The organism is Rhodococcus aetherivorans (assembly GCF_011058165.1).
GTDB lineage: Bacteria > Actinomycetota > Actinomycetes > Mycobacteriales > Mycobacteriaceae > Rhodococcus > Rhodococcus aetherivorans.
Map to the genome: position 1 here is coordinate 1 of NZ_JAALEG010000015.1, position 88,657 is coordinate 88,657.

Genomic DNA, 88,657 nt, shown 5'->3' on the forward strand with positions numbered 1-88,657 from the left:
TGTGCCCGAGTCCCGGAGCCGGTCATGAACACTGACACCGACCTGCTCATCCTCGGTGCCGGCCCCACCGGCCTGTACGCCGCCTACTACGCCCGCATCCGCGGCCTGCGCACCGTCGTCGTCGACGGCCGGCGTCCGCCGCGGCCGGCCCGGCTGCGGGCCCGGCACGGCCGGTTCGGGTTCGGGGTGCCGCCCGGGCGGGCTGTCGCGCCCGACCTTGTTCATCAGCGCGGCGACGGTGACCTGATCGGGATTCTCGTCGGGGGCGGCCGAGCGGCGGGGGCGGCCGGTATCGGCGCCCCGGCCCGACGGCGCGGGTCCGGCGTCGGCGGGCGGCGCAAGACCCTCCGGACGTCGTCGCACCCGGCCGGAATGTGAGCTGCGATACCCGGAGTCGGCGATAGGACGTTCCCACGGAGCGCGACTGTCGGGCAGGCCCGACTCGTGCTCCTCACCCACCGATTCCCTCGCCTCTCCGCGGATGTTCCGCTCTCGTACGCATCCGCCACCACGGCGATTCCGTCATGATACTGGCGGCCTCGATCCGGATCGAGGCGTCCGCCGAGCACCGGTCCGGTTCGTCCGGCCCGCACGGCGGACCCTGCGGTCAGCCGCCCGAGTGCATGACGTCGGCGCCCGCCGGCACCATGCAGTCCTCCGGGTCGTCGAGCCAGCCGTCCGGCAGTGCGACGGTACCGGGGGAGCCCTGGCGACCGCGCGGGCCCTCCGCGTCCTTCGGGAAGGGCACGGTCGGATCGAGCCGGCCGAGCAGGTCGTCCAGCTCGGCGAGACCGGACACGCGCGCCAGGGCGTTGCGCACGTCGGATCCGGCCGGGAAGCCGCGCAGGTACCAGGCGATGTGCTTGCGAATCTCACGCATGCCGCGGTCCTCGCCGTGGTGGTCGGCGAGGAGTTCGGCGTGCCGGCGCATGATGGCCGCCACCTCGCCCAGGTTCGGCGGGGTGGGCATGGGGGTGCCGTTCAGTGCGGCGCTGAGTTCGGCGAACAGCCAGGGCCGGCCGAGGCATCCGCGTCCGACGACGACGCCGTCGCAGCCGGTCTGCTCCATCATCTTCTGGGCGTCCTCGGCGGCGAAGATGTCGCCGTTGCCCAGCACCGGCACGTCGGTGACGTGCTCCTTGAGGCGGGCGATCTCGTTCCAGTCGGCCTCACCCGAGTAACGCTGCGCGGCCGTGCGGGCGTGTAGCGCGACGGCGGCGGCGCCCTCGGCCGCCGCGATCCGGCCCGCGTCGAGGTGGGTGTGATGATCGGCGTCGATGCCGATGCGGAACTTCACGGTCACCGGGATGTCGGTGCCCTCGGTGGCGCGGACGGCGGCCGCGACGATGTTGCCGAACAGCCGCCGCTTGTACGGCAGCGCCGAGCCGCCGCCCTTGCGGGTGACCTTCGGCACGGGGCAGCCGAAGTTCATGTCGATGTGGTCGGCGAGGTTCTCGTCGACGATCATCTTCGCGGCCTGGTACGTGACGTCCGGGTCGACGGTGTACAGCTGCAACGACCGCGGCGTCTCGGTGGGGCCGAACGTCGTCATGTGCATCGTGATGGGGTGGCGTTCCACGAGTGCCCGGGCGGTGACCATCTCGCACACGTACAGCCCCGACGTGCTCCCCGACCGCTCGAGTTCGAGTTCGCGGCACAGGGTGCGAAAGGCGACATTGGTGATTCCCGCCATCGGCGCGAGTACGACCGGGCTGTTCAACTCGAGCGAGCCGATGCGAAGGGGTGACATGAAAAACCTCGAAGACGGCGTGAAGAAGAAGTGCGTGCAACTGTGCCCGGCACCGAATCCGGTACCGGGCACAGGATAGCTGTTCGGGGCCGCTGCTCCCGAATCACGGAACGGCCTGGATCAGGACGCGGCCTCGTTGCGCTCGCGGCGGGCGGCCTCACGGGCGAGGGACCGATCGCGCATCTCCTCGAACTTCACCGCCTGCTTCTCGAGATCCTCGAGGAAGGTGCCGAGCTCGTCGAGGATGCGGGCGCCCTCGGCACCGAAGTCCTCACGCTCGAAGATGCGCCACTTGCGGAGCACCGGCATGACCACCTCGTCGAGGTGCTGACGCAGGTCGTAGATGCCGTGCTTGGCCATCAGCACGCCGTTGCGGCGGAAGTTGGGCATACCGGCGCCGGGCATCTGGAAGTTCTTCAACACGTCTGTGATCGCCGCGAGGGTCTGGTCCGGGGCGACGTCGAGGGCCGCTTCGCAGATGTTGCGGTAGAAGATCATGTGCAGGTTCTCGTCGGCGGCGATGCGCTGGAGCATCTTGTCGGCGATCGAGTCGTGGCACGCCCGGCCGGTGTTGCGGTGCGAGACGCGGGTGGCCAGCTCCTGGAAGGTGACGTACGACACCGAGTGCAGCATCCCGACCTCGTTGGGCGAGGCGAACCCGTTGGTCATGTGCTCCATGCGGGCGTTCTCGAGGGCGACGGGGTCGACACCGCGGGTGACGACGAGGTAGTCGCGCATCACGATGCCGTGGCGGTTCTCCTCGGCGGTCCAGCGGCCCACCCAGGTGCCCCAGGCGCCGTCGCGCGAGAAGCTCTCGGCGATCTCGCGGTGGTAGGACGGCAGGTTGTCCTCGGTGAGGAGATTGGTGATCATCGCGGCCTTGGCGACCTCGTCGAGCTTCGACTGCTCGGGCTCCCAGTCCACGCCACCCATGGCGGCGAAGTTGCGCCCCTCGTCCCAGGGCACGTAGTCGTGGGGGTGCCAGTCCTTGGCCATCGAAAGGTGGCGGTTGACGTTCGCCTCGGCGACGGGCTCCAGCTCGCGCAGAAGCTCCAGCTGAGTCAGAACTCGCGTCATTCCGTTTACCTCTCCATAACTGTGCGTGTCACGTACGAATTACAGCCTACGGCACCGTAGGTTCGGCACCCGTTTGTCTGTTACCTGTTCCAAGTTCGGCCGACCGGGGCCTACCCGCCGATGGGATCACTCACAGACGGCGACGTCGTTATCATACCGGGGCGCGAACGGCGTCCCGGGGCGACGCGCGGGGGCAATCCATATCCCGCCGTGACCTCAGCGCTTGCCGGCGCCGAGGAGTCCGCCGAGCAGCTCGCCCAGGCTACCTCCGTTGCCGCCGAGAACGCTGCCGAGCACTCCGCCGAGACCGCCGCCGCTTCCGGTGCCGTTCGTCGCGCTGCGCAGGAGCCCGCCCAGCAGCTCGCCCAGGCCGCCCTGGCCGCCGGAACTTCTGCCGACCTGCTCGGCCAGGTACGTCAGCACGATCGGGGCGAGGATGGGCAGCAGCCGTGCGACGAGGTCGTTGCCGCCCGCGCCGTCGGCTCGGCCCAGCGTCTGCACGACCCGGTCCTTGTGGTCGCCGAACACGTTCGCCACGATCCGGTCGCCGTCCGCGGTGTCCACGTCGGTCACGTCCACTCCACCGTCGAGCAGGGCCGGGTTCCGGTGCTGGTCGAGCGCGGACAGCAGGGACGAGGCGCCGTCCGGATGCCGTGTGTTCGCCTCGAGGCCGCCGACCAGCGTGGGCAGGGCGGCCCGCACCGCCGTCGCCGCCGTCTGCTCGTCCACGTCGAGCCGGCGGGCGATCTGGTCGACCGGAATCCGCGAGAGGAGATCGTCGAGGGAAGGCATGGGAACCGAGGGTAGCCACCGTGGTCGCCCGCTCCGGGATCCCGCGTCGGCGTTTCGGCTACGCGGACGCCCGCCGCCCCGCGATCACCGCGCACAGCAGGGCGACCCCCAACCCGCTGAGCAGTAGCACGAACCCCGTCTGGTTGGTCAGCGCGGTAGCGTGGTTGACCTGCACGTAGTCGCCGAACCGCTGATAGACCCGCACCGCGAAGGCGCCGGCCGCGACGAGGCCGATCACCACCCCGGCCCAGCCGGCCACCGCCGAGTCGAACAGGGCGGCCAGGAGCAGCAGCACGGCGGCGAGCACGAGCGGCGCCGCCAGGGTCTGATGGACGGGCAGGTCGGCTGCGCCGAGGGCGGAGACGTCGCCGGCCGCGATCCCGTCGCGCAACTCGGTCAGCGGGACGTCGGTCGGCCGGGTCCCGGCCAGCACCGGGAGAAACGAGCCGATCCCCAGGGCGACGGCGGACAGGAACAGACCCAGGTCCACGAAGCTGCGCACGCCACTCCCATCGATCGTCGGATCGGTTTTGTGAGCGACCACACCCTAACCGCAATTCGGGTGCGGCAGCAGCGCGGAACCGACGATTCGGGCGCCGTGTCGGGCTTGCGGGTACGTAATCTGAGGGGAGCGGCACACCCGGACCCGGAAGGGGAACAACGCAATGGTGGGCAACGAGACGGTGCAGCGGTCGGGGCTTCCGCCGTGGGCCAAGAAGGCCCTGTGGAGCGTCGGGGCCCTGCTCGCGCTGGTGGTCGCGTACTTCGTGCTGGCGGCATTCGTCCCCCGGTGGTGGGCGCAGCGTATCGCCGGGCTGGCCGATGCCGGCTTCGCCCGCGGGATAGCCTGGGGCCTGCTGTTCGGCCTCGTGTGCACGTTCGTGCCGTTGGCCCTGTTCGCCGCCGCGTGGCGGATCAGGACGTGGCGCCGGCACCGCGTCCTGCAGGTGGTGTTCGCCGCCGCCGCCGTGGTGGTGGCGATCCCCAACCTGATGACGTTGAGCATCGTGCTGGGCAACGGGAACGCGGCCCATGCGGGGGAGCGGATCCTCGACGTCGACGCCCCCGGCTTCCGGGGCGCGACGCTTGTCGGTGCCGTCGTCGGCGTGATCGTGTTCCTGGTGTTCGCGGCCCTGAGTTACACGTACCGCAAACGCGGTCGCGACCTCGAGCGGGAGCGTGACGAGCGGGGCCGGCAGGAGCCGGAGCTACGAAGCGACCGGCCGGGCAAGGTGGCCGGCGCTCCGGAGTAACGGGCGACGACGAGCCGCCTCGTGCCGGGGCGCTCCCGTCCTTCCGGACGGACGAGGGTGTGGTGCCCCCACCAGGGCTCGAACCTGGGACCTGCGGATTAAAAGTCCGTAGCTCTACCAACTGAGCTATAGGGGCGTGGGCGCACAGTCTAGCTGCATCGCGCCGGACAACAGTATCGGACGCGCGGGCCGTTCGAAGGCTCGGGTGCGCACCCCCTGCGGCGCACCCGAGCCGCGCAAAAGCATACCACTTGGTGTGTTCTCTGCGAAGGCCGGAAAACGCCTGGTTGCGGGCGTGGGGGCCGGACGGCGGCTACAGTGGCGTCCGGGGGGGGACTGCCGGTCACGTACGGAGGCACGAACCCCCCATGTCACGTCAGCAAGAGCGGGCGCGGCGCACACGCGCGGCGATCGTCGAATCCGCGGCGATCGAATTCGCCCGGCGCGGATACGGCGCCGCCTCGGTCAACGCGATCCTCGAGCACTCCGGGGCCACCAAGGGTGCGATGTACTTCCACTTCGATTCGAAGGAAGCGCTCGCCCGGGCGGTGCTCGCGGAGGGCCTCGAGCGCTACCGGGTGATCGCCGACCGGTGGCTGGACGCGCCGGGGCTCGATCCGTTCGAGCGGCTGTACGGCCTCGTCGGAGATCTCGCCGATGCCCTGCACGGCGACGTCATCATCCAGGCAGAGTTCAAGCTCGTGACCGAGCCCGAGTTCGACGCGGAGGCCAAACTGCGCGGCAGCTCGGTGTGGGGGAAGGCCGGTCACCGGCTCGCCGTCGAGGCGCAGGAAGCGGGGCTGTTCCGTGCCGGGGTCGACCTCGAACGGTTCCTGGGTGTGCTCAGTGCGTGCCTGGCCGGGCAGCGCTACTTCCACGACCTCACCGCGGAGGACGTCGACGTCCGGGCCCGGTTCGCGGAATGCCTGGACGTCTGCCTCGAGGCGACGGCTGCGCCGCAGTGGCTCGAGCGGCGGCGTGGTGCGCCGGAGTTGCGCCTCGAAGGCGAACAACCGGCGTGACCTGCTGATTTGTGAATCCGGAAACCCGTGTCCTAAGCTATCCAAGCTCCCAACGGAACGCGAACCCGTTGAGGGTGCGGGTCGGAGTAATCCGGCGGGCCCCCTTCGTCTAGCGGCCTAGGACGCCGCCCTTTCAAGGCGGTAGCGCGGGTTCGAATCCCGTAGGGGGTACGCTTGCGGAAGCAGTATCACCGCATGCAGTACGGTTTGATCACAAGTGAAGAGCATGGCCCTGTGGCGCAGTTGGTTAGCGCGCCGCCCTGTCACGGCGGAGGTCGCGGGTTCGAGTCCCGTCAGGGTCGCAGAGTTGGCAATTGGCATTCGGTTCGGGTGCCGTCCGGCCAGGTAGCTCAGTTGGTACGAGCGTCCGCCTGAAAAGCGGAAGGTCGCCGGTTCGATCCCGGCCCTGGCCACCACACAATTTCATACGGTAGACCCACCGCTCGGCGGTGGGTTTTCTGTGGAAACCCCTTCGGGGGTGCACACGGCCCTGTGGCGCAGTTGGTTAGCGCGCCGCCCTGTCACGGCGGAGGTCGCGGGTTCGAGTCCCGTCAGGGTCGCTTCACGGCGAAGGCCCGGTCCCGAAACGGACCGGGCCTTCGCCGTCCCGACCGGTTCAGCCGCGGGCCCGGAGTTCCCGGCGAAGAAGCTTGCCGGACACGGTCTTCGGGATCTCGTCGATGATCTCCACCAGCCGCGGGTACTTGTACGCCGCCATTCTCTCCCTGGCGAAGGCGATCAGTTCCTCCGCGGTGACCGAATGCCCCGGACGGAGGCTGACGAACGCCTTGACCGTCTCGCCGCGGTAGCTGTCCACCACCCCCACCACCGCGGCCTCGCGCACCGCGTCGTGCTCGTAGAGCACGTCCTCGACCTCTCTCGGCCAGACCTTGTACCCACCGGCGTTGATCTGGTCCTTCTTGCGGTCGACGATGTAGAACCAGCCGTCGGCGTCCATGTACCCGACGTCCCCGGTGTGGAGGGCACCCCCGGGCAGTGCGGTCGCGGTCTCCTCGGGCTTGTTCCAGTAGCCGGCGACCACCTGCGGGCCCGACGTGACGAGCTCGCCCACCGCACCGACGGGAAGGTCGTTGCCGTCCTCGTCGACGATCCGCACGACGGTGTCGAAGGTCGGGACTCCGACCGACAGGGCGCCGGACGCCTCGTCCACCGGAGCCCGGGTGCCGAACGGAACCGCATGCGAGGGGGAGGTGGTTTCGGTGAGGCCGTAGATGTTGTGGATGTACGTCCCGGAGAATCTCTCGAACGCCGCGACGGTGCTCGGTGGTATCGGCGCTCCGCCGGAGAAGATCTTGGTCAGCGTCTTCAGCGACTCCCCGCGGGCGCCGGGGGCGTTCATCAGCGCGATGAACACGGTGATCGAGCCGACCGTGAACGTCGCCCGCTCCACCGCCACCGTTTCGAGGGTCACGCCGGGGTCGAGCCGGTACATCAACACCAGCGGCGCACCTGTCAGCAGGGCGACAGCGATGTGCCCGACGAGCCCGGTGATGTGGAACAGCGGGGCGATTCCCAGCACGACGTCGTCCGCGCCGAGTCCCACCCATTCCCGGTAGGTGCGGGCGTTGAACACCACGTTGCGGTGAGTGGTCATCGCGCCCTTCGGTGGCCCGGTCGTACCGGACGTGTAGGTGAGGAACGCGATGTCGTCCGGGCCGAGAGTGTGCACGGGGACGGGCCGTCCCCGGAACTCGGCCAGGAGGGTCTGCAGGTCGAGGGTGTCGGGCAGTTCGAGGCGTTCGATGCCGGAGAAGATCCGCTCGTCTCCGCGGGTCTGGTATTCGAGTTCGGACGTGGTGATCACGATCCGGACGGCGGTGCCGGCGACGACGTGCTGTGCGACGTCCCGGTACAGCTCCTGGAGTGCGACGAGCACGGTAGCCCCCGAGTCCAGGAGGATTTCGCCGAGCTCGCGTTCCTTGTTCATGGGGTTGACGGAGACCGGGATGCCGCCGGCCTTCCAGACACCGAGCTGCGCCACGACGAACTGCGGGACGTTCTGCAGGAACAGCGCCGCCCGCTCACCCGGGCGGAAGCCGTGGGCCGTCAGTGCGGCCGCGAACGCGTCGGACTGCTCGTCGAGTTCGCGGCGGGTCAGGCGCCCGTCGAAGTAGCGGATGATGTCCGCGTCCGGATCGTGAGCGACGGTGGCGCGGAACATCTCCAGCGCGTCGGTGTACTCCGGCTCGATGTGGATCGGCAGGCCGGGCGCGTAGCGCGCGAGCCAAGGCTTGCTGTCGTAGACGCCCGTGCGTGCGTCGCGGGGTCCGGCTGCGCTCATCGGATGACGACCGGATTGACCGGGGCGCCCGTGCCGCCCACGACCTTCAGTGGTGCCGCGGTGTACAGGAAGGTCCAGCGGTTGTCGGCGGCGCACGCGTCGGCGAGGTCCTCGAGCCAGGCGATCTCGGTGAGGGCGACACCGAGATTGCGCATGAGCGCGCAGTGCAGGGGCAGCGCCACGCCACTGGCCGGGTCGGTGGTCACCTCGTTGGCGATGGTGTCCGTGACCAGGTTGGGGATCTCCCGGTTCCGGAACCATTCGACCAGTTCGCGGCTGTAGGTCAGGCCGGGTTCGCAGAAGTCGGTGTAGAACTCGGTGGTGTCGTCGAGGCTGTACCAGTACTTCAGCCAGCCGGTCCGGATCACGAGGATGTCGTGCGGTTCGATGGTCACGCCCTGGGCGGCGGCGGCCGCCTCGAGGTCGTTGTGGTCGAAGGTCTCGCCGGCGCCGAGCCAGTCCTTGCCCCGGTGGCGCGCCATGTCGATCAGGATCCCCCGGCCCACGACGCCCTTCTCGGCGATCGGCAGCACCGAGGCCTTGTCCATGCTGCCGACGGTGCTGCGCGCGTCGTATCCGTTCCAGAGTTTGCCGTCGTACCAGACGTGGCCGAGGGCGTCGTACTGGGTGGAGCCCTGCAGGAAGAGGGTGGCTGTGTCGTCGGCGTAGTGCAGTCCGCCGGGGAACTGCGGAGCGTCCTCGCCGTCCCACGACGATTCGTCGAGGGTGTTGCGGCGATCGATGCCGCTGCGGCTGGGCCACAGGGGATCGCCGGGGGCCTCCTTGCGGCCCATGTGGATCTGCAGGGTGAACACGTCGCCGGACTTGACCTCGCCGATTCCGCCGAGAACCTCCTTGGTGCCGAGGAAGTTCAGAGCTCCGAGCTCATCGTCGGCGCCCCAGCGTCCCCAGTTGCTGGGGGCGTCGTCGCCGAGCAGTTCGCGCATGGACGGGGCGTCGGACATACCGTCTCCTTTTCGGGTCGAGGTGCACTCGTCGCTCACCGAGCGTTCGTACGGTAAGCGTGCGCTTATGGTGTAGGTCACATCGCCGGGTGTCAACCCGCGGAGGGCGAGGGCGCGCCGCCCGCTCGCAATGCGCACCGCAGGCCCGGTCCGGTGTCGTCCCGGCGGGTCTTCGACGGCGGAACGGCTCGCCACCCTGTACGTTCAGTTTGCACTGGACCTGGTGCGGTTCCGGCGCTGATCCGCAGGGCTGCGCCGGGTTGCACGTCGGACGAGAACATGTTCTAGAGTGAGTTCGATCTTCTGGACGGACCCGCTCCGGCGACACGACGAACGAGGTGATCTGTGCGAATAGCTCTGCTGTCGTACCGCAGCAAGCCGCACTGCGGTGGTCAGGGCGTGTACGTTCGACACCTCAGCCGCGAGCTCGCGGCGCTCGGCCACGACGTCGAGGTGTTCTCCGGCCAGCCGTACCCCGAGCTGGACGACGGGGTGACCCTGGTGAAGGTGCCCAGTCTCGACCTCTACCGCGAGGACGATCCGTTCCGCTTTCCGCACCCGCGCGAGATTCGCGACGCGATCGACCTCCTGGAGCTGGGCACGATGTGGACGGCGGGTTTTCCGGAGCCGCTGACCTTCAGCCTGCGCGCCGCCAGGCTGCTGCGGGCCCGGGCCGCCGAGTTCGACGTCGTGCACGACAATCAGTGCCTCGGCTACGGCCTGCTCCGCATCGCGGACGCGGGCCTGCCACTGGTCGCGACGATCCACCACCCGATCACCCGCGACCGGGAACTGGACCTCGCGAGCGCGCCGACGTTGCGCCGCAAGCTCACCCTGCGCCGTTGGTACGGGTTCCTGCGCATGCAGGCCCGGGTGGCGCGGCGCATCCCCACCCTGCTCACCGTCTCGAAGTCCTCCGAGGACGACATCCGTACCGCCTTCGAGATCCCCGAGGGGCGGCTGCGCACGATCCCGCTGGGCGTCGACACCGAGGTCTTCGCCCCGCCGACGGCCGAGCGCGTGCCCGGCCGCATCGTGTGCGTGGCCAGCGCGGACGCGCCGCTCAAGGGCGTCGCCAACCTGCTCGAGGCGGTGGCGAAGCTGCGCACCGAACGGCGGGTCGAGCTGGTGCTCGTCACCCGGCTCGCGCCCGGCGGGGTCACCGAGAAGCTGATCGAGCAACTGGCCATCGGCGACGCGGTGCGCACCGTCTCCGGGATCGACGACCGCGAGCTGGCCGAGCTGCTCGGTTCGGCGCAGGTGGCTGTGGTCCCGTCGCTCTACGAGGGGTTCTCGCTGCCCGCGGTCGAGGCGATGGCCTGCGCCACCCCCTTGGTCGCGAGCCGCGCCGGCGCGATCCCCGAGGTGGTCGGCGACGCGGGCATCCTCGTGCCTCCGGGGGACAGCGAACAGCTGGCCGCGGCGCTGGCGCGGGTTCTCGACGATCCCGCCGAGCAGATCCGCCTCGGGTCGGTGGCACGGGCACGCGTGCTCGAGCGATTCAGCTGGGCGGCCGTGGCCGCCCGGACCGTCCGGGCCTACCAGGACACCGTGGCGGCGCAGGCAGGAAGGACGAACACCTGATGCTGACAGTCGATTTCGACCGGCTCGGGGTCAAGCCCGGCGACCGTGCCATCGACATCGGGGCGGGCGCGGGCCGGCACTCGTTCGAGCTCTACCGTCGGGGCGCCGACGTGGTGGCGTTCGACCGCAGCGCGGAGGACATGAAGGCCGTCGGCGACATGTTCGCGGCGATGGAACTCGAGGGCCAGGTCCCCGAGGGTGCCCTCGCCCGGGCCGAGGTGGGCGATGCCCTCGCCCTGCCCTACGACGACGAGACCTTCGACGTCGTGCTGATCTCCGAGGTGCTCGAGCACGTGCCCGAGGACGACCGTGCCATCGCCGAATTCGTGCGTGTGCTCAAGCCGGGCGGCGTCGCGGCCGTCACCGTGCCGCGGTGGCTGCCGGAGAAGATCTGCTGGGCGCTGTCCGACGCGTATCACGAGGTCGAGGGCGGGCACGTGCGGATCTACAAGGCCGACGAGCTCGCGGCCGAGCTGACCTCGGCAGGCCTGACGGTGCGCGGCCGGGAGCACGCGCACGCCCTGCACTCGCCGTACTGGTGGCTCAAATGCGCTGTGGGCGTCGACAACGACGACAACCCCCTGACGAAGGCGTATCACCGGCTCCTCGTGTGGGACCTGATGCAGGGGCCGTGGCTGACGCGCACCGCCGAGTCGTTGCTGAACCCGGTGCTCGGCAAGAGCGTCGTGTTCTACCTCGAGAAGCCGACGGTTCCCGTTGCCGGCCGCTGACTTCCGCCCCGGCGGGGCACGGCCGGCGGTTCCGGCCGTGCCGGGAGTGCTGTCCGAGGAACAGTGCTTGCACACCGCCCGCGCGATCGCCGACATGCAGGAGTCCTCCGGAGCGATCCCGTGGTTCCCCGGTGGTCACACGGATCCGTGGGACCACATCGAGTCCGCGATGGCTCTCACCGCCGCGGGGTTGCTCGAAGAGGCGGAGGCGGCCTTCGACTGGTCCCGTCGCACCCAGCGGCCGGACGGCTCGTGGCCCATGCAGTTCCGCGAGGACGCCGTCGAAAACCACGACGCCGACTCGAACTTCACCGCATACATCGCGGTGGGGGTGTGGCACCACTACCTCGTCACAGGCGACGTCGACCACGTGGAACGGCTGTGGCCGACGGTGCGGACGGCCCTCGACCATGTGCTCGAGTTGCAGGCGCCAGGCGGTGAGATCTACTGGGCACGAGGAGAACACGGCGCGGCCGACGAGGCCCTGCTGACGGGGTGCTCGAGCATCCACCACAGCCTGCAGTGCGGCCTGCGCCTCTCGGAGGTGGTCGGCGATCCCCACCCGGACTGGGAGGTCGCGTGGTATCGGCTCGGGCACGTGCTGCGCCGGCACCCGGAGGCGTTCGCGCCCAAACCGGAGTACTCGATGGACTGGTACTACCCGGTCCTCGGCGGCGCGGTGCGCGGTGCGCCGGCCCGGCAACGGATCCGGGAACGCTGGGACGATTTCGTGGTCGGAGGTCTCGGAATCCGCTGCGTCGACCATCGGCCGTGGGTGACGGGGGCCGAGACCTGCGAACTCGTGCTCGCGCTGGACGCGATCGGTGAGGCCGCGACGGCCCGGGAACTGCTCGCGGCCATGCAGCATCTGCGCGATCCGGACGGGTCGTACTGGACCGGAATGGTTTTCACGGACGGTAAGCGCTGGCCCGTGGAGAAGAGCTCCTGGACCAGTGCCGCCGTGATCCTCGCCGCCGACGCGCTCTCACGCAGCACCGCGGGCAACGGTGTGTTCCGCGATGCCGCCGCACCCTCCGGATGGGTCGCGACCGAGAACTGCCACGAGGACTGCCGGGTGACGGTCTGAGCCGTCAGCCCGGCAGCACTCCGACGGTGCCACCGGTGCGTTCGAGCACCCGCAGCGACCCGGTCACCGACACCTCGGCGAACTCGCCGCTGCCGAGCGCGCGCAGGTAGACCTCGTACGGGGGTCGTCCGCCGTCCTTCGGGTCGGGGAACACGTCGTGGATGATCAGGGCCCCGCCGACACGCACCCAGGGAGCCCAGCCCGCGTAGTCCGCCTGCGCCGCCTCGCTGCTGTGACCGCCGTCGACGAACACGAACGCCGCCGGGGTCCGCCAGAACGCCGCGACCTGGCCCGACCGCCCCAGCACCGCGACGACGTGGGATTCGAGGTCCGCGTCGGCGAGGGTGTGGCGGAACCGGCCCACCGTGTCGAGCCGGCCGGTGTGCGCGTCGACGAGGGCCGGATCGTGGTACTCCCACCCGGGCTGGTGCTCCTCGGACCCGTGATGATGGTCGATCGTGACGATCGTGCCGCCGGTGGCCTTCGCGGCGGCACCGAGATAGACGGTCGAGCGCCCGCAGTAGGTGCCGACCTCGACACCGACACCGTCACCGAGGTAGCGCACCGCGGCGTCGTGCAGGGCCGTGCCCTCGTCGATCGGCATGAAACCCGGTGTCGCCTCGGCGAGTTCGATCATCTCCCGGGGTAGGGTGGTACGGGTCATGACGGCGGTCTCCGTTCGCTGCGGTCCGGTGGCGGGTGCTGAAGCGGCGTGTACTGACGAGCACATTACCCATCGCCGGTTCCGGTGCGGTACCCCGCGCACGGTGGGCGCCGGTCACGCGCCGTAACCGCCGTCGACGTCGAGTGTCTGCCCGGACACGAAATCCGCGCGGTCCGAGGCGAGGAACGCGACCGCCTCGGCGATGTCCTCGGCGTCGCCGAAGCGGCGCAGCGGAATGTTGTTCCGCGCGAACGACAGTGCGTGCTCGTCGAGAGCGCCGGACCCGATCAGCCGGGCGGCCGTGCCGTCGGTGAGCATGCCCGGCCCCACCGCGTTCACGCGCACACCGAACCGTCCCTCCTCGGCCGCCAGGCCCCGCACGAGGGCCTCGATCGCACCCTTGGGTCCGGCCGACAGACCGTCCCGGACGGGGAACCGGCGGGTCGCGGCGGTGGTCACGGCGACGATGCTGCCCCGCGACTCCCGTAGCCGGGGCAGGGCGGGACGGACGAGGTTGAAGAACGCGCCCGCGTCGCCCACGAGCTGGTCGCGGAACTGCGCGGGCGTGACCCGGCTCAGGTGCAGCATCGGTACGTGCGGCCCCGCCGCGTAGACGAGAGTGTGCAGCGCACCGAAGGATTCGATCACCGCGTCCACGCCGCCGGCGGCCGCGGCACTGTCGCCCAGGTCCACCTGCAGCGACAGCACCTTCGCGCCGAGCGCGGACAGTTCGGTCGTCAGGGCTGCGGCGGCCGCCCCGCTGCGGCGGAACATGAACGCGACGTCGCTGCCGCGCTCGGCCAGCACCCGGCACACCGCTCGGCCGATCCCGCCGGTGCCGCCGGCCACGAGGGCCGCGCCCGGCCGGTCCGCGAAGTCCTGCACTCGTCACTCCCTGTGTTCTCGTGCCGCACGGTGAGCCGGTGGCAGGCTCACTTCGCCGCCTTGCGGCGCTCGGCGAGCACGCCGCCGATCATCGAGTCGAGCTTGGTGCCGAGCGGCCACCCCACGTAGTGGCACAGGAACAGGGCGATCTCCTTCAGCTGCTGTTCGTCGAGTTCCTCGTTGTGGAGGGCGGCGCCGACCTGGATCTCGGCCACGTCGATCAGTCCCTGTGCGGTGAGCGCACCGAGCAGCAGCAGCCGCCGGTCGCGGATACTGAGCCCGGGCCGGGACCAGATGTCGGCGAACAGGTGGTCCGCGGTGACGGCGAAGTGGTCGCCGGGCCCGTCCTGCATCTCCCAGCCGTACACCTTCGACATCATGTCCAGGCCGCGGCGGCGGCGATCGTCGGTCATATGCGTTCCTCCTGTCGGTTCCGGCTCTCGACGTCTCCGGTGCCGACGCCGAGTCCGGGTCCCAGACCGGTCAGTGCCCGCGTGGCCAGGGGCAGGTCGACGCCGAGACGGGCGCCGAGGCCGAGGGCCAGCGACAGGTCCTTCTCGCCCAGGTCGCGGACGTGGTCGAGGATCGGGAACCAGAAGTCGTCCGGCGGGATCGGTGCGGTGGTGTCCCGGAGCATGATCGCCCCGGCGCCACCGGTGATCGCGTCGGTGTGGCGGACCACCTTCCCGAGCGCGGTGATGTCCAGCCCGGCCGCCTCGGCGAGGCGCTGCGCCTCCGCGGCCGCGGTGAACGACACGAAGTGCAGTAGATTCCGGGCCAGCTTCATCCGGGTGCCCGCGCCGACCGGACCGGCGTGCACGACGAGGTCGGCGAACCGCGAGAACGGCTCGCGTACCGCGTCGAACGCCGCGTCGGAGGCGCCGACCATCACCGCGAGCCGGCCCTGCTCGGCGCCGGGGGCCCCGCCGCTGACGGGCGCGTCGACCAGTTCGACGCCGCGGTCGGCGCATTCGGCGGCGAGCTCGACGGCGGTGGTGTCGGCGATGGTCGAGTGGACCGCGATCACCGTGCCGGGCCGGGCCGTGTCGAGCAGCCCGGCGACGACGGTGCGGACCTGCGCGTCGTCGACCACGGTGACGCAGACGACGTCGCAGTCGCGCGCCAGGTCGGCGGGGTCGCCGGCGACCCGGGCGCCGGCCGCGGTGAACGGCTCGACGGCCTCGGGCCGGGCGTCGAGGACGGTGAGCCCACCCGGCCGGTCCAGCAGCCGCTTCGCCATCGGCGCGCCCATGTTGCCGAGGCCGATGTAGCCGAGCCTGGTCACGAGCGGATCACCTGGCCGCCGTCGACGTTGAAGATCTGCCCGGTGATCCAGTTCGCCTCGTCGGAGAGCAGGAACAGACACATTCCCACCAGGTCCCCGGGCGTACCGATCCGCTTCAGCGGCAGTGTGGAGACCATGTCCGCCACCATGTTTCCCGGCGTGACGGTGCGGGTGGCCTCGGTGTCGATCGGACCCGGGGCGATCGCGTTGATGCGGATGTTCGAGCCGCCGAGTTCGACGGCCAGCTGCTGGGTCAGGCCGTTGACACCGACCTTGGCCAGGCCGTAGAAGCCGGAGTACACCCACGCGGCGGTCGAGGACTGGTTGACGACGGAACCGCCGCGGTCCGTCATGTGCGGCCACGCCGCGCGGGTGATGTTGAGCGCGCCGTCCATGTTCACGCTCATGAACTTCTTGTAGTAGTCCCACGGGACGGTGAGCAGCAGGTCGAGCTTCATGCCCCCGTAGATGGCGGCGTTGTTGACGACGTGGTCGATGCTGCCGAACGTCTCGACCGTGAAGGCGGCGAGCTCGGTGGCCGAGTCGGGATCGGAGACGTCGACGGTCTTGAAGACGGCGATGCCGCCGTCGGCGACGATCTGCTCGGCGACCCGCTCGCCGCGTTCGGTGTCGATGTCCGCGACGACGACGGAGGCGCCCTCGGCGGCAAGGGCTCTGGCGTACGCCTCGCCGATTCCCTGCGCCGATCCGGTGACGATCGCGGTGCGGTCGGCGAAACGCGTTGTGCTGCGGGTCATGTTCGTCAGCCTCTCTGCTTCGCCGCCGGTTCGGCGACGAGCTTGGTCTCCAGGTATTCCTCGAATCCGGCCACACCCATCTCGCGGCCGATTCCGGACTGCTTGTAGCCGCCGAAGGGAGCGTCGGCGGCGTACCAGATGCCTCCGTTGACGCCCAGGGTGCCGGTGCGGACCCCCTCGACGACCCGGCGGACCCGGTCCTCGTCGGTGCCCCAGACGGCCCCGGACAGGCCGTAAGGGGAGTCGTTGGCGATGCGGATCGCCTCGTCGTCGCCGTCGTAGGGGAGGATCACGAGGACCGGCCCGAAGATCTCCTCCCGGGCGACGCGAGCGGTGTTGTCGACCCCGGCGATCAGCGTCGGTTCGAGGAAGAAGCCACGCCGGTGCTCGGCGGGACGGCCGCCGCCGACGACGATCGTCCCGCCCTCCTCGACGGCGAGCCGCAGGTAGCCCTCGACCCGTGCGCGCTGGTGCTCGGAGATCAGCGGACCGCACACCGTGCCGGGCTCGTTCGGGTCGCCGGGCCGGATGCCGCGCAGGGCGTCGGCGGTGACGCGGACCGCCTCGTCGTAGCGGTTCCGGGGGACGAGCAGACGGGTCGTGATGGCGCAGCCCTGCCCGGCGTGGGTACACACGGTGAAGGCGGCCATCGAGCATGCGGCTCCGAGGTCGGCGTCGTCGAGCACGATGAACGCCGACTTTCCGCCGAGTTCGAGGAACACCTTCTTCAGCGTCTCCGAGGCGGCGCGCATCACCGACCGTCCGGTGGCGGTGGAGCCGGTGAACGACACGAGGTCCACCCGCGGGTCGGTGGCGAGCAGGGCGCCGACGGCATGGTCGCTCGACGTCACGATGTTCACGACGCCCGGCGGGATGTCGGTTTCCTCGGCGAGGATCCGGCCCACGACCGCGGCGCACCACGGGGTGTCGGGCGCGGGCTTGAGCACCACCGTATTGCCGGCGGCGAGCGCGGGACCCAGCTTGGCGAAGTTGATCTGGTGCGGGAAGTTCCACGGTGTGATCGCCCCGACGACACCGACCGCCTCGCGGAGCACGTAGCGGTGGGTGGGGATGCCCATCGGTGCGGCATTGCCGAGATCCTGTTGCCACGGGTAGTTCTCGGCCAGGTCGGCGAAGTACCCGAGATCGTCGACGGGGCCCTCGAGATGGGCGGCGGAGGTGAGGAACCGGGGTGCGCCGACCTCGGCGATGGTGATCGCCCGCAGTTCCTCGATGTGGCCGCGCAGCGCATCGCGGAGCTGACGCAGGCAGCGGGCGCGGAAGGCGTGCTCGCGGGACCAGCCCGTGGTGTCGAAGGCGCGACGGGCCGCCTCGATCGCGGCGTCCATGTCGGCGGCGGTGCCGTCGGCGGCGGCGCCGAGCACCTCCTCGGTGGCCGGGTTCACGACCTCGAACGTGCCGCCGGAGCCGGGAACCAGCTTGCCGTCGACGAGCAGAGCCGAGCTGTCACCGGAAATCAGGGACATCGGACGTTTCCGTTCTGGAGATTGGAAAGTGTCAGGTGTAGTAGGAGATTCGGATGCGCGCATGGCGGGGACCGGTCGGTACGCGATGCTGACGCCTTCGCTGTGTGCCTCGGGTGCCCCTTGTCTGGACAGTTGTCTGGACTATAGTTCGGACAAGTGCGTGACGCAATGCCCCCCGTCGCCCGGCGAAGCAGCACGCGTGCGGTGGGGCCGGACGATGGGCCTGTGCACGAGTCGGCGCACGGCATGACGGTCGGTCCCCGGCGTGGGTACGCCGCGGCCCCGGGCCTCGGCGGCTCCTCCGGGGCCGGCTCCCCACGGGGTCGAGTGATCGGCCCGGAGCGGGCGGGGAACGCCCGATCGCGCGGCGTCGATGGGGAGTGGTGGTCCCGCGGGGTCTACGGGCGGGCGAGTAGCGACGGCACGACGAACGCGTACAGCTTCGCCCGCAACCGGTCGAGCGAGCCCGCACTGGCGCCGAGCGCACTGATGTAGTTCATCTCGATCTCCGACAGCCATTCGTAGAGCAGGTCCAGATCGACATCGGCGCGAAGCTCTCCGGACTCCCGGGCCTCGAGCAGAATCGGCTCCCACAGTTCGCGGGTGAGTTGGACGGCACGGCCCGAGGTCGCGAGCAGGGTTGTGGCGAGTGTTGCCTCGGCGGGGGAAACGAGGAGATGGATCATCGGGTCGCGGAGGCCTCGGCGGATATTGGCGCACAGGCCCTCGACGATCCGTTCGCCGAATGTCGGGTACTTCCGGATGCGCACTCGCCACGGCTCCATGTTCATCCGTGCGCGGCGGACGATCGACGCCACAATGAGCGATTCGCGGTCCGAGAAGTAGCGGTAGACGGTCGCCCGGGACATGTTTGCAGCTCGCGCGACGTCGGCCATCGTGGTCTTCGTGATACCGAACTGTTCGAAGCATGATTCGGCGGCGACAAGGATCGCTGCGCCGACGTCCGTGGTCTCGGTGTCCGTCTTGTGTGCCACGCATGCACCATACCGCCGGGTAATCTGGATAAGACACTAGACGCCACATGTCTCATGTGCCACGCTGGGGTCATGCAGCGTGAAGACAAGATCGACCTCACTCGGCGCCTGATCGCGCACGTCGACAACAACAGCACCGACTACGCGGACGAGATGCTTCGTGTTCCGTTCTCCGTGTTCAACGACCCCGAACTGGCGAGCCTCGAACGTGACGTCGTGCGCCGATTTCCGCACATCGTGGCGCACATCGACGAGCTGAAGAAGACCGGCGACTTCGTCACCACCGAGCTCATCGGCACGCCGCTGCTGGTGATCAGGCAGTCCGACGGCAGCGTCAAGGCGTTCTCCAACGTGTGCCGGCACCGAGGTTCCAAGGTCGAATTCGAGGAATCGGGATGCAAGCGCCTCTTCAGTTGCCCCTACCACAACTGGGCGTACGGCCGTGACGGTGCGCTGCGGGGAATGCCTCACGCCGAAGGGTTCGACGGCCTGGATCGATCGCAGTACGGGCTGGTCGAGTTCCCGTGCGAGGTGCGGCACGGGCTCGTCTGGGTCGTGCCGACGGTCGGTGCCGAACTGGACATCGCGAGGGTGCTCGGTGAGAAGCACGACGCCGAGGTCGCCGACACCGGTATTGCCACGTCGTTCCAGGTCCGCAAGGAGACCTGGAAGCTCGACATGAACTGGAAGATCGCGGTCGACGGCGTGCAGGACTCCTACCATCTGTGCCAGCTGCACACCAAGACCGTGTGCAACTTCCTCGAGGGCAACATCACGGCCTTCGATCTCGTCGACAGGTCGTGGCGAATCGTTGTGGCGCGCAAGGCGATCACGGAGGTTCGCGATGCGGATCCGGATTCCTTCGATGTCCGCGACTACTCGCTCGCGAACTACACGATCTATCCCGGCACGATGCTGGTCACCGAGCCGAATCACTTCGAGGTCTGGACCATCGTCCCCGACGTCGACGATCCCAACGTCTCGTACTGCACCATCCGGTTGCTGTCTCCGGCCGAACCCACGACTCCCCGGGAGAAGCGGGTACTCGAGAAGAACTGGGAACTCCTGATGGAGACTCTCCACGCGGAGGACTGGTTCGTCACGAAGACGATCACCGACAACGTCGCGCACGGCCAGGTGGACGAACTCGTCTACGGACGGAACGAACTGCCTGGGCAGGTCTTCCACAAGATGATCTCGGGCGATGCCGCTGCGATCGCGGAGGAGCGGCGGAAGAAGGCCGGCGTGACGACATGACCTCGCGTGAGTTGCTCGAATCGTCTCCCGCACCGGGTGTACTGCAACTGACGTTGAATCGTCCGGAGGTACACAACGCGATCTCGCTGTCGCTGCAACGGGCACTCGACGAGACGCTGACCCGTGCAGCGTGCGACGACGCCGTCCGGGTCGTGGTGATCGCCGGGTCCGGTGAGCGCGCCTTCTCGGCAGGGTACGACCTGCAGGAACTCGCGGCACTGTCGTCGGACGCGAACCTGGAGGCGATGCTCGAGCGCGAGGAACTGCTCTGGCGGTATCTCGAATTCGCCAAGCCCACGATCGCGGCAGTTCAGGGCGTGTCGTACGGCGCCGGGACACTGCTCGCTGTCTGCTCCGACCTACGGGTCGGCGGATCGTCGACACAATTCACCGTGACTGCGGCGAAGTACGGTGGTGCGAACCTGACCTGGGTGCTCGACACCTTGATCGGGGCCGGACAGACGCGAGATCTGCTCATGACCTCGCGTGCCGTCGCCGGCGACGAGGCATATCGGATGGGCCTGCTCACCCGATACGCAGGTGACGGTGACGTTCTCGGGACCGCGCTGGAGGCCGCGGCGCAGATCGCAGCGCAACCACCCGAGGCGGTCCGGGAGATCAAATCGCTTCTGCTCGCCGGGCATGGTAAGGATCTGCGCAGCCGCTACGACCGCGAGAACGCGGTCGCACGCACCACGCTGCGCCCTCGCCCCATCGGCGACATGTTCACGGAATTCTTCGGTGCCCGTGCGGGAACCGACTGAAAGGGGCATCATGGACGTCTCGCTACGCCCGAACGCACCGATCGATATCTGGAATCCGGACTGGAACGATCCGTTCGATCCGACCGTCGAGGCCGGCGACGAGTTCGCCGAGCTGGTCGCCGCAGTCCGTGCGGTACAGGAGGCTTTCACGCGGTCGCGTCCCGACCCTGCCGCCGCGGCGGGTATCGCCGGGACACTGCGTTCTGTTGCACAGCGATTGGAAGAACTCGAGGTAGGCGAGGACGATCAGATCGCGGGACATCGCTGGGATCTGGCCGGTCGGGGACAGGCCCTGGCGCCGCCGCTGCACATCGACGCGGTGACGGAAACGACCGCTCGTGGGCGGGTCACGGTCGGGCGCTTCCATGCCGGTCGTTACGCGATGAACGGTGGTGTCACACCGCTGATCTTCGACGAGATCATGGCCCGGCTGGCCAATGATTCCGGACGTCCCTGGGCGCGTACGGCTTATCTGAACGTGAACTTCCGGGCGCCTGCCCCACTCGACGTCGAACTCCGTGTGGAGGCGGAGTACCTGCGACAGGACGGACGCAAGCGGTTCATGCGCGGAACCATGTACCACGGCGATGTGCTCGTCGCCGATGCGGACGGACTCTGGGTGGAACTGAAACCCGAACAGACGCTCAATATTTCCGAAGGAGGAGACGTATGAGTGGTTACTCGTTGCTCGAGGGCATGCGCATCCTCGAGGTCGCACAACTGGCGCCCGCATCGGTCGGTGGGCACCTTGCCGACCTGGGTGCCGAAGTCATCAAGATCGAATCAGGGCCGCTCGGCGATCCGGTGCGCATCGGCGGCAGCCGCGCGATCGGCGACCAGGACGGTCCGTCGTTCATGCATCTGAGGTGGAACCGGGGTAAGAAGAGCGTTGCACTCGACCTGCGGTCCCCCGAAGGCGCGCAGGCTTTCCTCGATCTCGCCCGGACGTGTGACGCGGTCGTCGAGGGCATGCGCAGCGGTTACCTCGACTGGCTCGGTGTCGGCTACGACCAGCTGCGAGAGGTCAATCCGAAGATCGTCTTCTGCACGGTCTCGGGTATGGGATCCGATGGGCCCTACAGCCGGCTCGGGACCGGGGGTCCTGTGTTCGATGCGTACGCGGGGCTGCGCGACGTGCGCACACCGGAGGAACCGCCGACCGACGGGATCGCGGGGTCCACGACTGCGCCGATCGCGATGTACGCGCTGGGTGCCTACGGCGCGATGGGCCTGCTCGCAGCGGTACATCGTGCCGATCGCACCGGTCGCGGCTGCAAGCTCGAGGTGGCGGGCATCGACGTGGCCGCGTCGTGGATGCCGGACCTGGTCGATGCCGAACTCAACAAGGATCGATCCATCCATCGCCCCACGTGGCTGCCGGACGGACGGCTGCCCGATTGGCCGCGACTCGAGGCGTACCGCACGAAGGACGACGAGGCCGTGCTGTTCGGCTCGCACGTCGACAAGTTCTGGCGCAACTTCTGCATGGCCGTCGACCGGCCGGATCTGCTCGAGATCGATCTGGCAGGTACCGATCCGGAAGCGCCGGCGCGCGCCGACCGTGTATACCGCGAGCTTCGCGAGATCTTCCTGCAGCGCACCCGCGACGAGTGGGTCGCGCTGTTCCTCGCGCACGACATCGCGGGTGGACCGGTGAACAGCGTCCGGGACATGATCGCCGATCCACACTTCGCCGGTCGCGCGAACACGTACCGCGTCGAGTACGAGGGAGTGGGTGAGCTCGAATTCGTGGTGAGCCCGGTCCGGGTGCAGGATGAGAAGTTCGCGCCGTCGCTACCGCCGGAGCTCGGGGCGGACACAGCGGAAGTCCTCCGAAAAGTGTTAACACGCAGTGTATCCGACCATTCCGGCGCGATGGGACCGATCTCGCGCGGGTAGGGGCGGCAAGGTCGGAATCCCCGCAGTCGGGTGTGCGAATTCGATGCCGCATTCTGTTGTGCCAACTATCTACAGATGTTAGATTAACTGCGACCTCGGTGACGGCGATCACACACCGCCTCGGTGGGTGATCCGGCCCGACGGTCGCGCAGCAACTCCAGACGCGCCGCCCGACGGAGGCGCGTCCGAATCGGGTGGACGGGCCCGGCGCGGGCCGCACCCCCACCGCCGTGAGCGAGAGCGGGGTACGCCGCCACGGCGAGCATGAGGAGACGACAATGAATCTGACCGATCTGGTTCGATACTGGGGCAAGACTCGTCCCGCCCAGCAGGCGATCGTGTTCGGCAACACCTCCCAGACGTGGTCCGAGGTGGACGCAGTCACTGACGCGCTGGCCCGTGGCCTCGCCGCCCGGGGCGTTCGTAAGGGTGACCGCGTCGGGGTGATGATGCTCAATCGACCGGAACTGGCGCACGTCATCCTCGCGACACTCAAGCTCGGTGCGATCAGCGTCCCGCTCAACTTCCGACTGCTCGGCAAGGAACTGGCTCCGATGCTCGTGGATTCGGCGCCGCGGGTCGTGATCGTGGAGAACGAGCTGGCTCCGTTGCTCGAGGAGGCAGCGGCCGAAACCGAGTTCGAGATCTTCGCGATCGGGGGAAGCGACCACCGTGCATACGAGACGCTGCTCGACCCCGGAAACGTGCCGGACGTTCACATCGAGGCGTCCGATCCGGCATTCATCTGCTACACCTCGGGCACCACGGGTATACAGAAGGGTGCGCTCGTCACACATCGCAGCGCACTCGCGCCCGGTATCGCGCAGGTGCTCAGCCACGGCATTTCCCGCCGCGACCGCGTGATGTGCTCGGCGCCCCTCGTCTACACCGGCTCGGTCCTGTCGATCTTCATGCAGCTCGTGGTGTTGCCGGGATCGACGATGGTGCTGCTGCGCGAGTTCGATCCGGCGATCGCCCTGGACACGTTCGAGCGTGAGCAGGTCACCGCGACCACAACAGTGCCGGTGATCTGGGAGCGCATGGCCCAGCTCCCGGACTTCGGAACCCGCAAGCTCGCGAAGTTCACGTTCGCCGGCGCCGGTGGCGCACCCGTGAGCCTGGACCTGCTCGACTTCTACAACAGCCGCGGCGTGCCGCTCACCCAGGCGTACGGACTGACCGAGGCCTCGGGAATGGTCTCGACGCTGTACTACGAGGACGCTCGTACCCGGCCGGGCTTCGCCGGCCTGGCCCTGGCCGGCACCCAGGTGCGCATCGGCAGCATCGCCGGTGGCTTCGCCGCACCGAACGAGGTCGGCGAGATTCTGGTGCGCGGCGAGCACGTCATGCGGGAGTACTGGAACAAGCCCGAGGCGACGGCGGACACGCTTGTCGACGGCTGGTTGCGCACCGGCGATCTGGGCCTGCAGGACGAAGGCGGCTTCCTCAAGGTCGTCGACCGCCGCAAGGACATGCTCATCTCCGGTGGACTCAACGTATACCCGGCCGAGATCGAGAAGGCGCTGCACGGCATCGACGGCTTGGTCGACCTCGCGGTAATCGGCGTCAAGGACGACCGATGGGGTGAGGTCCCGATGGTGGTGTTCCACAGTCAACGGCCGGCGGACGACATCGTCACCGACATCGCGTGCGTCGCGAGCGGGAACCTGGCCAGATTCAAGCGCCCCGCGGTGGCGCTCGCGCTCGACGAACCGCTGCCGCGCACCTTCTCGGGCAAGCTTGCGAAGGCTGTTCTCCGAGAGCGCTTTCAGACGCCGCCGGCCCATGCGATCCCGGTACCCCGAGAGGCGCAGTCGGCGGATGCCGCGACGTCCCGGTCCTGAGGTTCATTTCCCCTTCTCCGAGAGGACACGCACCGTGAGCAGTACCCGCGATGTGGACATCACCAAGATCATCGACGACTCGCCCCTGTCATCCCTGCAGAAGCGTGTCCTCGCCCTGTGCCTCGGTCTCGCGATCCTCGATGGCATCGACGCACAACTCATCGGGTTCGTCATTCCTGCCATGTCGGCGGACTGGGGACTGTCGCCCGCGTCCTTCGGCTTCGCGCTCGCGCTGAGTACCGGCGCGATGGTCGTGGGCAGCCTGCTCTTCGGGCCGCTGGCCGACCGCTACGGCCGCCGCAGGATCATCATGGTGTGCACTGTCATCTTCGCGGTGTTCACGCTCGCCACCGCGCTGGTGACCTCCATGACGGCGCTGATCGTGCTGCGCGTGATCGCGGGTCTCGGCCTCGGCGGTGTGACACCGAATCTCATCGCGATGGTGAGCGAATACAGTCCTGCCCGGATGAGGGCGACGATGGTGACCGTGACGGTCGCGGGCATGTCGCTGGGTGGCTTCGTCGGTGGTTTCGCGGCCGCGTTCCTCATCCCGAAGTTCGGGTGGCAGGCGCTGTTCGTCGTCGGTGGCGTGTTACCGCTGATCTTGATGGCTGTGGCGATGCGGTGGCTGCCGGAATCCGTGAAGTTCCTCGTTGCCCGAGGCCGCAACGAGGAGGCCGCGCACATCGTCGACGAGATCGCGCCCCACGCACGCGTCACCGCCACGGCCAGGTTCGTGCAGGACACGTCGACCGTGACGAAGTCGCCGGTGAGCGTCCTGTTCCAGGGCGGCCGCGCGGTCGACACGGTCCTGTTGTGGGGCGTGTTCGTCATCAACTTCCTGGTCATCTATTTTCTGCTCAGCTGGATGCCGACGCTGTTCGGCGAAGGCGGTCGGAGTGCATCGACCGCGTTGCTCGCCGCGTCGCTGTTCAACCTCGGCGGGATGACGGGTGCGCTGACATTCGGCCGGATCACCGACCGGATCGGCAACGGCTTCGTCGTGGTGATGGCGGGCTACACGCTCGGAGCCGTGTTCACTGCGCTGGTCGCGATGCTTCTCGGCAGCGGATGGTTGCTGCTGCTGGCGGTCTTCTTCGTCGGATTCGGCATGTCCGGTAGCTCGGCCGGCATCATCGCGATCGCAGCCACGGTGTATCCGGTTGCGGTCCGCGCGACGGGTGTCGGCTGGGCAATGGGCATCGGGCGAATCGGCTCGATCGCGGGTCCGGCGGTCGGCGCGCTTCTGATCGCGGCGGGGTTGGGTGCGCAGAGCATCTTCCTCCTCACGATCGTGCCGACGCTGCTCGCTGTCGTGACTCTCGGGGTCATGTCCATCCGGAATCGCCGAGCGCAGAGCAACCGCCGTTCCGAGACCGCTACGACACCCCACACCATGGCTGCAGCCGAATAGCCCTACGCGGTTGACGGTTATTCACCGCATGGAGTTCTGCTGGTGAATAACCGTTTGCCGTTCGTGGCCGCCGCAACAGGCTCATGTTGTGCCATTTACCTACAGATGTTAGATTGCGATGACGTCGGTGACGATCATCACATCCTGCAGAGCCCATCGCCTCTGCCGAACAGCGGACGGAGCGGACAGTGCCGGTGAAGTTGTCCTATTGTCGCCTGTGCCCCGCCTCGTGCGGGGTGCGGGTGGAGGTCGACGGCGATCGGATCCTCGGCATCGTCGGCGACGGACTGCACCCGTTGTCGGGCGGCTACTCGTGTCCGAAAGGACGTCGTGGTGGCGACTTCCATCAGGGGCCGGATCGGCTCACCACCTCGATGCGCCGCACCCCCGGCGGCAACTTCGAGCCCATCCCGGTGGAGGTCGCGATCGCGGAGATTGCCGAGCGCCTCGAAGCGATCACGGGGGAGCGCGGTCCGGACGCACTGGCATTGTTCATGGGAACCCAGCAGAACTTCGCGGCGCTGACCGGCCCGATGGCGCGGGCGTGGTTCCGCACCACCGGATCCCGGAAACTGTTCTCGACCATGACGATCGATCAGTCCGCCAAGTGGATCGTGCAGTCGCGGATGGGGGAGTATCTCGGCGGGCGCCAGCGCTTCGACACCGCGGACGTGTGGCTGCTGGCCGGCACGAACCCGATGGTGTCGCTCAACGGCGGTGACGGGGACGGCGCGATCACTCAGAACCCGTCCGTGACGATCCGCAGGGCGCGCGAGCGAGGGCTGAAGCTCATCGTCGTCGATCCTCGGCGCACCGAAACTGCGGTTCGTGCGGACCTGCACCTGCAGCTCCGCCCCGGCACCGATGCCGCACTGTTCGCAGGACTGCTGCACGTGATCCTGTCCGAGGGTTGTCACGATCACGGGTTCTGCGAGCGCTTCGCAGACGGCCTCGAGGAGCTCGGCGCGGCGGTCGCACCGGCGACACCGGCGCACACCGAAGCGGTGACGGGCGTGCCGGCCGCCGATGTCATCCGCGCGGCCCGGATGTTCGCGGCGGGGCGGCGGGGCATGGCGACAACGGGCACCGGGGTGTGCATGGGCCCGCATTCCAATGTCGCCGAACACCTGGCCGCGTGCCTGAACGTCGTCTGCGGTCGGTACCTCCGCGAAGGCGAGGTGACACCCAACCGGAACGTTCTCGCACGGACGACCCCGTTGAAGGCGGAGGTTCGTCCGCCGTACCGGACCTGGGAATCCGGGTTCCGCAGCCGCATCGGCGGGATCGGCACGATGAACGGCGAGCTGCCGTCGGGCATTCTTGCCGACGAGATCCTCGAGCCGGGCGCCGACCGGGTGCGGGCACTGGTGGTCTCGGGCGGGAACCCGGCGCGGGCCCTGCCGGATCGGGAGAAGGTCGAACGTGCACTGAGCGAGCTGGAGCTCTTGGTGTGCGTCGACACGCGAATGTCCGACACCGCCCGGCTGGCCGACTATGTGATCGCGCCGACGATGGCGTACGAGCGACCCGACCACACCTTGCTGATGGAGTTCTTCTTCGCCCGGCCCTTCGCGCAATACACACCACGACTCGTGGCTCCGCCCGCAGGCGTGATCGAGGACTGGGAGTTCTTCTTCCGCCTTGCCTCTGCGGCCGGGCACACGGTGAAGTTCGCCGGGCGGGTGCTCGATCCGGACGTGCCGCCCACCTCGGACGAAATGCTCGCGATGTTCGCAGAACGCGGGCGCGTTTCCATGGACGAAGTGATGTCGGCACGACGCGGCACGCTCGCGCCTCCGGAGGAGAAGGTGGTCGGTCCGCCCGCAGAAGGAGCGTCCGAACATCGCCTCGCCCTGTGCCCGGACGATGTGAGCGCAGAAATCGCTGCTGCACTGGGTGAGTCGACGCCACAACGCGGGCTCACCATGCGGCTGACGGTGCGCCGCATGCGGGAGCTGATGAATTCGGTGGGCCGGGATGTCAGCGGGCTCGCACGCTTCGGCTACAACCCCGCACACGTGAATCCGCAGGACCTGCGGCAGCTCGGCATCGAACACGGCGACATCGTGCGCATCCGCTCGGCCCACGGCCGCATCCGGGCTGTCGCACACACCGACCCCACCGTCCGACAGGGCACGGTCTCGATGACCCACTGCTGGGGTGCGTCCGACGCCGACGCGGACCCCCGCGGAGTCGGCAGCAATGTCAACGACCTGACCGGCTATGACCGAGTCCAGAACATCAACGCGATGCCGGTGATGACTGCGGTGCCGGTGGCCGTCGAATCGGAGGTCCCCGCCGGTGCTCACTGACACTTCCGCCACGACGGTCGGCGCACGCATCTGTCCGCTGTGCGAAGCGACGTGCGGTCTGCTCTTCGAACTCGGCGGACGCACGGTGACGTCGGTGAGGCCGAACCCCGACGACGTGTTCACCGCAGGGCACAGTTGCGCGAAGGGGCTGGGCCTCGGGCAACTGGAGAACGACCCCGACGTCATCCGCACTCCGTTGATCCGCGACGGGGACGATTTCCGTGAGGCAACGTGGGACGAGGCGTTTGCCGAGATCGGTCGGCGACTGCCTCCGATCATCGCGGCGGACCCCAACAGTTGCGCTGTCTACTCGGGCAACCCGGCCGCGCACCACCTGGACCCGTCGTTCTACACGTTGCCGCTGATCTCGGCGATCGGCACCCGCAATGTCTACTCGCCCGCCAGCATCGACACTCTTCCGAAGAACTACGCGAACGCATTGCTCTACGGAACCGGGCTCGGAATGGCGGTCCCCGATATCGACCGCACGTCGTATCTGCTGATCCTGGGGTCGAATCCGCTCGTGTCGAACGGCAGCACCGTCACCGCGCCGGGAATCGGGAGGCGTTTGGAAGCGCTGCGAGAGCGCGGTGGCACCCTGGTGGTGGTCGACCCGGCGCGCACCCGGACGGCGGAGGTCGCCGACCTCCATCTCGCCATCCGGCCCGGTACCGATGCGTTTCTCCTGCTCGCACTCGTCTCGGTGATCGCGACCGAGGGGCTTGCTGCGCCCGGGCGCCTGACCGGGTACGTCGACGGATTGGACGACGTCCTTCGGCTCACAGAACAGTTCACCCCGGACGCGGTCGCGGAGATCTGCGGTATCGACGCCGACGTGATCCGCCGGATCGCACGGGATTTCGCCGCTGCCGACTCGGCCGTTGCCCATTCCCGGATGGGTTCGTGCACACAGGAGTTCGGTTCGGTCGCCAACTGGATGGTCGAGATCCTCAACATCGTGACCGGCAACCTCGATCGGCCGGGGGGCGCGATGTTCCCCGTGCCACCGGCAGGCGGTCCGACCACCTGGCCCGCCAACCCGAAGGCTCCGCTCGTGTTCGACCGATGGCGGTCGCGGGTCCGGAACATGCCGGAGGCGATGGGAGAGATCCCCGCGGTCTGTTTCGCCGAGGAAGTCCTGACCCCGGGCCCGGGACAGGTGCGGAGCCTGATCACGATCTCCGGCAACCTGGCACGGTCGTTTCCGAACAGCCACGCTGTCGAGGCCGCCCTGGCCGATCTCGAATTCATGGTGTGCATCGACGGGTACCTCAACGAGACGACCCGCTATGCCGATGTCATCCTGCCACCTCCACCGCTGACGACGCGGGGCCACCACGACCTCGCGCTCACCCACTTCCAGGTGCGCAATGTGGCCCGGTACACGGCCCCGTTGCTCGAGCCGAGTCCGGGCCAGGTCCCCGAGTGGCAGATTTTGCTGCGCCTCGCGGCAATCGTCCGTGGCGAACCGGAGCGGCCGGTCACCGAGCTCGACGACGAGGTCGCCACCACAGCGATCCGTCGCGCAGCGAAGCTCGCGGGCTGCGAACTCGACGACGTCGTACGGGCGACCGCGGGCCGCACCGGCCCGCAGCGGCTGCTGGACCTGCGGTTGCGCAGCGGCCCGTACGGCGACCGGTTCGGTGCCGTTCCCGGCGGACTGACCCTCGAACTGCTCGAACGCAATCCCAACGGCATCGACTACGGGCCGTTGCAACCGCGAATCCCCGAGGTGCTGCGGACCCCGAATGGACGGATCAACCTCGTCCCCGATGCGTTGATCGCCGACCTGCCGCGCCTGCGTGACACGCTGGCACAACCCGTGCCGGAGCTGGTCCTCGTCAACCGGCGACAGCGTCGCGGTATGAACTCCTGGCTGCACAATGCGCTGCCACAGCCCGACACAGGTCAGTGTGCGCTGTTCATGAATCCGTTCGACGCTGCCGCACGCAACCTCGTGGACGGCGACACGGTGCGTATCGCATCGAAGACCAGCGCTGTCGTCGCCGAACTGCGCATCACCGACGCGATGCGTCAGGGCGTGGTGAGCCTGCCGCACGGGTGGGGTCACGACGGCCGTGGTCTCCGCACCACTCGCTCGGCCGCTGCACCCGGTGCGAACGTCAATGCCCTGGTCGACGACACCGTGGTCGAGCCGCTGACAGGCGCCCCGATCTTCAACGGTTTCCCCGTCGACGTCACCCGCGTGGAAAGGCCGCAGTCATGACCGGGGAGTCGGGTGCTCTGACCGGCACCACGATCGGTGTCGTCGGCGCCGGGATGATGGGATCGGCCCTCGCGTACACGTGCGCACGGGCCGGCGCCGACGTCGTGCTCGTTGCGCGGACCCTCGAGGGTGCGCGCCGCGGAAGGGCGTACGCCGACCGGCGCGAAATGCGTGCACTGCAGGCCGGGACGACGGATACGGCGGTCTCACAGGCGTTGCTCGCCCGCATCACGCCTACCGAACGGGTTTCGGACCTCGCGCCGGCCTCGTTGGTGGTCGAGGCCGTGGCGGAGAACGTCGCCGCCAAACAACAGGTCCTGCAGTCGGTCGAGGCCGTCACCGACCCGGGCACCTTCCTCGCGTCGACGACGTCGACCCTGCCGATCACAACGCTCGCATCCACGCTGGCACGTCCGGAGAACTTCGTCGGGATGCACTTCTTCTCGCCCGTCGACCGGATGGCGTTGGTGGAGACGATCACCGGTACGCGCACGTCGGAGACCACTCTCGCGGCATCCTTGACGTACTCACGGAAGCTCGGGAAGACGCCCATCGTGGTGCGCGACAGCCGGGGGTTCTTCACCAGCCGGGTGATGCAGCCCTATCTGGACGAGGCGATGGTCGCGGTCGGGGAAGGAATCGATCCGGTCCTCGTCGAGCGTGCGGCGCTCGAAGCGGGATACCCGGTGCCGCCATTGCAATTGCTCGACGAGATCACGTTGACCCTCAACCGCGCGGTGCAGCGAGAGAACCGAGCCGCTGTCGGGACCGCCGGCGGCGCGTGGCGGGCGACTGGTGCGGACCGTGTCCGCGACCGGATGATCGACGAGCACGGTCGAGTCGGTCGATCGGTGGGACGCGGATTCTACGAGTACGACACCGACGGCACGCGAATCGGGTTGTGGCCCGGCCTTCGCGACGTGTTCGGGACGACCCGGAATATCCCGGTCGACGACATGCGCGACCGGTTGCTCTTCGTCGAGGTGATCGAAGCGCTGCGTTGTCTCGACGAAGGTGTGATCGGTTCCGAGGCCGACGCAGACACCGGATCCGTTCTCGGCATCGGATTCCCCGCGCACACCGGTGGGGTCGTGTCGTTCAGGCGGTCCTATACCGGTGGTGCGGAGGGATTCACGGCTCGCGCCCGCGAACTTGCCGACCGCTACGGCCACCGCTTCCTCCCGCCGGAACAGAGTTCGGAAGCACACGATCAACCGGAGTATCCATGACATACGTAGTCACCCAAGCCTGCTGCAACGACGCGACGTGTGTCGCGGTGTGTCCGGTGAACTGCATTCACCCGACTCCCGACGAAGCGCAGTACGCGCGCACCGAGATGCTCTACATCGATCCGGACACCTGCATCGATTGCGGGGCGTGCGCCGACGTGTGTCCGGTGGAGGCGATCGCGCCCGACAGCGATCTCACAGCCGAGACCGAGATCTACAAGGATCTCAATGCCGCATACTTCCTGGGGAACCCGACCGTGTCCGGCCCGACGGAGGTGCCGAAGGAGCCCGTCGTCGTCGCCGAGCGGCCCGGTCCGCTGCGGGTGGCGATCGTGGGTTCCGGTCCGTCCGCCTTCTACGCTGCCGAGGAATTGCTGAAACGGCGTGACATCGACGTGGAGGTCTCCATGTTCGAGCGGCTCCCCGTCGTCGGTGGGCTCGTCCGCTTCGGTGTGGCACCGGATCATCAGACGACGAAGGCCGTCGAGCGGGTCTTCGCCCGTACCGCCGGCCGCAACGGCTTCCGCGCATTTCTCGGTGTGGAGGTCGGACGTGACCTCAGCGTCGACGAACTGCTCGACCACCACCATGCGGTGATCCACGCAGGCGGCGCTTCCGACGACCGGAAGCTCGGTATCCCGGGCGAAGACCTGCCGGGCAGCTTTGCCGCACGTGAATTCGTGGCCTGGTACAACGGGCATCCGGACTACGCCGACCGTACGTTCGATCTGTCGGGGCGTCGCGCCGTGGTGATCGGCAACGGCAATGTCGCGTTGGATGTAGCGCGGGTCCTGGCACGCGATCCCGAGCGGCTCGTGCCCGGCGACATCGCGGAGCATGCTCTGGATGTACTGCGCCGCAGCGCGATCGAGGAGGTGGTGGTGCTCGGGCGCCGCGGCCCCGAGCACGGGGCGTTCACGACACCGGAACTGCTGGCGCTGGGCTCGTTGCCCGAGCTGGACGTGACCGTCCACGGCGGTTACGACGCGCCGGAGGGCGCCTCGATCAAGCTGCAGACGATCGCCGAGTACGCGCACCGGCGTCCGCAACCGGGCAGGCGGAGGATCACGCTACGCTTCCAGGCCGCGCCGGTCGAGATTCTCGGCGGCACTCGCGTCGAGGGTCTGCGGATCGCACCGTACGGCCAGGCGGGGCCCGGCGAGGACCTCGACGCGTCTCTGGTGTTGCGGTCTGTGGGGTATCGCGGCCGTCCGGTGTCGGGTCTGCCGTTCGACGCGGTCCGCGGAACGATACCCAACGTCGCAGGTCGCGTCGTCGATCCGGCCGGCAACCGTCCGATATCCGGTGTCTACGTAGCAGGCTGGATCAAGCGGGGGCCGACCGGCGTGATCGGGACCAATCGATATTGCGCAGCCGAGACCGTCGAAGCGATCGTTGCTGACCACGAACGCGCCCTCCTGTCGCGGCCGAGCCGCACGGGCGACGATCTGGCGGCGATCGTCGAGACGCGCTGTCCGGACGCGTTCGGCTTCGACGGCTGGCGGCGCATCGACCGGTACGAACGTACCGAGGGGCGTCGTCAAGGCCGCGCCCGTCGGAAACTGGTCGAGGTCGATGCGATGCGCGCCGTCGCCCATGGTGCGGACGCCCATTCGTACTTGCCTCAATAAACAACAACCTTTAGATTTAACAGGCGGGTGTGATCTGCGCCTCACCGAGGTGGGCCCGCATCGACGACACACATTCATGGAGGGCTACATGAGCGGCACCGTTGTAGACGCTTTGACCTACTGGTCTCGGTCGAAGCCGGATCTGCCCGCGATCGATTTCGACGGCGATGTCGTCAGCTACGCAGAGCTGTCGAGCTGGGCAGACGGTGTTGCGCACGACCTCGCCTCCCGTGGCGTCGCGCCGGGTGATCGAGTGGGCTTCCTCGGTGCCAACAGCCTGGAATGGGCCGTGGCCTCGCTCGGCGCCATGAAGGTCGGCGCCATCGCCGTGGGTTTCAACCAGCGCATGCTCACCGGCGAGCTCACCACCCTCGTCGACGACTGTGAACCCTCCGTGGTCTACTGCGAAGAGGCACTGCTGCCGCGACTCGAAGAGGTCCAGCAGGCACGCAACACCTTCTCGGTCGCCGTGTTCGAGAAGGATGTGCGCCCGCTGCGCGGCCGCGAACACGCGAAGTACCGCTCGCCGGTCGTCGATCTCGACACTCCCACTGCCATCGTGTTCACCAGCGGCACCACCGGGAAGCCGAAGGGTGTGATCTTCACGCACGCCACGATTGCCGGTGAGATGCACGAGTGGTCGCTGATGGAACCGATTCAGCCGAACGGTCTGCGCCCGGTACTGGTGCTGCCGCTGTTCACCGCCGCCGGCATCGTCTGGGGCATCTCGCGTGTCGTGCTGCACGGCGGAACCTTGTTCCTGCAGCCGGGATTCGACCCGTCGTCGGCGCTGCGCGTCCTCTCCGAGGACAAGGCCAACACCCTGACCGGGCCCCCGATTCTCTTCGAACAGATCGCGAAGGTGCCCGGATTTGCCGACACGGATCTGAGCCACATGATCACCGCACACGTCGGCGGTGCCCGCGTGCCTGTCGACCTGCTGCACAAGTGGCAGGCCCAAGGGGTGTCCCTGAGGCAGATCTACGGTCAGACCGAGATCGGCGGATCGGCCACCGCAATGCCGCGGGACGAAGCCGCGGAACACCCCGACAAGTGCGGGTGGGGCGGCATCTTCACGAAGATCCGGGTGGTCGACCCCGAAGGAAACGACCTCCCGCCCAACGAAACCGGTCAGATCCTGCTGCGCGGACCGGGCATGATGCCGGGATACTGGCGCAACGAGGAGGCCACCCGTGCGACTCTGATCGACGGCTGGCTCCAGACCGGCGACCTCGGCAAGCTCGACGAGAACGGCTACCTCACGTACGTCGACCGCCTCAAGGACATGATCATCTCCGGTGGCCTGAACATCTCGCCCGCCGAGATCGAGACCGTCATCAATCAGATCCCAGGGGTCGAGGAGGTCGCGGTGATCAGCGTCCCCGACGCCAAGTTCGGCGAGACGCCGGCAGCGCTGGTCAGGACGAGCGCGCAGATGAAGGAATCCGAGGTCGTCGCCTTCTGCAACGAGCGTCTCGCCGACTACAAGGTGCCGCGCTACGTCGTCTTCATGGACGAGCCGCTGCCCCGGATGCCCAGCGGGAAGATCGCGAAGCGCCAGTTGCGCGACGCCTTCGCGGATGTGCCCGACAACTACGAGAAGGTCCGGTAATCCAGTGGTGAACCTGCAGAAAGTTGCTGTCGTTACCGGCGGGGGGCGCGGCATCGGCGCGGCCATCTCGCAGCGGCTCGCCGCCGATGGATTCGCCGTCGCGGTCAACTATTCGCGTAGTGCGCGCGATGCCGAGGACGTAGTCGCGAAGATCGTCGCGGACGGCGGACAGGCCGTGGCAATCCGGGCCGACATCTCGAAAGCCGCCGACGCGGAACGGCTCATCGCCGACACGACGGCCCGACTGGGTGCTCCCACCGTGCTCGTCAACAATGCGGGCATGAACAAGGCCGGTGCGGCCCGTAAGCAGTCCCCCGACGAGTTCGACGAAGTCATTGCGGTCAATCTCAACGGCGCGTTCTACTGTACACACTTCGCATTGCCCGCAATGTACGACGCAGGTTGGGGCCGTGTGGTGTTCGTGAACAGCCCGTCGGGCGGGCGCCGGCCGTCGCCCGGCATGAGTGCCTATTCCGCAGCCAAGGCCGGTCTCGTAGCCATGACCAAGACGATGGCGGTGGAGGTGGCCCGTCGCGGCATCACGGTCAACTCTGTGATGCCCGGCTTCGTCGCCACGGACATCGTGTCGTCGGGAGGCGAAGCCGGCGTGGAGGCCCTGACCAGGCACTGGCCGTCGATTCCGCCCGAGTCGATCGCCTCGACGGTGTCGTTCCTGGTGAGCGACAACGCCGCCGACGTCTCCGGTGAGGAGATCGGTGTGTGGCGGGGTGGCCCGGTCGGCGTCTGAGATCCGACCACGATGCGACCCGTGCCGATTCGATCGGCACGGGTCGCATCGTTGTTGCGTGCCCCCTGCACCGTGCGCGTTTCTGGTAGCTCTCGCTACCAGAAACGCGCACGGTGTTGGGTAGGTGTTACACCGACACCGGGGCTCGGTCGTCGTCCTGCTTCAGGACGGACGACGACCGGGTACGGGACAGGACGGTTGCTGCGAAACCGAGCAGCGAGACGACGCAGACCAGGAGGCTGAGCCACACCGTCGTGTCGTCGAACGCCAAGGCGACTGCGATGACCGGGACGATTGCCGCGCCGAGCGCGTTGCCGGCCTCACGACCGAGACCGAGGCCACTGTAGGCGTGCTGCGTGTGGAACAACTCGATGACGTACGCGCCCATCGGACCGAAGATGGCGGCGACTCCGACCCCGTTGCCCAGTGCCATGACCACCCAGTACAGCAACGGAGGAGTTGCTGCCCCCGACAGGAGTGAAATGCCCACCCACGCGAATACGGCGCTGTAGAGGAAGCCGAACATGATCACAGGCTGTCGTCCGACACGATCCGAGAGTGCTCCGAAGAGCGGGATCAGAACGGTATTCGTGAGTTGCGCAGCGATCAGGCCGACCAGTACTTCGGTTCTACCGAAACCGAGCTGGTTGGTGCCGAAGGTGCCCATGAACACGATGTAGAAGTAGCCGATACCGGTCTGTCCGATGGTCATCACAAGGACGGTCAGAAGGGCGCGCGGCTGCTGTCGGATCACATCGAGAATGGGACTCTTCGACAGGGCGTCGGATTCCTTGATCTCGCGGAACGCGGGCGTCTCGGGCAGGGCGCGACGGAGCCACAGGCCGTAGGCGAGGATCACGACGCTGAGCAGGAACGGAATGCGCCAGCCCCACGCGAGGAAGGCCTCTTGGGACATCAGGGCGGACACCAGGAGGAGCGACAAGGTTCCGAGCACGCCACCGAGTGCCGCGCCCATGCCGGGGAGGGAGCCGAGCAACCCACGCTTCTTCTCGGGTGCGAACTCGACGGCGACGAGGGCGGCACCGCCGTACTCACCGCTGGCCCCGATACCCTGGAGAATGCGCAGGAAGACCAGCAGAGCCGGTGCAGCCCATCCGATCTGCGCGTAACTGGGCAGAAGCCCGACGAGGAGGGTTGCCCCTCCCATCAGCAGCATCGTGAAGACCAGGATCTTCTTGCGTCCGATGCGGTCACCGAGGCTGCCGAGAATCACGCCACCTACCGGGCGGACGAGGAAGCCGACCGCGAACGTGGCGACCGCCTGTAGTGTTCCCAGGAACGGGCTCGAGCCGGTGAAGAACACGCTGGCGAAGACAATCGACGCCGCCGAGGCGTAGAGGCTGAAGTCGTAGTACTCGAGCAGGGTTCCTACGAAGGCGGCACGGCTTGCGCGTCGTGAGTCCGCGCGGGAGGGCCCGGAGGTCGTGTTCGGGGGAGGGCCTGCAGCCGCGGTCGTACGTTCGGTCATGCGAAACCTCGATGTGAGTGATGGGCGATCTGCCCGAATGATGCAGTGACGGAAACCACATTAAGCTATAGGCATTAGATTTGTCTATCGGGGTCCGTTGTGCCCGCGCCGTGTGACATCGACGTTGATGCCGGTGAGGTGCGACTGATTGCTGAGGACGTCGTATCCGTCTTTCCCGATGGGGGAGAGTCTGTTCACGTTCGCACCGGGCTGGCGCCGCGCCACCTCGAGGCTGCGAGCGGAGCTCTGACCCCATCCGTGTGTCATCGCGACTACGCCCGGCTTGAGGGCCTCGTCGTATGCCAGTACCGCGTCGACCGACCCGTAACGGTTGTGGACGGTGACGTCGTCACCGGCGACCAGTCCGCGCCGCTCCGCGTCGGCCGGGTTCATCCACAGGGGATTATTCTGGTGCACTCCTTGTTTCAGTACCGGAAGGTTGTGCAGCCAGCTGTTCGCCATGTACAGGGTGCGGCGTGTGATGAGCTTGAGCTGGTCGGCACTCTCGGTGGACAACTCCTCGAGAATGTCCTCGGCGGTGCGGTATGCGCGCCGGAAAACTGCCGGGCAGCAGTCGATCAGGCCGTCGTCGTGCTGCACTGCGATGGTGAACACGTGCGACGGGTCCGCCTCGGGCAACACCGCGGTCTGGCAAGGCATTTCCTTCAGCCGCTCGATACTCAGGCCCGAGTCGCGCATGGCGGCATCCGCGTTGGCGAGGGGGTCGGGATCGGGACTGTCGAGCAGCGTCTCCACGCCCATCTCCTGCTGGATTCGTGACAGGATCCACCAGTCGTCGCGCCGGTCGCCCCTCGGCGGTACCACCGCGGGGGTGTACTGCACGTAGGGCTCCATCGCGACGCCCATCGTGTTCAGGAAGTTGAGGTCCTCGTGTTCGAGCCAATCCGTGGCGGGGAGAACGTAATCCGCCATCTCGCCGGTGACCGTGCGGTACAGGTCGATCGTCACGATCAGTTCCAGGTCTTTCAGGGCGCGGCGCAGGCGCTCTTCTCCGCCTACCGACAACAGCGGGTTACCGGAGATGACGATCAACGCTCTGATCGGATCATCCCGAGTCTCGATGTACTCCGACAGCATTGCTGCGGGCAGATCCCCACTGACAGTGCGGACCTCGCCCACGCTGTTATGGAAGAACGGATTCTCGCGCTTGCGCTTCGAATTCTGCACGACGTCGGTCATGCCGCGGGAGTAGATGTTGCCGCCTCGGCGGCCGAGGTTGCCGGTGAAGAGACTGATCATGTTGAGCATCCAGTACGCCAGCGTGCCCTGGCGTCCCTGGTTCACGCCGGTCGCCATGTAGATGCTGGCGGTGGGGGCGGTGCAGAAGTCCTCGGCGACCTTCCTGATGACGTCGGCCTCGATGCCGGTCGCCGCCGTTACTCGCTCGACGGGATACGCCCGGAGGAAATCGAGCAGCCCGTCGATGTTGCGTGCATGCTTCTCCACCGCGGTGCGGTCGTACCCGATCCGGAACACGATCTCGTGCAGGATCGCCGCGAGGAAGTAGAAGTCGGAATCGGGTTTGATCAGCAGCACGTCACCGGTGTCCGGTCCCGACGACTCGATCCGCCGCGGGTTGACGAACAGGACGGTCCCTCCGCGCTGCTTGACCGCCTTGATCTTGGCCATCGGGTTCGAGATGTGCATGAGGGTCATGTGCGAGACGAGGGGGTTGCTGCCGAGACACAGGAAATAGTCGGTGTGCAGCAGATCCGGGATCGGATGCGCCATCGACGCCCCGTAGATCGCCTCGCTTGCAGCGTATTTTGCAGAGGTATCCTGGGTGCCGGCGCTGAAACGCATCCTGGTGTCGAAACCACGCGCGAGTGCCGCCGCGTTGGCGTAGTAGGTGCCGTTGAACGCCGACGGGTTGCCTTGGTAGACGGCGAGCGCGTTGCGCCCGTACCGCCGGCGGATGTCCCCGAGCTTGTCGGCGATCTCGCGTACCGCATCGTCCCAGTCGATCGGTACGAAGTCGCCGACCTCCTCGTGGCGAGGATTCGTGCGCTTGAGCGGGCGGTCGAGGCGGTTCGGATCGTCGTGGACCTGGAGGAAGTGCACACCCTTGTGGCAGGCGAATCCCTGGTGGATCGGGTGATCCTTGTCCGGCTGCAGTGAGACTACCTGGTCGTCCCGGACGTCTGCGACGAGACCGCACCCCGGTTCGCAGATGCGGCAGAACGTGTGGACCCGGCGCGTCGTCACCTGGTCAACCGCCCACGGCGGCTGCGCAAGTCGATGCCGCCCACGGCGGCTGCGCGAGTCGATGCCGCCTGCGCCTCGTCCCGATAGTTGGACGGCCACTTCTTGCCCAGGGTCAGTCCCCCGTCGACTCCGAGGGCCTGGCCCGTGACGAACTCGGAGTCGTCCGAGGCGAGGAACGCCGCGGCGTGCGCAAGGTCCTCGGGTTCGCCGGCTCGCGGGATGGGCTGGAACGTCGTCAGGCTGCCCCGTACGGCGTCGACGCTGCGGTCGAGTGCTTCGTCCTCGAGTCCCGCACCGTGGCCTACGATGCGGGTGGCGACTCCTCCGGGGACCAGTGCATTGACGCGGATCCGGAATTCGGCCAGCTCCACGGCCGCGGTCCGGGTCAGTTGGAGCACGGCGGCCTTCGCGGCGCTGTAGGGATGCGGTCCGAATCCGGTGCGCACGCCCGCGACGCTCGAGACGTTGACGATGCTGCCGGAGCCCTGGTCGCGCATCACGCGCGCGGCATGCTTGGTTCCGAGGAACACGCTGCGTGCGAGCACGGCGAACCCGTCTTCCCATTCCTCGAGGGAGGTGTCCCCGAGGAATGTCCAGGCACCGACGCGGCCCGCGTTGTTGACCATGCAGTCGAGCCGTCCGAACCGGTCGACCGCCAGCGCGATGGCGGCCTCGACCTCGGATTCGGTGCGTACATCGGTGTGCAGGTAGGCACCGCGGGGACCGAGGGCGGCAGCAACGGTCTCCCCGCGAGCGTCGTCGATATCCGCGACGATCACACGCGCCCCGCGCTCGACGAACACGTGAGCAGTGGCTGCGCCGATTCCGCTCGCGGCTCCCGTCACCACGGCAACCTTGCCGTCGAGGTTCGTCATGGTGGACTCCTTCGGTTGTGCTCGCCGGTTCCTCGAGCTTTAATCTAAAGACATTAGTCTTCTTCTGTCGAATCCTTCGTCCCTGGGGAGAGCCATATGTCCGATGCGACACCGATCCTGACCGAGCGGCCGCGGCCGGGCATTCTCCTGATTCGCCTCAATCGCCCGGACGAGCTCAATGCCATGAACGTCGACCTCATCGACGCGCTGCACGAGGTGCTCGCCGAGGTGCGGGACGATTCGACCACCCGCGCGATTGTGCTCACCGGTGAAGGACGTGCCTTCTGCGCAGGTCTGGATCTGCGCGGATACGGAATCCCGCAGGGTGCGACCGAGGGGGAGGGTCGCGCGCAACTCGGACTGCGGGTGCAGAAGCACATCGCGGGTCTCGTCGATGCATTCCGCGGTGCGCGGCCACCGATCATCGCGGCCGTCAACGGGGCCGCGGCGGGCGGCGGAATGTCGCTCGCCCTCATGTCCGACATACGCATCGTGTCCGAATCCGCGGTGTTCCATGCCGCGTTCATTCGCCGCGGCCTGTCCAACTGCGACATCGGAATGAGCTGGCTCCTGCCCCGCATGATCGGCTTCTCCCGGGCTGCGCAGATCATGCTCACCGGCAGGTCCGTCGACGCCGCCGAAGCCGAACGGATCGGGCTCGTCTCGTCCGTCGAACCCGCCGACAAGCTGCTCGACGTCGCGCTGGACACCGCCGGGGCCATCGCGCAGAACAGCCCGTTCGGCGTCTGGATGACCAAGGAAGTGATGTGGTCGAACCTGGAGGCGCCCAGCATGCGCGCTGCAATCGACCTCGAGAACCGTACGCAGATCCTCAGCTCGTTGACGCGCGATCACAAGGAAGCCGTCGTCTCGTTCCTCGAGAAGCGGCCGCCGGCGTTCCAGAATCACTGACCGGCACCGATTGATTCGACGACACACCGAAGAGGCAGTGAAAGCAGCATGAGAGTTGGAATCGCCGCAGGGTATTGGGGTTCGGGCCCGCCGCGCAATGTCGAACGGATGCTCGCCGAGGCCGAAGCGCTCGGGGTCGACAGCTTCTGGACCGCCGAGACCTACGGGTCCGACGCGCTGACACCTCTCGCGTGGTGGGGTGCGCAGACGTCGAGGATCAAGCTGGGGACGTCGGTGTGCCAGATGTCGGCGCGCACACCGACGGCGCTGGCGATGGCCGCGCAGACCCTCGATCACCTCAGCGGTGGTCGCGTGATCATCGGCATCGGCGCGTCCGGGCCGCAGGTCGTCGAGGGCTGGTACGGGCAGCCCTACCCGCGACCTCTCGAACGCACCCGCGAGTACATCGAGATCATGCGGCAGGTGTGGGCGCGTGAGGAGCCGGTGACCTACTCGGGACGGCACTACCAGCTGCCGCTCCAGGGCGGCTCCGGACTGGGGAAGCCGCTCAAGTCGATCGTCCACCCCCTGCGTGACGACGTCCCCGTCTACATGGGCGCCGAGGGCCCGAAGAACGTGGCGCTCGCCGCCGAGATCGCCGACGGCTGGACGCCGCTGTGGTTCTCGCCCAAGAGCGACGAGTTCTACCGCACGGCACTCGCCGAAGGCTTTTCGCGTGAGGGAGCGCGCCGCACCGCCGATGACTTCGAGGTTGCGAACGTGTGCTGGCTCCTCGAGAACGACGACGTGGAGAAGGCCGCCGCCCGGCTCAAGCCGACGGTCGCGCTCTACGCCGGCGGTATGGGGGCCAAGGGTGCCAACTTCCACAACGACGTGTTCGCCCGCATGGGGTGGGGCGAGGTGTGCGCCGAGATCCAGGAGCTGTACCTGAGCGGGCGGCCCGAGCTCGCCGCACAGGCCGTGCCCACCGAGATGGTCGAGGACGTCGCCCTGGTCGGTCCCGCGGACAAGATCATCGAAGAGATCGAAACCAAGTGGAAGTCCACGTGCCTGACCACCCTCATCCTCGGTGGGTGGCCGAAGCCGGAGAACCGCGCGCGCATTCTGGAGGCAGTGCAGTCGTGACCCTCGATCCGAGAACCCCGATCCTGGTCGGCACCGGCCAGGTCGACGAACGCGGCGGCGGCGTGGAGCCCGTCGATCTCATGGCCCGCGCGGCGCGCGAGGCCGCTGCCGATGCCGGGTCCGCGCGCCTGCTCGAACTGGTCGACTCCGTCCGCGTGGTCGGGCTCCTGTCCTGGCGTTACCGCGACCCGGGCGCACTCGTCGGCGAGCGCATCGGCGCGACCGTACGGCACACCGGTTACTCCGGAAACGGTGGGAGTACGCCGCAGGTGCTGGTCAACGGTGCCGCCGAGGACATCGCCGCTGGCCGCGCCGACGTCGTGCTCATCGGTGGCGCCGAATCCTGGCGGACCCGCATGAAGCTGCGGGCGCAGAAGCAGCGACCCGAGTGGAGCGTGCAGGACGAGTCGGTGCCCGCCGCCGAGATCATGGTCACCGATGTGCCGATGGCGGACGAGAGCGAACGCCGGATCGGTCTGGACCGGCCCTCGTACGTCTATCCGCTGTTCGAGCAGGCGCTGCGGGTCTCGGCGGGACGCTCCCTCGAGGAGCACCGCGAGTTCATCGGGGGCCTGTGGTCGCGGTTCAGCAAGATCGCGGCAACGAACCCGAATGCGTGGGTGCAACGGGAGTACACCGCGGCGGAGATCGCGACACCGTCGCCCGAGAACCGGATGATCTCCACGCCCTACACCAAGCTGCTGAACTCGAACAACATGGTCGATCAGGGCGCGGTGCTGCTGATGTGCTCGGTCGAGACGGCCGCCCGGCTCGGTATCCCGCGGGAGAACTGGGTCTTTCCGCAGTCCGGCACCGAATCGCACGATACGTATGCGATCGCCGAACGGGGTGCCCTCGACGGGTCACCGGCGATTCGCATTGCGGGGGCGCGGGCTCTCGAGCTCGCGGGTATCGGGCTGGACGATGTCGCGCACGTCGATGTGTACTCGTGTTTTCCGTCGGCGGTACAGGTTGCGGCGAACGAGCTGGGGTTGGCGCTGGATGATCCGGGTCGGCCGCTGACCGTGACCGGTGGTCTGACGTTCGGGGGTGGCCCGTGGAACAACTACGTGAGCCATTCGATCGCGACCATGGCGAAACGGGTGCGTGAGTCCCCGGGTTCGTACGGTCTGGTGACCGCCAACAGCGGCTATCTCACGAAGCACGCCATGGGCGTGTACCGGACGGAACCTCCCGCCGGAGGATTCCGGCGGCTGGACGTGCAGGCCGAGGTGGCGGGGCAGCCCACGACCGCCGCGCTCATGTCCTACGCGGGCACGGCGTCGGCGGAGTCGTGGACCGTGGTGTACGGCCGCGACGGTTCGCCGGAGCGTGGTTTCCTCGCGGCACGCACTGCCGCAGGGGAGCGAACCCTCGCGGCGACCACGGACGCCGAGGATCTCGCGCGCCTCACGGAGGGCGATGTTGCAGGTCAGCACGTTTCGATCACGGAGGACGGGCAGTTCCACTTCGCGCGACGTTGACGGCATTTATCTAACGACATAAGGTTATTGCACTGACGGACACGACAGGCTCGTGTCACGAATCGAGGAGTTCACAGATGTCTGTCGAAGACTTTCGTGCACTGTACGAACAGCATGTCGGCTACGTTGTCGCCGGAAACATGAAGGCCGCTCTCGCCGACATGGTGCGAGAGAACATTCCGCAGGTCTTCGACGGAATCGACACCCCCCGCGAGGCCACGAAAGGCTTCGAGATCAAGGACGTGCGCGCCGAGGGCGACCGGATGGTGGGCGAGACCGTCTACGACATGGGCGACCGTTCGATCGGGCTGCGCTCCATCTGGGAGCTCCACGACGGACGCTGGCTCGCGGCGAAGCTCGAGAACTTCCCCGCCGGAACGGAGACGAACGCATGACCGCAACAGAACTCGCGACCGAACCGTGGGGACCCGCGCCGGACGGACTCGATCAGCCGTACTGGGACGGTCTCCTTGCCGGTGAGCTGCGCCTTCAGCGCTGCAGCGATTGCCGCACGTGGATCTGGGGGCCGCAGGCCATTTGCGGTCACTGCCACAGCTTCGACCTCGGATGGGAAACCGTCGAGCCGGCCGGCACCGTCTACAGCTGGAATCGCAGCTGGTACCCGTACATGGACGAATATGCCGAGCGGTTGCCGTACGTGACGGTGCTCGTCGAACTGCCGCACGCCGGTGGCCGACGGGTGCTGGGCATTCTCGCCGACGACATCGACGCGAACCCCGAGATCGGCGACCGGGTCGTCGGAGTCTTCGAGCGGACCGAGGGCGCCGCCTGGCCGTTGCTGCGCTGGCGCCGGGCCGATTCGATCGTAGAGGGAGAAATGCGATGAGCGCCAACATCATGCGCGGCGCGACGGCCGTCGTCGGCGTCGCCGAACAGCATTACAAGCGCGGCGAAGCCCCGCACAGCGAGAAGCGCATGACTCTCGAGGTCATCCTCCGGGCGTGTGCCGACGCGGGCATCAACCCCCGCGAGATCGACGGCTTCGTCTCCTACGCGGGCGGCGCCAACGACGGCGCCATCATCGGCGGCGCACTGCTGATCGACGAACTGCGTTGGTCGAACATGATGTGGGGTGGGGGCGGCGGCAGCGTCGCAGCGGCCATCACGAATGCGGCCACTGCGATCGCCACCGGTCAAGCCGAGTGTGTTGTGGTCTATCGCGCGATGACGCAGGCGGATACGGGTCGGCTCGGATACGCGAAGTACCACTACGGCAGTCACTTCCTCGCGCACGGCATCGGCTCGCCCGCGCAGATCTGCGCGATGCGCACCCAGCGGATGCTCGAGCACGGCGGGGTGCCGCGGTCGGCCATGCGCTCCCTGGTCCTCGCGTCGTACCAGCACGCGCAGAGCAACCCGACGGCGCAGGGTTACGGACGCCCACTCGACGAGGAGACCTACGAGGATTCGCGGTTGATCGCAGAGCCGTTCCACCTGTTCGACTGCTCCCGTGAAAGCGACGGTGCGGTCGCGCTGGTGCTCGTCTCGGCCGAGCGGGCGAAGACCTTGCGTCCCGACCCGGCGTATCTACTGGCAGGCGCGCAAGGTGCACCGGGCGGATACTCGGAACTGATCGACAACGATCTCGGCGAGCAGTACATGACCGCCGGATTCGGCCCGGCCAACAACGGAAAACCCGGTGTCGCCGAAAGACTTTGGTCTGCAGCCGGTCTCGGACCGGATGATGTCGACGTGGTCCAGGTCTACGAGAACTTCAGTGGTCCTGCTGTCGCGGCACTGATCGATCACGGCCTCTGTCCGCCGGGGGAGGCTGCCGGCACCTTCATGACCGTCGAGAACCTCACCGCGCCGAACGGCAAACTGCCCATCAACACCAGCGGCGGCAACCTCGCCGATTCGTTCATCAACGGTCTGAACCTCGCGGTCGAAGCGGTCCGGCAGATCCGCGGCACCTCGACCAACCCGGTGGAGGGCGCGAAGACCTCCCTGTTCATCGGCGGCCCGATGGCGCCGTTGGTGAGCTCGGTGCTGTTCGGCCACGAAGACACCCTCTGACCGCCACGTCCGAAAGGCACGACATGAACGACCGTGACACCAATAGTCTGGACCGGAACGAGCTGTTCATCGGCGGACGGTGGGTAGCGCCGAAGTCCGGTGGCGGCGTGGACGTCATCGAGGCGGCCACCGAGAAGGTGCTGGGTACCTCCGCTCTCGCGTCCGACGCCGACATCGATGCGGCCGTCGCGGCCGCGCGTACCGCCCTGACGGGTCCGTGGAGCAGGCTGACCAACGTCGAACGGGCCGACCTGCTCGACACGTTCGCGGCCACCCTCAAGTCACGTGGTCGCGACACGTCCCGGCTGGTGAGCCGCGAGAACGGCATGCCGATCGCGCTGTCGGGCGGTGTGAACGGTTTCGGCCCCGCGGCGATGCTCTCGTACTACGCAGGTCTGATCCGCGAAGCGTCCAACGAGGACGTGCGGCCGAGTGCATTCGGCGGTCGCACCGTCGTGCGCCGCGAGCCCGTGGGCGTGGTCGCGGCAATCACGCCGTGGAACTACCCGCAGCCGCTCGCTGCGATGAAGCTCGCTCCCGCGCTCGCGGCGGGATGCACGGTGGTGCTCAAGCCCGCCCCCGAGACCGCACTCGATGCGTTCGCCTTCGCCGACGCCGCGCTCGAGGCGGGCCTGCCCGACGGTGTGGTCAACGTCGTCCCCGCCGACCGCGACGCCGGTGCCTACCTGGTTTCGCACCCGGGCGTCGACAAGGTGGCGTTCACCGGGTCCACCGCGGCAGGTCGCGCGATCGGGGCGGTCTGCGGTCGGCTGCTGCGGCCGGTCACGCTCGAGCTCGGCGGCAAGTCCGCGGCGATCGTCACCGAGCACGCCGATCTCGACGTCTTCGCGAAGAACCTGCTCGAGGTGTCGCTGGTCAACAACGGCCAGACCTGCCACGCGAGCACCCGGATCCTCGCCCCGCGCTCGCGGTACGACGAGGTCGTGGACGCGGTCACCGAGACCGTGCGGGCACTGACCGTCGGTGATCCGCTCGACAAGGCCACCAACGTGGGTCCGCTGGTCTCGGCCGCGCAGCGCGACCGCGTCCTCGGCTACATCGCTTCGGGCCGCGCCGACGGCTACCGCATCACCACCGGCGGCGGCGTCCCTGCCGACCAACCGCTGGGGTGGTTCGTCGAGCCGACCGTGTTCGCCGACGTCGACAACTCCGCGCGCATCGCGCAGGAGGAGATCTTCGGTCCGGTGCTGACCATCACCGCGTACGACGGTGAGAACGAGGCAGTTGCCATCGCCAACGACTCGGAGTACGGACTCGGCGGCACGGTCTGGACCACAGACGAACAGCACGGCCTCGACCTCGCGGCGCGGATTCACAGCGGCACAGTCGGAGTGAACTACTACGCCCTCGATCTGGACGCGCCGTTCGGCGGCGTCAAGTCGTCGGGGCTGGGCCGCGAGCTCGGCCCGGAGGGACTGGCACCGTACTTCACCGCGAAGTCGGTGTACTTCGGAACTCGCTGACCAGAGCCAGGTCTCGCGGCGAGCACACACTATTGGAGCACAAGATGGCACTACCTCTGCATGGTGTCCGGGTACTGGAACTGACGGACGGATTCGGCGACACCGCGGGCCGGTTCCTCGCCGACCTCGGGGCCGAGGTCGTCCGAGTCGAACTGCCCGGAGGCTCGCCTTCGCGCTCGGCGCACCCGGTCCGGAACGGCGTGAGCGTTCCGTTCGCGCTGCGCAACGCGAACAAGCTCGGCGTCACGCTCGATCTCGAGGAGGACGAAGGCCGGGACCGGTTGCGCGCCCTCGCGCGGCGCTCGGACATTCTGCTGGAGTCGTTCCCCCCGGGCTTCCTCGCTGCGCGCGGCGTGGGTACTGCGGACCTGTGCCGGGCCAATCCCGCGCTCGTGGCCGTGTCGATCACCGGTTTCGGTCAGGACGGTCCGTATCGCGACTGGGCGGCGACAGAGCCGGTCCTGTATGCGCTCAGCGGTGTATTGTCGCGTTCCGGTGAGCCGGGGGAGCAGCCTCTGCTGCCGCCCGACGGGCTGATCGACGAGTCGGTAGGCGTGCACACGGCGTGGTCGGCGCTACTCGCCTACTTCGACCGGTTGCACACCGGACGTGGCCAGACCGTCGACATCTCGGCGTTCGAGGTCATCGTGCACGGCTTCGATCCCGGATTCGGTGTGCAGGGCTCCGCTGCCGCCGGCCGTTCCGAGGACTTCCCGCGGGGCCGGCCCGACGCCGCCAACTTCTACCCGGTCTATCGCTGCGGCGACGGGCAGGTGCGCATCTGCCTGCTCGCGAAGCGGCAGTGGCGGGCGATGTTCGAATGGCTCGGTGAGCCGGAGGAATTCGCGGATCCGACATACGACACCATTCCCGCGCGATTCGCTGCGTCCGCTCGCCTCAATCCGCTCATCGAACAGCTGTTCAGCACCTATACCCGCGACGAACTCGTCGTCGAAGGTGCGGCCCGGGGCATCCCGATCGGTGGTCTCAACACCGTGTCGGAGGTCTTGACGACCGAGCATTTCGATGCGGCCGGTACGTTCGTCGATACCGAGATCTCACCCGGCGTCACCGCGCGAGTCCCGTCCGGGTACGCGAAGGTCGACGGGCAGCGAGCCGGAGTGCGCATGCGTGCGCCAGAACTCGGTGAGCACAACGACACGGTGTTCGGGTCCGACATCGACGGGGCTCACGATCCGATTCCCGCACTGCAGCGCGAACCGGGTGGGCGGCCGTTCGAGGGTCTTCGGGTCCTCGATATGGGTGTCGTGGTGTTCGGTGCTGAACTCGGGCGCCAGTTCGCGGACAACGGCGCCGACGTCATCAAGATCGAGAACTCGAACTTCCCGGACGGATTGCGTCAGTCGAAGCGGGGTGCGGCCCTCGCCGCGTCCGTGGCGTGGGGCCACCGTAACCGCCGCAGCCTCGGACTGAACCTGCGCAGTCCCGAAGGCATCCGCATCTTCAAGCGGCTGGCCGCCGAAGCGGACATCGTGCTCGCCAACTTCAAGCCCGGCACTCTCGCCTCGATGGGGCTCTCGTACGACGAGCTCGCCGCGATCAATCCGCGCATCATCGTGTCCGAGAGCAGCGCCTTCGGCAGTGTCGGCCCGTGGAACAAGCGGCTCGGCTACGGACCGCTGGTACGGGCAGCCTGTGGTGTCTCGGCGCTCTGGCGGTACTCGGACACCACTGATGCACTGTGCGACGGCTCGACTGTCTACCCCGATCACATCGCCGGACAGGTCACCGCAACCACGATTCTCGCCACGCTGATCCACCGGCTGCGGACCGGGCGTGGCGCCGCGATCGAGGTCGCTCAGGCCGACACCGCGATCGTGCAACTGGGTAGCCAGCTCGTCGCGGAACATCTCGACCCTGGGTCGATCGGCGCCCCGGGAAATTCCGATCCGTACTCGGCGCCCTCCGGGGTGTACCCGTGTGGAGGTGACGACGAGTGGTGTGTCGTCACCGTCCGCGACGACACGGACTGGGCGAGGCTGTGCGGTGTAGTCGGCCGGCCCGACCTCGCCGACGACCCTCGTTTCGCCACCGCCGAGCTCAGGATCGACCACCGCGCCGAGGCCGACGAGGTGCTGACGGAGTGGCTGCTGCGGCACACGCCGACCGAGGCGATGGAGACTCTGCAGGCGGCTGGAATACCGGCCGGGGCCATGATCCGGTTGCCGGAGCTGCTCACCAACCCTCAGCTGATCGCGCGCGGTGCGTACACCGAGCTCGAACACGAGCTGCTTCCGGCGCCGCTCCCGACCGCGAAGCAGGTGGCGCACTTCGCGACGTTGCCGGACTGGCCGCTGCGGCAGGCGCCCCTGGCCGGTCAGCAGACACGTGAGATCTGCGAGAGAGTGCTCGGGCTGAGCACAGTCGAGATCGATTCGCTCGTGCGCGACGGCGTGCTGCAACCGCCCGCCGACGATCCGGCGCTGTCGCCGGTTCCCTCCACTGTGTGACACAGCCGAGAAGGTCCCCGGAGCTTCCTCCGGGGACCTTCTCCTGTTCGGGCCGACTTCCTGCGACCGGGTCGAGCGGGATCAGCGCGTCGACGGCGTGAACGTGATCGGCAGCTTCTCGCATCCACGGACCTGGGACGAATGGAAGACCGCGGGATTGTCCGGAACGAGCGCGTAGTCGGGAATCCGCTTGTGAATCTCCTCCATGGCGAGCCTCAGCTCGAGCCGCGCGAGATGGGAGCCGAGGCAGCGATGCGGGCCGGCGCCGAACCCGATGTGGCGGTTGGGGTGCCGTTCGATCTGTAGCTCGTCAGGGTTGTCGAACTCGTCGTCGTCACGGTTGGCGGAGGTCATCAACACCAAGAGTTGGTCGCCGGCCTTGATCGAGACACCACCGATCTCGGTGTCTCGGGTCGCACGCCGGCCGCCGCTCGTGGCAGTCTCGATCCGCAGGATCTCTTCCACCGCCGACGGAATCAGCGTCGGGTCGTCAAGGATCGCCTCGCGCTGCTCGAGATTACGAGACAGGTGGATGAGTCCCCAGGCGAGAGCGCCTTGGACGGTGTGGAGTCCCGCGACGAGAAGCAGGAAGAACATCCGGCACAGTTCCTCGTCGGTGAGCTGCCTGGGTGTTCCTTCGACGTCGAGTGGGGTGTTGATGATCTGCGCCGTGAGGCTCCCGGAGTTGTCGCCGCCGGAGCGGACCCGGGCGACCACCTGCCCGAAGTACTCGTAGATCTCGCCGGCGGCCTTCGCGCGGGCCTCGGCCGATTCCTCCTCGCTCGCGCCGGGGATGCCCTGGAGCGTGATGTCGGTCCACTCCGTGAATTGCGGTGCGTCGCTCAGTGGCCACCCCATGAGCGCAAGGAAGATCCGCGTCGGCAGTTCGTGTGCGAACTCGGAGATGAACTCGCACTCGCCCTTTTCTGCGAAGTCGTCGATCAGCGCGGTGATGATGCCCCGGATCTCGGGCTCGAGCGCCTTCATTTGCTTGGGACTGAACAGCGGCTGAAGTGCCTGCCGATAGTAGCTGTGTTCGGGCGGGTCGAGTTCGAGTGGAAGGAATTTGCCCTGCGCGGCATTGAGCAGGTTGTTCGGGAAGCTCGAGAACGTCTCCGGATCCTGGAGCACCTGGAGTGCCTCGCTGTATCGGGTGACGACCCAGTGTCCGCCGTGATGTGGGGAGTAGAGGACCGGCCCTTGCTTGCGTAACGCAGCGACACGCTCCTGGAACACATCGGCCGGCACGGCCAGGGACGGGTCGTACACATCGAAGTCGGTGATCAGATATGCGGGAATTTCGATCTGTGTCGTGATCATCGGCGATCCTTCGCGAGGGGAGTGATCCGGAGAGCGCCTCGGCGGGGAGGGGTCTTCCGGGGAGTCAGGTGATGTGGCGCTGTGACGAGCGCGGGCTGACGTGGGGAGGGGCGATTGCCTTGGGACGACGGTAGATCAGTCGTTTCCGACCGGTCAACAGCGTATGTGCTCATGTCTGCGTTTCGCAGGGGAATTGCTGTCGCGCAGTCGGTGCCCGCTTGACCGATTAACCGATAGCATTTAGATTGATCGGTGTGATGCGCAGCACTCGCGTGCTGCGGGTGGGGCGCGTATCACACGTAGCACGCGGTGCTTCCCTGTTCGTGTCCGTGAACTGAAATCTGTTGTGGGACAGAACGTACTGTCTGCAATCCCGGCGCCGTTCGTCGTCACAGAATTGTCTCCCGGAGGGGCAAACATGGGCTTTCGTCGCGTAATCGCAGTCGAACGCAAGGGCGCGGCCGTGCTCGTCGCCGACGAGCAGATCGAGAGGCTGGACGCCGCCGGAATCGACCCCATCTGGCGAACCGACTCCGATCCCGAGGTCCCCAATTCCGGTGAAGTACCGGACGCCGTCGGATTTCCGGATCCGGGCGGAGTGTGGGTGATCGGCTGGGTGCTCGAGCCTGGTCGCATCGGCGACAGCGACAACGGAATCGTCGTCATGGACGACGAGGATCCGGGGTTTCATCGGACGGATTCCGTGGACGTGCACGTCCTTCTCGAGGGTTCGCTCGTGCTCGAACTCGACGACGGTGTGGAGATCGAACTGAATCCCGGCGACACGGTGGTGATCAACGGGAACAGGCACCGATGGCACAACCGAGGAGAACGGACCGCTCGGGCCATCGTCACCATCTGCGGCGCGTCACGCAATGACCGACAGGAGAACTGAAATGGAATCGGCAACCGAGAACACCGGGTCGAACGTGAACTATGCGCCGGCTGCGAGGAAGGCTCCGCTCCGGTGCGGAGTGTTCCTTCCGCCGTACCACAATCCCCGCCGTAACCCCACGATGGCGATCGAACAGGATCTCCGCCATGTCGAGGATCTCGATCGGCTCGGTTTCCACCAGGTGTGGTTCGGCGAGCATCACAGCGGTGGATACGAGGTCGGTCCGTCACCGGAACTGATGATCGCGGCAGCTGCACAGCGCACCGAGCGCATCGAGCTGTGCAGCGGTGTCATCTCTCTCCCGTACCACCATCCGTTGATGGTGGCCGACCGAATCACGTTCTTGGATCACATGACTAGAGGACGCATCAGGATCGGTGTCGGGCCGGGCGCGCTCGTGGCCGACTCGCAGATGATGGGCATGGACTACAACCTTCTGCGGCCGCGGATGGAGGAATCCCTCGACGCCATCCTGGAACTGCTCGAGACACCGGGGCCGGTCGACCGGAAGACCGAATGGTTCTCCCTCGAGGATGCCCGAGTGCAGCTGGGCCCCTATTCGTACCCCGGCGTGCCGATCACCGTCGCGGCGGCGATGTCCCCGTCCGGACCCAAGCTGGCCGGCAAGTACGGACTCGGTCTGCTGTCCATCGGTGGCACCAGTGACAAGTCGTTCGAATTGCTCGAGCAGACGTGGGGTATCACGACCCACGAGGCGAACGAGCACGGTCGGACGGTCGACCGCGGTGACTGGGCGATCGTCGGCAACATCCACATCGCCGACACCTTCGAGCAGGCCGTCGAGGACACCCGGTACGGGCTGCGCGACTTCATGGATTACCGCCACGTCGTCACCCCGATGAAAATGATCGAACCCGGCGAAGAAGTCGCGCACGAGGAACTGGTCCGGCGCGTCAACGAGTCCGGATACGGCTGCATCGGCGATGCGAACGACGCCATCGACTACATCCAGAAGATCATCGACCGCACCGGCGGCTTCGGCACCTTCCTCGCGACAGCACACGACTGGGCCGACACCGAGGCCACCTCACGCATGTACCGCATCCTCATGCGCGACGTCATGCCGCGCTTCACGGGCGCCTGCGAACCGCTGCTGAACTCCTATCACTGGACCCAAGCGCGCAAGGACGGCTTCAGTGAGCGATTCGCGACCGGCATCAGCCAAGCGACGCAGGACTACGAGCGTGTGAAGAGCGCGCGGTAGTCGATCCGGCAAGACCCCGCTCAACACCGTTATCCGACAGCAGGAGAATCGATGACCTCACTCGACGGAAAAGTAGCAATCATCACCGGCGGAGCTCGCGGCCAGGGTCGCGCCCACGCGCTCACGCTTGCCGCTGCCGGCGCCAGGATCGTGGTGTGTGACGTCGCCGCACCGATCAAGAATGTGCAGTATGCACTCGCGACACCGGGGGACCTCGAGGAGACGATCCAGCTGGTCAAGGAAGCCGGGGGTGAGATTGCCGGCATGCAGGCGGATGTGCGAAGCAGTGCGGACATGAAGGCTGTCGCAGATCTTGCGGTATCGCAATTCGGAAGGATCGACATCCTGCTGGCGAACGCCGGAATCCACGATCACTGCGAGTCGACGATCGAGATCGAAGACGACGCGTGGCAGACGATGCTCGACGTCAACCTCACCGGAGCGTGGAAGGCGTGCAAGGCTGTCGTACCGGTGATGATCGAGGGTGGTCGAGGCGGATCGATCGTGATCACCTCGTCGGTCGACGGACTCGGCGCTTCTCCCTCGTGGGGGCACTACGGCGCCGCGAAGCACGGACTCCAAGGCTTGAAGGACACACTCGCGTTCGAGCTCGCCGATCACAACATCCGCGTCAACACGGTCAACCCCACAGGGGTCAATTCGCCCATGGCGGAGGGACTGTCGAAGGTGTTGCCACACGTGGTGCGGAAGTGGAAGCACAACGACCGCACGAATCTGCTCGACGTGATGATGCTCGAACCACAGGATATCTCCGACGCCGTGCTGTGGCTCGTGTCCGACGGCGCGAAGTACGTGACCGGGATCGACCTGCCGATCGACGCGGGCTACCTGACCAAGCACTGACCGACCGGACTTTCTGCGACACCCGCCCGTAGGGCGAAGGAGCGATATGCCGATTCACGAAAGCGGTGCGATCCGATGACACCGGGTCCCGGGGTGGCCCGCGAGTTCCCGGCCACCGTCCTGGCCGGTCCGTACGCGGACGGCCTGGACCTGCCGTATTGGGAAGGTCTGCGGGCGGGTGAGCTGCGGCTGCAGAGATGCGGCCGGTGTGGACTGTGGATCTGGGGACCACGCTGGATGTGCGGACAGTGCCGGGCGTTCGACCCGGCATGGGTCGCCGTGGAACCGGTCGGACGGGTCTTCTCGTGGTCGCGGACCTGGCACCCCTTCATCCCGGAGCTGGCCGGCGAACTGCCGTACGTCACGGTTCTCGTCGAGCTCCCGCACGCCGGGGGGCGACGAGTGCTCGGTCTGCTGGCGGAGAACGACGATGCGGACATCGCCATCGGTGACTCGGCTGCGGGAATCATCCAGCAACCTGCCGACTCGCCCTGGCCGGTGCTCCGCTGGCGCCTCGCGAGTACTGCGAACGGGACCGAACGGGGAGACGAGCGATGACCGGCTCATTTCTCCGCGGTGCCGCAGCCGTCGTGGGCGTCAGCGAATTCCACTACAAACGAGGCGAATCGCCCGACAGCGAACTTCGGATGACGTTGCGCGCCATCGTCGAGGCTGCTGCCGAGGCCGGGGTGTCGCCCCGCGAGATCGACGGCTTCGTCTCGTACGGCGGCGGTGACAACGACGGGACCGTCGTGGGTGCGTCACTGATGTCGCACCGGATCCGCTGGTCCACCATGATCTGGGGTGGTGGCGGTGGTGGTGCCGCCGCGGCGATCACCAACGCGGCGGTCGCTATCGCAGCGGGCCAAGCACAGTGCGTGGTCGTGTACCGCGCCATGGCACAGCGGGATTCCGGCCGCCTCGGATATGCCAAGCACCATTTCGACGGTCACATGCTCCCGCACGGAGTCGGATCCCCCGCCCAGGCCTGCGCACTGCGCACCCAGCGGATGCTCGAGCACGACGGCGTCCCGGAATCCGCGATGAGGTCCCTGGTTCTCGCCGACTACAAACATGCGCAGCAGAATCCGGCTGCCGCGGCGTTCGGGCGTCCTCTCGACGAGTCGACCTACGAAGCCTCGCGGATGATAGTCGAGCCGTACCGGCTCTACGATTGTTCTCGTGAGAACGACGGAGCCGTTGCTCTGATCCTCGTCGCTGCCGAGCGCGCCGAGAAGCTCCATCCGAATCCGGCCTACGTGCTGGCCGGCAGTCAGGGCGCGGTAGGGGGCTACGCCGTCGACACGGAGAACGATCTCGACTACACCTCGGCGGGATTCTCCGGGGCGGCGGGGGTCGCGGAGAGTCTGTGGGCAGATGCCGACCTCGGTCCCGACCAGGTCGATGTCGTCCAGGTCTACGAGAACTTCAGTGGTTCCGGGGTGGCCGCGCTGATCGATCACGGGCTGTGCCCACCCGGCGCCGAAGCCGGCAAGGTCATGACCCTCGAGAATCTGACGGCTCCGCACGGACTGCTCCCGGTGAACACCAGCGGGGGCAATCTCGCAGATTCGTTCGTCAACGGGATGGGGCTGGCAGTCGAGGCCGTGCGCCAGGTGCGCGGAAGCTCGGCAAACCAGGTGCCCGGGGCGAAGGTGTCCCTGTTCATCGGCGGGCCCATGGCCGCACTCTCGAGTTCGGTACTTCTCTGCACGCGCGACGTGCTGTGAGCTGAAAGGAAGCAGGACATGAGCACCGACACCGACACCGACATCGATGGCGTCTCGATCGCCCAGCGGATCGTCGGGGCCTGGGAACTCGTCGAGTACTCGACAACCTCCGATACGGGAAAGGTCGACTACCCGCTGGGTCCCGAGGCTCGCGGACTGATCATCTACTCGGCGGACGGGTACATGTCGGCACAGATCATGCGTTCCGGCCGAACCCTCTACCGGACGCGCAACGTGCACAGCGGCGAGATGGGCGAACGAAGCGAGGCCGCCGGGGGGTACCTCGCCTATTCGGGTCCCTACCGTGTCGACGAGGACAACTCCGCTGTCTGGCACGAGATGGCGGTATCGCTGTTTCCGAACTGGATCGGCGACGACCAGAAGCGGTACGTGCGCTTCGAGGGTGACGTGATGACCCTGTCGTCGGATCCGCTCGTGTTCCGCACCACCACGCTGTCTCCGGCACTGGTCTGGCGACGGATCACACCCCGCGCGGTACGGACGGCGCCATGAGCCCGATGCAGCTCGTTCCTGCAGGCGAGATCCGGGTGCACATAGCACCGGCCAGATGAGAGGACGACACGTGTCGACTCGAGTGGACAGCAGCACCGGCCCGGCAACGGACACTCGGGCGCTCCGCGACGTCTTGGGACATTTCTGCTCCGGTGTGACGGTGGTGACGGCGATGGTAGGCGACGAACCGGCCGGATTCACCTGTCAGTCGTTCTCGGCGCTGTCGCTGGATCCGCCCCAGGTCCTGCTGTGCCCGAGCCGGCGTTCGACGAGCTGGCCGGCGATTCGTACCGCCGAGACGTTCTGTGTCAACGTACTTTCCTCGGGCCAACACGCTCTCAGTGACCGCTTTGCGAAATCGGGGGGCCGGAAATTCGACGGAGTGCGGTGGCGCCCGGCCGAGGGCGGCGCGCCGATCATCGGCGGGGTGGCAGCGTGGTTCGAGGTGGCGCTGGCTGCGGAGCACGACGGTGGCGATCACCTCATCGCGGTTGCCGACCTCCTCGGCTTCGGGTCCGATCCGACCACGCAGCCACTGGTTTTCCATCGGAGTCGATACGGCGGGGTTGTGGAACTGAGTCTCGGGTCGATCGAAAGGGGGACGTGATGGGACGACCGGCAAAGCCTCTGATCAGCCGGAGTTCGACGATCGCGGCAAGCATCGAGATCATCGACACCGAAGGTATGGCTGCGTTCAGCCTGCCGCGCGTGGCCAAACACCTGAACGTGAAAACCTCCTCGCTGTATCACCACTTCGCCGATCGCCGTGAGCTCATGACAGAGGTGGCGAAGGAGCTCATGACCGGGGCCACGGTGCCCGAGTATTCGTCGGATACCGACTGGGTGGAATGGTTCGTCGAACTCAGCCTCAACTACCGCGACGCGATTCTCCGCCATCCCAATGCCGCTCTCGTGCTGGTGCAGTTTCTTCCGCGCGACGTCCTCACGAGAACGTACGAAATGTGTGCCCGAATCCTCGAGGACGGGGGCGTACCGGCGCGCCTGCACGTGGTGATCCTGGACGGACTGGAGAAACTGGCACTCGCCACCACTCTGAGCGATCTCATGCGCGACCCGGTCGGCAGCACGGAGGTCTTCCCGAATGTCGACGAGCGGAGACACCCGACGCTCACCCGCGCGCTGGCAGCCAACCGATGGTCGTCGCGCGAGCTCTTCGTGGTAGCGATCCGAGGATTCCTCGCCGGTGTGATGGGTGTGGCCACCGCACCGGTGAGCGACGAAGGTCTGCGGGACCTCGTCGGATCGTAAGCGGTAAGCCGTTGCTTCTTATGCCTTCTCGGTGACGAGCAGCTCGGTGTACCGGTGAATTCTGTCAACTCGATGATACGGAGTAAGCCATCGTGACCCTTGATCTGTACGTGGACGGCACGTGGAGTGCCTCCACGAGCGCGGAGCGTATCGACGTCGTCAACCCGACCACCGAGGAACGCATAGGGGATGTCCCCGCCGGGGCTGCCGCAGATGTCGATGTGGCGGTGGCTGCCGCGCGGCGGGCCTTGGAGCAGTGGTCACAGACCGCGCCGCACACGCGGGCGGAGTTCGTCTCGCGTCTGGCCGACGAACTGGAGCGGCGACAGGAGGAGATCACCGATATCGTCGTCGCCGAGGTCGGCACCCCACGCAGGGTGGCGCGTTGGGCCCAGGTCGGACTGGGTATCGTCGACCTGCGTGAGGCCGTGACCGCGGCGAGGGACTTCCCGTGGGAAGAACAGCTCCGCAACTCCCTGATCGTGCGTGAGCCTGTCGGGGTGATCGGGTGTATCACGCCCTGGAACTACCCGTTGCACCAGATCACCGCCAAAATCGGGGCTGCGCTCGTGACCGGGTGCACGGTGGTCGTCAAGGCCAGCGAGGTTGCCCCGTTCACCGCCCACGCCCTGGCGGAAGCGGTCGACGCTGCCGGAGTTCCGGCCGGCGTATTCAATCTGGTTCACGGGTACGGTCCGATCGTCGGCGAGGCCATCGCCATTCATCCGGACATCGATATGGTCAGCTTCACGGGATCGAACTCGGTCGGCAAGCGAGTCCTCGAACTGGCCGCCGGGACAGTGAAGCGGGTGTCGGTCGAACTGGGTGGAAAGAGCGCCGCTGTGCTGCTCGACGACCTCAGCGACGAGGAGTTCGGTAAGGCCGTGCCGCACACCGTGCGTGCCTGCTACATGAACGGCGGACAGTCCTGCAATGCGCAGACTCGTTTGGTCGTACCGCGCTCCCGCCTGGCCGAGGCGGAGAAGCTCGCCGCGAAGGCGGCCGCGGCATATGCGCCCGGCGATCCCGCCGACGGCGACACGAAGCTCGGACCCATGGTTACCGCATCTCAGCGTGAGCGGGTCCTCGACTACATCCGTGCCGGCGTCAAGGAGGGCGCAAAGCTCGTCGCCGGGTCGGTCGACGCACCGGCCCGTACCGGATTCTTCGTCGAACCGACCGTGTTCTCGGAGGTGGACCCGGACAGCACGATCGCTCAGGAGGAGATCTTCGGTCCGGTGCTGTCGATCATCGCGTACGACACACCCGAGCAAGCGATCGAGATCGCGAACGGCACGATCTTCGGTATCGCCGGCGCTGTGTGGTCCGGCGACCCCGAGCGCGCGAAGTCGGTTGCGCGCAGGATGCGTGCGACGCAGATCGAGGTCAACGGTGGAAAGTTCAACGGCGCTGCGCCTTTCGGCGGATTCAAGCAATCCGGCCTTGGGCGTGAGGGCGGGGCATTCGGCCTCGAGGAGTTTGTCGAAATCAAGAGTCTGCAGCTCTAGCGACGTTCTTGCGGGGACCGCCGCGGTCCCGCGAAGGAGTGAGCACGATGGTCTACACCGATCTTCCGTACGACGAGGCGACGAAAGCGGGTTTTGCCCGGGCGTTGTTCGATCACCTCGACCACGACACCACCGATATGGCGCCGGAGATCCTCGAGGTCGATCCGCGCGTCTACACCGATCCGGAACTGGCGGCCCGCGAGCGCAGAGAGCTGTTCGGATATGTGCCGATCATCGCGGCGCACAGCACCGAATTGCCCGGCAACCACGACTTTGCGACGGTCCAGTTGCCGAACAACGAGATTGTTCTCGTTCGGCAGGCGGACGGTGGGGTTCGTGGGTTCGTGAACACCTGCCGGCATCGAGGCGCCCGGCTCGTTCCCGAGGAGAGGGGTTCGAAGCGCATCTTTTCGTGCCGCTACCACGGGTGGGCGTATGGGAGCGATGGCAGTCTGCGGTCGATCGCGGACGAGCCGACGTTCGGTAGGGTCGATCGTCGCTGCATGAGCCTGCTGGAGGTTCCGGTCGAGGAGCGACATGGTTTCGTCTGGGTCGTCGACTCCGCCGCGGGTGATCGAACGATCGACATCGCGGAGTGGCTCGGCCGGGAGTTCGACGAGTCCCTCGCCGCCATGGAGATGGACAAGTACCACTGCCATATCGCCCAGAACTTCGATGTGGACATCAACTGGAAGGTCTTGATGGATGCCTTCCTCGACGGCTACCACATCACCTCGACCCACGCCGGAACTGTTGCGCCGTACTTCTACAACAACGCGCAATCCTGGGAACCCATGGGCAGGCACGGACGAATGGTCACGGCACGCAAGAGCATCGACACGGTGCGAGGTGTCGCGCCCGCGGACGCCCCGATCGACCGGCACATCACCGTTGCGCACTTTCTGATGCCCAATATGTCGGTGCTGCGTCAACCGGATCATCTGGAGGTGCTCAACTTCGTCCCTGCTCCGGGCACGCCCGTCGGGGCTCGGATGCAGATGCGTCTTCTCACTCGGGAACCTGCCGTGACGGACGAGCAGAAGGCGCGGTGGGACAAGAACTGGAACATTCTGATGGCGGTACTTCGAGAGGAGGACCTCGTCGTCAACGAGGGTCTGCAGAAGGCCGTTACGAACACGGACATCGGACCGATCTACTTCGGGCGAAACGAGATTGCCAACCAGCATTTTCATCAGTGGATGGCGCGTGCGTTCGAGGATTCGAGGAAGTGGGGCTGAGCTCCGAAGTGCTCATTCCGGGCTTGTCGCCAGTACCGATAGGCATTAGATTACTGCCCGTGTGATGCAGGGCATACCGCGGTGGTAAAGGGCTTATCCCGCAGCCCCGCACCTCGACGGTCGCGATGAGCTTGCAATCGAACGATTCTGCCCCGTTGTCGACACACGTCGACAACCGCCACTCGCGCGTTCATCGGCATCGAACCCAGATACCCCACAACCCGAAGGAACCAACATGTCGCAGATCTCCGGCCTGGGGAAGGAAAGGGCCGTCTCGGGTGCCCGATCCGTGGTCCTCACCTGCTTGGCCATCACCATCCTCGATGGTGTCGACCTCATCATGTTCGGCGCAGTGCTTCCGACGTTGCTGGAAATCGAACAGTGGGGGATCACCACCGCCTCGGCAGGGTTGATCGGCAGCTTGTCGCTGTTCGGAATGATGGCCGGCGCAATGCTGGCCGGCTACCTCACGGACCTCGTCGGCCGGCGACCGATCGTGCTCGCCTGCATTGTGAGCTTCAGTCTGTTCACCGGGTTATGTGCCATTGCGCCGAATCTCGAGACCTTCGGCCTCTTCCGGTTGCTTGCCGGCCTCGGCTTCGGCGGAGCCCTCCCCACCCTGATTGCGCTCACCCAGGAATACGTCAAGGTCGACCGACGGCAGTTCTACAACGGCGTCATCCAAACCGGTTTTCCCATCGGCGGGTGCGTGGTCGCCATCGCCGCCATCTTCATGATCCCTGCCTTCGGCTGGGAATCGATGTTCGCAGTGGGTGGCCTCCTTGGGGTCGTGTTGTTCGTCATCGCATACCGAAGCCTGCCCGAATCGATCGCTTTCCTCGTGAGCAAGGGCCGGCACGATGAGGCCCGCGCGTTGACGCAGCGTTACTCGGTTGATCACGGTGCCGAATCCGGCCTGGCCCTGGAGGAGTCGAAAACCGCGAATGCCGGTTCCAAGTCGGGTCTGAAGCTCCTGTTCGCACCCGGATACAGGATCGCGACGATCATGTTCCCGCTCATCACCTTCTTCGGCCTTCTCGTCTCGTACGGCATGAACACCTGGATTCCTCAGATGCTGAGGGCCTCCGGCTACGATCTCGGGTCCGCGTTGACGTTCCTGCTCGCCTTCAACATCGGTAGCGGGTTCGGCATGGTGGTCATCACCGGTCTGGCGGATCGACTGGGATCGCGTCCGGTGATCTCGGTGAGCTTTGTCGGGGGAGCGATCGCAGTGTCCGCCCTGACCCTGCAGCCGGCACAGGCGCTCGTGTTCGGGTTGGTTCTGCTGATCGGCTTCTGTGCGTCCTCCACGACGGGCGTTTACGGATTCGTCGGGGTCTTCTACCCGGCCGCTGCGCGTGGCACAGCGCTCGGACTGGCGGTGGGGCTGGGCCGGTTGGGTGGTGTCTGCGGGCCCATTCTCACCGGAATGATCATGAGCTCTGCGCTCGGAGCGGACTGGGCCTACTACGCCTTCGCGTTCGCTGGAGTGGCTGCCGCAGTGCTGGTGTCGTTGGTTCCCCGAAGGACCAATGCCATGCATCGGACGGACGCGCCTGTCGAAAAGGCCGCGGAGCCTGCCTGATCGATTCCGAAACGTGAGGGGGCTGGGAGACGGAGGCGCGCACGTAGCCTTCATCTGCGACCCGAGCTTCGCGACGTTCCTGCTGTGTCGCACTGGCGGCTCTATCGACAGCAGAGGGCTGGCATCAGGGCTCCGGCGGTTGTGTAACCTACGTACGTTAGATATTGTGGTGTGATGTCGCCCACATCCGGCCCGGCGCTCCCGAGCCTCTCGGTCGACGAGGGCGGACAGGGGTGTCACCGACCGTACCGATGGCGCAGAAGGGCCGACCGCTATGAGGATGAAGACGAGATTGACCTGCCCGTGTGGAGCCGTGGTCACGGGCACGGATGAAGACGACCTGGTTGCGAAGGCCCGGTCGCACCTGAGCGAGTCACATCCCGGAATGGAGTACTCGCGCGATGAGATTCTCTTCATCGCGTACTAGCAGTGTCGCGTACTAGCAGTGTCGCGTACTAGCAGTGTCGCGTACTAGCAGTGTCGCGTACTAGCAGTGTCGCGTACCGGCAGTGTTTCGCCAATGGTCAAGCGGCTGTTCATCAACGACATCGATGCGGTGAGGAGTCGATTCCCGCGCAAGGGTCCTCGACACGTCGATCCGGCTCGGCTGATTTACAAAGAACGATTGACGTATCACTTCTCATGTATGTAAGCTGAATCACATGACGGTGCGAACCCTGTAGGGAAGTCGCCGTCCTCCAGCATCTTCCATCCCTCTGTTACATGTTCGAGCTGAGGAGCTTTGATGAAACTCGAAGGTAAGGTCGCGCTGATCACCGGTGCCGGGTCCGGGTTGGGACGCGAGGCGTCGCAGTTGTTCGCGTCGGAGGGCGCGAAGATCGCGGTGGTCGATATCGATCCGGAGCGTGCGAAGGGCACGGTCGAGTTGGTCGAGCAGCAGGGTGGTTCGGCGATCGCGGTCACCGCCGATGTACGCGTCGAGCAGCAGGTGGTCGATGCGGTGGCGGCGACGGTGGCGGCGTTCGGCAAGCTCGACATCGCGTGGGCCAATGCCGGGATCGTCTCGCGCGGTGGTGTGCCGTCCGTTGCGGGTGGTGAGCAGGTCGAGTTCCAGGATCTGACGGACGCGGACTGGCAGGACGTCATCGGGGTGAACCTGTCCGGCGTGTTCTACACCGCGAAGGCGGCGGTGCCGGCGTTGCGGGCCAATGGTGGCGGTGTCATCCTGGCGACCTCGTCGGCGGCGTCGTTCGTGGCGTACCACAGCATCGCAGCGTATTCGGCGACGAAGGCCGGTGTGAACGGGATGGTTCGCGGTCTGAGCCTGGATCTGGGCAAGTACGGGATCCGGGTGAATGCGATCGCCCCGACGCACGGGATGTCGCCGAACTTCCTGGCGCCGGCCGGTGCTCCGGTGGTGGGGCAGTCGTACGAGGAGGTCGCCGGTCCGTGGGACCCGAGTGTCTCGCCGATTCCGCTCAAGCTCAATCGTCCGCCGTCGCTGAAGGACAATGCGCGGGCTGCGTTGTTCCTCGTGTCGGACGAGTCGGCATACATATCCGGTGTCACCCTGCCGACCACCGACGGCGGCACCTTGTCTCGTGTGGCGATGATGTTCCCCGAAGACGGGAACAACCCGCCGCCGATGGTCACCGGCGAGGAATGACGATGACTGCCCACGACACGGAAGCGCAGTCAGGCACGCGCCGACTCGTCGTGGATCGGTCGGCGTGCGCCGGGCACGGCCTCTGTTACGGCCGCGCCCCCGAAATCGTCGACTGCGATGATGCCGGATACCCGGTGCTCGTGCAGGAAACGCTCAGGACCGAGGAGCACATCGTGGCGGCCGAGGAGGCCGTCGCGATGTGCCCCGAACGAGCCCTGAGCCTCGAAACACTCTGACTTCTCGAGCAACACAGACCCTTCGAACGGGGCGATCAGCATGACCATCACCGACGAAATGTCGACACCTGTCGTCGACTTCGACATCTACGACCCGTCGCTCACGGACCCGGTGGACACCGTGCAGGAGAAGGTCGCCGAACTCGCGGCCAAAGGCCCTGTCGTCTACTCGACCGCGCACGGCGGCCACTGGATCGTCACCCGGTACAAGGAGCTCCACGAGGTCCTCCGCGACCCGGAAACCTTCTCGAGTTACCCGAACAACCTCGTCAATGCCGGGGACGGCAAGTTTCTGCCGCTCGAGCTCGACCCGCCGGAGCACACCGGATATCGGGTGGCCCTGCAGCCGCTGTTCTCCCCGAACCGGATGAAGGCGCTGTCCGAGCAGATCCGGGGCGTGGTCAACGAACTGATCGACAGTTTCGCGGGCAAGGGTGAGGCGGAGTTCATCGCCGACTTCGCGCACGAGCTGCCCACCCGCGTCTTCCTCGCGTTGATGGACTGGCCACTCGAGGACGCCCCGATACTCACCGAGGCCACCGACACCGCCCTGATGGGCAAGCCCGGCGCCAGCGAGGACGAGTCGGCGAAGGCACGCGCCGAGGCAGCCCAGCAGATGTTCGCCTACTTCCAGAAGATCGTCGACGAGCGTCGCGCGAACCCCGGTGAGGATGTCACCTCCGCACTCATCCGCACCGAGGTCGACCTCGAGGACGGCAAGCGACTGCTCACCGACGAAGAGCTGACCCGCATGTTCTTCCTCCTGCTCATCGCAGGTCTGCACACCGTTCAGGGATCGCTGGCCTGGGCCGTGATCCACCTGGTGAACAATCCTCGTCAGCGCGCCGCGCTCATCGAGGACGACTCGCTGATCCCGAACGCCGTCGAGGAGGTCCTGCGGATCGAGGCTGCAGTGAGTATGGGCCGCCGTGCGACCCGCGACGTCGAACTCGGCGGGGCGAAGATCAAGGCCGGCGACCAGTTGCTGCTGGTGCTCTGTTCGGCCAACCGCGACGGAAGCGAATTCGAGGATCCCGACGAGTTCGTGATCGACCGGTCACCGAACCGGCACCTGACATTCGGTGCCGGTCCGCACCGGTGCCTGGGCTCACATCTGGCCCGCATCGAACTGTCGATCGCGCTCGAGGAACTGCACCGCCGGATTCCGGACTACGAACTCGTCGAATCCGATCCGCCGATCCTGCACGCAACGCAGGTGCGGGGCTGCTTGCGGCTTCCGATCAGGTTCACACCGACGACCTGAGCGTCGGATCGGTAGGTTCCATGGATTCAGAAGGGTGCAACGCGTTGACTGCCAGTAACGTATCCGAGGATCTGCTCGTCGACTTCGACGTGTACGACCCAGCTCTCGCCGCTCCGGTCGATGTCTTCCAGGAAAAGGCCGCCGAACTCCGTGCCCGCGGACCGATCGTCTACTCCCCGCACCACGGTGGGCACTGGATCGTCACGCGGTACGCGGACATCTTCCGCATCCTGCGCGATGCCGAGACGTTCTCCAGCTATCCGAACAACCTGGTCGATGCCGGCCAGGGCAAGTTCATCCCGGTCGAGATCGATCCGCCCGAGCACACGCAGTATCGTCAGGCGCTCCAGCCACTGTTCGGTCCGGCGCGGATGAAAGAGCTCGAGCCGAGGATCCGCGAGATCATCAACCAACTGATCGACGGCTTCGCGGACTCCGGCCGGTGCGAATTCGTTGCCGAGTTCGCGCATGCGCTGCCGACTCGTGTCTTCCTCAGTCTCATGGGCTGGTCTCTCGACGATGCCGAACAGTTCACGGAGTGGACGGATATTGCGCTCCAGGGGATTCCGGGAGCCGGCGAGGAGGAATCCGCCCGTGCCCGGGCAGAAGCGGCAACGAACGTGTTCGAGTACTTCGGTGCATTCGTGGATCGGGTGCGTTCCGGGCAGGAGGACTCGGAGAGCGTCACCGCGCAGATCATCGATACCCCGATCCGGATGGACGGAGTCGAGCGGCACCTCACTGACGAGGAACTGCGCCGCATGTTCTTCCTGCTGCTCATTGCCGGACTGCACACGGTGCAGGGTTCACTCGGTTGGGCCATGGTGCACCTTGCGAACAACCCGGTGCAACGGCAGGCGCTCATCGACGACAGCAGCCTGGTGCCGGACGCAGTCGAGGAGATCCTCCGCATCGAAGCCGCCGTCAGCATGGGCCGGCGGGCCACCCGCGATGTCGAGATCGCCGGCGTCAACATCAAGGCCGACGATCAATTGTTGCTCCTGCTGTGTGCGGCCAACCGCGACGAAGCCGAGTTCGACAATCCGGACGCGTTCGTGATCGATCGTGGCCCGAACAGGCATCTGTCGTTCGGCGCAGGGCCGCATCGGTGCCTCGGGTCTCACCTCGCCCGCCTCGAGCTCACCTTGGCGATGGAGGAGATACATCGGAGAATCCCCGACTACGCGCTGGTCGACAGTGATCCGCCGTTGATGCACGGCACGTCGGTGCGTGGGTGCGTGCGGCTACCGCTCACGTTCACACCGGAATCGCGAAGCTGACACGAGGAAGGGGACCCGATTCGATCGGGTCCCCTTCCTCGTGTGCCGGGGCTCAGGCCTTCAGCAGATCACGGTGGATGATTTCCTTCATGATTTCGTTGGTGCCACCATAGATCCGCTGGATGCGGGCGTCGATGAAGGCCTTCGCGACCGGGTATTCCATCATGTAGCCGTAGCCGCCGTGGAACTGCACACCGGCGTCGATCACACGGCCCTGCAACTCGGTGGCCCACAGCTTCGCCTTGGACGCGTCGACCGCGGTGAGCGTGCCCTTGTTGTGTTCCCGGACGCAGCGATCGAGGTAACTGCGTGAGACCTCCACCGCCGTCTGCAGTTCCGCGAGAGTGAAGCCCATTCCCTGGAACTCGCCGATGCGCTTGCCGAAGGCGGTGCGTTCCTTGACGTAGTCGAGTGTCCAGCTCATGACGGCCTCGGCGGACACCTGCGCGGCGATGCCGATACCGAGCCGCTCCAGCGGAAGGCTCTGCATGAGGTAGCCGAAGCCCTGCCCCAGCTCGCCGAGCACATTCTCCTTGGGAACGCGGACATCCTCGAAGAACAACTCGGCCGTGTCCTGGGCGTGCAGACCGACCTTGTCGAGCTTGCGGCCGCGGGAGAACCCGGGCGTTCCGTCTTCGACCACGAAGAGGCTGAACCCTCGCGAACCGGCTGCGGGGTCGGTCTTGGCGAAGACGATGACGAGGTCGGCCAGGATGCCGCTCGTGATGAACGTCTTGGACCCGTTGAGGACCCAATGGTCGCCGTCGCGCACTGCGGTGGTGGTGATGCCCCGCAGGTCGCTGCCGGCGGCCGGTTCGCTCATCGCGATCGCGCCGATCGTCTCGCCCGTGACGAATCCGGGCAACCACCGCTGCTTCTGCTCATCGGTGGCATGGCGGAGCAGGTAGTTGAGGACGATGTCGTCGTTGGTCGAGAACCCGGACTGCAGCGCGGACGCGCCCACCCGCGCAATCTCGGACTGGATCACGACGCGAAAGCGGTAATCGAGCTCGCCGGGCCCGCCGTACTGCTCAGGGACGCTCAGGCCCAGCAGTCCTTGCTTACCCGCGGCGAGCCAGGTTTCCCGGTCGATGAGCCGGTCGGCGTCCCACTTCTCGAGATTTGGGACGACGTGCTTGTCGACGAAGCTCCGCACGGAGTCGCGAAACAGTTCGTGGTCGTGTTCGAAGAGATCGCTCTCCATGTAATCCTCCTGATGCGGGGCGCCCGCAGGCGCCCCGCTGTGGTGTTCGGTGTCAGTTCTCGCCGACGAGTTTCTGGATCTCGCGGCGGAAGACCTGGTTGGCAACCTCGTTGCGGCCCAGGAGCATGTTGCCGGCGTTCGCGCTGTCCATGGCGACCTGCGAACCACGCAGGATCGGGAAGTCCTCGTTGTGGAGGACCGCGATCAGGATCTCGACGTTCTTGTCCCAGATCCGATTCCAGCGCTCCTCGGTCATGCCGCTGTCTTCGAGCGTCGGTGCGATCAGACGGATCTCCATGTGGCAGCGCTGCGGATCGCTCCGGTGGGGGCGGAAGGTGAGCAGCTGGAAATGGTCGGGCTGCTTGAGCAGGGTGCTGTTGGGACCCACCAGGTGGCTTTCCGTCACGTGCTCGGCGAGGCTGCGATCGCCGGGGTCTTCCTCGATCCACCGGTCGATGGTCTTGCGGAGATTGAGGAACCGGCAGTGATGTCCGAAGTCCTCGAAGGCCATGACGTTGGTGTGGATGTGCTTGGCGGCGGTGTTCGGGTGCGCGTACTGGATGTGGTAGCCGTCGAGGAACGCGTCCTGCATCAGCTTCCAGTTGACGGGCTCGTCGAAGCGCTGAACTCGGGTAGTCACCATTTTGTCCATGCCGTATGACCCCATGATCGAGTCCATCTCGGGGCCGAGCCAGTCTGCGACATCGATGGTGGCGTCGGCGTCGTCGACAACCCAGACGAATCCGTGACGTTCCTCGGTCGGGAGTTGCACGAGGTTCCGTTCGGAACGGTCGGCGTCACCGAACGTGTTGTCGCGGGTGATGGTGCGCAGCGCGCCGTCGGTGTCGTAGGACCAGCGATGGTACGGGCAGGAGAACAGGCGGCAACGGCCCTTCTCCTCCTTCTCGACCATCGCGCCGCGGTGACGACATTGGTTCACGAGGGTTTTGACGCTGCCGTCGCGCTGACGGACGACGATGACATTGTTCCGCGGCAACTGGAGGGTGACGAAATCGCCCGCGCGGGGGATCTCGGAGCCGTGGATGATGATCGACGGAACCCGGCCGAAGACACGCTCGCGTTCGAGCTTGGCGATCTCCGGATCGGTGAACTCGACGGGTTCGAACCACGTGACGTGCTCGAATTCGTCGGTGGTGTCGTTGCGCAGATGGTCGAGAGCGCGGCGAATGCGTTCCTCGCGGGGAATTCCGACCTCTGTCATGGCTGCCCTCCAGGCGGTGGTTCGGATCGATGACGCTAAATCTAACTCAAGTAGTTTTAAGTGTAAACCCCGGACCGGTTGCGGGTGGCGCTTCGGCCGTTGCGGCCCTATACCGATCGGCATTAGATTTATGAGAACTGACCCGCAGATGAGGAGCGAACAGGATGATCTCGTATCAGTGGTGTTCGGAACTGGATTCCGGCGATCGGGACGAGGTGCTGGCTCTTGTCGCCGCGGCCGCCGAGTACGACGAGGAAGCCGGGTTCTCGCGGATCCACCCCGGTGATGTGACCTCGACGAGTCGCGACGGCGTCCGCGTCTCCCATCTGCCGATCAAGGCGCGCAAGGACCTGAGCGCGCGCGACGACGCGCCGCTGGTGATTGTGGCGTACCTGCACCTGCAGGTGGACGGCGAGGGGCTGGGTATCGTGCAGTTCGTCGTCCATCCGGACTACCGGTCGCGCGGTGTGGCCACGATGCTGGTCGAGGAGATCGGCCTGGGCACGACAGCGGACGGCGGCTGGGAGCGCACCGGTGCGGTGGCTCTGCGCTGCTGGGCGTACAGCACGCACCCCGCGTCCGAACGTCTCGCGCGACGGTTCGGCATCCCGGCGGTGGGCAGGCTGTGGACGTTGTTCCGCCACCTGTCCGGCCCGTTCGCGATCCCGCTCGACGAGGTCGCGGCGCCCGAGGGCATCACGACGGGCGACGCGCGTCCGCTCGGTGATCCGGCGGTGTCGCGGGCGATCGACGAGGTGCTGGACGCGGCGTCGCTCGTACCCGCGCAACGCGAGCGCCTCGCCGACGAGATCCGCCTCGGTTCCGGCAATGTGCTGGTCGCAACCGACTCTTCGGGAGCGAAGGTGGGGTTCGTGTGGTCCGATCCGGCGCTGTCCACCCACCTCGAGTTGGATGCGGCGTCGGTCCGGGCGCTCGTGCTCACGGAGACCGCCCGCGGGGCGGGCCTCGGGATGACGCTCCTCACGATGGCACTCGGGGCGCTGCGCGACGCGGGGGCCCAGATCGCCCTGATTCGTATCGACCCGGACGACGCGGGGGCGGTGCGCATGTGCCGGTTGATGGCATTCGAGCAGGAGGGGGAACATTCCTGCTACCAGGTCGGCGAGTGGGCCGAGGCGCCCAGCTTCCGAGTCCGCCCGGGTGAGACGAGCGACGAATCTTGTCCGACGTTGACCTAAAGGGTTTAGGCAACTACCGTCTGTGGTGCGCCTCACACTGATGTGTGGGTCCCCAACTTCACTACGTTCCCACGCACGGGCGCTTGCCCGCCCGGAGCTGGGGCGTGCAATCGGAGGAGAACACTCATGGGTCGACTCGAAGGCAAGGTCGCTTTCATCACCGGTGCGGCGCGAGGCCAAGGGCGCTCGCACGCCGTCCGGCTCGCCGAAGAGGGGGCATCCGTCATCGCGATGGACATCTGCGACCAGATCCCCACGGTCTTCTATCCGATGGCGACCAGCGACGACCTTGCCGAGACCGAGCGGCTGGTCAAGGAGGCCGGAGGCTCGATCGTCGCGTCCATTGGAGACGTCCGCAACATCGAGGATGTCCAGCGGGCCTACGACGCGGGCATCGCACAGTTCGGCAAGGTCGACATCGTGCTGCCGAACGCCGGCATCATGCCGGTGATCGGTCCCGGTGAACAGCGCCAGGCATGGCACGACGCAATCGACACCATGCTCACCGGGGTATGGCACGTGCTCGAGGTGACGGTGCCGCACCTCGTCGAACGGGGGGAGGGCGGGTCGATCATCATCACGAGTTCTGCGGCCGGCCTGACGAGCATCGGGCTGAACACCCTCCCCGGTCAGGTCGGGTACAGCGCCGCCAAGCACGGTGTTGTCGGTCTCATGCGGATCTACGCGAAACAGCTTGCCCCGCACAGCATTCGGGTGAACACTGTGCACCCGACCGGCGTGAACACGCCTATGGTGGCGAACGCGGAGTACGGCGAGTTCGTCAACTCCCATCCCGAGGTTGCCGCCGACGAGTCGTACAAGAACCCGATGCCGGTCGAATTGATCGAGGCCGTCGACATCAGCAACGCGATCGTCTACCTCGCCTCCGACGAGGCTCGTTACGTCACCGGTGTCACGTTCCCGGTCGACGCCGGCTACAACATCCGCTGAAGCGAAGGAGCTTTCACATATGACCACCACCGAAGCCTCGACGGGTACCACCCCGTCGATCGCCGACCGCGAACAGGTTTTCATCGGCGGCCGCTGGGTCGATTCGACCGGCGGCGAATGGGTCGACGTCGTCGACTCGTTCACCGAGGAGAAGGTCGCGCGGGTGCGCACCGCCACGGTCGAAGACGCCGCCAAAGCGGTTGCCGCAGCGCGTGAATCGTTCGACAAGGGCGAGTGGTCGTCTCGCAGCATGGCAGAGCGCGCCGATGTCGTCGACGCCATCGCCGACCGCCTCGAACGGCGGGTGGACGAGCTCACCCCGATCGGGGTCATCGAGGTCGGCGTGCCTGTGAGCGTCAGCCGGCCGACCCAGGAGATGGTCGGCGGGTTGTTCCGTGCGGTGGCCGCTGTGGCCCGCACGTTCGAGACCACCGAGGAGCGTCCGCGCGCAGCGGGCGGTGTCTCGCGCATCGTGAAGGAACCGACGGGCGTCGTTGCCGCGATCATCCCGTGGAACGGCCCGGTCGGCACGATCGCGTTCAAGCTCGCCCCGGCGCTGGCCGCGGGCTGCTCGGTCGTGCTCAAGACAGCACCGGAGGCACCGCTCTCGCCGTCGGTGTTCGCGGACATCATCGCCGAGCTGGTCGCGGAAGGTCGCATTCCCGAGGGGGTCGTCAGCGTGCTGTGCGCCGACCGCGAGGTGTCGGAGACGCTCGTGACCAACCCCGACGTCGACCACGTCACCTTCACCGGCAGCACCGCGGCGGGCCGGCGCATCATGTCGCTGGCAGGCGAGCGCATCGCGCGTGTCTCGCTCGAACTCGGCGGCAAGTCCGCGGCGATCATCCTCGACGACGCCGACATCAACCACGTGGTGCAGACGCTCCCCATGGGGGGCTGCATGCAGTCCGGTCAGGCGTGCATCGCCCTCTCGCGCGTGCTCGTCTCCCGCAAGCGTCACGACGAGGTGCTCGAGGTCCTGAAGGCCGCGTATGGCGCGTTGCCGATCGGCAACCCGTGGGAGCCGACCAATTTCCTCGGCCCGCTCGCGTCGAAGCGACAGCAGGATCGCGTCCTGGGATACATCGACATCGCGAAGGAGGACGGCGCGAAGGTGGTGCTCGGCGGCGGTCGACCGGAGGGATTCGACAAGGGCTTCTTCGTCGCACCGACACTGCTCGACAACGTCGACCCCGACTCCCGGATCGCGCAGGAAGAGGTCTTCGGTCCGGTCATCTCGGTGATCACCTACGAAGACGAAGAGGACGCCATCGCGATCGCCAACAACTCGATGTACGGGCTGTCGGGTGCGGTGTACACGGAGGACATCGACCACGGGTTCGAGGTTGCGCGGCGCATCCGCACCGGCACCATCAGCGTGAACACCGCGACGATGGACTTCACCCTGCCGTTCGGCGGCTATAAGCAGTCCGGCGTGGGCCGTGAGGGCGGCCTCGAAGGTCTCGAGGAGTTCTTCGAGATCAAGACCGTCCACATGCCCGCTCCGGCCCGGTAGGACCGACGACGACGCCCCGCGATTCGATCCGCGGGGCGTCGTCGTTGCGTCGTGGGTGGTCGTACGACTGCCGATCAGGTCAGTGGGCCGACACGCTCGGTGGGCCGACACGCTCAGTGGGCCGACACGCTCAGTGGGCCGACACGCTCAGTTGGCTCTTGTCCGCGATCTCTACCTGAGCGTTGCGCACCACGCCGTGGAGGAAGCTGCGGATCATCTCCTCGAACAACTGCCGGGAGGTCATCTCGTTCTCGGCGAGAGCCCGCGCCAGCAGCGGCTGCGACTCCGGGTCGACGTTCGGGAAGATCGTGTTCTTCGTACTCGGCTTGCGCATCGCCTCGGTGAGCACTGCGCCCAGCGTCAAACGCTCCATGCCGTCGAGAATCTGGACGTGCAGGCGGGCCGGCACGCCGGACTCCTCCAGGAATCGGGCAGTGTCCTCGTAGGTGCCGATCAGCAGATCACGCGGAAGATACTGGAGCAGGATCGGCGCGGCATTGCGGTGCTTGAGGATCGACTGACGCAGATTCATGCTCAGCGTCACGAAGTACTCGGGCCAGTCCGGGCCGGGCCTGCGGCGTGGCAGGGTGCCGGCGCCGGCAATCTGTCGCGCGACAGCCTGGAGGATTTCCGACTTGTCGGCGAAGTGGTGGTAGAGGGAGGGCGCCCGTACCCCGAGGTGCTTCGCCAGCCGCGGCAGGCTGAAGGCATCGAGTCCCTCGGAGTCGATGATCTCGATGGAAGCCGCCACCGCGGACGCGCGACTGATGAGAGGCTTCGACGGTCGGGCCATCATCTACTTTCAGCTCGTGCGGTCCACCGGGCGGGTCTGCCCGGCGGGTGACCTATAGATGCTATCTGTTCCGGTCCGGCCGGTGGTTACGCCGTGAGGACGGCCTCGTCGAGGAACTCGACCAGGCCGCGGCTCAACACGTCGTTGTCGTCGCCGCCCACCATGTGCCCGGCACCGCCCACGTCGATGTACCGCGCCCCGGGGATCAGTTCCAGGAGTTCGCGCGCACCTTCGATGCTGACGACGTCGGACTGGGCACCACGAATCAGGAGGGTCGGAACCGCGACGGCGCGCGCCGCGGCCCGGGCCCGCTCCTCGCGCTCCGCGGCAGCATCCGGAAGGTTCGTCCGATGCGACAGCATCCGCGGATCCCAGTGCCAGTACCAGCGACCGTCTCGCTCGCGCATGTTCTTACGCAACCCCTCCACCCGCGGCGGACGGCTCCGGTGCGGGTTGTACGCGATCACGGCGTCGAGCGCGTCGTGCAGGCTGTCGAAGCCCGCCAGTCCCGCGCGCATGAATCCGGTGATCTTGGCCAACCCCTCGGGTTCGGCCTTCGGGGTGATATCCACCAGCACCAGCGCGCGGGAGAGCCCCGGATTGTCTCCTTCGGCGACGAGTGCGGCCATACCGCCCATCGACGCTCCCACGAGCACCGGTGGCTCACCGAGTTCGTCGACGATCGTGCAGATGTCGCGCGCGTGTGCGTCGGAGCTGTAGTCGCCGTCGTCGGCCCATCCGCTGTGGCCGTGCCCGCGCGCGTCGATCGCGTATGAGCGCCATCCTTGTTCCGAGAGGCGGATTCCGGTGCGCTGCCACGAGTGCCTCGTCTGCCCGCCGCCGTGCAACAGCAGGACGGTCCCCTTCCGCTCGGACGGGGGCTCCCAGACATCGGCGACCAGGGAAACGCCGTCGCCCCGAAGTGTGGTCACGGTGCTGGAGATCGTCATCGTTTCGCCCTTCGTCGTCGGAGTCAGTGTCCGGAAGTCCCACCGTCGACGGCGAGCGTCGACCCGGTGATGTAGCCGGAAGCACGGCTGGCGAGGAACACGACGGCGGCGTCGATCTCGCGCTGCGTGGCGGTGCGACCGAGCGAGCAGCCGCGCAGGAACTCCTCGAGGGTATCCGACGACATCTCGGCGATCAGGTCGGTCTCGACGAAACCCGGCGCGATCGCGTTCACACGGATCCCTTTTCGCTGCGACCACTGATGGGACAGATCGCGGGTGAGGCCGACGAGACCGGCCTTGCTCGCGGCGTAGGCGGCCTGGGGGAGCACCGACTTGACCAGCCCGAGCATGCTCGCGATGTTGACGATGCTCGAGCCCGGCTTCATCACGCGTCCGCATGCTTGCGCTGCCCAATACGCGCCGAGCAGATTCACGTCCAGCACGGAACGGAAATCCTCGGGTCGCTCGCGCGTCGCGGGTGCGGAATGGGTGACGCCGGCGTTGTTGATCAGGATGTCGAGCCGACCGAACTCGGCGACCGTGGCCCGGGCGAGGGCGTCGCACTGCTCGGGGTCGGTGACGTCGGTGGGGACGATGAGGCAGCGTCGGCCGGTGGCCTCGATCGTGGGGCCGACGGCGTCCAGCTTCTCGCGACGGCGTGCGGCGATCACCACGTCCGCCCCGGCCTCCGCGAGGGCGCGCGCGAACCCTGCTCCGAGGCCGCTGCCCGCGCCCGTGACGACGGCGACGGACCCGTCGAGCCTGAAGAGGTCGAGGATCGAGCCGGTGTCGTGTGCGGTATCTGTCGAGGTCATGTGGCTGCTCCCGGTGCTGCGTGTCATGAGGTTCGTCTGCGGGCCTTGCGTCCCTTAAAACTAATTACTTAAGATTAGAGCGTAGGTGATGTCCAGGGGAACGGAAACACTGATGGCCGGAAGCACCGATGTGGAGCAGGGCAAGATGCAGGTGATCGGCAAGGACGCACTTGCAGACGGCGTCGTGGCGGTGCGGTTCGCCGATCCCGACGGGGGGACCGTCCCCGCATGGGAACCCGGATCGCACATCGACGTCATCATCGACGAGTCGACGGTCCGGCAGTACTCGCTGTGCGGCGACCCGGCCGACGACACCTGCCTGACTGTGGCGGTCCTCCGTGAGGAGAACGGACGCGGCGGATCGCGGTGGATCCACGACTCGCTGCAGGTCGGCGACCTCGTCAGCATCGCCGGCCCCCGCAACAACTTCAGCCTCGAGCCCGCGCAGTCGTATCTCTTCGTCGCGGGCGGAATCGGCATCACGCCGCTACTTCCGATGGTGCGGGCGGCCGACGCGGCCGGCGCCGACTGGAGGCTCCTGTACGGCGGACGTACCCGCGCGAGCATGGCTTTCGCGGACGACCTCGTCGCCCGGTATCCCGGCCGGGTCGAGCTCCGGCCTCAGGACGAATGCGGGCTCCTCGACCTGGCGGCAGCGCTCGACGCCCTCGGGGACGGCACCGGTGTCTACTGCTGCGGGCCGGAACCACTGCTGCACGCCATCGAGAACGAGTGCCGTAACCGCTCGGGTGTCACCTTGCACGTCGAACGGTTCGCCGCGAAGGAGCGGCCGGCCGACGCCGTCGACGGGGCATTCGAGGTGGAACTCCGGCAATCGGGCAAGACGATCACTGTCGACTCGGGCGAAACACTGCTCGACGCGGTGCTCCGCTCGGGCGTCGATTCGCCGTTCTCGTGCCGCGAGGGAACCTGCGGTACGTGCGAAGCCACTGTGCTGGAAGGAATTCCGGATCATCGCGACTCCGTCCTCACCGAGGACGAGCAGGCGGAGAACGACTGCATGATGATCTGCGTATCCCGCAGCTGCACCCCCAAGCTCACTCTGGATCTGTAGATCGGCCCATGGTGACCCTCCGTCTCGCCACTGCGCGAACGCGTGTGCGCACACCTGCCGTCTCGCCCGGTGTGCTGATCCCGGCGCTCTGCTTCGTCGTGATGATCACCTCGGTCATGCAGACCGCCGTCGTGCCGCTGATGCCCGATATCGCGGCGCAGCTCGGGGTGGGTACGAATGCGGTGGGATGGATCGTCACCGGGAATCTTCTGACGGCCACAGTCTGTACGCCGCTGCTGGGCAGGCTCGCCGACCGACGTGGACCACGAAGAGTGCTGCTGGGCATCCTGGGAGTGGTGCTCGTCGGTTCGTTGCTGTGTGTCGCGTGGGACTCGTTGCCGGTACTCATCGCCGGGCGAGCGCTGCAGGGGACGTCGTTCGCGCTGTTTCCGATCGGCGTCGCTGTGCTGCGCAGCGCTCTCGGGCCGTATCGGCTTACGGCGGCGCTCGGCATCATGTCGGGAACGATGAGTGTCGGCGGCGGTGCGGGAATGATCGCCGCCGGACTGCTGTACAGCGACGGTGACGACTATCGTCGCGTGTTCTGGCTGCTGGTGGCGCTCGCGGTGATTGCAGCTGCACTTGCGTGGGCGGTCGTTCCCGGTTCGCCCGGTTCCGGGACCGGATCCGGATCCGATCTCTGGGGTGCGGTCGGGCTCGCGGTCGGCCTGTCCGCACTGCTTCTGGCGCTCGCGCAGGGCGGGACGTGGGGCTGGGTGTCCGTGCCGACGATCGGTTGTGTCGTCGCGGGTGTGCTCGTGCTTGCCGCCTGGTACCGGCACGAGCGGCGATCCGATGCGCCGCTGGTGGCCCCAGCCCTCCTGACCGCACGTGCGGTGGCGCCCGCCCACCTTGCCGCGTTCCTCGTGGGAATCGCGATGTTCGTACAGTTCCTGGCCACAGCCGTGTTCGTGCAGGCCGCCCCGGAGGAAGCGGGGTACGGGTTCGGTGCTTCGGTGCTCGAGACGAGCCTGCTGTACCTGCTGCCCGGGCAGGTTGTCGGCATCTCCGCGGCTGCGGTGAGCGGGTTCCTGGTGCGGAGGTTCCGCGCCGAGCGGGTGCTGATGGTGGCGTGCGCTATCGGCGTGTGTGGGTTCGCATTTGTCGGGTTCGCCCACGACCGCCCGTGGCAGGTGATCGTTGCGGTGGCGGTCCTCAATGTTTTCGTCAGCGTTGCCTACGGCGCCCTGCCGGCAATGCTCGTCGAGCATGTGTCGCTGCACGACACCGGTGTTGCGAACGGCATCAACGCCATCGCACGGACATTCGGCAGTTCGCTGGCGAGCGCGCTGGTGGGGATGCTCCTCGCGACGATCACGATCGCGGGTGCCGACATTCCCTCCGAGCGTGCGTTTGTGGCCGCATTCGTGATCGGCGGTGTGGCCGCGCTTGCCGCCGGGTTCGTCGCCGGTGCGAGCCGCCCTTTGCAATTTACAAAATTTGATTGACGTCTCATGAGTGAGCCTATAGCCTGAGGTGTACGCGATATGAGGACCCGCGCTCCTCTCGCGCTGAAAATTCTTGTACACAAAACGGATTCGTATTCTCTCGGTCAAGGAAGGCAAGGGACACATGGCTGCCACCGTCGGCTCGGCCCTGTATTGGTGGGCGAAGACCAAGGGGGAACAGAACGCGATCATCGTTGCCGGTGAGGCTCTGACCTACCGTGAACTCCAGGACTGGTCCAGCCGCGTCGCTCGTGAGATCGTCGACCGGGGCATCAAGCCGGGTGAGCGTGTCGGAGTGCTCGGCCCGAATTCGGTGACGTGGCCCGTGGTGGCACTCGGCGTACTCAAGGCCGGTGCGGTGCTCGTCCCGCTGAATCCCCGGTTCAAGCCGGCGGAACTCCGCAAGGTCGTCGATGACGCGGGTGCCGTCCTGGTCATCGCGCCGGAACAGTTCTCCGCAACGGTCGCCCAGGCGCGTGACCTCGGCGATCCCTTCGACACGTTCGGGTTCACCGACATCGCGGCGCTGCGGGAAGGGGAGCGCGACGACTTCCGCGTCGACCTCGCGCCCGACGACCCCACAGCACTTCTGTTCACCAGTGGCTCCACGGGGTTGTCGAAGGGCGTCATCTGCACCAATCGGACTCTGCTCAACATCGTGTTCGAGGCCACCCTCACCGAGGAAGGCTTCCGTCCGGGTTCCACGTCGCTGCTGGTGTTGCCGCTCGTGTTCACCCCGGGCCTCGTGTGGGGGCTGGTCATGTCCACGGTGCTCGGTGGCACGCTCATCATCGAGAAGGAACTCGATCCCGGTCGTGCCGCGGCACTGCTCGGTGAGCACAAGGTGCAGGCTCTGTTCGGGGTTCCGCTGATCTTCGAAGCGATCTCGCGGTCGCCCGAATTCGAGAAGGCCGACCTGTCGTCGCTGCGCACCGCGATCGTCGGCGGCGCGGCAGTCGCACCGGCCCTGTTGAAGCGGTGGGCCGACAAGGGCGTCGCGCTGCGTCAGATCTACGGCATGACCGAAGCCGGCGGGGTCGCGACTGCGACTCTCGTCTCCGAAGCCTTCGACCACCCCGACACCTGCGGGTCCGGCTCGATCTTCACCGAGACGAAGGTGGTCCGCACCGACGGCACCGACGCAGAGCCCGGCGAAGAGGGGGAGATCCTGCTGCGGGGACCCGGCGTGACCCCCGGCTACTGGAACGATCCGGAGTCGACGGCGTCCGCGTTGCGCGACGGCTGGCTGCACAGCGGGGACCTGGGCACCCTCGACGAGGGCGGGCGCGTCAAGTTCGTCGACCGCCTCAAGGACCTCATCATCACCGGCGGCATCAACGTCTCGCCCGTCGAGATCGAGCGTGTCATCAGTGGGATCCCGGGTGTCGAGGAGGTCGCGGTCATTGCCGCGTCCGACGAGCGTTTCGGCGAGACGCCCGCGGCGATCGTCACTGTGAAGGACGGGGTCGACGCGGCAACGATCGTGGAATACTGCGACCGTTTGGTCGCCGACTACAAGGTTCCGCGCTACGTCGTGATCCGGGACGAGCCGCTGCCCCGGCTCCCCAGTGGCAAGCTGTCGAAGACGGCGATCCGGTCCGAGTACCGGGACGTCTCCGAACGATTCGACAAGGTGCGCTGACGCACCCGTCGCGCAGAAAGGAGCCCTCGTGGCTCGGACCGGAACCGACGACGCGGTGATCCTCGAGCGGCACGGAGAGATCGCCGTCGTGCGCTTGAACCGTCCCGATCGGCTCAACGCGTTCACCAATGCGATGTGCTACCGGCTCATCGAGATCTTCGACGAGACCGACACCGACGACGAAGTACGCGCGGTTGTGCTCACCGGAACCGGCCGCGCGTTCTGCGCGGGCGCCGATCTCGCCGCAGGCGGCGACACGTTCGTCCTCGGCGACGATCCGGAGACCGGTGGAGCCCCCGCCGACACGGGTGGTCAGGTGACGCTGCGGATCTACCGTTCCCTGAAGCCGGTGATCGCGGCGATCAACGGGCCTGCAGCAGGCGTCGGCGTCACGATGACACTTCCGGCCGACATCCGCATCGCCTCGGATACGGCCAAGTTCGGTTTCGTGTTCACTCGCCGCGGCTTGGTGCCGGAGGCATGCTCGACGTGGTTCCTCCCGCGGGCGGTCGGAATCTCCACCGCCGTCGAATGGACGGTCGGCGGGAAGATGGTGCCGGTCACCGAAGCTCTCGACCGGGGTCTGGTACGTGAGGTCGTGCCCGCCGATCAGGTACTGGATCGCGCACTCGAGGTCGCCCGGGAACTGGTTTCGGGCACGTCGCCGGTATCGGCGGCACTGACCCGTCAGCTGATGTGGCGGATGCTCGGCGCGTCGGAACCCGAGGTTGCGCACCGCGCCGAGTCGATCGGCATCTATGTCCGGGGCTCCTCCGACGACGTGCGCGAAGGTGTCGACGCCTTCCTCGAAAAACGTGATCCGAAGTTTCCTGATCGCGTCTCGGATGGACTGCCGGATCTGTTCGAGTGACACTGGTGCCGCGTCGGACGCTCCGTGCCACAGTCGCGGGCCCGATGCTTGACAATGGTCATTACTTGTATCATTGCCCGTAGGAGTCGGTGAGGACGAGTTCGGGGGTGCGACATGGCGCGACGGCGGGCGAACGTCCTCAGTGAGAACGCAGAGGTGGCGCGAGGGCAGATACTGAAGGCTGCCGAGTCGATGTTCCAGCGGTACGGGCTCTCGAAGACCACGATGGACGACATCGCCAAGGAGGCCGGCGTTTCGCGGCCGACCGTCTACCGCTACTTCGGTGACCGTGACACGCTGATCACGGCCTTGATCGAGTTGCGGTCGCGCCGGCTGTTCGACAAGGCTCGTGCGTTCCTGAGGGAACGGACGACGTTCGCGGAGCAGATCGTCGACGGCCTGATCTTTCTCGTCGACCGTGGTCGCCACGATCCGATCGTCCGCTTGATCGTCAGTCCCGAACACATGGACATGGCGACGGCTCTGATCGGCAGCACCGGACTGGCGGTCCGGCTGACCCAGGAGATGTGGGCGCCGCTGCTCGACGAGGCCCGCGAACGAGGTGAGATCCGCGAAGGCCTCACCGACGAGGAGATCTGCCAGTGGATCGCGCTGGTGCAGCTCATCCTGGTCGGGCGGATGGATTTCGGCTCCGAGGGGGACCCGGAAAACAGACGGATGCTCACCAACTTCCTGCTTCCGGGAATCGTGACGGAGGAGGCGGCGGAACAGCTGCGGTCCGGTGGGGCAGCTGCTACTCCGACCCACTGAAGATCGCGGGTACGGAGTGGTAGACCCCGGACGCCGAACCGGGTAATGGCTCAGCGCGGCAGCGGAGTCACCCCCGCCGCCGCGAAGGCTCCCGCGACCACGTTCTCGTAGATGCGGTCGAGGTCGAGTTCGTCGCCGAGGAAGCCGCTGCGCACGATCGTGGCGAACCCGTGCATCGCGGTGAACAGGCTCACCGCGGCCTCGAGCGTGTCCTCCTCCGGCACCCCGCAGGAGGCGAGCATCGAGCGGAGCGCCCTGTTCGCGTCGAGGGCCGCCGCGATCAGGGCGCTGCGCTCGATCGGTTCCGTCGTCAGCGTCTGGTAGCGGTGCGGATGCTCGGCGGCCCACGCACGATGCGCATCGATCAGGGTGCGCAGGCCCTCCGGCCCGCTGCGCCCCATCGCCACCTCGCGCAGCCGCTCACCGAGGTCGGCCATCGTCCGCACCTGGATCTCGCCGCGGACGTCGTCGAGACCACGGACGTGGTTGTAGAGCGAGGCGGTGACGATGCCGAGGCGGCCGGCGAGGGTGCTCATTGTCAGCTGCTCCCAGCCCGACTCGTCCACCGCCTCCAGTGCCGCCTCGATCACCTTCTCGCGGCTGAGGTTTCGACGGCGCATCGGCAACTTCTTCTCGGTTTCCATCCGCCCATCCTACGGGTCTTCCATTTCAAACGAATGTGTGTAGCTTATAAACGACGATCATTCGTAAACAAGTGCGAGGTGGTCCCGTGACGGCATCACGTATCGACCTGAAGAACCCCGATCTCTACACCGAGGGGGTACCCCACGACTTCTTCGCCGAGCTGCGGCACGGCTGCCCGGTCTACCGGCAGGACGAGGAGGACGGACCCGGCTACTGGGCGGTGACGCGCCATGCGGACGTCACCGCGGTCTCCCGCGACAGCGCGACGTTCTCGTCGGCGCTCGGCACGACCCAGATCGACGAGTTCGACGACGAGACGCGCCTCAAGCAGGCGGCGATGCTCGTCAACCTCGATCCGCCCGCGCACACCCGGCTGCGCCAGCTCGTCAGCCGCGGCTTCACGCCCCGGATGGTCCGGACGCTCGAGGGGCACATCCGGGACATCTGCAACCGCATCGTCGACGATCTGATCGAGCGGGGCCGCGACGGCGCGGTCGTCGACTTCGTGCCGGTGGCCGCCGCCCCGCTTCCGCTCGAGGTGATCGCCGCCCTGCTCGGCGCACCCACGGAGGACGTCGGCAGGCTCTACGACTGGTCCAATCGGATGATCGGGTTCGACGATCCGGAGTACGGCAACACCCAGGCCGACGGGGAACTCGCCGCCGCGGAGATCTTCTTGTACGCCAACGAGATCGCCGCGGCGCGCAGGGTGGAGCCGCGCGACGACATCGTCTCCCGGCTCGTCCGGCCGGACGAGAACGGTGACACGCTGACCGAGATGGAGTTCGACATGTTCTTCGTGCTGCTGGTGGTGGCCGGGAACGAGACGACCCGCAACGCCACCGCCGGCGGCATGCAGGCCTTCATCGACCATCCGGATCAGTGGCGCCGCCTGCAGGCCGAGCCGGAACTCGCCGCCGGCGCGGTCGAGGAGATCCTCCGCTGGGTCACCCCGGTGATCGGGTTCCGCCGCACGCCGACGTGCCCGGCGACGATCGGTGACCAGCCCGTCGAGGCGGGGGACAAGGTGGTGGTCTACTACCCGAGCGCGAACCGGGACGAGGACGTCTTCGAGGACCCGCACGTCTTCGACATCGGCCGGACCCACAACCCGCACGTGGCGTTCGGGGGCACCGGGGTGCACTTCTGCCTGGGCGCCCACCTGGCGCGCCTGGAACTGCGCATCCTGTTCGAGACCCTGGCGCGCCGGATCGAGCGCATCGAGCCCGCAGGGCCGGTCCGGCGGCTGCGCTCGAACTTCATCAACGGCATCAAATCCATGCCCGTACGGGTGTATCCGAAGGTCTGAAGCGAATTCGGGTGGGTGGGACCATTGCCTCGGACAGGCGACCGTAGTAATGTCCAGACACGTGTCCAGAAATGTGAATCTCGAATCCACCCGCCGCCGTCTCACCGAGAAGCAGGCCGACACCGTGGACCGTCTGACGCGCGCTGCCGTCGAGGTCCTGCGGGAAGAGGGGTTCGCAGGACTGACCGTACGCAACGTCGCCGCTCGGGCCGGTGTCGCACCGGCCACCGCCTACACCTACTTCTCGTCCAAGGAGCACCTCGTCGCCGAGGTGTTCTGGCGCCGGCTCGCCGCCTCGCCCGAACCCGAGGCGGCCACGACCGACCGGGTCGACCGCGTGGTCGCGGTGCTGCGCAACGTCGCGCTGATGATGGCCGACGAGCCCGAACTCGCCGGCGCGGTCACCAGCGCGCTGCTCGGCCGCGACCCCGACGTCGAACACCTGCGCGCCCGCATCGGCCTCGACATCCGGGACCGGCTCGCCACGGCCCTCGGCCCCGACGCCGATCCCGACGAGATCGAAGCGCTGGAAATGCTCTACGCCGGCGCCCTCGTCCGGGCGGGCATGGGGTACGAGACCTACGAGAAGATCGCCGATCGGCTGGAGACCTCCGCCAAACTTCTATTGGAGTAGCGCATGACCCAGGCTTCGCTCGAACCGCTCCTGTTCGATCCCTACGACTACGGCTTCCATGAGGACCCGTATCCGATCTACCGGCGCCTGCGCGAGGAGGCGCCGCTCTACCGCAACGACGACCTCGGCTTCTGGGCCCTGTCCCGGCACGCCGACGTCGTCGCGGGCTTCCGCGACCACACCCGGCTCTCCAGCGCGAACGGGGTGTCCCTCGACCCGGCGGCCTACGGCCCCCACGCCCACAAGGTCATGTCGTTCCTCGCGATGGACGACCCCCGCCACATGCGCATGCGCCGGCTCGTCTCCAAGGGCTTCACCCCGCGCCGGGTCGCCGACCTGCGCGGCCGCATCCTCGAGCTGACTCTCCACTACCTCGACACCGCCTTGGACAAGGACGAATTCGACTGGATCGCGGACTTTGCGGGCAAGCTCCCGATGGACGTCATCTCCGAACTGATGGGCGTGCCCGAGGCCGACCGCGCCGAACTGCGCCGGCTGGCGGATCTGGTGGTCCACCGGGAGCGGGGCGTACTCGACGTGCCCGTCGCGGCGATGGAGGCGTCGCTGAACCTCGTCGGCTACTACGCGGACATGCTGGCGCAGCGCCGCGCCCACCGGAGCGAGGACCTCACCTCGGCCCTGCTCGACGCCGAGGTCGACGGAGACCGCCTCGAGGACGACGAGATCATCGGCTTCATGTTCCTGATGGTCGTCGCGGGCAACGAGACCACCACCAAACTGCTCGGCAACGCACTGTACTGGGGCGCGAAGAACAAGACCGAGGTGGCCCGCGTCCTCGGCAACCCGGACGCAGCCCCGGGCTGGGTGGAGGAGACGCTGCGCTACGACACCTCCAGCCAGATCGTCGCGCGCACTGCCGCCACCGACATCGACGTGCACGACAGCACCATCCGCGCGGGCGACAAGGTGCTGCTGCTCATCGGTTCGGCCAACCGTGACGCCGAGGTGTTCGAGGATCCCGACACCTTCCGCATCGGCCGCGACAGCGCGTCCAAGATCGCCAGTTTCGGTGGCGGCGTGCACTTCTGCCTCGGTGCCCACCTTGCGCGCCTCGAGGCGAACATCGCGCTCGAACAGTTCGCCGCGCGCGTCGCCGACTACGACGTCGACTTCGACCGCTGTGAACGCGTCCACTCCACCAACGTCCGAGGCCTCGCGGCCCTGCCCGTAGTGGTGACCCGGCGACATGCCTAGATTCGAACCCAATCCGCCGCGCCGGCCCGCGATCGTCAGCGGCGCCTCCTCCGGCATCGGTACGGCCACCGCCTTCGCGCTCGCCGCCCTCGGTCACCCGGTCGCCCTCGGTGCGCGGCGCGTCGAACAGTGCGAGGCCCTCGCGGAGAAGATCCGCGGCGAGGGCGGCGAGGCCTTCGCGCACTTCCTCGACGTGGCGTCCACCGAATCGGTCGACGAGTTCGTCGCCGCCGCCGAGAAGGCCCTGGGTCCCACCGAGATCGTCCTGTCCGGCGCCGGTGACATGGATTTCCGGCTCGTGCACGAGATGGATCCGGACCGGTTCGAGTTCCAGGTGAACGTCCATCTCGTCGGCACGCAGCGTCTCGCCCATCGCGTGCTGCCGGGGATGATCGAACGGCGCCGCGGCGACTTCGTCGTCATCGGTTCGGACTGCGCCGACGTCGCGCGGCCCCGCATGGGCGCCTACGTCGCCGCCAAGACGGGCCTCGAGGCGCTCGTGCGTCAGATGCGGATGGAACTCGAGGGCACGGGGGTTCGCGCGTCGGTGGTGCGTCCCGGCCCGACACAGACCGGGATGGGACTCGATGCCCCCGCGGAGATCATCGAGCCGCTGATCGCCGACTGGACCAGATGGGGCTTCGCCCGGCACTCCTACTTCCTCCGCGCCTCCGAGATCGCGAACGCCGTCGTCGCCGTCGTCTCGGCCCCGCGCGGAACCCACCTGGTGCTGACCGAAGTGCAGCCGGAAGCGCCTCTGCAGAAGGATTCTCGGGGAAAGGACCCTGAATGACCACGATCACCACCCCCACGCGCGTCTCGGGGGGCGAGCACGAACACGGCCACCTCGAGGAACTGCGCACCGACCCGATCGGCCTGATGCAGCGAGTCCGCGAGGAGTGCGGCGACGTCGGCGCCTTCCAACTCGCCGACCGCAACGTCGTGCTGCTCTCCGGGGCTCGGGCCAACGAGTTCTTCTTCCGCTCCGCCGACGAGGACCTCGACCAGCAGGCCGCGTACCCGTTCATGAAGCCGGTCTTCGGGGAGGGCGTGGTCTTCGATGCCAGCCCCGAGCGCCGCAAGGAGATGCTGCACAACTCCGCGTTGCGCGGCGAGCAGATGAAGGGCCATGCCGCCACGATCGAACGCGAGGTCCGTGACATCGTCGCCGGGTGGGGTGACGAGGGTGAGATCGACCTGTTGGAGTTCTTCGCGGAGCTGACCATCTACACGTCCTCGGCCTGCCTGATCGGCAAGAAGTTCCGCGACCAGCTCGACAGCCGGTTCGCGAGCCTCTACCACGACCTGGAGAAGGGCACCGACGCCCTCGCCTTCGTCGACCCCTACGCGCCCATCGAGAGCTTCCGTCGCCGCGACGAGGCCCGCCGCGGGCTGGTCGCCCTCGTCGAGGAGATCATGGTCGACCGCATCGCGAACCCGCCCCAGGGCAAGGAGGATCGCGACATGCTCGACGTCCTCGTCTCCATCAAGGACGAGAACGGCAAGGAGCGGTTCAGCGCGGACGAGATCACCGGCATCTTCATCTCGATGATGTTCGCCGGCCACCACACCACGTCGGGGACGGCGGCATGGGCGTTGATCGAGTTGCTGCGCAATCCGGAGTACCTGCACGGGGTCACCGACGAGCTCGACGTCCTCTACGCCGACGGTGAGGGCGTGAGTTTCCATGCGCTGCGGCAGATCCCGATGCTCGAGTCGGTACTCAAGGAGACGCTGCGGTTGCACCCGCCGCTGATCCTGCTGCTGCGCGTCGCGCGCGGCGAGTTCGAGGTCGAGGGGTACCGGATCGGCGAGGGCGACCTCGTCGGCGCTACCCCGGCGATCTCCAACCGCATCCCGGAGGACTTCCCCGAGCCCGATGCCTTCGATCCGGGCCGTTACCTCGATCCGCGGCAGGAGGACATCGTCAACCGCTGGACCTGGATCCCGTTCGGGGCCGGCCGGCACCGGTGCGTGGGGGCGGCGTTCGCCCTCATGCAGCTCAAGGCGATCTTCTCGGTCCTGCTGCGCGACTACGAATTCGAGATGGCTCAGCCGGCCGACACCTACCGCAACGACCATTCCAAGATGGTGGTGCAGCTCGCGCAGCCGTGCGCCGTGCGCTATCGCCCTCGCACCCGGATGTAAGGACTCGCGCCGTGAAAGTGGAAGCAGACCTCGATCTGTGCCAGGGCCACGCGATGTGCTCGCTGGAGGCACCGGACGTCTTCGACGTTCCCAAGCACGGCAAGGTCCGGATCCTGATGGACGACATACCCGAAAAACTTTGCGGCGACGTCCGATCCGCCGTACGGTACTGCCCCACCCGAGCCCTCCGCATCGTCGAGGACTGATCCAGAGGAGACAAGTCATGGCACCCTTCGACCGAGCAGAACTCGACGAGATGATCGAGCGCTGGATCGAGGCCAACAAGAAGGCCGAGGCAGCCGGTGACTGGAAGCCCTTGGCCGACATGTACACCGAGGACGCGACCTACGGCTGGAACTACGGTCCCACGGACGACTTCATGGCCGTCGGGCGCGAGGAGATCCGCGAACTCGCGCTCGGCCAGGAGATGGCCGGCCTGGAGGGCTGGCAGTATCCCTATCAGCGGTTCGTCGTGGACGAGCGGACCGGCGACGTCATCGGCTTCTGGAAACAGGTCGCCGACGCCACCCGCGACGACGGGTCGCACTACGAGGTGCACGGCTTCGGCGGCAGCTGGTTCCGCTACGGCGGGAACTTCCGATGGTCCTGGCAGCGTGACTTCTTCGACTTCGGGAACATCTCCCACCTCTTCCTGGAGATGATCACGGGCAACGCCCTGTCCGACGGCATGAACAAGCGGATCGAACGGTCGACCTCGACGAAACGTCTTCCCGGCTGGTATCCGGCCGGACAGGCGCCGGTTCCGCTGTGGTGAGCCCGGTGAACGTCCGCGACTCCTTCGCGGCGCTCTCCCGGGCCGACCTCGCCGTCCTCGTCCCCGAACTGCTCCTGTGCGGTCAGCTCATCGACCGCTCCGGGATGGCGCACCTGATCTCGGCGTTCGGACGGGAGGGAATGACCGAGGTCGCCGTCGAGGAGTGGCAGGCGTCGAGCCCGTGGTACACCCGGCGCATGCAGCGGGCCCTGCGGTACGAGGGCGACGGTGTCGAGACGATCTTCAAGGGGCTGCAACTCGACATCGGCGCGCCCCCGCAGTTCATGGACTTCCGGTTCCGCGTCGACGACCACGACCACGGTGAGTTCCGGCTCGACCACTGCGGCGCGCTCATGGACGTCGAACCGATGGGCGACGCGTACGTGAAGGCCATGTGCCACGACATCGAGGACCCGACGTTCGACGCGACCGCCCTTGCCACCAACCCGCACGCCCGGGTGCGGCCGATCCACCGGCCGCCGCGCCGGCCGGCCGGCCGCCATCCGCACTGCGCGTGGACGGTGACGATCGACCCGTCGCACGTTCCGCCGCAGGCCGCGCCCCACACCGAGGCGATCGGGCGTACCGCGGCCGTCGCAGTGGAACTCAGCGCGATCGACCCGGCGGACGAGGGACTCGGCGACTATTCCGGGCCCCTGCTCTCCGACCTGCGGTTCGCGGACTTCTCGCACTCGGCCCTGGTGCGGATCGCGGAGGAGGTGTGCCTGCAGCAGCATCTGCTCACACTGGGTTTTCTCATCGGCGTGCGCAAACGCACGGACGAGGACGCCGCGCTGGCCCTTACCCGCAAGCAGTTGACCGGCATCGCCGGGCTGGCGTCCGAGCGGATACGCGACGCCCTCGGCCTGCCGCGCGACTTCGAGGGACTGGCGACGGTGCTGTCGGTCCACCCCGTGTTCGCGCCGAGGCAGTACGTCCAGCGCGACATCCGGTGGGAGCCGGACAGGCTGCGCCTGCGCCTCGGGCGAGCCGGGGGTGCCGACGCGGACGGGTCGTGGCCGACTCTGGTCGACGGGCACCACCTCGAGCCGCTGCAGGCGCTGGTGCGCGGCGTCGACCCGCACTTCACCGCGCACGTGGTGTCCGAGGACGCACACGCGCTCACCGTCGAGGTGATCCGCCACGCCGAACCCGCGAAGGAATGCGGCGAGGTGGCGATCACCCGCTTCAGCACCGGCGCGAACTTCACGTTCGCCGACCGCGGAATCCCCCTGCCGCTCACCGTCGTCTGAGCGTCCCGTCCATTCCCACCCCACCCCAC

At 67.1% G+C, this 88,657-nt stretch carries 81 protein-coding genes and 5 tRNA genes; 62 read left to right on the top strand and 24 right to left on the bottom strand.

What is annotated here, in order from left to right; all coding sequences use genetic code 11:
* Positions 1–24 precede the first annotated feature (24 nt).
* A complete protein-coding gene (locus tag G6039_RS30505) occupies positions 25–378 on the top strand; it encodes a hypothetical protein (RefSeq protein ID WP_241258737.1) in 354 nt (117 codons plus the stop codon).
* Between the two features lie 229 nt (positions 379–607).
* Here the strand turns inward: G6039_RS30505 and dusB are convergent, their stop codons facing one another.
* The 4 genes from dusB to G6039_RS08805 all read right to left on the bottom strand — a co-directional run bounded on the left by dusB (position 608) and on the right by G6039_RS08805 (position 4,121).
* Positions 608–1,750 carry a tRNA dihydrouridine synthase DusB gene (dusB, locus tag G6039_RS08790; RefSeq protein ID WP_029541515.1) on the bottom strand — a complete coding sequence of 381 codons (1,143 nt, stop codon included), beginning with the start codon at positions 1,748–1,750 and terminating at the stop codon, positions 608–610.
* 120 nt (positions 1,751–1,870) lie between these two features.
* Entirely contained in the window at positions 1,871–2,827 is a 957-nt protein-coding gene (locus G6039_RS08795) for an acyl-ACP desaturase (protein WP_006936396.1), read from the bottom strand.
* 216 nt (positions 2,828–3,043) lie between these two features.
* A complete protein-coding gene (locus G6039_RS08800; protein WP_043796556.1) occupies positions 3,044–3,619 on the bottom strand; it encodes a DUF937 domain-containing protein in 576 nt (191 codons plus the stop codon).
* A gap of 58 nt (positions 3,620–3,677) precedes the next feature.
* Positions 3,678–4,121, bottom strand: a complete 444-nt coding sequence (locus G6039_RS08805; protein ID WP_029541520.1) for a hypothetical protein — start codon at positions 4,119–4,121, stop codon at positions 3,678–3,680.
* 163 nt (positions 4,122–4,284) lie between these two features.
* Here G6039_RS08805 and G6039_RS08810 point away from each other — a divergent pair, with 163 nt between their 5' ends.
* Positions 4,285–4,872 carry a hypothetical protein gene (locus G6039_RS08810; RefSeq protein WP_029541522.1) on the top strand — a complete coding sequence of 196 codons (588 nt, stop codon included), beginning with the start codon at positions 4,285–4,287 and terminating at the stop codon, positions 4,870–4,872.
* A gap of 60 nt (positions 4,873–4,932) precedes the next feature.
* On the opposite strand, the gene G6039_RS08815 is transcribed toward G6039_RS08810, so the two are convergent.
* Positions 4,933–5,008: transfer RNA gene (locus tag G6039_RS08815), tRNA-Lys, on the bottom strand.
* A gap of 232 nt (positions 5,009–5,240) precedes the next feature.
* On the opposite strand from G6039_RS08815, the gene G6039_RS08820 reads away from it, so the two are divergent.
* The 5 genes from G6039_RS08820 to G6039_RS08840 all read left to right on the top strand — a co-directional run bounded on the left by G6039_RS08820 (position 5,241) and on the right by G6039_RS08840 (position 6,454).
* Positions 5,241–5,894 (top strand): TetR/AcrR family transcriptional regulator, encoded by a 654-nt coding sequence (locus tag G6039_RS08820; protein WP_006936388.1) that lies wholly within the window; start codon positions 5,241–5,243, stop codon positions 5,892–5,894.
* Positions 5,895–5,992: 98 nt separating this feature from the next.
* Positions 5,993–6,065 (top strand) — tRNA-Glu (locus G6039_RS08825).
* A gap of 57 nt (positions 6,066–6,122) precedes the next feature.
* Positions 6,123–6,196: transfer RNA gene (locus G6039_RS08830), tRNA-Asp, on the top strand.
* A gap of 37 nt (positions 6,197–6,233) precedes the next feature.
* Positions 6,234–6,310, top strand: a tRNA-Phe gene (locus G6039_RS08835).
* A 70-nt stretch (positions 6,311–6,380) separates the two neighbouring features.
* Positions 6,381–6,454, top strand: a tRNA-Asp gene (locus G6039_RS08840).
* Positions 6,455–6,510: 56 nt separating this feature from the next.
* Here the strand turns inward: G6039_RS08840 and G6039_RS08845 are convergent.
* Positions 6,511–8,196 (bottom strand): class I adenylate-forming enzyme family protein, encoded by a 1,686-nt coding sequence (locus tag G6039_RS08845; RefSeq protein ID WP_152103893.1) that lies wholly within the window; start codon positions 8,194–8,196, stop codon positions 6,511–6,513.
* Positions 8,193–9,161 carry a cyclase family protein gene (locus G6039_RS08850; RefSeq protein ID WP_006936384.1) on the bottom strand — a complete coding sequence of 323 codons (969 nt, stop codon included), beginning with the start codon at positions 9,159–9,161 and terminating at the stop codon, positions 8,193–8,195. The genes G6039_RS08845 and G6039_RS08850 overlap by 4 nt, the downstream gene beginning before the upstream one ends.
* A 345-nt stretch (positions 9,162–9,506) precedes the next feature.
* On the opposite strand from G6039_RS08850, the gene G6039_RS08855 reads away from it, so the two are divergent.
* The 3 genes from G6039_RS08855 to G6039_RS08865 are packed head-to-tail and all read left to right on the top strand — an operon-like array spanning position 9,507 to position 12,563.
* Positions 9,507–10,745 carry a glycosyltransferase family 4 protein gene (locus G6039_RS08855; RefSeq protein WP_006936381.1) on the top strand — a complete coding sequence of 413 codons (1,239 nt, stop codon included), beginning with the start codon at positions 9,507–9,509 and terminating at the stop codon, positions 10,743–10,745.
* Positions 10,745–11,476 carry a class I SAM-dependent methyltransferase gene (locus G6039_RS08860; RefSeq protein WP_006936380.1) on the top strand — a complete coding sequence of 244 codons (732 nt, stop codon included), beginning with the start codon at positions 10,745–10,747 and terminating at the stop codon, positions 11,474–11,476. The genes G6039_RS08855 and G6039_RS08860 overlap by 1 nt, the downstream gene beginning before the upstream one ends.
* Positions 11,463–12,563, top strand: a complete 1,101-nt coding sequence (locus G6039_RS08865; protein ID WP_043799769.1) for a glucosidase family protein — start codon at positions 11,463–11,465, stop codon at positions 12,561–12,563. Before G6039_RS08860 ends, G6039_RS08865 begins: the two co-directional genes overlap by 14 nt.
* A gap of 4 nt (positions 12,564–12,567) precedes the next feature.
* On the opposite strand, the gene G6039_RS08870 is transcribed toward G6039_RS08865, so the two are convergent.
* From G6039_RS08870 to G6039_RS08900, 7 genes are all read right to left on the bottom strand, one after another.
* Complete coding sequence (locus G6039_RS08870; RefSeq protein WP_006936377.1) at positions 12,568–13,227, bottom strand: class I SAM-dependent methyltransferase; 660 nt, start codon at positions 13,225–13,227, stop codon at positions 12,568–12,570.
* 114 nt (positions 13,228–13,341) lie between these two features.
* Positions 13,342–14,112, bottom strand: coding sequence for an SDR family NAD(P)-dependent oxidoreductase (locus G6039_RS08875; RefSeq protein ID WP_080688540.1), 771 nt, complete (start codon positions 14,110–14,112; stop codon positions 13,342–13,344).
* A 47-nt stretch (positions 14,113–14,159) separates the two neighbouring features.
* Positions 14,160–14,525 (bottom strand): carboxymuconolactone decarboxylase family protein, encoded by a 366-nt coding sequence (locus G6039_RS08880; RefSeq protein WP_006936371.1) that lies wholly within the window; start codon positions 14,523–14,525, stop codon positions 14,160–14,162.
* On the bottom strand, positions 14,522–15,397 hold the full coding sequence (locus G6039_RS08885; RefSeq protein WP_043799772.1) for an NAD(P)-dependent oxidoreductase: 876 nt from the start codon (positions 15,395–15,397) through the stop codon (positions 14,522–14,524). Before G6039_RS08885 ends, G6039_RS08880 begins: the two co-directional genes overlap by 4 nt.
* A complete protein-coding gene (locus G6039_RS08890; protein WP_043799774.1) occupies positions 15,394–16,155 on the bottom strand; it encodes an SDR family oxidoreductase in 762 nt (253 codons plus the stop codon). The genes G6039_RS08885 and G6039_RS08890 overlap by 4 nt, the downstream gene beginning before the upstream one ends.
* 5 nt (positions 16,156–16,160) lie before the next feature.
* Entirely contained in the window at positions 16,161–17,642 is a 1,482-nt protein-coding gene (locus G6039_RS08895) for an aldehyde dehydrogenase (protein WP_043799777.1), read from the bottom strand.
* Positions 17,643–18,040: 398 nt separating this feature from the next.
* Positions 18,041–18,637, bottom strand: a complete 597-nt coding sequence (locus G6039_RS08900) for a TetR/AcrR family transcriptional regulator (RefSeq protein ID WP_043799780.1) — start codon at positions 18,635–18,637, stop codon at positions 18,041–18,043.
* Between the two features lie 72 nt (positions 18,638–18,709).
* On the opposite strand from G6039_RS08900, the gene G6039_RS08905 reads away from it, so the two are divergent.
* The 12 genes from G6039_RS08905 to G6039_RS08960 all read left to right on the top strand — a co-directional run bounded on the left by G6039_RS08905 (position 18,710) and on the right by G6039_RS08960 (position 35,574).
* Positions 18,710–19,894 carry an aromatic ring-hydroxylating oxygenase subunit alpha gene (locus tag G6039_RS08905; protein WP_043799881.1) on the top strand — a complete coding sequence of 395 codons (1,185 nt, stop codon included), beginning with the start codon at positions 18,710–18,712 and terminating at the stop codon, positions 19,892–19,894.
* Positions 19,891–20,658: an enoyl-CoA hydratase/isomerase family protein gene (locus tag G6039_RS08910; RefSeq protein WP_043799781.1), complete on the top strand. Its 768-nt coding sequence runs from the start codon at positions 19,891–19,893 to the stop codon at positions 20,656–20,658. The genes G6039_RS08905 and G6039_RS08910 overlap by 4 nt, the downstream gene beginning before the upstream one ends.
* 10 nt (positions 20,659–20,668) lie before the next feature.
* A complete protein-coding gene (locus tag G6039_RS08915; RefSeq protein ID WP_043799783.1) occupies positions 20,669–21,331 on the top strand; it encodes a PaaI family thioesterase in 663 nt (220 codons plus the stop codon).
* The gene (locus G6039_RS08920) at positions 21,328–22,557 is read left to right on the top strand and encodes a CaiB/BaiF CoA transferase family protein (RefSeq protein ID WP_043799786.1); all 1,230 of its coding nucleotides are present in this window, start codon (positions 21,328–21,330) and stop codon (positions 22,555–22,557) included. Before G6039_RS08915 ends, G6039_RS08920 begins: the two co-directional genes overlap by 4 nt.
* A gap of 278 nt (positions 22,558–22,835) precedes the next feature.
* Positions 22,836–24,401, top strand: a complete 1,566-nt coding sequence (locus G6039_RS08925; RefSeq protein WP_006936345.1) for a class I adenylate-forming enzyme family protein — start codon at positions 22,836–22,838, stop codon at positions 24,399–24,401.
* 34 nt (positions 24,402–24,435) lie between these two features.
* A complete protein-coding gene (locus G6039_RS08930; RefSeq protein WP_029541596.1) occupies positions 24,436–25,815 on the top strand; it encodes an MFS transporter in 1,380 nt (459 codons plus the stop codon).
* Between the two features lie 188 nt (positions 25,816–26,003).
* Positions 26,004–28,127: a molybdopterin-containing oxidoreductase family protein gene (locus tag G6039_RS08935; RefSeq protein WP_043799790.1), complete on the top strand. Its 2,124-nt coding sequence runs from the start codon at positions 26,004–26,006 to the stop codon at positions 28,125–28,127.
* Entirely contained in the window at positions 28,117–30,354 is a 2,238-nt protein-coding gene (locus tag G6039_RS08940) for a molybdopterin-dependent oxidoreductase (RefSeq protein WP_043799793.1), read from the top strand. Before G6039_RS08935 ends, G6039_RS08940 begins: the two co-directional genes overlap by 11 nt.
* Positions 30,351–31,583: a 3-hydroxyacyl-CoA dehydrogenase family protein gene (locus G6039_RS08945; protein WP_043799795.1), complete on the top strand. Its 1,233-nt coding sequence runs from the start codon at positions 30,351–30,353 to the stop codon at positions 31,581–31,583. Before G6039_RS08940 ends, G6039_RS08945 begins: the two co-directional genes overlap by 4 nt.
* On the top strand, positions 31,580–33,214 hold the full coding sequence (locus tag G6039_RS08950; RefSeq protein WP_043799798.1) for an FAD-dependent oxidoreductase: 1,635 nt from the start codon (positions 31,580–31,582) through the stop codon (positions 33,212–33,214). The genes G6039_RS08945 and G6039_RS08950 overlap by 4 nt, the downstream gene beginning before the upstream one ends.
* An 88-nt stretch (positions 33,215–33,302) precedes the next feature.
* Complete coding sequence (locus tag G6039_RS08955; RefSeq protein ID WP_043799883.1) at positions 33,303–34,826, top strand: class I adenylate-forming enzyme family protein; 1,524 nt, start codon at positions 33,303–33,305, stop codon at positions 34,824–34,826.
* Between the two features lie 7 nt (positions 34,827–34,833).
* Complete coding sequence (locus tag G6039_RS08960) at positions 34,834–35,574, top strand: SDR family oxidoreductase (RefSeq protein ID WP_043799885.1); 741 nt, start codon at positions 34,834–34,836, stop codon at positions 35,572–35,574.
* 127 nt (positions 35,575–35,701) lie between these two features.
* On the opposite strand, the gene G6039_RS08965 is transcribed toward G6039_RS08960, so the two are convergent.
* The 3 genes from G6039_RS08965 to G6039_RS08975 form a co-directional block, all read right to left on the bottom strand.
* Positions 35,702–37,063, bottom strand: a complete 1,362-nt coding sequence (locus G6039_RS08965) for an MFS transporter (RefSeq protein ID WP_029541610.1) — start codon at positions 37,061–37,063, stop codon at positions 35,702–35,704.
* A gap of 84 nt (positions 37,064–37,147) precedes the next feature.
* Entirely contained in the window at positions 37,148–39,289 is a 2,142-nt protein-coding gene (locus G6039_RS08970) for a molybdopterin-containing oxidoreductase family protein (protein ID WP_043799801.1), read from the bottom strand.
* Positions 39,286–40,164, bottom strand: coding sequence for a glucose 1-dehydrogenase (locus G6039_RS08975; protein WP_043799804.1), 879 nt, complete (start codon positions 40,162–40,164; stop codon positions 39,286–39,288). The genes G6039_RS08970 and G6039_RS08975 overlap by 4 nt, the downstream gene beginning before the upstream one ends.
* Positions 40,165–40,260: 96 nt before the next feature.
* Here G6039_RS08975 and G6039_RS08980 point away from each other — a divergent pair, with 96 nt between their 5' ends.
* The 8 genes from G6039_RS08980 (at position 40,261) to G6039_RS09015 (ending at position 49,638) form a co-directional block, all read left to right on the top strand.
* Positions 40,261–41,076, top strand: coding sequence for an enoyl-CoA hydratase/isomerase family protein (locus G6039_RS08980; RefSeq protein ID WP_029541616.1), 816 nt, complete (start codon positions 40,261–40,263; stop codon positions 41,074–41,076).
* A gap of 48 nt (positions 41,077–41,124) precedes the next feature.
* On the top strand, positions 41,125–42,162 hold the full coding sequence (locus tag G6039_RS08985) for an LLM class F420-dependent oxidoreductase (protein WP_043799805.1): 1,038 nt from the start codon (positions 41,125–41,127) through the stop codon (positions 42,160–42,162).
* Positions 42,159–43,646, top strand: coding sequence for an acetyl-CoA acetyltransferase (locus G6039_RS08990; RefSeq protein ID WP_043799808.1), 1,488 nt, complete (start codon positions 42,159–42,161; stop codon positions 43,644–43,646). The genes G6039_RS08985 and G6039_RS08990 overlap by 4 nt, the downstream gene beginning before the upstream one ends.
* 77 nt (positions 43,647–43,723) lie before the next feature.
* Positions 43,724–44,041: a hypothetical protein gene (locus G6039_RS08995; RefSeq protein WP_006936319.1), complete on the top strand. Its 318-nt coding sequence runs from the start codon at positions 43,724–43,726 to the stop codon at positions 44,039–44,041.
* On the top strand, positions 44,038–44,493 hold the full coding sequence (locus G6039_RS09000) for a Zn-ribbon domain-containing OB-fold protein (protein WP_006936317.1): 456 nt from the start codon (positions 44,038–44,040) through the stop codon (positions 44,491–44,493). The genes G6039_RS08995 and G6039_RS09000 overlap by 4 nt, the downstream gene beginning before the upstream one ends.
* Entirely contained in the window at positions 44,490–45,683 is a 1,194-nt protein-coding gene (locus tag G6039_RS09005) for a thiolase C-terminal domain-containing protein (RefSeq protein ID WP_006936315.1), read from the top strand. Before G6039_RS09000 ends, G6039_RS09005 begins: the two co-directional genes overlap by 4 nt.
* 23 nt (positions 45,684–45,706) lie before the next feature.
* A complete protein-coding gene (locus G6039_RS09010; protein ID WP_043799811.1) occupies positions 45,707–47,167 on the top strand; it encodes an aldehyde dehydrogenase in 1,461 nt (486 codons plus the stop codon).
* A gap of 44 nt (positions 47,168–47,211) precedes the next feature.
* The gene (locus G6039_RS09015; RefSeq protein ID WP_006936308.1) at positions 47,212–49,638 is read left to right on the top strand and encodes a CaiB/BaiF CoA transferase family protein; all 2,427 of its coding nucleotides are present in this window, start codon (positions 47,212–47,214) and stop codon (positions 49,636–49,638) included.
* An 81-nt stretch (positions 49,639–49,719) separates the two neighbouring features.
* Here the strand turns inward: G6039_RS09015 and G6039_RS09020 are convergent, their stop codons facing one another.
* Positions 49,720–50,958 (bottom strand): cytochrome P450, encoded by a 1,239-nt coding sequence (locus G6039_RS09020; protein ID WP_043799813.1) that lies wholly within the window; start codon positions 50,956–50,958, stop codon positions 49,720–49,722.
* Between the two features lie 418 nt (positions 50,959–51,376).
* Here G6039_RS09020 and G6039_RS09025 point away from each other — a divergent pair, with 418 nt between their 5' ends.
* From G6039_RS09025 to G6039_RS09100, 16 genes are all read left to right on the top strand, one after another.
* The gene (locus G6039_RS09025; RefSeq protein ID WP_006936304.1) at positions 51,377–51,853 is read left to right on the top strand and encodes a cupin domain-containing protein; all 477 of its coding nucleotides are present in this window, start codon (positions 51,377–51,379) and stop codon (positions 51,851–51,853) included.
* Position 51,854: 1 nt separating this feature from the next.
* Positions 51,855–53,078: an LLM class flavin-dependent oxidoreductase gene (locus G6039_RS09030; RefSeq protein ID WP_006936303.1), complete on the top strand. Its 1,224-nt coding sequence runs from the start codon at positions 51,855–51,857 to the stop codon at positions 53,076–53,078.
* A gap of 51 nt (positions 53,079–53,129) precedes the next feature.
* A complete protein-coding gene (locus tag G6039_RS09035; RefSeq protein WP_006936302.1) occupies positions 53,130–53,942 on the top strand; it encodes a mycofactocin-coupled SDR family oxidoreductase in 813 nt (270 codons plus the stop codon).
* 75 nt (positions 53,943–54,017) lie between these two features.
* Positions 54,018–54,500 (top strand): Zn-ribbon domain-containing OB-fold protein, encoded by a 483-nt coding sequence (locus G6039_RS09040; protein ID WP_029541633.1) that lies wholly within the window; start codon positions 54,018–54,020, stop codon positions 54,498–54,500.
* Positions 54,497–55,672, top strand: a complete 1,176-nt coding sequence (locus G6039_RS09045) for a thiolase C-terminal domain-containing protein (protein WP_043799815.1) — start codon at positions 54,497–54,499, stop codon at positions 55,670–55,672. The genes G6039_RS09040 and G6039_RS09045 overlap by 4 nt, the downstream gene beginning before the upstream one ends.
* Before the next feature lie 18 nt (positions 55,673–55,690).
* Complete coding sequence (locus G6039_RS09050; RefSeq protein ID WP_043799817.1) at positions 55,691–56,185, top strand: lipocalin-like domain-containing protein; 495 nt, start codon at positions 55,691–55,693, stop codon at positions 56,183–56,185.
* 70 nt (positions 56,186–56,255) lie between these two features.
* Positions 56,256–56,792 carry a flavin reductase family protein gene (locus G6039_RS09055; RefSeq protein WP_043799818.1) on the top strand — a complete coding sequence of 179 codons (537 nt, stop codon included), beginning with the start codon at positions 56,256–56,258 and terminating at the stop codon, positions 56,790–56,792.
* Positions 56,792–57,454 (top strand): TetR/AcrR family transcriptional regulator, encoded by a 663-nt coding sequence (locus G6039_RS09060; protein ID WP_043799821.1) that lies wholly within the window; start codon positions 56,792–56,794, stop codon positions 57,452–57,454. The genes G6039_RS09055 and G6039_RS09060 overlap by 1 nt, the downstream gene beginning before the upstream one ends.
* A 92-nt stretch (positions 57,455–57,546) precedes the next feature.
* Positions 57,547–58,962 (top strand): aldehyde dehydrogenase family protein, encoded by a 1,416-nt coding sequence (locus G6039_RS09065; protein WP_043799824.1) that lies wholly within the window; start codon positions 57,547–57,549, stop codon positions 58,960–58,962.
* 47 nt (positions 58,963–59,009) lie between these two features.
* Positions 59,010–60,200 (top strand): aromatic ring-hydroxylating oxygenase subunit alpha, encoded by a 1,191-nt coding sequence (locus G6039_RS09070; protein WP_006936291.1) that lies wholly within the window; start codon positions 59,010–59,012, stop codon positions 60,198–60,200.
* A 235-nt stretch (positions 60,201–60,435) separates the two neighbouring features.
* Entirely contained in the window at positions 60,436–61,785 is a 1,350-nt protein-coding gene (locus tag G6039_RS09075) for an MFS transporter (protein ID WP_043799826.1), read from the top strand.
* Positions 61,786–62,065: 280 nt separating this feature from the next.
* A complete protein-coding gene (locus G6039_RS09080) occupies positions 62,066–62,212 on the top strand; it encodes a DUF1059 domain-containing protein (RefSeq protein WP_065923532.1) in 147 nt (48 codons plus the stop codon).
* A 318-nt stretch (positions 62,213–62,530) separates the two neighbouring features.
* The gene (locus tag G6039_RS09085; protein WP_029541648.1) at positions 62,531–63,412 is read left to right on the top strand and encodes an SDR family NAD(P)-dependent oxidoreductase; all 882 of its coding nucleotides are present in this window, start codon (positions 62,531–62,533) and stop codon (positions 63,410–63,412) included.
* Between the two features lie 2 nt (positions 63,413–63,414).
* On the top strand, positions 63,415–63,648 hold the full coding sequence (locus G6039_RS09090; RefSeq protein WP_080688541.1) for a ferredoxin: 234 nt from the start codon (positions 63,415–63,417) through the stop codon (positions 63,646–63,648).
* 40 nt (positions 63,649–63,688) lie between these two features.
* Positions 63,689–64,912 (top strand): cytochrome P450, encoded by a 1,224-nt coding sequence (locus G6039_RS09095; protein WP_006936278.1) that lies wholly within the window; start codon positions 63,689–63,691, stop codon positions 64,910–64,912.
* A gap of 20 nt (positions 64,913–64,932) precedes the next feature.
* Positions 64,933–66,192, top strand: a complete 1,260-nt coding sequence (locus G6039_RS09100) for a cytochrome P450 (RefSeq protein ID WP_051359172.1) — start codon at positions 64,933–64,935, stop codon at positions 66,190–66,192.
* A 52-nt stretch (positions 66,193–66,244) separates the two neighbouring features.
* Here G6039_RS09100 and G6039_RS09105 read toward each other — a convergent pair whose 3' ends face one another.
* Complete coding sequence (locus tag G6039_RS09105) at positions 66,245–67,396, bottom strand: acyl-CoA dehydrogenase family protein (RefSeq protein ID WP_029541658.1); 1,152 nt, start codon at positions 67,394–67,396, stop codon at positions 66,245–66,247.
* A 52-nt stretch (positions 67,397–67,448) separates the two neighbouring features.
* Entirely contained in the window at positions 67,449–68,618 is a 1,170-nt protein-coding gene (locus G6039_RS09110) for an aromatic ring-hydroxylating oxygenase subunit alpha (protein ID WP_006936272.1), read from the bottom strand.
* 164 nt (positions 68,619–68,782) lie between these two features.
* Here G6039_RS09110 and G6039_RS09115 point away from each other — a divergent pair, with 164 nt between their 5' ends.
* The 3 genes from G6039_RS09115 (at position 68,783) to G6039_RS09125 (ending at position 72,284) form a co-directional block, all read left to right on the top strand.
* On the top strand, positions 68,783–69,817 hold the full coding sequence (locus tag G6039_RS09115; RefSeq protein ID WP_043799829.1) for a GNAT family N-acetyltransferase: 1,035 nt from the start codon (positions 68,783–68,785) through the stop codon (positions 69,815–69,817).
* A 126-nt stretch (positions 69,818–69,943) separates the two neighbouring features.
* Positions 69,944–70,768 (top strand): mycofactocin-coupled SDR family oxidoreductase, encoded by an 825-nt coding sequence (locus G6039_RS09120; RefSeq protein WP_006936270.1) that lies wholly within the window; start codon positions 69,944–69,946, stop codon positions 70,766–70,768.
* Positions 70,769–70,787: 19 nt separating this feature from the next.
* Positions 70,788–72,284 (top strand): aldehyde dehydrogenase, encoded by a 1,497-nt coding sequence (locus tag G6039_RS09125; protein WP_043799831.1) that lies wholly within the window; start codon positions 70,788–70,790, stop codon positions 72,282–72,284.
* 130 nt (positions 72,285–72,414) lie between these two features.
* Here G6039_RS09125 and G6039_RS09130 read toward each other — a convergent pair whose 3' ends face one another.
* From G6039_RS09130 to G6039_RS09140, 3 genes are all read right to left on the bottom strand, one after another.
* Entirely contained in the window at positions 72,415–73,077 is a 663-nt protein-coding gene (locus tag G6039_RS09130) for a TetR family transcriptional regulator (protein ID WP_029541668.1), read from the bottom strand.
* 86 nt (positions 73,078–73,163) lie between these two features.
* Positions 73,164–74,027 (bottom strand): alpha/beta fold hydrolase, encoded by an 864-nt coding sequence (locus G6039_RS09135; protein WP_043799833.1) that lies wholly within the window; start codon positions 74,025–74,027, stop codon positions 73,164–73,166.
* A gap of 23 nt (positions 74,028–74,050) precedes the next feature.
* Positions 74,051–74,842 carry an SDR family NAD(P)-dependent oxidoreductase gene (locus tag G6039_RS09140; protein WP_029541674.1) on the bottom strand — a complete coding sequence of 264 codons (792 nt, stop codon included), beginning with the start codon at positions 74,840–74,842 and terminating at the stop codon, positions 74,051–74,053.
* Between the two features lie 112 nt (positions 74,843–74,954).
* On the opposite strand from G6039_RS09140, the gene G6039_RS09145 reads away from it, so the two are divergent.
* From G6039_RS09145 to G6039_RS09165, 5 genes are all read left to right on the top strand, one after another.
* Positions 74,955–75,917: a PDR/VanB family oxidoreductase gene (locus G6039_RS09145; protein ID WP_029541676.1), complete on the top strand. Its 963-nt coding sequence runs from the start codon at positions 74,955–74,957 to the stop codon at positions 75,915–75,917.
* A 71-nt stretch (positions 75,918–75,988) separates the two neighbouring features.
* Positions 75,989–77,365 (top strand): MFS transporter, encoded by a 1,377-nt coding sequence (locus G6039_RS09150; protein ID WP_232334106.1) that lies wholly within the window; start codon positions 75,989–75,991, stop codon positions 77,363–77,365.
* A gap of 124 nt (positions 77,366–77,489) precedes the next feature.
* Positions 77,490–79,007 (top strand): class I adenylate-forming enzyme family protein, encoded by a 1,518-nt coding sequence (locus G6039_RS09155; protein WP_029541679.1) that lies wholly within the window; start codon positions 77,490–77,492, stop codon positions 79,005–79,007.
* A gap of 28 nt (positions 79,008–79,035) precedes the next feature.
* Entirely contained in the window at positions 79,036–79,878 is an 843-nt protein-coding gene (locus tag G6039_RS09160) for an enoyl-CoA hydratase-related protein (RefSeq protein WP_029541682.1), read from the top strand.
* 114 nt (positions 79,879–79,992) lie between these two features.
* Positions 79,993–80,649, top strand: coding sequence for a TetR/AcrR family transcriptional regulator (locus G6039_RS09165; protein ID WP_006936256.1), 657 nt, complete (start codon positions 79,993–79,995; stop codon positions 80,647–80,649).
* Positions 80,650–80,699: 50 nt separating this feature from the next.
* On the opposite strand, the gene G6039_RS09170 is transcribed toward G6039_RS09165, so the two are convergent.
* On the bottom strand, positions 80,700–81,293 hold the full coding sequence (locus G6039_RS09170) for a TetR/AcrR family transcriptional regulator (RefSeq protein ID WP_043799834.1): 594 nt from the start codon (positions 81,291–81,293) through the stop codon (positions 80,700–80,702).
* 86 nt (positions 81,294–81,379) lie between these two features.
* Here G6039_RS09170 and G6039_RS09175 point away from each other — a divergent pair, with 86 nt between their 5' ends.
* The 8 genes from G6039_RS09175 (at position 81,380) to G6039_RS09210 (ending at position 88,628) form a co-directional block, all read left to right on the top strand.
* On the top strand, positions 81,380–82,603 hold the full coding sequence (locus G6039_RS09175; protein ID WP_006936251.1) for a cytochrome P450: 1,224 nt from the start codon (positions 81,380–81,382) through the stop codon (positions 82,601–82,603).
* A 73-nt stretch (positions 82,604–82,676) separates the two neighbouring features.
* Positions 82,677–83,237, top strand: coding sequence for a TetR/AcrR family transcriptional regulator (locus G6039_RS09180; protein WP_006936248.1), 561 nt, complete (start codon positions 82,677–82,679; stop codon positions 83,235–83,237).
* A 3-nt stretch (positions 83,238–83,240) separates the two neighbouring features.
* Positions 83,241–84,452, top strand: a complete 1,212-nt coding sequence (locus tag G6039_RS09185) for a cytochrome P450 (RefSeq protein WP_043799837.1) — start codon at positions 83,241–83,243, stop codon at positions 84,450–84,452.
* The gene (locus G6039_RS09190) at positions 84,445–85,245 is read left to right on the top strand and encodes an SDR family oxidoreductase (RefSeq protein WP_006936244.1); all 801 of its coding nucleotides are present in this window, start codon (positions 84,445–84,447) and stop codon (positions 85,243–85,245) included. Before G6039_RS09185 ends, G6039_RS09190 begins: the two co-directional genes overlap by 8 nt.
* The gene (locus G6039_RS09195) at positions 85,242–86,600 is read left to right on the top strand and encodes a cytochrome P450 (RefSeq protein WP_029541687.1); all 1,359 of its coding nucleotides are present in this window, start codon (positions 85,242–85,244) and stop codon (positions 86,598–86,600) included. Before G6039_RS09190 ends, G6039_RS09195 begins: the two co-directional genes overlap by 4 nt.
* 11 nt (positions 86,601–86,611) lie before the next feature.
* Positions 86,612–86,806 (top strand): ferredoxin, encoded by a 195-nt coding sequence (locus G6039_RS09200; protein WP_006936239.1) that lies wholly within the window; start codon positions 86,612–86,614, stop codon positions 86,804–86,806.
* A gap of 17 nt (positions 86,807–86,823) precedes the next feature.
* Positions 86,824–87,375, top strand: coding sequence for a Cif family virulence factor (locus tag G6039_RS09205; protein ID WP_029541690.1), 552 nt, complete (start codon positions 86,824–86,826; stop codon positions 87,373–87,375).
* Positions 87,376–87,380: 5 nt separating this feature from the next.
* On the top strand, positions 87,381–88,628 hold the full coding sequence (locus tag G6039_RS09210) for a hypothetical protein (RefSeq protein WP_373867489.1): 1,248 nt from the start codon (positions 87,381–87,383) through the stop codon (positions 88,626–88,628).
* The last annotated feature ends 29 nt before the right edge of the window (positions 88,629–88,657 follow it).

Coding starts and splice junctions, on each gene's coding strand:
- G6039_RS30505 (WP_241258737.1), top strand. CDS start 25: ATGAACACTGACACCGACCTGCTCATCCTCGGTGCCGGCCCCACCGGC.
- dusB (WP_029541515.1), bottom strand. CDS start 1,750: ATGTCACCCCTTCGCATCGGCTCGCTCGAGTTGAACAGCCCGGTCGTA.
- G6039_RS08795 (WP_006936396.1), bottom strand. CDS start 2,827: ATGACGCGAGTTCTGACTCAGCTGGAGCTTCTGCGCGAGCTGGAGCCC.
- G6039_RS08800 (WP_043796556.1), bottom strand. CDS start 3,619: ATGCCTTCCCTCGACGATCTCCTCTCGCGGATTCCGGTCGACCAGATC.
- G6039_RS08810 (WP_029541522.1), top strand. CDS start 4,285: ATGGTGGGCAACGAGACGGTGCAGCGGTCGGGGCTTCCGCCGTGGGCC.
- G6039_RS08820 (WP_006936388.1), top strand. CDS start 5,241: ATGTCACGTCAGCAAGAGCGGGCGCGGCGCACACGCGCGGCGATCGTC.
- G6039_RS08845 (WP_152103893.1), bottom strand. CDS start 8,196: ATGAGCGCAGCCGGACCCCGCGACGCACGCACGGGCGTCTACGACAGC.
- G6039_RS08850 (WP_006936384.1), bottom strand. CDS start 9,161: ATGTCCGACGCCCCGTCCATGCGCGAACTGCTCGGCGACGACGCCCCC.
- G6039_RS08860 (WP_006936380.1), top strand. CDS start 10,745: ATGCTGACAGTCGATTTCGACCGGCTCGGGGTCAAGCCCGGCGACCGT.
- G6039_RS08870 (WP_006936377.1), bottom strand. CDS start 13,227: ATGACCCGTACCACCCTACCCCGGGAGATGATCGAACTCGCCGAGGCG.
- G6039_RS08880 (WP_006936371.1), bottom strand. CDS start 14,525: ATGACCGACGATCGCCGCCGCCGCGGCCTGGACATGATGTCGAAGGTG.
- G6039_RS08890 (WP_043799774.1), bottom strand. CDS start 16,155: ATGACCCGCAGCACAACGCGTTTCGCCGACCGCACCGCGATCGTCACC.
- G6039_RS08895 (WP_043799777.1), bottom strand. CDS start 17,642: ATGTCCCTGATTTCCGGTGACAGCTCGGCTCTGCTCGTCGACGGCAAG.
- G6039_RS08905 (WP_043799881.1), top strand. CDS start 18,710: ATGCAGCGTGAAGACAAGATCGACCTCACTCGGCGCCTGATCGCGCAC.
- G6039_RS08910 (WP_043799781.1), top strand. CDS start 19,891: ATGACCTCGCGTGAGTTGCTCGAATCGTCTCCCGCACCGGGTGTACTG.
- G6039_RS08915 (WP_043799783.1), top strand. CDS start 20,669: ATGGACGTCTCGCTACGCCCGAACGCACCGATCGATATCTGGAATCCG.
- G6039_RS08920 (WP_043799786.1), top strand. CDS start 21,328: ATGAGTGGTTACTCGTTGCTCGAGGGCATGCGCATCCTCGAGGTCGCA.
- G6039_RS08925 (WP_006936345.1), top strand. CDS start 22,836: ATGAATCTGACCGATCTGGTTCGATACTGGGGCAAGACTCGTCCCGCC.
- G6039_RS08945 (WP_043799795.1), top strand. CDS start 30,351: ATGACCGGGGAGTCGGGTGCTCTGACCGGCACCACGATCGGTGTCGTC.
- G6039_RS08950 (WP_043799798.1), top strand. CDS start 31,580: ATGACATACGTAGTCACCCAAGCCTGCTGCAACGACGCGACGTGTGTC.
- G6039_RS08955 (WP_043799883.1), top strand. CDS start 33,303: ATGAGCGGCACCGTTGTAGACGCTTTGACCTACTGGTCTCGGTCGAAG.
- G6039_RS08965 (WP_029541610.1), bottom strand. CDS start 37,063: ATGACCGAACGTACGACCGCGGCTGCAGGCCCTCCCCCGAACACGACC.
- G6039_RS08975 (WP_043799804.1), bottom strand. CDS start 40,164: ATGACGAACCTCGACGGCAAGGTTGCCGTGGTGACGGGAGCCGCGAGC.
- G6039_RS08980 (WP_029541616.1), top strand. CDS start 40,261: ATGTCCGATGCGACACCGATCCTGACCGAGCGGCCGCGGCCGGGCATT.
- G6039_RS08985 (WP_043799805.1), top strand. CDS start 41,125: ATGAGAGTTGGAATCGCCGCAGGGTATTGGGGTTCGGGCCCGCCGCGC.
- G6039_RS08995 (WP_006936319.1), top strand. CDS start 43,724: ATGTCTGTCGAAGACTTTCGTGCACTGTACGAACAGCATGTCGGCTAC.
- G6039_RS09000 (WP_006936317.1), top strand. CDS start 44,038: ATGACCGCAACAGAACTCGCGACCGAACCGTGGGGACCCGCGCCGGAC.
- G6039_RS09005 (WP_006936315.1), top strand. CDS start 44,490: ATGAGCGCCAACATCATGCGCGGCGCGACGGCCGTCGTCGGCGTCGCC.
- G6039_RS09010 (WP_043799811.1), top strand. CDS start 45,707: ATGAACGACCGTGACACCAATAGTCTGGACCGGAACGAGCTGTTCATC.
- G6039_RS09015 (WP_006936308.1), top strand. CDS start 47,212: ATGGCACTACCTCTGCATGGTGTCCGGGTACTGGAACTGACGGACGGA.
- G6039_RS09020 (WP_043799813.1), bottom strand. CDS start 50,958: ATGATCACGACACAGATCGAAATTCCCGCATATCTGATCACCGACTTC.
- G6039_RS09025 (WP_006936304.1), top strand. CDS start 51,377: ATGGGCTTTCGTCGCGTAATCGCAGTCGAACGCAAGGGCGCGGCCGTG.
- G6039_RS09030 (WP_006936303.1), top strand. CDS start 51,855: ATGGAATCGGCAACCGAGAACACCGGGTCGAACGTGAACTATGCGCCG.
- G6039_RS09035 (WP_006936302.1), top strand. CDS start 53,130: ATGACCTCACTCGACGGAAAAGTAGCAATCATCACCGGCGGAGCTCGC.
- G6039_RS09040 (WP_029541633.1), top strand. CDS start 54,018: ATGACACCGGGTCCCGGGGTGGCCCGCGAGTTCCCGGCCACCGTCCTG.
- G6039_RS09045 (WP_043799815.1), top strand. CDS start 54,497: ATGACCGGCTCATTTCTCCGCGGTGCCGCAGCCGTCGTGGGCGTCAGC.
- G6039_RS09050 (WP_043799817.1), top strand. CDS start 55,691: ATGAGCACCGACACCGACACCGACATCGATGGCGTCTCGATCGCCCAG.
- G6039_RS09060 (WP_043799821.1), top strand. CDS start 56,792: ATGGGACGACCGGCAAAGCCTCTGATCAGCCGGAGTTCGACGATCGCG.
- G6039_RS09070 (WP_006936291.1), top strand. CDS start 59,010: ATGGTCTACACCGATCTTCCGTACGACGAGGCGACGAAAGCGGGTTTT.
- G6039_RS09075 (WP_043799826.1), top strand. CDS start 60,436: ATGTCGCAGATCTCCGGCCTGGGGAAGGAAAGGGCCGTCTCGGGTGCC.
- G6039_RS09080 (WP_065923532.1), top strand. CDS start 62,066: ATGAAGACGAGATTGACCTGCCCGTGTGGAGCCGTGGTCACGGGCACG.
- G6039_RS09085 (WP_029541648.1), top strand. CDS start 62,531: ATGAAACTCGAAGGTAAGGTCGCGCTGATCACCGGTGCCGGGTCCGGG.
- G6039_RS09090 (WP_080688541.1), top strand. CDS start 63,415: ATGACTGCCCACGACACGGAAGCGCAGTCAGGCACGCGCCGACTCGTC.
- G6039_RS09095 (WP_006936278.1), top strand. CDS start 63,689: ATGACCATCACCGACGAAATGTCGACACCTGTCGTCGACTTCGACATC.
- G6039_RS09100 (WP_051359172.1), top strand. CDS start 64,933: ATGGATTCAGAAGGGTGCAACGCGTTGACTGCCAGTAACGTATCCGAG.
- G6039_RS09105 (WP_029541658.1), bottom strand. CDS start 67,396: ATGGAGAGCGATCTCTTCGAACACGACCACGAACTGTTTCGCGACTCC.
- G6039_RS09110 (WP_006936272.1), bottom strand. CDS start 68,618: ATGACAGAGGTCGGAATTCCCCGCGAGGAACGCATTCGCCGCGCTCTC.
- G6039_RS09115 (WP_043799829.1), top strand. CDS start 68,783: ATGATCTCGTATCAGTGGTGTTCGGAACTGGATTCCGGCGATCGGGAC.
- G6039_RS09120 (WP_006936270.1), top strand. CDS start 69,944: ATGGGTCGACTCGAAGGCAAGGTCGCTTTCATCACCGGTGCGGCGCGA.
- G6039_RS09125 (WP_043799831.1), top strand. CDS start 70,788: ATGACCACCACCGAAGCCTCGACGGGTACCACCCCGTCGATCGCCGAC.
- G6039_RS09130 (WP_029541668.1), bottom strand. CDS start 73,077: ATGGCCCGACCGTCGAAGCCTCTCATCAGTCGCGCGTCCGCGGTGGCG.
- G6039_RS09135 (WP_043799833.1), bottom strand. CDS start 74,027: ATGACGATCTCCAGCACCGTGACCACACTTCGGGGCGACGGCGTTTCC.
- G6039_RS09140 (WP_029541674.1), bottom strand. CDS start 74,842: ATGACCTCGACAGATACCGCACACGACACCGGCTCGATCCTCGACCTC.
- G6039_RS09145 (WP_029541676.1), top strand. CDS start 74,955: ATGGCCGGAAGCACCGATGTGGAGCAGGGCAAGATGCAGGTGATCGGC.
- G6039_RS09155 (WP_029541679.1), top strand. CDS start 77,490: ATGGCTGCCACCGTCGGCTCGGCCCTGTATTGGTGGGCGAAGACCAAG.
- G6039_RS09165 (WP_006936256.1), top strand. CDS start 79,993: ATGGCGCGACGGCGGGCGAACGTCCTCAGTGAGAACGCAGAGGTGGCG.
- G6039_RS09170 (WP_043799834.1), bottom strand. CDS start 81,293: ATGGAAACCGAGAAGAAGTTGCCGATGCGCCGTCGAAACCTCAGCCGC.
- G6039_RS09185 (WP_043799837.1), top strand. CDS start 83,241: ATGACCCAGGCTTCGCTCGAACCGCTCCTGTTCGATCCCTACGACTAC.
- G6039_RS09190 (WP_006936244.1), top strand. CDS start 84,445: ATGCCTAGATTCGAACCCAATCCGCCGCGCCGGCCCGCGATCGTCAGC.
- G6039_RS09195 (WP_029541687.1), top strand. CDS start 85,242: ATGACCACGATCACCACCCCCACGCGCGTCTCGGGGGGCGAGCACGAA.
- G6039_RS09205 (WP_029541690.1), top strand. CDS start 86,824: ATGGCACCCTTCGACCGAGCAGAACTCGACGAGATGATCGAGCGCTGG.